Raw genomic sequence first — 115,343 nt, 5'->3', positions numbered from 1 at the left:
TTCACGAACGCCTTGTGTTTGATCCCGAGATCCTCGGCCGTCATCAGGTCGTAGCGCAGGCTCGACGACACGTGCAGCACGTCCTCCGGCTTGCAGCCGAGCTTGTCGAACATGTATTCGAAGCCCTGCATCCGCGGCTTGTACGATTGCGCCTGCTGCGCGGTGAACACGGCATGGAACGGTGCGCCGAGCTTGTCGACGTTGCTCATGATCTGCTCGTCCATCGCGTTCGACAGGATCACGAGCTTGTACTTCGACGCCAGCCGCGACAGCCCGGCCGGCACGTCCGGGTGCGGGCCCCACGTCGGCACCGCCAGATAGAAGCGCTCGGCCTCGGCTTCGTCGAACGTCACGCCGATCCGCGCGCAGGTGCGGCGGACCGCGTTGACGACGACGTCGCGGTACGGCTTCCACGCGCCGAGCACCTCGTCGAGCCGATAGGCGGCGAACGCGCGCACGAATGCCTCCATCGCGGCCGGCGTCAGCCGGTCCGCATAGATTTCGCGCGCCGTCTCGGCCATCCGGAAATGGGTCAGCGTGCCGTAGCAGTCGAAGGTGATGTACTTCGGTTCAAACTGGATCATGGTGACGTCCTGTCGGTGTGAAGCCCCGGCAGGGCCGGGGGCGGGCTGGGTTGTACGAAATTGAATCAGGGCAAAAAGTCGTTCGCGCGTCGTTCGGCGCCGCTCAAAACGCAGAATCGCCGCGTGTTGCGCGGCACATGCAGCACGATCTGCGGTGCGATCCGGCGGGCGCCGCGGAGCCGGCCGATGGGCGCCGCGCCACCGCGGCCGGCTCGCCTGCCGGTGAGGCCCTTCGGCAGGCGGCACTGCCGCCGTGTATTCATCGTAGCGGCATTCCCACAGCACGAATGGTCGGATCGACCGGCCGCGCCGGCACGATCCGCGCGTTCGTGCGCGCCGATCGCGCGGGTTTGCGTCGATCGTGCGCCAGCGCCCGCCGGCGCCGGAAAACAGGCGAATCGTCCTATCCGCGCCGCCACCGCGCTGGCAGAGTGAACGAGTCATTTCCACCCATCCGGAGTCCGGCGTGTCCGACCTCAATCCTTCCCGCACGCTTACCTATCGCCCGTTCGCCGAAACGGACCTGCCCGCCGCGCATCGTCTGTCGGAGGCCGTCAAGTGGCCGCACCGGCTCGACGACTGGCGCTTCGTGTTCCAGCTCGGCGGCGGCTTCGTCGCCGAAGACGAAACCGGCGTCGTCGGCACCGCGCTCGGCTGGCGCTTCGGCGAATCGCACGCGTCGCTCGGCATGGTCATCGTGTCCCCCGAGCGCCAGGGCCGCGGCATCGGGCGCGAGTTGATGACCCGCGTGGTCGACAGCCTCGGCACGCGAACCATCTTTCTGCATGCGACGCCGGCGGGCGAGCCGCTGTACGCGAAATTCGGATTCGACGTGATCGATACGATCGATCAGCACCAGGGCGCCGCGTTCCAGCCTCCGCTGATCTCGCTGCCGCCCGGCGAGCGCCTGCGCCCGCTCGGCACCAACGACGGGCCGCGCCTCGCCGCGCTCGCGTCGCGCGCCGCCGGCTACGAACGCGGCGCGGTGATCGATGCGCTGCTCGACGCCGCGAACGGGATCGCGCTCGACCGCGACGGCGAGCTGCTCGGCTTCGCGCTGTTCCGCCGGTTCGGCCGCGGCCACGTGATCGGCCCGGTGGTCGCACCCGATGCACTGCGCGCGCAAGCGCTGATCAGCCACTGGCTCGCGCTGAACGAGGGCATGTTCGTGCGGCTCGACGTGCCGGGCGACAGCGGGCTGTCCGACTGGCTGCAGGGGCTCGGGCTGCCGCGTGTCGACACCGTCGTCGCGATGGCGCGCGGCGCAACGCCCGCGCGTGACCCGGCGCTGCGCACGTACGCGATCGTGAACCAGGCGCTCGGTTGACAGGACGCACGATGAGCTTTCTCTACAAGGCCGACCCGGTGCGCGGCGCGCAGTGGGCGGCGCGCTTCGCGCAACAGGCGCCCGATCTGCCGTTCCGGATCTGGCCGGACCTCGGCGACGCCGAAGCCGTCCGCTATCTCGCCGCATGGCAGCCGCCGGACGATCCCGTCGCGTTGCTGCCGAACCTCGAAGTCGTGTTCTCGGTCGGCGCCGGCATCGACCAGTTCGACCTGTCGCGCGTGCCTTCGCACATCCCCGTCGTACGGATGATCGAGCCGGGCATCGTCGAAGGGATGGTCGAATACGTGACGCAGGCCGTGCTGACGATCCATCGCGACCTGTTCGACTATGCGGCGCAGCAGCGCGACCAGGTGTGGCGCGAGCATCCCGTGCGCGCGGCCGCGTCGCGGCGCGTCGGCGTGCTCGGGCTCGGCACGCTCGGCCAGGCCGTGCTCGACACGCTGCGGCGCTTCGGTTTCCCGTGCGCCGGCTGGAGCCGCACGCCGCGCACGCTCGACGGCGTCGACTGCTACGCGGGCGATGCGGCGCTCGACGCGTTCCTCGCCCGCACCGACATCCTGATCTGCCTGCTGCCGCTAACCGACAGCACGCGCGGGCTGCTCGGCGCGCGCGTATTCGATGCGCTGCCGGCCGGCGCGTCGCTCGTGCAGGTCGGGCGCGGCCCGCAGCTCGATGCGAACGCGCTGCTCGCGGCGCTCGCGAGCGGCCGCCTCGACAGCGCGATCCTCGACGTGACGGATCCCGAACCGCTGCCGGCCGGCCATCCGTTCTGGACCCATCCGCGCATTCGCATCACGCCGCACATCGCCAGCGCGACGCGGCCGGACACCGCGGTCGACGCGGTGCTCGCGAACCTCGCGCGTCATCGCGCGGGCCAGCCGATGATCGGCGTCGTCGATCGCGCGCGCGGCTACTGACGTGCGCGCCCGGCCCGCCGGGCGCGCAGCAGAAAATGCCGAAGCGCCCCGTGCAAACGCCGCGCGCGTACGTTTCGGGCCGCAAATTGAAGACGCATGCGGAATTCTCGCCCGTTAGCATGAACTCACCGCTGACACCTGACGAGAGTCCCGCCTTCCCATGAACCAAGCCGCGCTGATCGAAGCCGATCGTCAACACCTGATCCACCCCGTCGTCAATTACCGTGCGCACGAGGCGCGCGGCGTCACCGTGCTGGAATCCGCGGACGGCGTGTTCCTGCGCGACGCCGCGGGCCATACGCTGCTCGACGCGTTCTCGGGCCTGTGGTGCGTGAATGTCGGCTACGGCCGCGACAGCATCGTGAAAGCCGCCGCCGACCAGCTGGCGAAGCTGCCCTACGCGACCGGTTATTTCCATTTCGGCTCGCAGCCGGCGATCGAGCTCGCCAAGCGGCTCGCCGCGCTGGCGCCGCCGTCGCTGAACCGCGTGTACTTCACGCTCGGCGGCTCGGACGCGGTCGATTCCGCGATCCGTTTCATCACGCACTATTTCAACGCGACCGGCCGCCCGTCGAAGAAGCAGATGATCGCGCTGGAACGCGGCTATCACGGCTCGTCGTCGATCGGCGCCGGGCTCACCGCGCTGCCCGCGTTCCACCGTCATTTCGACCTGCCGCGCGCGGACCAGCACCATATTCCGTCGCCCTACCCGTACCGCCATCCGCTCGGCGACGATCCGCAGGCGCTGATCGCCGCGTCGGTCGCCGCGCTCGAGGCGAAGGTCGCCGAACTCGGCGCGGACAACGTCGCCGCGTTCTTCTGCGAGCCGGTGCAAGGCTCGGGCGGCGTGATCGTGCCGCCAGTCGGCTGGCTGAAAGCGATGCGCGACGCGTGCCGGCGCCTCGGCATCCTGTTCGTCGCCGACGAGGTGATCACCGGCTTCGGCCGCACGGGCCCGCTGTTCGCATGCGAGGCCGAACAGGTCGATCCGGACCTGATGACCGTCGCGAAGGGACTGACCGCCGGCTATGCGCCGATGGGCGCGGTGCTGATGTCCGACGAAATCTACGAAGGGATCGCGGGCGATCGCGCCGATTCGCCGGTGGTCGGGCACGGCCACACGTATTCCGCGCATCCGGTGAGCGCGGCCATCGGCCTCGAGGTGCTGAAGCTCTATCACGAAGGCGGACTGCTCGCGAACGGCCAGGCGATGGCGCCGCGCTTCGCGGCCGGGCTCGATGCGCTGCGCGCGCATCCGCTCGTGGGCGACGCACGCTCGCTCGGCCTGCTCGGCGCGCTCGAACTGGTGACCGACAAGGCGCGCAAGACGCGCTTCGACCCGGCGCTGAACGTGCCCGACAAGATCGCGGCCGCCGCGTACGCGAACGGCGTGGTGTTCCGCGCGTTCGGCGACGGCGTGCTCGGCTTCGCGCCGGCGCTGAGCTTCACCGCGGGCGAATTCGACCTGCTGTTCGAACGCGTGCGCAAGACGCTCGACGACGTGCTGGCCGACGCCGGCGTGCAGCGCGCGCTCGACGCCGCGCATGCGCAGCCGGCCTGACGGGCCAAGGGAAAGCCGGGCTTGTGGCGGCCATCGTTCGACTCTAAAGTAACCGGACATTCCATTTTTCCGACTCACGTGAACATGACGGACAGCAAGCTGGATCGCATCGACCTGCGCATCCTCTCCCAGTTGCAGAAGCGCGGCCGCATGACCAACGTCGAACTGGCCGATGCAGTCGGGCTGTCGCCCAGTCCATGCCTGATCCGCGTGAAGCGGCTCGAGAAGGCCGGCTACATCGGCGGCTACGGCGCGCACATCCAGCTCGAGAAACTCGGCGACGTGCAGGTCGTGTTTACCGAAGTCACGCTGGCCGACCACCGCCGCGAGGACTTCGACCGGTTCGTCGCGGCGATCCGCAACGTCGACGAGATCGTCGAATGCCACCTCGCGAGCGGCGGCTACGACTACCTGCTGAAGTTCATCACGCGCAGCGTGAGCCATTACCAGACGATCGTCGAAGGCCTGCTCGAGCAGAACATCGGCATCGAGAAGTATTTCAGTTACGTGATCATCAAATCGCCGTTCGTCAAACGGCACTATCCGCTCGAATCGCTGTTCGGCGAACGTCACTGACGCACGGCCGCGTCACCCCGGAACGCGACGGCCCGCTGTTCGCGCAGGGGGCGTCGCGCCCCGCCGTGCCGCCTTCGTCACCGAACCGCTTCATCCAAGGACCTGCCATGCCGCTTACGCTGACCCGTACCGAACTCCTGCGCTCCGCCAACCTGATCGACGGCACGTGGCGCGACGCGCACGACGGCCGCCGCTTCGACGTCACCGATCCGGCGACGCTCGAGACCGTTGCCCACGCACCCGACAGCGGCGCCGCCGACGCACGCGCGGCGACAGATGCAGCGGCACGCGCGCTGCCCGCATGGCGCACGACGCCCGCGCGCGAACGCGCCGCGATCCTGCGCGCCTGGCATGCGGCGATCGTCGCGCACACCGACGATCTCGCGAAGCTGATGTCGCGCGAACAGGGCAAGCCGCTTGCCGAAGCGCGCGGCGAAGTCGCGTACGGCGCGTCGTACGTGCTGTGGTTCGCCGAGGAAGCGACCCGCACGTATGGCGACCTGATCCCGCAGCAGCAGCGCGGCAAGCGGCTGAGCGCGGTGAAGGAGCCGATCGGCATCGTCGCCGCGATCACGCCGTGGAATTTCCCGCTCGCGATGATCGCGCGCAAGATCGCACCCGCGCTCGCGGCCGGCTGCACGGTGGTCGCGAAGCCGGCGGAGGACACGCCGCTGACCGCGCTCGCGCTCGCGTTTCTCGCGCAGGAAGCCGGCGTGCCGGCCGGCGTGCTGAACCTGATCACCGCGTCGCGCGAACGCGGCATCGACGCGGCGGCCGACTGGCTCGCCGACGGCCGCGTGCGCAAGATCACGTTCACCGGCTCGACGCCCGTCGGCAAGTTGCTCGCGCGCGAATCGGCGGCGACGTTGAAGAAGCTGTCGCTGGAGCTCGGCGGCAATGCGCCGTTCATCGTGTTCGACGACGCCGAGCTCGATGCGGCGGTCGACGGGCTGATGGCCGCCAAGTTCCGCAACGGCGGGCAGACGTGTGTATCGCCGAACCGCGTGTACGTGCAGGCCGGCGTCTACGATGCGTTCGCGCGGAAGCTCGCCGCGCGCGTGGCCGCGCTGAAGGTCGCGCCGGCGACCGATCCGGCCGCGCAGATCGGCCCGATGATCAACGCGCGCGCGGTCGACAAGATCGCGCGCCACGTCGGCGATGCCGTCGAACGCGGCGCGCGCGTGCTGACGGGCGGCAAGCGCCTGACCGAGCTCGGCGCGAACTTCTATGCGCCGACGGTGCTCGCCGACGCCACCGCCGACATGCAGCTCACCTGCGAGGAAACCTTCGGCCCGATCGCCGCGCTGTTCCGCTTCGATACCGAGGACGAAGCGATCGATGCCGCGAACGACACGCCGTTCGGGCTCGCCGCGTATTTCTACACGCAGGACGTGCGGCGCATCGCGCGCGTGTCGGCACGGCTCGAAACGGGCATCGTCGGCATCAACGAAGGCGCGCTCGCGAGCGAGGCCGCGCCGTTCGGCGGCGTGAAGGAATCGGGCTATGGTCGCGAAGGCTCGCGCTATGGGCTCGACGATTATCTGTCGATCAAGTATCTGTGCCAGGGCGGGCTCGAATGATCGGATGAATCCGGGCCGTCCGCGAGGACGGCCATCGCAGCGCCCGGCCGACTACACACGTTGACATCGGAACCGATCGGTCCATATAATGAATCCAACTTCAGGCACCGCATCGTTTGCGAAACCGATCAATGGCAAATCCCGCTGGCGTGGGCCGTCCCCGCGAATTCGAACTTGGCGATGCCGCGCGCGACGCGATGGACGTTTTCTGGGATCGCGGCTACGAAGGCGCGTCCCTGCCCGACCTGATCGCCGGCACCGGCCTGTCGCGCGGCAGCCTGTACAAGGCGTTCGGCGACAAGAAGGCGCTGCTGCTGGCGGCGCTCGATCTGTATATGGCCGACGGGCTCAAGGCGACCGCGGACATCCTGTCGCAACCGGGGCCCGTGAAGAATGCGATTCGCGATTCGCTGCTGCGCTATGCGCGGCTCTCCGTCGGCGAGGCGGGCCGGCGAGGATGTCTCGCCGTCGCGATGACCACCGAACTGGCCGCGCGCGACGCCGATGTCGCGGAACGCACGGGGCGCCTGTTCCGGCGCCTGCAGCAACTCTATGCGGGCGCGATCGTCCGCGGCCAGGCGAGCGGCGAGATCCCCGAGCAGGACGAACAGGTGCTGGCACGTTTGCTCGTCTGCCAGATCGAGGGCATGCGCGTGCTGGGGAAAACCGGTATGTCCGAGCAAGACATGCTCGCGTTGGTCGACCGCACGATGCGCATCCTCGACTGATATTTTTTTACCCAATTTGGAACCGAATGGTTCCGTATGGAGAGCCGTCCATGTCACGGAATGACCCCGTATCACCCGACCCGCGTCGCTGGGCCATGTTTTCGGTTCTGCTCGTCGGCGCGTTCCTGCCGCCGCTGGATTTCTTCATCGTCAACGTCGCGCTGCCGTCGATCCGCGCGGAACTGGGCGCCTCGTCGTCGGCCGAGCAACTCGTCATTTCATCGTATGCGGGCCTGTACGCGGTGACGCTGATCACCGGCGGGCGATTGGGCGACCTGTTCGGCCGCGGCCGCGTGTTTTTCCTCGGGTTGGTCGGCTTTGCGATCGCCTCGACGCTGTGCGGTCTCGCGAGTTCGCCGTGGACGCTCATCGTCGGTCGCGCATTGCAAGGCGTGACGGCCGCGATCATGGCGCCGCAGGCGCTCGCCTCGATCCAGGCGATCTTCCCCGAAACGGAAAAGCCGCTCGCGCTCAGCTTGTACGGCGCGGTATTCGGCCTCGCCGCCGTGGTCGGGCAGGCGCTCGGAGGGATTCTGATCTCGCTGAATCTGCTGAATCTGGGTTGGCGCACGATCTTCCTCGTGAACCTGCCGCTCGCGATTCTGGTCGTCCTGTTCGGGATTCCGCTGTTGAAGGAAACGCGTGCGCAGCACGCGCGCAAACTCGACCTCGGCGGCACCGCGCTGTCGATGCTGACGCTGGGCGCGCTGATCGTGCCGCTGATCGAGGGGCGCGAAGCAGGCTGGCCCGTATGGGCATGGGCGTCGCTGCTCGCGGTGCCTGCCCTCGCGTGGTGCTTCTGGCGCTACGAGCGCCGGCTGGGCAGCCGCGGCGGCGCACCGCTGCTCGACCCGGCCGCGCTGCGCGCACCGGGGTTGGGCCGCGCGTTGCTGATCGCGCTGGTGCTGTATTCGATCGGCGCGTTCTTCCTGCTGTTCTCGGTGTACCTGCAGAATGCGTTGCACGTCGACGCGCTGAGCGCGGGCCTCGTGTTCTTGCCGTTCGGCGTGGGGTTCCTGCTCGGCCCGTTGTCGACGCCTTTCAGTGCACGTGTCTTCGGCGCTTACGTCAATCCGTTCGGCATCAGCCTCGAGATCGTCGGGCTCGTCGGCCTCGCAGGGTTGATCGATGCCACGCCGGTCGGGATGCCGCTCGCTGCCGCACCGCTCGCCGCCGCTCTCTTCATCATCGGTTTCGGACAGGGCCTCGCGCTGCCGACGCTGATGCGCATGGTAACCGGGCGCGTCGCACCGGCGCTGTCCGGCATGATCGCCGGCATCGCCAGTTCGACGCTGCAGGTCAGCACGTCGCTCAGCGTGGCGATCATCGGCGGCATTTTTTATGCGACGCTCGGCACGCACCAGGATCCGGCGTCCATCGCGCACGCGTTCATCGTCGCACTCCTGTCGATCTCGTTTTTCCTTGCCGTCGGCGCCGCGCTTGGCATCTCGCTCGCACGCGCGCCCGCCGCGCACACGTCGATGCGGGCTGCTGCCCGGCCGGCATTCAGCGCCGAACGCGAACGGCCGTAGTCGCCCGTATCGACACTCATCGCTGTGGCAGTCCGACCTGGAGGTTCCGCATGTATTTCGTCGTGTCCTATCGCCGAGCCGCGGGCACGCGGTTCGATGCCCGTTACTACGTCGAGCAACACATTCCGCTCGTGGAAAAATCCTGGAAACCGTACGGGCTCGAATACGTCGACGCTTTCTTTCCGGAACGTGAGGATAGCGAAATGATCGCCGTGGCGATGTGCCGCTTCACGGATCGAGCCGCGCTGGACGCCGCGTTCGCATCCGCGCGGACGGCAGACGTCATGGCCGACATCGATGCGTTCACCGACATCGAGCCCGATCGGCACATCGCGGACGTGTTCTCGCGGGTGCCGTAACGGCGATCGCGCGCTTCCGTGCATCGGTTCCGGTCGGCGCTATCGGTCACTTGTCCGATAGCGCCGCGAACGACCGGGTGGCAGGATAGGCCACCGTCACGCGAATGCCCGGACCGGGAGGATGACTGCAATGTCGGTACGTCAGATCTTCATCGTCGAATTGGCGAGCGGCCTGCCCCGTGCGTTCGGCGTGCTCGCCGTTCTGTCGGGCCTGTTTCGGATCGGCATCGCGGTGCGTCGCGGAAAGCACGCGGGCGCGCCGTCGCGAACGATCTCATGCGGGGCGCGGACCGCGCTGGCCGGGGCGCTGCTTTCGTGCGAAGCCGTCGGTGCCGTCTACTTCGCGATCGCGGCGTTGGGATACGGTTGGGCCGACACCGACGCAACGGCCACGACTCGGCGGAAACGGGCGAACGACTGGCTGACTTGAACGGCGCAACCGCCATTTTCGACACGCGGGATAAACCATCGGACGAGCGGGCTTCAAAGGCCACACCGGCCGGGCCGTCTGTCCGCGCAAACACACTCAAGCGTCCGCATCGCGGATCGCGTCAGAGCAGCCCCAGCGTCGATGCCTTGAGGGTCGCCGCGGCGCGTGTCGAACATTCGAGCTTGCGAAACGCCTTCTCGACATGGGTGCGCACCGTGCTCGGACTCATCGCGAGCGCCTGCGCGACCTGCTTGTTGCTCGCGCCGCGGGAGATCGCCCGCAGGACGTCGATTTCCCGCGCGGACAGGCGCGGGCCGGCGGACGACGGGCGCGTGGCGGCACGCCGGAGCGTGGGCGCGCCGCCCGTCACGAGCGCGGCCACCACTTCGCCGCATAGCCGGCCGCACGCCGCTTCTTCCTGCAACTGGCCGGCGGCGGCCGCATCGCTCAGCGCCGCGCGCCACGGACGCGCCGAGCGCAACGCGACCCACGCGAGCGACGCCGCCAGCACGCGCGCTTCCAGCGTCAGCGCCGCTTCGCGCGCGCCGCGAAAATAGCCCGAACCGTCCTGCCGCTCGTAGGCATACGACGCAAGCACCGCGGCTTCGCCGAGCGCGCCGGTCTGCCTGCCGGCGCGCTCGGTCCAGTACGGCACGAGTCGCACCTTTTCCCAGGCGCTCGCGGGCAGCCGCGCCGGCAGATTCCACACGTCGTTCGGCACCGCGGCCCTGCCGATGCCATGAATCAGCCCGGCGCGGTACACGCGTTCGCGCGCGGCCTCGTCCGGCGAGAGACGGCCGTAACAGGCGGCCGCCGTCGCGGCGACCGAACGCGAAAAACCCGTCATCCACGGCAGTTTCAGATCGATGACGTCCGCGATCAATTCGGCGGACGTCGCGCCCTGCATGTGCGGCGTGGCCAATGCGGCGTCCAGGTCGGCAGGCGCCATGTGCTCGAGCGCCGCCAGCCAGCGCGATGCGTCGCGCGCAGCCGTCTCGACGAGCACGGACGGATAGCGTGATCCCGCGCGTTGGCCGATCAATTCGAGGGCCCGTTCGATGCCGTACGTGCGGCTGAACACGTCGAGGTCGCCCGCCAGCGCGACGATCGACACGGCGGGCGGCACCTGTTCGCGCACGAGCCGCGCGGGTAGCCCGTTGCCGTCCCAGGTTTCGAAAATGTGGCGCAGCGCGGTTTCCGTCGCGCTGGACAGACCGAGTATTCGCGCGACCTCGCCCGAGACTTCGCAATGAATCTGCGCGAGCGGGATCAGCGCGACACCCGCGGCGCCGATCGCTTCGGCCATGCCGGGCCGGCTCTCGAGCATCGTCGCGCGGATCGCGACGTCGTCGCCGAATACCTGCGCGAAGCCCGCCGCGTTCGCCGTGCAGCCCGACCAGCGCAACAGCGCCACCTCGCGAGCCGTGTCGCACACCGATGCGTCGAATCGCGCCGCGTGCGCGAGCTGTGCCGCCAGCCAACTGGTGCGCGGCGAATGGTCGGTCGGTTGGCCCATGCTGAGATCGCCGATGAAGGCCAGCGCGCGTACGGCGTCGACTATGCGCAGCGGGGCGTGATGGGCTTCGGCGTCGGACATTGGGCAGGTGGAGACATTCGCGAGGGCGGGAAAACGATCATACGCGACGGTGTGGCGGCGTGCATGCGCTCGCACGTCGGCGGCTCGCCGCGGCGAGCCCGGCGCGATGTTCGCCGTATCGGTGCAAACAACCGGCAGCGGACTTTACTATCGGACATCTGACCGATGGCGGCTGGCCCTGGCGATTGCGATACTCGGCGCACTGGAGATCCGGTCGGCGCCGCATCTGCGTGGTGGAAACCCTGCATGCCGGCCGGAACGACGATTCAATGTACGAAGGAGTGCAAATGGCTGACCGCTACCCCGAATTTCATCCCCCTGCCGACGAACAATGGCTGAAACGGTACTACTTTTCCAGGGCGGTGTTCTCGCTGATCTGGGTCGCGCTGGCGTTTTCCGTCGGCCGGCAAAGCGCGGCCGGCGCGGCGGTCCTGCTGATCGTTTATCCGGCCTGGGATGCGCTCGCCAATTTCGTCGACCTTTCTCGCAGCGGCGGGATGGCGGCAAACCGCACGCAGGCGGTGAACGTCGCGATCAGCGCCGTCACGACACTGGCGGTATTTCCCGCGTTGAATGCGGGCCTGCCCGCGGTGCTCGAGGTGTTCGGCCTGTGGGCAATTCTCTCCGGCGCGCTGCAACTCGGCACCGCCGTGCGGCGCTGGAAGCATGCCGGCGCACAGTGGGTGATGATCCTCAGCGGTGCGCAATCGGCGCTGGCCGGGGTGTTCTTCATTATCCAAAGCCACGCGCCGATGCCGCCCGCGATCGTGAAGATCGCGGGATACGCGGGAGTCGGTGCGCTTTATTTTCTGATATCCGCGATTTGGTTGCAGGTGCGGGGGATGCGGCGCAGTGTGTCGTGAGCCGGCGGTCGGAATGAAGATGTCGTTCCACAGGTCGGCATCGCTGTGCCTGCGGTCAAGGCCACGCGTTGTGCAAAGCATGAGGTCGGCCAGATGGCCGCAGTGGTGAAAACAAGCGGCAGAGAACGGCAGTTGTGGCGCGACGCGAGCGGGTCTGAACGACATGACCCGCTGCTGGCGTCCATTCGGCAACGCCTGGCAGCTATTCGCTAAGTGCCAGAAACCCCGGACATTCAGCCATGCTCTGCACACTACGCCTAAGAAGGCGCACCGTATCTTCAGCGCTAAAGGCGGCAACCTCGCCGACCCTTTCCCCTTCGGGGGCAAACAATACGGCCCAAAAACGGAGTTGACGTAGCAACGTGATCAAGCCGAGTTCGAGCGGGACAAATGCCGCTTCGTCGTGGTGTGCTTTGCTCCAAAATACGTAACTGCTCAAGGCCGTACCGGTCATCCACGCGTACTCCAGCCTTGCAGACCTTTCATTTGCAGGCAACTGGCTCCGAATGAAGCCGGTGACCGGATAAATCTGGAATTCGACACCGTCGAGGCCAGGAAATGCATAGCGATCAGGTGCGTCAACCTCCACGACCTCATCGCCCCAGGTTCTTGTCTCAGGAGGCAACCGTCGCAGCGTCGATTCCCGCTCGCTTTTATGAAGAACAATACCTAGATTTGCATTCATGACGTAAGGCTTGGCCGACGGGATCGGCTGTAGTCACCCCACAAGGGACGCTCGACTTTACCGGAGCGGCCATATAACTACGAGCAACATGGCCCATGCTGATAGCCACTCTGCCAATCGTACTTTACGACGAAGGGCGAATTCGAAGACCGGCCCAATCAAGCCGAAGGAAGCCCATCGAGATCGCGGGACCGTCTATTGGGAGAATGCAATATTCCGTACCACCCGGTGCGTAACCCAACTTACTCCAGTTTAGCGAGACCAGTTTTCCCCATGAGAAGCATGTAGTGCGCACAGCTTCTCGTAGTTTTGTCTTGCCAAGACCGGAAGAGTCGGTTTTGGCTAGAAGGTGTTCAACGACTTCGTTTTCGACGAAGATATGCGGCAAGAGGATCTCTACTACGTGAGGGCCTTTCTCGGCAAACCGCCCCGTCACCCCAATGACTTTGGCCGAAGTCTCACCTTGGATGACTGCAATTTCCTGCCGTATATGGCTCCAATCCTCGTTCATCCAATCGTAGTCGCCGTTACTCGGTGCGCTGATCAGCGCAGCACCGAAATCTAGCGTGAGTAGTCCGAGCGCGATGGAATACATGGAGGCGTGGAATTTGCACCATACGAGGTTGCTAGGCAACAATTGTCGGCGATTTCGGCTACGAAGTCGAACGGTCCGTAATGGCCGAACAGCGCCCCCGAGCCGCCAGTGCATCGTCATCGCGACCACAGCTGTCGGGCAAAACCCACGTTGAATTCCGCTCTATATCGCTGTTCGCTGATTGTCGTGAGCGAGTCGCGCGGAGAATTCTGGCGTCTTGCCAAAGAAATATCGCACGATGAAGTCAATTGCGGCATCTTCGTCTGCGAACTGCCTGACGAAGTCGCCTGGTCCTGGGCCAGGCGTCCAATCCCAAACTGATACGTGCCAACGATCAGACGCATACCAGACCGTTGGAACGGGAGCGTCGGTATCATTGAGCATATGTCCATTTTTATAAGCGTTACTAAGACTGGCAAGCGAGTTCCCCTGGACACTAGTGGGTTTCATAATGAGATAACCCGAAGGATACGCACGATGATCCGGCGCGAAGAACGGTTCGCCGGGCAATTGCAGCCCCAGATCACGCAGCCTGTTGATGGAATCGCTTGAAAGTAGCATTGAAGTAGTCAATAAGAAACGTGGCGTCGATCGAAGCAGACTTCATTGTCAACGATTGGGGCGACTACGTCGACTGACCGCTCATGACTGCGGATTCAACCCGTCGGCGCTATGCACTTGGCATCAGCGCACGTGCGTTGACCATAGGGCTTCAAACTCGTCTGCGGAAATCATGGTGCCAGCGAATTCGGGATCCGCATTGATCTCTGAGAGCAACGGAACGGGAACCAAGCCGAGCGCAGTCCCACACGTCGCATGGCCGGCGCACGCATAGCCGACCTGCCCATCCCTAAAAAACTCGAGCTTTCGGGTTTCCATGCGATGTTCGTCCAGCTCCGAGACGAGACGCGTGGGTTCCGCTTCAAAATGATGGCGCCATCGAACATCAACGAATTCGAATTGCATGAGTTCACAGCCCTTTCGTTCGCGCGTGGTGGACGTCAAATTATTAACGAAGTGCATCGCACATGTCGACCGACCGTTCGTGGTCGATTGCCGACCGATGTAGCGAGTTGTTGCGGCCTCCGTCGGTTCTCCACGAAACCTCATCGAACACGTTCGGGACCTGCCGGGAAATTTTTCGGCCACTGGTCGCTCGGCATGGCCCAAATCAATCTGAGCTAGCTCCGATGAAGATGGTGGCTTCGGAAGCAGCCCGGAACAAGAATGCAAAGTCCCAGAAAACCGGATAGAAGGGGTGCCCCTCTTTTAGCGTGAACGCCTCAACCTTTATCGCGTGCGATATTGTGAGCCGTAAGTCGGATACAAGCTTCTCGAGCATCCCCATCAAAACGTCCGATTCGAGCGTTTCTTTCGACGGTCCAGCAGCATCGTCCCCGGCGTAAAGGAGACAGCATTTCACCATCTCAATAACTGAGTCAGAACTTACCTCCGCAAAATCGATCGCAATCGCTCCGCCTCCAAGAGCCGTTGAGACTATCTCCGTAGATTGAAACGGTTCGGCAAGCACAACGGCGTAGGCCTTGAGGAACACGCCGTAATTCAAGCTACCACCGCCCAACTCATCGGAAATATCATCGAGCAGTAACTGATCAATAGTCATTCTGTCGTATCTCGGCCGGATTCATGAAGAGGCAGTAGGTCACCGGAATAGTCCCGGACCCGATTGTCGACGATCCAGTCTGCAATGTCGAATGTCCGAAAATGCCGAATTCGGCCGACCACGGCGCAGCGACGCGCAGTCCTTGCAGGACGAGCGTAATCGATCATCAGTCGACCGATTACTATCGGCGGGTACTACGAAACATGACAACCCCATGGAGACCGACCTCGGCAAGGTCGATCTCCAGTTGCTTGGCCGATGCGACGTCCCTCACTGCGACCACTACCTCATGCCCGGCGAGACATTGATCGACCGCATGCTTTGCCTCCGCAAGACTTACGGGCGAATGTTGACGAATCAACCGTATCGCTTGAACCTTGTTCCCCCCGGCAGACCATCGCATGAGTCGAATCTGCGACTCTTCATAACCGTTAGTGTCCCCGCATGCGCGGTAGGCTTGGATCGACTCGGCAATTGGCCTGTGATAGCTGATGGAGGTGGCCTGGCCATCATCTCGGCTGACAAACAACGGCGCATTCCCCGTCAGGCGATCTCTCATGTCGCCTGACTCGAGGAAGCGCGATGATTGATAGTAGAAGACCCAGCCAACATCGAACTCTTGAGTGTATTCGTCGATAACAACCGCGTCGTCGCCTTCCCCAACTATCTTGGTGATGGCACGTTGGGCGACTTTTTTTGCTTGCTCGGCCGTGAGTTCCATCAGTCGTTATGTGCGGGAGTGTACGATCCGTCAGAGTTCGGCAGCGGGAAGCAGCCGCTCGGCGTTGAAGAGCACAAAGCGTGTAAACCTCTTCGCGCGTGTGAACCAAGTCAGCGCGAGAAAAACCATTTCATAAATTCTTCGGCAACTTCCCGAGTCAAGGGCACGCGCGCGAACGAATTCCCAAATATGCAGGATTCAAACCATAGCACCAATCTATGCTTGCGAAATAGCCGCTCCCGTGTGCAGATGAATGCAATGCTCGGGACGTGTGTGCTTCTCAATCGCCCGTCATGTATGGCCATCGCCGACCCTCTTCGCAATAGCAAACGGACATTGACCGATGAGCGCTCCTGGCCGAATGCCGCCCGTCGCGTTTGACTGCATCCCCCTGGAGAAAACGCCAGCCATCCCCCGACCCGGCCTTTTGGACCGCTTGATGCCCCCAGCTCCTCCCATATCCCTACCGACTCCGCAACGCCTGAGCCAGCGCATCCCCCGCAGCCAGAATGTGCGCGGACAAAACCGCACACGCTGCGTCCACATCGCCATCCCGTATCGCCCGAACGATGTTCCGATGCTCGTCGTTCGAGCGATCCTGCCACTCAAGTCGCTGCCACGTCGCATACAGATGCCGCGAGCTGGCCCGATGCATGTCGCCAATCGCGGCGATGAGCCGCGGCATCCCGCACCGCGCGGTCAATGCGCGATGAAACCTCAGATTCAGCGTCCCCAGCACGGCTATGCCACGCGCCGCCGCCTCCTGATCGAGGATCGCATCGAGTTCCGCCAGCGCACCTGCGTCAAGCGCGGGGATCGCCTCACGCAGCGCCAGCGCCTCGAAGGCAGCGCGCATCTTTGCCATTTCGATTACGTCCGCCGCCTCGAGCGGCGCCGCCCGCACGCCTCGTCGCGGTTCCACCACGGCCAACCCCTGCGCTTCCAGCCGTCTGAACGCCTCGCGTACCGGCACATGGCTCGCGCCGAACTCTGCCGCGATGTGGTCCTGACGCAGCCACTCTCCCGGCGCGATGGCGCCCGAGATGATGCGGTCCGCCAATGCGGCAGCGATCCGATCGGCCAGCGAGCGATCCTCCTTGACTTCGAAATTCATCCCGACCACCATGCATATATTATCTATTAAATTGTAACAAAATCGGAGGCCCGATGCGCCACCACCGCCCTGCCCGTCTGCAGCACATCGCCGGAATCGGCGTCGATCGCATGGGTTCGATCGCCGATCATGCCGGCGTCGACCTTCTGCGACTCGAAAATCTCGATACCGACATTCCGCCTACTGCGGAGGCACTCGCTTTTACCCGCGCGGCAATCCAGCGAGACTCGGCCAACTCCTATTTGCCATTCGTCGGTCAGGATCGGCTGCGCGCGAGCGCTGCTGCCCACGTGTCGGCGCTTTCGGGGCAGCACTTCACGGCCGACCAGGTGGTGGTGTCGGCGGGCGGACTCTCCGGCATTCTGAACACGCTGCTCGCCACCGTCGAGACAGGCGACGAAGTCATCGTCACCGATCCGACGTACGCGGGTCTGCTGAATCGCGTCCGCCTCGCGGGCGGCGTACCTCGGCAAGTACCGTTCGCCTTCATGCCGGGCGGCGAATGGAAGCTGGACCAAGCCGCGCTGCGCGCAGCAATCGGTCCGAAAACGCGAACCATGCTGCTGATGTCTCCGTCGATGCCGTCAGGCGGTTTCTTCGATGCGTCCGACTGGCAGCTGATCGCGAGCCTGTGTGTGCAGAACGATCTGCTGCTCATCCTCGACAGCGCGATGGAACGGCTGCTCTTCGATGGCCGCACGGTGATCCATCCTGCGGGCCTGCCCGGCATGGCCGAGCGCACGGTCACGGTCGGCGCGGCGTCGAAAGAGCTGCGCATGATTGGCTGGCGGGTAGGCTGGATCGTCGCGCCGGAATGGCTGATTCCCGACCTCGTGGCGGTGTCGCTCGCCAATGTCGTGGTGCCGGTCGGCATTGCCCAGGAGGCTGCGGCGGTCGCGCTCGAACATTCCGCATCCGATCTGCCTGGCTACGTGAGCGAACTCGAGAGGCGACGGGACACGGTCGCCGCCGAACTGTCGGGGCTTCCGTTCGGCATGCCGGCGGGCGGCTGGTCGATGCTGCTGCGCGTCTCCGACTTCGGCCTGACCGGATCGCAGATGTCGGAGCGGTTGCTGAACCACGGTGTATGTGCAACGGCCATGACCGGATGGGGCGTTGCGCACGGCGACGCGTATGTCCGTTTCGTGTTCGCGAACGAACCGGTCGAGCGGTTGCGCACGCTCGGCGACAAGGTGCGCTTCGCACTGGAGGGCGCATGACGGCGCCCACGAAAAAGCTGCGTAGTGCGCCGAGCGTCCCTTGCGGGAGGTATCACGGTTTCCGTTTGTAACGGTCGCACGGACTCACACGAGACACCGTCTTTTGCGGAAGTACCGCTCGTGACAATTCGCGTGGCGTGATGCATCCGGCGCCGGGGCGGCGCGATACCCCCTGGCCGGACGTCACATCGAACGAACGCCCTACCGCCCGGCCGGCGGCTGCAGAATATCGCGCGGAATCGCCGCGATCAGCACGCAACTGACCAGCAGGCAGGCGCCCAGCGCATAGGTACCGTTGCTGATGTTGCCGGTCATTTGCTTGGCGACGCCGGTGATCATCGAGCCGGTGAACCCGGACAGGTTGCCCACCGAGTTGATCAGCGCAATGCCGGCGGCCGCGGCCGTGCCGGACAGGATCTGCCCCGGAAAGGTCCAGTAGATCGGCATCAGCGCGAGAATGCCGCAGGTGGCGATGGTCAGGAATACGATCGATAGCGCGACGTTCTGCGCGAACGCCGCGCTCAGGATCAGGAAGACGCCGCCGATCAGCGCGGGAATCGCCGCATGCAGGCGGCGTTCGCCGGTCTTGCGCGAGTGCGATGCGTTCCACACCATCGCGAAGATGGCCGTCAGATACGGAATGGCCGTCAGCACACCGATATGCAGTGGACTGTGCACGCCCGACGCGCGGATGATCGACGGCAGCCAGAAAGCCAGCCCGTAGAAGCCGGTATTGAACGTCAGCAGGATGAAGGTGAGCAGCCAGACGCGCGGGCTGCGCAGCGCGGCGCCGATGCTGTGCGACTTGTGCACGGCCTCGGATTCGAGGTTGCGCGACAGCACCGCCTTTTCGTCGGCGGACAGCCACTTCGCCGACTGCGGGCCGTCGCCCAGGCAGGCCAGCACGATGAACGCCACCACGATCGACGGCAACCCTTCGAGCAGCAGCATCCATTGCCAGCCGCTCATGCCCGACAAGCCGTGCGTCTGCTCCATCAGCCAGCCGGACACGACGCTGCCCAGCGTCAGGCTCAGCGGGATCGCGACCAGGAAGCCCGACATCGCCACGCTCTGGCGCCGCGCCGGGAACCAGTAGTTCATGTACAGGATGACGCCGGGGAAAAATCCCGCTTCGCACAGCCCCAGCAGGAAGCGCAGCGTGTAGAACATCGTGGTCGTCTGGACGTGGAAGAACTGCGCGAGCGGCACGATGAAGGCCATCGACGACGACACGATGCCCCACGTGATCATGATCCGCGCGATCCAGAAGCGCGCGCCGTAGCGGTGCAGCAGCAGGTTGCTGGGCATCTCGAACAGGAAATAGCCCCAGAAGAAGATGCTGGCGCCGAGCGCATAGACGCCGTCACTCAGGTTCAGGTCGTCGAGCATCTGCAGCTTCGCGAAACCCACGTTGACGCGGTCCAGGTAGGCCACGACGTAGCACAGCAGCAGCAACGGCAGGATGCGCCGCATGACCTTGCGGTACAGCGCGTCCTCGGACGAATCGGCCGCGGCCGGTGCGGCAGCGGCCTGCGTTAGGGATGGCATCGGTCTGTCTCCAGTTTGTGTAGGTCTTCTTCGTACCGGCGAGTGCGTTTGACGCATCGATGTTACCGATAACATTCCGTGGCAAAAAAAAGCCGACGAGGCGACGGGAGCGATCGGCAAGCTGATACCGGTAACAAATTCGAAGGTAGCACGCGGCGATACGCACGTACAAGTGCCGCCGAACGCGTGGTTTCCCTAGTACAGCACTTACCGCGATGAGCTCGCCGCGACCGTGTCTGCACGGTATGCCGCACCGGTATGATGTAGCCTTTCCAGCCTTCTCCCGACCGCGATTCCGATGCCCAGTCCTACCGCCGTCCGGCCCGCCGGGCCGCCCCGCATGTCAGACGTAGCGCGCCTTGCCGGCGTATCGAAGATGACGGTGTCGCGTGTGCTCGCCGGCCACAGCGTGGCCGCGGAGACGCGCGCACGGGTCTGCGAGGCGATCGACCAGCTCGGCTACGTGGCCGACGCGGCCGCCGGTGCGCTGTCGTCGGGGCGGTCGGAATTCGTCGCGGTGCTGGTGCCGTCGCTGTCGAGCTCCAACTTCTCGGATACCGTGCGCGGCCTGACCGATGCGCTCGAGCCGCATGGCCTTCAGTTGCTGCTCGGCGACACCGACTACGATCTGGAGCGCGAAGAGCGGCTGGTGCGCTCGATGCTGAGGCACCAGCCGCGCTGCATCGCGCTGACGGGGTCGCAGCACACCGATGCGACGCGCAAGGTATTGGAGCGCTCGGCGATTCCCGTGGTCGAGATGTGGGACCTGCCCACCCGCCCGATCGACACCGCCGTGGGCTTCTCGAACGTGCGCGCCGCCCGTGCGATGGTGCGCCACCTGGCCGAACGCGGTTACCGGCGCATCGGCTTTCTGGTCGGGGCAAGCGAACTGGATCGCCGCGGCCTCGACCGGCTCAAGGGATACCAGGCGGAGATCAAGGCGTTGGCGCTGGGCGAACCGCGCGTCGTGCGGCTGGGCGAATCGCCGATCACGATGAGCCACGGCGGACCTGCGATGGCGGCCCTGCTGGAGCGATGGCCGGATACCGACGCGGTGATGTGCGTGAGCGACATGTCGGCGTTCGGCGCGATCATGGAATGTCACCGGCGCGGGCTGTCGGTGCCCGCCGACATCGCGGTGGCCGGTTTCGGGAATTTCGAAGTGGCGACATGCTGCCACCCGACCATTACGACCGTGTCGGTCGACGCGTACGGCATCGGGCGACGCACGGGCGAAGCGTTGCTGGCGGCGTTGCAGGCGCGCGACGGCGGCGCGCCGACCGGGTCGAAAAGCATCCGGATCGACTACACGATCATCCCGCGGGAAAGCGCCTGACCAGCCGACGGCCGGGCGCGTGCCAACACGCTGCGCGGCTTCGCACCGATCCCCTGCCCCACACCTTCGCGACGCGCGCACGAAATCCCTTCCGCGACGCAAAAAACCCGTGCTAACATCCAGGCGATGTTACCGGTACCATCCGGCACGCAAAATCAAGAAGGCCCTTCGGAGACAGCCTGCCATGTCACCCCCCCCCCGCCGTCTGCGCAGCCAGGAATGGTTCGACGACCCCGCGCATGCAGACATGACCGCGCTCTATGTCGAGCGCTTCATGAACTACGGGTTGACGCGCGAGGAGCTGCAGTCGGGCCGCCCTGTCATCGGTATCGCGCAAACAGGCAGCGATCTGGCGCCATGCAATCGTCACCACATCGAGCTCGCCGAGCGCACCAAGGCCGGCATTCGCGACGCGGGCGGCATTCCGATGGAGTTCCCCGTGCATCCGCTGGCCGAGCAAAGCCGCCGGCCCACCGCCGCGCTCGACCGCAACCTCGCCTACCTCGGGCTGGTGGAAATCCTGCACGGCTTTCCGCTGGACGGTGTGGTGCTGACGACCGGCTGCGACAAGACCACGCCGGCCTGCCTGATGGCGGCCGCCACCGTCGACCTGCCCGCCATCGTGCTGTCGGGCGGCCCGATGCTCGACGGCTGGCACGAGGGCAAGCGCGTCGGCTCGGGCACGGTGATCTGGCATGCGCGCAACCTGCTCGCGGCCGGCGAGATCGACTACGAAGGGTTCATGCAGCTGACCACGGCATCGTCGCCGTCGATCGGCCATTGCAACACCATGGGCACGGCGCTGTCGATGAACAGCCTCGCCGAGGCGCTGGGCATGTCGCTGCCGGGGTGCGCGAGCATTCCCGCGGCCTACCGCGAGCGCGGCCAGATGGCTTACGCGACCGGCAAGCGCGCGGTCGAACTCGTTCGCGAAGACCTGCGCCCGTCGAAGATCATGACGCGCGCGGCGTTCGAGAATGCGATCGTCGTCGCGTCCGCGCTCGGCGCCTCGACCAATTGCCCGCCGCACCTGATCGCCATTGCGCGCCACATGGGCGTCGAACTGAGCCTGGAGGACTGGCAGCGCTTCGGTGAAGCCGTGCCGCTGCTCGTCAACTGCATGCCGGCCGGCGAATACCTCGGCGAGAGCTTCCATCGCGCCGGCGGCGTGCCTGCCGTACTGCGCCAGCTCGATGCGGCCGGCCTGCTGCGGCGCGACTGCCTGACCGTGTCGGGGCGCGCTATCGGGGAAATCGTCGACACCGCGCAGGACGCCGACCGCGACGTGATCCGCACGCTCGACGCGCCGCTCAAGCACGGCGCCGGCTTCATGGTGCTGTCGGGCAACTTCTTCGACAGCGCGATCATGAAGATGTCGGTGGTCGGCGACGCGTTCCGCCGCACCTACCTTGCCGAGCCGGGTGCGGAGAATACGTTCGAGGCGCGCGCGATCGTGTTCGACGGGCCCGAGGACTACCACGCGCGCATCAACGATCCCGCGCTGAACATCGACGAGCGCTGCATCCTCGTGATCCGCGGCTGCGGCACGGTCGGCTACCCAGGCAGCTCCGAAGTCGTGAACATGGCGCCGCCTGCCGAGCTGGTGAAGCGCGGCGTGACGTCGCTGCCGTGCATGGGCGACGGACGCCAGAGCGGTACGTCGGCCAGCCCGTCGATCCTGAACATGTCGCCGGAAGCCGCGGTAGGCGGCGGCCTCGCGCTGCTGCGCACGAACGACCGTATTCGCGTGGACCTGAATCGCCGCAGCGTCGACGTGCTCGTCGACGAGGACGAACTCGCGCGCCGCCGCGAAACCGCAAGCTTCACCGTGCCGCAGGCGCAAACGCCGTGGCAGGAACTCTATCGCCGGTTCGTCGGCCAGTTGTCCACCGGCGGCTGCCTCGAACCGGCCACGCTGTACCTGAAGGTGATCGAGCAGCGCGGCAACCCGCGCCATTCGCACTGACCCAACCGCCACCGACCCTTGCCGAGCTGATCATGCGTACTCTTTCCGTTTCCGATTGCCTGCCGCACGACCTCGCCCACGCGCTGCTGATCGGCCGCGTCTGGCGGCACGACGGCGCCCACGCGGGCCCGAGCGTCGTCGTCGTGCGCGATGGCGAAGTGTTCGACATCACGCGCACCGTGCCGACCACCGCCGACCTGTTCGACCACCCCGATGCAGCCGCGCTCGCGCGCACCGCTTCCGGCGAATCGCTCGGTCGCGTCGAGCCGCTGCTGCAGGCGGCGCTGGACGGCACGCCGGGCGCCACGCACCTGCTCGCGCCGTGCGACGTGCAGGCCGTCAAGGCGTGCGGCGTCACCTTTGCCGTCAGCCTGATCGAGCGCGTGATCGAGGAACAGGCGGGCGGCGATCCGGCCAAGGCGCGGGAGGTACGCGACACCATCGCGTCGACCATCGGCACCGATCTGTCGAGGATCGTGCCCGGCTCGGAAGCGGCGATGCGCCTGAAGGCGGAACTCGAGCGCCGCGGCGCGTGGTCACAATACATGGAAGTCGGTATCGGCCCGGACGCCGAGGTGTTCTCCAAGGCGCAGCCGATGTCGGCGGTCGGCTTCGGCGCGGACGTGGGGCTGCTGCCCATATCGGTGTGGAACAACCCGGAGCCGGAGATCGTGCTGGCGGTCGCCAGTGACGGCAGGCCGGTGGGCGCGACGCTCGGCAACGACGTGAACCTGCGCGACATCGAAGGCCGCTCGGCGCTGCTGCTCGGCAAATGCAAGGACAACAACGGTTCGTGCGCGATCGGCCCGTTCGTGCGGCTGTTCGACGATGGCTTCACGCTCGATGGCGTGCGGGAATGCAGCGTGTCGCTGCGCGTCGAAGGCGCGGACGACGGCTTCGTCCTCGACGGCATCAGCCACATGCGCGAGATCAGCCGCGACCCGGCCGACCTCGTCGCGCAGACCTGCGGCGCGCATCACCAGTATCCGGACGGCTTCATGCTGTTCCTCGGCACGATGTTCTCGCCGATCCAGGATCGCGACGCGCCTGGCGGCGGATTCACGCATCACCTCGGCGACCGCGTCACGATCTCGACACCCGCGCTCGGCGCGCTCGTCAACACCGTGCGGCTTTGCACGGAGATCGCGCCGTGGACCTTCGGCGTGCGCGCGCTGTATGCGAATCTGGCCGCGCGCGGGCTGCTTGCCGAATGAAACCGGGAGACGCGACGACATGAAGCCCTTCGCGAACGACATCGACGGGCAGCAGGCGAGGCGGTATGACACGGGGGCGTTCGCGCCGGCACACACGTAGCCGGCCTTCACTGCGCGACCTGAACACTCGCCGAGCCGGAGCGGCCGCCGCGAGCGGCGCCGCCAGCTCATCCCGCAACCCCAGATGCTTTCCGGCGGCGATCCACGGCTTCGATCAGCGCGATTCGCCCCACTGGCGCCTCGTCGGCTGCGACAATACCGCGGCTGAGTCAATTCGAGGTGTCGATGGAACTGAGGCAACTGCGCTATTTCGTCTGCGTCGTGGAACACGGCAGCATGGGCAAGGCCGCGCTCGAACTGGGCGTGGTGACGTCCGCACTGAGCCAGCAGATCAGCCGGCTCGAGAGCGAGCTGTCCACGCGCCTGCTGCAACGCACCTCCACGGGCGTCGTGCCGACGGACGCCGGTCTTGCATTCTGGAGACAGGCGCAGCTCGCGTTGCGCCACGTCGACGATGCGGCGCTGGCCGCGCGTCAGGCGCGCCTGTCGGGGCACGTCAGCGTCGGGCTTGCGCCCAGTACGACCGGCGTACTCGGTCTCGCGTTCATGCAGGCGATGCGACAGCGCTATCCGGATGTCCGGCTGCGCATGGTCGAGAGCCTGTCGGGCTATCTCGGCGCGATGCTGAGTGCGCGGCAAATCGACCTGGCGATCCTGTTTCGTGAAGAACCCGCGCAGCGCTGGAGCGTGATGCCGTTGCTCGACGAGCATCTGTTCGTGATCGGCGCGCCCGGCCTGCCCGGCATGCCCGACGGGACGCACGTGCACCTGGCGAACCTCGGCGCCGTGCCGCTGATCCTGCCGAGCGGCCCGCATGGCCTGCGCGCATTGCTGGATGTCGCATTCGCCCGCACCGGCTTCACCCCGCACATCGCCGCCGAAGTCGACGGCCTCGCGATGTTGATGGATGCGGTGCGCGGCGGGCTCGGTGCAACCATTCAACCGGGCGCGGCGCTCGCGCGGCTAGAGAATGCCGCGCTCGCGAGCGTCCCGGTCGCGGACGACCACGCGACGAGGCCGAACCTGATCGCGAGCGTCTCCGACGATGAATTGTCGCCCGCCGGGCTCGCCGCGCGAGTCGTCCTCGCCGACGTGGCGCGCGAGATCGTCGCGTCCGGCGGGTGGCCTGGCGCCACGCTGCGCGAGCCGCCTCTTCACAAAAACTGAAGACGTGTTGCCGCGCCGCTGATGGCGGCTGACGAGGCCGATCCGTAGAGTGCGTCTCAAAGGAGACAACTCAGATGATCGATGTTCTCGTTATCGGCGGCGGCAACGCGGCGCTGTGCGCCGCCTTGATGGCGCGTGAAGCCGGCGCGTCGGTGCTGCTGCTCGAAGCGGCGCCGCGGGAGTGGCGCGGCGGAAACTCCCACCACACCCGCAACCTGCGTTGCATGCACGACGGCCCGCAGGACGTGCTGGTCGGCGCCTATCCGGAAGAAGAGTACTGGCAGGACCTGCTGAAGGTCACGGGCGGCATCACGAACGAGGCGTTGGCCCGGCTCGCGATCCGCGCGTCGGCGAACTGTCGCCCGTGGATGCACGCACATGGCGTGCGGTTTCAGCCGCCGTTGTCCGGCGCACTGCACGTGGCGCGCACCAATGCATTCTTCATGGGCGGCGGCAAAGCGCTGGTGAACGCGTATTACCGCAGCGCCGAAGCGCTGGGCGTACAGATTCGCTACGACACGCCCGTCGACGCAATCGAGCTCGACGGCGTACGCTTCGTCGCCGCGCGTAGCGGGAGCCGGCGCTTCGAGGCGCGCAGTTGCGTGCTCGCGGCGGGCGGCTTCGAATCCAACCGCGAATGGCTGCGCGAGGCGTGGGGACAAAACGAGCGTGGCGAGTGGCCCGCCGACAATTTCCTCATCCGCGGCACGCGGTTCAACCAGGGCGTCCTGCTCAAGGCGATGCTCGACGCCGGCGCCGATGCGATCGGCGACCCGTCGCAGTCGCATTGCGTCGCGATCGACGCGCGCGCGCCGCTCTACGACGGCGGCATCTGCACGCGGATCGATTGCGTATCGCTCGGTATCGTCGTCAACCGCGATGCGCAGCGCTTCTATGACGAAGGTGAAGACTTCTGGCCGAAGCGTTATGCGATCTGGGGCCGCCTCGTCGCGCAGCAGCCGGGGCAGACAGCCTATTCGATCATCGATGCCAAGGCCGTCGGGCGCTTCATGCCGCCGGTATTTCCGGGTGTCCGCGCCGATTCGTTGCCGGAACTCGCGCGCCGGCTGAACCTGCCCGAACGTGCATTCGTGGAGACGCTGCGCGCGTACAACACCGCATGCCGGGCAGGCACGTTCGATCACACCGTGCTCGACGACTGTCGCACCGAAGGCGTCAACCCCGCGAAGACCCACTGGGCACGCCCGATCGATACGCCGCCCTTCTTCGGCTACGCGCTGCGTCCCGGCATCACGTTCACGTATCTCGGGCTCAAGGTCAACGAGCGCGCGCAAGTTCACTTCGGCGGACGGCCGAGCGGCAACCTGTTCGTTGCCGGCGAAATGATGGCCGGCAACGTGCTGGGCAAGGGTTACACGGCGGGCGTCGGGATGTCGATCGGCACCGCGTTCGGCCGTATCGCGGGCACCGAGGCGGCGAAGGCCGCGCAAACGACCGGAGTTCAACGTGAACGATATTGAAGAACACCTTCGCGACGCCCGGGCGCTCGCGCCCGCCGGCCGGCCGTCGACACGCGCGAGCGGCACCGCCGTGATTCGCATCGCGCCCGTCACCGACAACGAAGCGGAAGTCGCGCGCCAGATGCAGATCTGCAATGCGTGCCGCTACTGCGAAGGATTTTGCGCGGTCTTTCCGGCGATGACGCGCCGGCTCGAGTTCGCGAAGGCGGACGTCAACTACCTGGCCAACCTGTGCCACAACTGCGGCGCGTGCTATCACGCATGCCAATATGCGCCGCCGCACGAATTCGCGGTGAACGTGCCGAAGGCGATGGCGCAGGTTCGAGTCGATACGTATGTCGAGTATGCGTGGCCCGCCGCGCTGGGCAAGCTCTACAGGCGCAATGGCCTGACCGTCGCGCTCGCGCTCGCGATCGGGCTGGCGCTGTTCCTGATGCTCGGCGTCGCGATGCACGGCTCGCTGCTGAACGGCCCGTCGGGCGGCCGTTTCTATGCGGTCTTTCCGCACAACCTGCTCGCCGCGATGTTCGGTTCGGTGTTCGGGCTCGCCATTCTGGCGCTCGGGGTGGGCGTGACGCGCTTCTGGCGCGACGTGTCGTCGGGCACGGCAAGCATGCCGGCGGTTGCCGAGGCGGCGAAGCACGCGCTCGCGCTCACCTATCTCGACGGCGGCCACGGTGACGGCTGCAACGAATCGGACGATGCGTTCACGCTCGCGCGGCGCCGGTTTCACCACTTCACGTTCTACGGCTTCATGCTGTGCTTTGCCGCCACGCTCGTCGCGACCTTCTATCACTACGCGCTGGACCTGCACGCGCCGTATGCGTTCCTGAGCCTGCCCGTGCTGCTCGGCACCGCCGGCGGAATCGGTCTGCTGATCGGGCCTGCCGGCCTCTGGTGGCTCAACCTGCGGCGCGACCCCGCGCGGACCGATCTGGCACAACGCCCGATGGACCGCGGCTTCATTGCGCTGCTGATGCTCGTGAGCGCGTCGGGACTGGCGCTGCTCGCGTGGCGCGACAGCAGCGCAATGGCGGCGCTGCTCGCCGTTCATCTCGGCATCGTGATGGCCCTCTTCGCAACGTTGCCGTACGGGAAATTCGCCCACGGCATCTTTCGCTGCGCGGCGCTCCTCAAGTGGTCGATCGACAAGCGCCAGGCCGACCGCCTGCGACTGGGCTCGGACTGAACCGGGCCAATCGAAGCGGTCCGGCTTCCGGGCCGCTTCGCACAATACATCCAACGGAGACATCCCATGCATCCCTCACCGTCGATCGCGCCGGATGGCGCGGCCGCAGGCACGTCGAAGCTCGGCGCGGTCCTGCGCGTGACCAGCGGCAATTTTCTCGAGCAATTCGATTTTTTCCTGTTCGGCTTCTATGCGACCAGCATCTCGCGAGTCTTCTTTCCGGCGGCAAGCGAGTTCGCGTCGCTGTTGCTGACGTTCGCCGTCTTCGGCGCCGGTTTCCTGATGCGCCCGCTCGGCGCGATCGTGCTCGGCGCCTACATCGACGAAGTCGGAAGACGCAAAGGGCTGATCATGACGCTCTCGATCATGGCGAGCGGCACGATCCTGATCGCGTGCGTGCCGGGGTACGCGACGATCGGGCTCGCCGCCCCGGCGCTGGTGTTGCTGGGACGCCTGCTGCAGGGCTTCTCCGCCGGGGCCGAGCTGGGCGGCGTGTCGGTCTATCTCGCGGAAATGGCCACACCCGGGCACTAGGGCTTCTATACGAGCTGGCAATCGGCAAGCCAGCAGGTGGCGATCGTCATCGCGGCGGCCCTGGGCTATCTGCTGAATCATCTGCTGACGAGCCAGGAAATCGGTGCGTGGGGCTGGCGCATGCCGTTCTTCATCGGTTGCGCGATCGTGCCGGTCATTTTCCTGCTTCGCCGAACGCTGCAGGAAACGGACGAATTCAAGGCGCGCACCCATCATCCGCGTGCACGCGAGGTATTCGCGACGATGCTGCGGAATTGGCGCACGGTGTTTGCCGGCATGCTGCTCGTCGCGATGACCACGACGACGTTCTACCTCATCACGGTCTACACGCCGACGTTCGGCCGGGCCGTGCTGAAACTGTCCACGGCGGACAGCCTGATCGTCACGCTGTGCGTGGGCGTGTCGAATTTCTTCTGGCTGCCCGTGGGCGGTGCGCTGTCGGACCGCATCGGACGCAAGCCGATTCTCGTGGCCATCGCGGTCGCGGCCATCGTGACGTCGTATCCCGCGCTTGCCTGGCTGTCATCCGCGCCCAGCTTCGGCCGCATGCTCGCCGTGCTGTTGTGGCTCTCCTTCTTCTTCGGCATGTACAACGGCGCCATGGTCGCGGCGCTGACCGAAATCATGCCCGCCAGCGTCCGCGTGGCCGGTTTCTCGCTTGCATTCAGCCTCGCGACCGCGGTCTTTGGCGGCTTCACACCCGCGGTGTCGACCTATCTGATCGAGGTGACCGGCGACAAGGCCGCGCCCGGATACTGGCTCAGCTTCGCCGCATGCTGTGGGCTGTTCGCGACCCTGTCGCTGTATCGCAAAGGCGGGGCCGCGCGGCGTTCGGCTTCACCTGCGTGAGAAGCGGTGCTCGCCTGAACGCACCGGTTTTGCGCCGCCGCGATATTCCGACAGGGCGTCGCACGAAGCCGACGCCCTGCGGCCCAGCCAACCGGACCGTCACGCCGGCACGGCGCGCTCCGCCAGCTTGAACTCGCCGACCGTCTGCGCGAGCCGGGCTGCCTGCTCGCGCAGCGACGTCGCGGCCGCCGCCGATTGCTCGACGAGCGCCGCGTTCTGCTGCGTCGTATCGTCGAGCTGCGACACGGCCTGATTCACCTGCTCGAGCCCCGTGCTCTGCTCCTTCGCGGCGACGCTGATTTCGGCGATCACGCTCGTGATGTTGCGCACGCCGTCGACGATTTCGTCCATCGTCGCACCGGCTGTCTGCACGAGCCCGGAGCCGCCCTCGATCTTCTCGACCGACGAGTGGATCAACTGCTTGATTTCGCGCGCGGCCTGCGCGCTGCGCTGCGCGAGCGCGCGCACCTCGCCGGCGACGACCGCGAAGCCGCGGCCGTGCTCGTTCGCGCGGGCCGCCTCGACGGCGGCGTTCAACGCGAGAATGTTGGTCTGGAACGCAATGCCGTCGATCACGCCGACGATGTTGGCGATCTCTGCCGACGCCTGCGTGATGTCATTCATCGTCGAGACGACGTCGCGCACGACCGTGCCGCCTCGCAGCGCGACATCCGACGCCGATTCCGCCAGACGGTTCACCTGGCTCGCCGCGTCGGCCGAGTTGCGGGCCGTGCCGGCGATCTCCTCGAGCGCGGCGGCCGTTTCCTGCAGGCTCGACGCCGCGTGTTCGGTGCGGGCCGACAGATCCTGGTTGCCCTGGGCGATCTCGGCGCTCGCCAGATTGACCGACGCGCTGAACGCACGGATCTGCAGCAGGATCGCACTGATCTTCTCGGCGAACGCGTTGAACGCGTGCGCGATCTGCGCGGCTTCGTCCGCGCCGTCGGCCGGCAGCCGCTTCGTCAGGTCGCCGCTGCCGCTCGATACGTCCGTGAGCGCGTCGCGCACCATCAGGATGCGCTTGAAGGCCGCGTTCGTCATCGCGCCGACGAGCGCGGCCGCGATGACGGCGACGATCACGATCGCCAGCAGCGTGGTCGTCGCGACCGCGCGCATGCCGGCCGTCACGTCGCCCTTGTCGAGCGCGAGCACCAGCGACCAGTCGGTGCCGGCGATCGGCCGGGCACGCATCAGCTTGGCGGCGCCGTCGATGTCGACCGCGACGGGCGCGGACGCCGTCTGCAGCGCGCCGAGGCGATCGGCATCGAGTTCCGGCGACAGACCGGTGGCCGGCTTCATGATCAGGTCGGTCTTGGCCGACGCGATCACGCGAGCGCCCTTGTCCACCAGAAATGCGAAGCTCGCCGGCGTCGGGTGAACGGAGGTCACGATCGAGCTCACGTTCTCCATGAACAGGCTGGCTGCCAGCACGCCCTTCACCACGCCGTCGCGCACCACCGGCACCGCGAACGCGACGGCCGGCTTGCCGCTCGTCGCATCGCGGTAGAGCGCCGTCACGACCAGATGGCCCGCGCCGACGGCCTGCTTGTACCAGGGCCGCGCGGTCGGGTCATAGCCGGGCGCGAGCGGCACGTTCGAGAACGCCGTCTTGTCGGGCAGGCCGAGCGTCAGCACCTCGAAGCCGCCCGACTTGCCGAGCAGCTTCAACGCCGGCACCGGATCGCCTTCGCCGATCGCGATCGTATCCGCGAGCGCCTGGGTTTCGCGCGACCGGCTCGCCACCCACTCGTCGATCGCCAGCGCGTGGCCGGCCAGGATGGACTTGTGATTCTGGTCGATGGCCTCGTCGTTGTGGGTCTTGACGACGTAATAAACGAGCCCTCCTGTTACGGCCAGCGCCGTCACGACGATGGCGACACACGTCGCCAGTATCCGTGCGCGAATTGATGACAGCATGATGACTTCGGTCTCCGTTACCGCGTGATTGAACTGGATCGATGAACGAGCCGACCCTTATTCATTTAACGGCACCGACGGCAGGAAATTGAGTCGTGCCGAATGGCCGGCGCGGAGGCCGACCATAAGGACAAATTCGCGGCCGGCAGCCAATACGATGCGTGCGACGCGGCCAGCCGCTTCGGTCGCACACGTTTGCGTCGCAGTGGGCGGATCGCGCGCGCCGACGGGGCCGCCCGCCGGCCTCGATTTTCGGTTAACCATGCCGTTAACCCGGATTTGACCTGAGCCGACGCCCCGGCAGCCGGCTTCCCCTATGAGCGCGAGCATGCCCGCCTTCACTTCGATCGAGAAAATCGCCGACTGGGCCGGACGCCACCCGCTCGTCGTCGGCGCGTTGGGCACGCTGATGTCGCTCGCGGCGCTCGGGATCAGCGCGGCGACGCTGTGGGCCGCGCGCATCGAAGTCATCGAGCATGCGCACGAGACGTCGCGCAACGTCGCGGCCGTGCTCGCGAGCCAGATCGCGCGGACGGTCGAAACGTCGAACAACGCGCTGGTCGCGCTGGCTGCCGACCTTGGCAAGCAGGCCGTACAGCGCATGGACACCGGGTTGCGGCACGATCTGCTGTTCGAGCGCACCGCGGCCCAGTACCTCACCGGCATGGGCGTGACCGACCGGCGCGGCCAGTTGATCGACGGATGCTGCGGCACGACCCATCGCTGGGACTTCAGCGATCGCGACTACTTCAAGGTTCATCGCGACGCGGACAACGTCGGGCTCTACGTGTCCCAGCCTTATCGAGCACGCTCGCGCGGCGGCAAGGAGTCGATCGCGCTGTCGCGGCGCATCGAGCGGCCGGATCATGCGTTCAACGGGATCGTGGTCGTCGCGATCGATCTCGCTTACTTCGAGCAGCTCCTGTCCCGGCTCGACGTCGGCCCGAACGGCGTCAGCGCGATCGTGCGCGCGGACGGCACGGTCCTCGCGAGAAACCCGTCGTTGAACGACGGCCAGATGAACCTCCTGCGTCGCTCGAAATCGTTCAAGCGGATGGTGAACAGCGAATCGGGCTTCTATCCCGCCCGTTCGAGCATCGACGGCGTCGTGCGCCTGTATACGTACCAGCGGATACCGGGCACGCCGCTGATCGCGGTCGTCGCGCCGGCGGAGCGCGACGTGCTGGCGGGCATTACACGCCTGTCGTGGACGGTCGGCGTGTCGGCCATCGCGATCAGCACACTGTTCTGCGCGGTGGTCTGGCTGCTGGCGTTCGCATTGCGCGACAACCTGCGCAAGCAGACGCTGCTGACCGATCTCACGCGAACCGATCCGCTCACGGGCCTGCACAATCGCCGCGCACTCGATACCGCGCTGGCCGACGAATGGGAGCGGCTGCAACGGGGCGGCGACGGCAGTCTCTCGCTGCTGTTCATCGACGCCGATCACTTCAAGCAGTACAACGACCGGCATGGGCACGCAGTGGGCGACACCGCGCTGCGCTTTCTCGCCGAATGCATTCGCGCGCATACGCGGCGGCGCGGCGACCTCGCCGCGCGCTACGGCGGCGAGGAATTCGTCGCGGTATTACCCGATACGGACGAAACCGGCGCCGCGCAGGTCGCGGAGGCGATTCGCCGCGAAGTCGAAGGCAACGCGCTCGACGGGTTCACCAAAACCGTGCCGCCCTTTACCGTCAGCATCGGCTGCGCGACCGGCCATCGCGCACGCCCCACCACCGTGCACGCGCTGTCGCATCAGGCGGACATGGCGCTCTATCGCGCGAAGCGCGAAGGCAGAAACCGCGTGTGTCGTGCGGAACCGGAGCCGTTCACCCGCTCGGCGTGACGCACGCCGGGCGTCGTCTGAAATTTTTTTTGACGGCGGGTCACTCGCAAACGATTGCCGCGCGCAGCGTTCCTAAACTGTTCATCCAGGGTTCCGATAATCAGGAAATCTATTTAATAACACCCCTGGATTCTTCCTATGAATGATCGACGGTTAACGGTTCGCATGAAGCTGATCATGGCTTTCGGACTTCTTACGTGCACGGTCGTGCTCGTCTCGCTCGTCGGTATCGTGTCGCTCGGCAACGCGAACGCGGCATTCGACGACTATGTCAACGGCATCAACGCCCGCGCGACCCTGGCGGACAAGGTTCTCGCCGCGGTCGACCGGCGCGCGATCGCCGCCCGCAACCAGGTCCTGGCGTCCGGGCCACGCGATGCGGACATCGAGAAGGAAGCCGCACTGCAGGCCGACCGCGAAGTCGGCGCGCTGCTGGGTGAATTGACGAATGCGGTCCGCGTCGGCAGCGGCGCGACCGACAAGGCCCGCGAACTGGTTCGGCAAATCGGGGCGATCGAGGCGCAGTACGGCCCCGTCGCGCGCGCCATCGTCGAAGCGGCGGCGAACAACCGGCGCGATCAGGCGATCACGATGATCAACGAACAGTGCCGACCGCTGCTGGCCCGGCTCGTCGCGGCCACCGACGCGTATGCGACGTTCTCGCGCACGATGGCCGCCCAACGGGTGAGGGAATCGGATGACCGCTATACGTCGCGACGACTGATGCTGATCGCGATCTGCATCGCCGCCGCGGCCGCGGCCGCGATCTCGGGCCTCTTCATCACCCACGGCCTGCTGCGCGCGCTGGGCACGGAGCCTGCCGCGCTCAGCGATATCGCCCGCCATATCGCCGCCGGCGATCTCGGCGCCGAATCCGCGACCGGCGCCGCGCCGGCCGGCAGCGTGCTGGCCTCCATGCGCGACATGCAGGCGAACCTGATCCGGCTGATCTCGGAAGTCCGTACCGCCTCGGGCAACGTCGCGACGGGGGCAGGCGAAATCGCGTCCGGCAACCAGGACCTTTCGTCCCGCACGGAACAGCAGGCCGCGTCGCTGCAGGAAACCGCGTCGAGCATGGAGCAACTGACGTCCACCGTGCGCCTGAACGCCGACAACGCGCAGCAGGCGAGCGGCCTGGCCGACAACGCATCGGAGGTCGCGCAGCGCGGCAGCTCGGCCGTCGGCCTGATGGTCGACACGATGACGGACATCAGCGCGAGTTCCGCCAAGATCGCCGAGATCACCGGGATCATCGAAGGGATCGCGTTCCAGACCAACATTCTCGCGCTCAACGCGGCCGTGGAGGCCGCGCGCGCCGGCGAACAAGGCCGCGGCTTCGCGGTGGTGGCCAGCGAAGTCAGAAGTCTTGCGCAGCGTTCGTCGAGCGCCGCGAAGGAAATTCGCGAACTGATCTCGCAATCGGTCCGGAAAATCCAGGACGGCTCGCAGATCGCGAACAACGCGGGCGAGACGATGAGCCAGGTCACGCACGCGATCTCGCGCGTGACCGACATCATGGGCGAGATCGCCGCGGCGTCGAGCGAGCAGAGCCGCGGCATCGAGCAGGTCAATCTGGCCATTACGCAAATGGACGAGGTCACGCAGCAGAATGCGGCGCTCGTCGAGCAGGCGGCCGCCGCGTCGAAGTCGCTCGAGGAACAGGGGCTGCGGCTTGCCGAGGCCGTCTCGCTGTTCCGGCTGGAGACGCGCACGGCGAGCGCGTAGGCCCGCGCCCGCCGCCCCGTATCGGTGACGGACGACGCATGGATTCCGGCGTCCGTCATGTTCAGCATAGGAAATTAACCAAATAGTGGGAATTTCCGCCCGCTGCGTACGACACGAAACAATTCCGTAACGACCGCGTAACGATCGCTCACCACAATCCTCCATCTTCTACCATCAGGATGGAGTCTTGCATGTTTGCGTCACGAAGCCGTTTCCCGCTGCACGTCGCGGCATTGTCGAGTGCGATCGTACTGGCTGCCTGCGGCGGCGGCGACGACGTCGCGTCGACCGGCACGATCGCCGCGGCCGTTCCGGCGCCGCCCGCCGACCCCGGCTTCGTCGACAGCGCGCCGATCCCGAGCGCGCCGGCTTTCGTCGACAACGTCGCGACCAACCAGCGCGGCGACGCGCGCTATGCGACGCTGTCGACCAACGCCGCGGTGCGCGTGCTGAGCCGCTTCCTCGATCTCTGGCAACCGGCGACGATGCTGGTCGACGCGGGCGTGAGCGCGCCGGCGAACGGCGCGTTCCCCGCCATCTCGCCATCGCCCTGCTCCGGGCTGCCGAACAGCGGCGTGCCGTGCGGCACGATCCTGAACGACGCGGTGCTGTCGGCCAACGTGCAGTACGTGATCAACGCGACGACCGCCCGTACGCCGCAACAGGCCGACGCCGCGTACTACGACGACCGGCGCGGCAAGGGATACAGCGTGACCGACGGCATGGGCCCGCTCACCGCCGCGTGGCGCACCGCCGCCCAGCAGACGACCAGCATCACCAGCGTGCCCGCCGATGCGACGACCGTGCTGTACAACGACGCCGGCAACAATGTCGGCGTCGGCAGCAGCAGCGGCAACGCCAGCTTCGGGAAGGTCGTCGACCTGCTCAACGAAATGGGCAACAACGCGTCGACCGAACCGTCGAAGCGCTTCTTCAAATACGCGCGCCCGTACCGCTGGAGCACGAGCGTGGTCGTCGCGCCGACGCTCGTGCCGGCCGAAAGCGCGACGCCCGCGACCGACGGCGGCTTCATCAGCGGCCACACGGCCGAAGCGATGCGCGATGCGACGACGATGGCGTGGCTCGTGCCGGAACGCTTCCAGGAGATGATCAGCCGCGGCCTCGAGCTCGGCGAGAACCGGATCCTCGCCGGCATGCATTCGCCGCTCGACGTGATCGGCGGGCGCATGCTCGCGCTGGCCGTCAGCGCGGCGAACCTGACCGCGTACGCCGGCGACGCGCAGGCTGCCTACACGCAAGCCCATCAGACGCTGCAACAACTGACGGGAACGAGCGCCGCGACGTTCTCCGCATTCGCGCGTTCGGGCACGACGGCCACCGACCGCTTCGCCGACTACGCGGCGAACAAGGCCGCGTTCCTGCGCCGCATGACGTTCGGCTTCGGTGCGATCGAATCGACGAACGCGCCGCCGGTCGTGCCGAAGGGCGCGGAGATCCTGCTGCAGACGCGCTTCCCGTACCTGAGCCCCGACCAGCGGCGCGTCGTGCTGAAGACGACCGAGCTGCCGTCCGGCTATCCGGTGATGGACGACGCGGAAGGCTGGGGCCGCCTGAACCTGTTCGCGGCGGCCGACGGTTACGGTGCGTTCAACGGCAACGTGATCGTATCGATGGATGCGTCGCAGGGCGGGCTCAATGCCGCCGACGTATGGCGCAACGACGTTTCAGGCGCAGGCAAGTTGACGCTGCAGGGCAGCGGCACGCTGACGCTGGCGGGCAACAACGGTTACACGGGCGGCACGCAGGTGAGCGGCGGCACGCTGGCGGCCGCGTCGGCGACGGCTTTCGGCAAGGGCGACGTGTACGTCGGCCCGGGCGGCAGCGTGCGGATCGCGGCCGCCGCGCCGGTGACGGTCGCCACCCGCTACACGCAGCTCGACAACACGACGCTCGAACTCGACATCGACGGCAACGGCGGCGGACGTCTGCGCGTGGGCGGGCCGCTCACCATCGCGGGCGGCACGCTGCACGTGAAATTCGTGAACGGCTACGCGCCGAAGGCCGGCGACACCATCGCGCTGATCGACGGCGCGGCGGCCGCCGCGAAGTTCGCGACGGTGACGGTCGACGGGTTCAAGGCCACGCCGGTCTACACCGCGGCGGGCGTGTCGATTACGCTGTCGGCGGCGTAACCGGCATCGAAGACCGATCCTGCAACGGCGCCGCTCACGGGCGGCTTCGGCTTGCGCTACGCGAACCGACCGGAGGCTGCCATGCCCGCGCCGTCCGGGCGAGGTCGTGTAGCGAACCGCCGTTGCAGCTCGATGATCGTCGGCAGGTTGAAATCGTGGACGTCCGGCGCGGCGCCGCCCTGCCGCCGGCTGACCTCGGCACACAGTTCCAGCGCACGCGCGCGCGTCTCGGCGAGCAACCGCAGCGCCTCGCCCAGCAACCCCTTCTCGAGTTCCGACAGTGAGCCGTCGTGACCGGTTTCGTCGATCGTCGGCTCGCTCATGCTGGTTTCCATCGCGACTTCTCCTTCGCTGTGCGAGGGCGCACCGTCGCACGTTGCGTCACATGACCGCGCCGCGCAGCCACGGCACGAACTCGCGTTCGCCGATGCCGTTGTCCTCGCTGCGCGATCGTCGTCCGGACGCGACGTCGAGCATCAGCCGGAACAGCCGCGCGCCCGCTTCGTCGACCGTGAGCGAACCGGCGACGATCCCGCCGCTGTCGAAATCCATGTCCGATTGCATTCGCTCGAACAGGCCGCTCGTCGTCGCGATCTTGATCGTCGGCACCGGCTTCGAGCCGAACACCGAACCGCGGCCCGTCGTGAAGCACACGAGATTGGCGCCGCCGGCGATCTGCCCGGTGGCCGACACCGGGTCGTAACCGGGCGTATCCATGAACACGAGCCCCGCTTGCCGCACCGGCTCCGCATAATCGTAGACGGCGCGAAGCGGCGAGCGGCCGCCCTTCGACACCGCGCCGAGCGACTTCTCGAGAATCGTCGTGATGCCGCCGGCGAGATTGCCGGGCGACGGGTTGTTGTTCATTTCGCCGCCGTTGTCGGCGACGTAGCGCTCCCACCATTGCAACCTGCCAAGCAGACGCTCGGCCACGTCGCGCGACGCCGCCCGCGCGATCAGCAGATGCTCGGCGCCGTAGATCTCGGGCGTCTCCGACAGAATCGCGGTGCCGCCGTTGCGAACCAGCAGGTCGACGGCCGCGCCGAGCGCCGGGTTCGCCGTGATGCCCGAGTAGCCGTCGGAGCCGCCGCATTGCAGGCCGACGGTCAACCGCGATGCCGGCACGGTGCTGCGCCGCGCGCCGTCGGCCGCCTCCACCAACTCCCGCACGATCGACACGCCGCGGGCCACGGTGTCGCGCACGCCGCCCTCGTCCTGGATCACCAGCGTGCGCACCGTGCCGGGCGCCGCCGCGTCGAGCCGTTGCGCGAGCGCCCCCACCTGGTTGACCTCGCACCCGAGCCCGACGAGCAGCACGCCGGCGAAATTCGGGTTGCGCGCATAGCCGACGAGCGTGCGACGCAGCAGTTCGATGCCGTCCCCCGTCGCCGACATGCCGCAGCCGCTCTGATGGGTGATCGCGACGACGCCGTCGACATGGCCGAATGCATCGAGCGCGCCGTGCCGGTATGCATCGGCGATCGCATGACAGACACTCGCCGAACAGTTGACGCTCGCGATCACGCCGACGTAGTTGCGGGTGCCCACGTTGCCGTCGGGCCGCACGAATCCGTCGAAGGTGTCGCGGCGATCCGCGGGAACGTCGTGCGCGTCGCCGGCAGGCCCGTCATCGTGCGCATGCCGCTCGGGCATCCCGACGTTGTGCACGTGCACGTGCTCGCCGGCGGCGATGTCGCGCAGCGCGACGCCGATCGGCTGCCCGCATTTGACGATCGCGTCGCCGCGCGCGATCGGCGCGGTGGCGACCTTGTGGCCGGCCGGCACCGCGTCCGCCAGCCGCAACGGTGCGCCGCGCACGTCGATCGGCACGTCCGGCGCCAGCGCGTCGAGTGCGACGGCGACGTTGTCGTCGCCGTGAAGGATCACGATTGCCGGTGGCTTCACGATGCATCTCTCCCTGTCGTTGCGATGCTGGCCGCCGGAGCGCCGGCCGCCGGTTCATGGCGGGCGACGAGTTGCCGCAAGCGCGGTTGTCCGGCCGACAGCGCCAGCGAATCCGCGAGCGCGAGCAACGGCTCGATCCGCCGCGCCACCTTCTCGCGATGATTGACGGCGATATCGGCGATGCGATGCGCGAGAAACGGATTGAGAAAACGCTCGCGCACGCTGTCGACGTAGCGTTCGGCCGTTTCGCGCAAGCCCAGCGCCACGAATACCGGTGCGACTTCATCGCGCCACACGGCCTCGAGACCGTCGCGTAGCCGCGCATCGTTCATCGCGTCCAGTACCGTCTCCGACGCGTCGCGCCCCGCCTCGAGCCACTGCTGCGCGAGCCAGCTGTGCCCGAGATTGAGGAAGAACAGCTTCAGGCGCTCGTGGCTGCACAAATCGTCGGTGACGACGATCTGCGCGTGCCGGCACGGCAGCGCCATGCCGGCACGCCGTTCGATCGCCCACAGCGCGTACGGCTCCGCGACCGCGCCGACCGGATGAAGCGGCTCGGACACGATGCGGTCGACGAGCGAGTTGACCCACACGCAGCGGTTGCACAGATAGTCGGCGAACGCGTCGGGCAGCCGCCACGCGCGCGCGAGGCCGATTACGATGTCGCGCAGCGTGTCGCCGTTGTTCGTCACGAGTTCGCACGGCAGGATGGAGACGCCGTCATCGGGCCGCGCCTGCCAGCGCGCATGCAGCAGCGTCAGCAGCTTCGCCGGAAAACCGCGCGGCGCGTGCTCCGACCGGGCCAGCAGGTCCGCGGCGTCGCGCGGATCGGCACGATAGCCTGCGTCGCCGGTATTCGACACGATCACGCGCACCGTCTCGATCGCGGCACGGCGGATCTCCGCCCAGTCGCGCTCGGCATCCCACGCGCGATGCACGGCGTGGCACTCGACGATTTCGTCGACGACACCGCCGTGCTCGCGCCCGCGAATCCGCACCGGATAGCGACCGGTGGCGCGCAGCGCGTCGATTCTCGCGCGGCTCGCCGGATTGCCGGTCGTCTGCACGATGCCGATGCCGCCCGTCGCGTTGCCGTCGTCCAGCGCCTGGGAGACGAACAGGTCGACGTGCGCCAGCAGGAAGCGGCTCGTGCCGAACTGCAGGATCGGCGGCGTCATCGCGTGCGCTCCGCGTGCCGGATTCGATCGCTCAGCATTCGACGAGCGCCTTCACGACGGTCTGCCCCGCTTCCAGCAGCCGCGGAAGCGCGTCCGGCACGTCCTCGAGCCGCATCCGGTGCGTGTTCAGCGCGCGGTCGGGAATGCGCCCGGCACGCATCGCATCGAGCACCGTCGCGAAATCCTCGGCCGTCGCATTGCGGCTCGCGAGCAGCGTGGTCTCCCGCTTGTGGAATTCGGGATCCGAAAACGCGACGTGCCCGCGCACGATCGAGATCAACGTGTATTTGCCGCCGTGCGCGACGAACTCGAAGCCGCGATTCATCGCATCGAGGTTGCCCGTCGCGTCGAACACCGCATCGAAATACTCGCCGTTCGTCAATTCCGCGAGACGCGCCGTATCGTCCGCGCCCACCTCCACCGTCGCGTCGACGGCCAGATGCTGCCGGCAGAACGCCAGTCGATCCGCCCGCGTGTCGAGGCACGTGACGTCGGCGCCGCGCAGTTTCGCGAAGATCATCGCGGCCATGCCGATCGGCCCGGCGCCGACGACCAGCGCCCGCTGCCCGGCGCGAACGTCCGCGCGGCGCACCGCATGCGCGCCGATCGCGAGGAATTCCAGCATCGCCGCCTGATCGAGCGAAATGCCGTCGGCCTTGTGCACGAACTGCGCGGGTACGCTCAGGTATTCGGCCAGCGCACCGTCGCGATGCACGCCGAGCACCTTGATGTTCACGCAGCAGTTCGTGTTGCCGTGACGGCATGCGACGCAGTGTCCGCACGACAGATATGGCATCACGTACACCGCGTCGCCGGCGCCGAGCCCCGACGCCGGTTCCGCCTCGACGACGACCGCGGAAAGCTCGTGGCCCATCACGCGCGGATATTCGAGGTAAGGCTGGTTGCCGGTGAAGATGTGCAGGTCGGTGCCGCAGATGCCGACCCGTTGCACGCGCAACAGCACTTCGCCGCTGCCGCGCACGGGCAGTTCGCGCTGCTGCACGCGCAGCACGCCGGGGGATTCGCAAATCACGCTGAGCATGTCGGGTTCCTTTCGTTCGGGTTCATTCGTCGTGGCGTGCGGTGTCGATCCGGTAGAAGCGGCATGCATTGCCGCCGAAGACGCCGTCCAGCGCCGCGGCGCCGAGCCACCGCGCGCAATCGTCCTCGCACGCGGCCAGCCAGTCGCCGTAGCCGCCGCACGCCGACGCCAGCCGCAGCACCGGCCAGTCGCTGCCCCACATCAGGCGCGTCGGCCCGAACAGGTCGGCCAGTGCGTGGACATACGGCCGCGTGCGCGCCCGCACCACGTCCGGGCCGGCAGACGGGCCGGCCTCCGTCCAGAGGCCGGACAGCTTGCAATGAAGATTCGGCAGGCTCGCGAGCCGGCGCATCGCCGACAGCCACGGCTGCAATTCGCCGCGCTCGATGAACGGCTTCGCACCGTGATCGATCACGATCGGCAGATCGGGATGGCGTCGCGCGAACGCGTGCAGCGCATCGAGATGGCGCGGCATCACCAGCGCATCGAAACGCAGCGCGTGCTCGAGCATCGCGGCGACCGCGCAATCCAGCCGCGAATCGTCGATCCATGCGTCGTCGGGCAGATCCTGCAGCATCGGGCGCACGCCGCGCGCCTTCGGCGCGGCCGCAAATGCCGCGATCCGTGCCGCTGCGTCGTCGGCCTTCAGGTCGACCCAGCCGACCACGGCGCCGACCGTCGGGGTGTCGGCCGCGAGATCGAGCAGAAAGCGCGTGTCGGCTTCGCTCGGCAGCGATTGCACGAGCACGGTGGTGTCGATACGCGCGGCGTCGAGCAGCGGCGCCAGGTCGGCGGGGCCGAAATCCCGGTGAATCGCGTCGAGCTCGGCCGGCGGCCAGCAGCCGGCCCGCGCGCCGATTCGCCAGTAGTGCTGATGGGCATCGATGCGCACGGTCATGCACGTGCTCCCGGAACCGGCGCGCGCGCGTCGATCAAGCCTTGGTCGCGCAACGCAGCCCACAGTTCGGCCGGCGCGGGGCGCTCGAGCCATTCGATGTTCTGCTTCAACTGCGCCACGCTGCGCGCGCCGATCACGCACGACACGACGGCCGGATGGCCGAACGGAAACTGCAAGGCGGCGGCGGGAAGCGGCACGTCGAAGCGCCTGCACAGTGCGCCCAGGCGCGTCGCCTTGTCGATCACGTCGGCGCTCGCGTCCGCATAGTTGAACTTGCCGTTGCCGGCGAGCACGCCGGAATTGAACACGCCGCCGATCACGATCGCCGTCCCGTCACGGGCGCACGCGTCGAGCAGCGGTTCGAGCGCCGTCTGTTCGAGCAGCGTGTAGCGGCCGGCCAGCAGCACGGCGTCGAGCGCCGCTTCGTTCAGCGCGTCGGCCGCGACTTCCCACTCGTTCACGCCAAGACCGAACGCGCCGATCTCGCCGCCCGAGCGCAGCGCCTCCAGCGCGCGAAACCCGCCGCCGCGGGTCAACTGTTCCCAGTAGTGCGCATGACGATCGCCATGCGTCATCGCACCGATGTCGTGCACGTACAGCATGTCGATCCGCGCGAGCCCGAGCCGTTGCCGGCTGTCCTCGTACGAGCGCAGGATGCCGTCGTAGCTGTAGTCGTAGACGGGCCGGAACGGCAGCGGCTCGGCCCAGCCGTCGTCGCCCGGCCGCACGCTCGGGTCGGCGCGCATCAGCCGCCCGACCTTCGTGCTGAGCGTGAAGGCGCCGCGCTCGCGCGGGGCGAGCCCCGCGCCCACGCGCCGCTCGGACAGGGTGTAGCCGTAATACGGCGCGGTGTCGAAATAGCGCAGGCCGGCCGCCCACGCGGCGTCGACGAGCGCGGCCGCGTCGGCCGCCGACATCGGCCGATACAGGCCGCCGAGCTGCGAGCAGCCGAGACCGAGCGCGGACACCATCAGTCCGCTGCGCGGCAAGGTGCGCGTATCGTTCGCGTTCATGCGTGACGACTCGATGCGGGAAAGCGGCACGGGCGATCAGTACAGGACATTCTTTGCCGCCTGCGAATCGAGGTTCTGCTTGTCGACCATCACGACGCCGGTATCGATCAGCTTCGGCGCGGGCTTGCGCTCGATCACGTCGAGCGCCGTGCGCACGCCCTGGTTCCCCATCTGCCACGAACCCTGCACGGCGATCGCCTGCACGGTGCCGTCGCGCACGAAGCCCTGCAGGTCCTCGTTGCCGTCGAAGCCGATCGCCACGACCTTGCCCGCCTTGCCCGACTGCTTCAGCGCGCGGCCCATGCCGACCGCGGTCGGCTCGTTCGCGCCGAAGATGCCCTTCAGGTCGGGGTTCGCCGACAGCACGTCGGTCGTCTGGTTCAGCGCGGTCGCCATTTGCGATTGCGAGTAGTACGGGCCGACGATCTGCAGCTTCGAATGGCTCTCGATGTACTTGCGGAACCCGCCGACGCGGCTGACCTCGGACCCCGCGCCCGGCACGTACGACATGATCGCGATCTTGCCGGACTGCCCGACGCGATCGATCAGCGCCTTCGCGCACAACGCGCCGGCCTTCTCGTTGTCGGTCGACAGGAACGCCTGGTAGTACGGCTTGCCGGCATCCGAGATGGCCGAGTCGATCAGCACGACGGGAATGTGCGCTTCCCACGCCTTCTTGATCGCGGGCACGAGCGCATCGGGATCGGACGGCGCGAGCACGATGCCCGCCACATGACGCGTGACCGCGTTGTCGACCATGTTGACCTGCCCGCTGATGTCGGACTCGGCCGCCGGCCCCTGGAACGTCATCGTGTAGCCCTTGGCGCCGTCGAGCGCCGCCTTCGCGCCTTTCTGCACGTTCTGCCAGTAGTTCGAATTGACCGTCTTGACGATCACGGCGATCTCGCCGCCCGCCGCATACGCGCCGCTGTTGCACGCCGCCGCGAACACGCACGCCGATGCCGCCAGCAGGATGGATTTGTTCATGTCTCGCTCCGCTTCTCGTTGGTAGGGACTGCTTGCCGCCGGTCAGGGCCGGCGATTGCGCAACTGGTCGATCCACACCGTGCCCAGGATCACGACGCCGATGATGATCTGCTGGATGAAGCTCGACACGCCGTTCATGTTCAGGCCGTTGCGCAGCACGCCGATCACGAACGCGCCGATCGCCGTGCCGGAAATCGTGCCGACGCCGCCCATCAGCGACGTGCCGCCGATGACCGAGCTGGCGATGGCGTCGAGTTCGTACATCACGCCCTCGTTCGGCTGCCCGGTGACGAGCCGCGACATCAGCACGCAGCCGGTCACGCCCGCGAGCGCGCCGGACAGCACGTAGGTGAACAGCTTCACGCCCTGCACGTTCACGCCCGACAGCCGCGCGGCTTCCGCGTTCGATCCGACCGCGTAGATATGACGGCCGAGCGACGTTCTCGACAGCAGCACGGACACCACGACGAACAGCACGACCATGATCACGACCGGATACGGGATGCCGGGAAACGTCGTGTCGGGGAAGCCGTCCGCGCCGATGCGCGAGATCCGCAGCAGCGCGCCGTTGCCGAGCGCGCCGAACGCGTCGCCGAGATCCGAGACGGGCCGCGCGCCCGTGATCTGCAGCGCGATGCCGCGCGCGACGAGCATCATGCCGAGCGTCGCGATGAACGGCGGCAGGCCCATGCGCGTCACGCAGATGCCGTTGACGAGCCCGCATAGCGCACCGACCAGGATGCCGGCCGCCATCGCGGCAGGCACCGGCACGCCGGCCTTGACGAGCAGCGCCGCGCACACGCCGGCCAGCGCGAGCACCGAGCCGACCGACAGGTCGATGCCGCCCGTGATGATCACGCAGGTGGCGGCCACGCCCAGATAGGCGATGGACGTGACCTGCAGGCCGACGGTCATCAGGTTGTCGACCGAGAAGAACGCCGCGCTCGATATCGAGAACGCGAACACGAGCACGACGAGGCTGCCGAGCGCCGCGAACTTCTGGATCAGGTCGCGCCGCCGCTGTCGCGCCGCCCGCTCGTCGGCCTGGCTTCGATCGGATGTCATTTCAAGCATGGGAACGTCCCGACGCGTAGTGCATGATCTCCTCCTGACTGGTGTGTTTCGTGTCGAGCAATGCGGTCATTCGACCTTCGTGAAAGACGGCGATCCGGTCGGTCATGCCGAGCAGTTCGGGCAATTCCGAGCTGATCAGCACGACGCCGACGCCGTCGGCGGCGAGCCGGTCCATCAGCCCGTAGATCGCGAATTTCGCACCGACGTCGATGCCGCGCGTCGGCTCGTCGAAGAACAGGATCTTCGAGCCGCGGTACAGCCATTTGCCGATGACGACCTTCTGCTGGTTGCCGCCGGACAGGTTGCGCACGCGCTGGTGCACGGACGGCGTGCGAATCGCGAGGTCCTGCACGTAGCGACGCGCCACGTCGAGCTCGTCGTCGAAGCGCAGGAATCCGAAGCGCGACGCGATGCCGCGCACGTTCGCGAGCGTGAGGTTCGCCGCGACGGGCATCGACAGCGCGAGCCCCTCCTTCTTGCGGTCCTCCGACAGATACGCGATGCCGTGCCGGATCGCCTCGCGCGGCGAGCGGATCGTCACGGGCCGGCCGTGCAGCGCGATCGTGCCGCCGTCCGGGCGATCCGCGCCGAAGATCGCGCGGGCGATCTCGGTGCGTCCGGCACCCATCAATCCCGCGAAACCCAGGATCTCGCCGCGGCGCAGCGCGAACGACACCGGCCCGAACACGCCGTCGCGGCGCAGGTCCCGCACGTCGAGCAGCACGTCGTCCGTCGGCACCGAGTGCCGCGACGGATACGCATCGTCGAGCGTGCGTCCGACCATGCGCGCGACGATGTCGTCGATGCTGACGTCGGCGAAATCGTCCGTCGAGATGTGGCGTCCGTCGCGCAGCACCGTCACGCGATCGACGATCTGCGCCATTTCGTCGAGCCGGTGCGAGATATACAGAATCGCCACGCCGTCGGCGCGCAGTTCCTCGATGATGCGAAAGAGCTGCACCGTTTCCGCTTCCGTCAACGACGACGTGGGTTCGTCCATGATCAGCACGCGCGCATCGAGCGACAGCGCCTTCGCGATCTCGACCATCTGCTGCTGCGCGATGGACAGCACGCCGACCTTCGTGGTCGGCGCGACGTTCAGGCCGATTCGCGCGATGCAGCGCGCCGCATCCGCATTCATGCGTTTCGCGTCGACGAACGGCCCGCGCCGCGGCTCGCGTGCGAGGAACAGGTTCTCCGCCACGCTCAGGTGCGGGACGAGATTGAGCTCCTGGTGAATGATCGCGATGCCGGCCGCCTGCGCTTCGGAGGCCGAACGAAACCGCACCGGCGCGCCGCGATAGTGAACGACGCCCTCGTCGGGCAGGTACTGGCCGCTGATGATCTTCATCAGCGTGGATTTGCCCGCGCCGTTTTCGCCGCACACCGCATGCACCTCGCCGCGGCGCAAGTCGAGGCGAATGCCGTCGAGCGCGACGACGCCCGGGAAACGCTTGCGAATCCCTTCCAGGCGCAGGATCTCCCGGTCCGCTTCGTCCTGTGCGGCCTGACCGGGCAGATTGCGAGGCATTGCCATTGCGTCTCCTTGAGGCGGATCGACCTCGGCTTCGCCTGGTCAGTCCAATTTGGATGAATTACAGCAATCAAACCCGTTTTGGTCAAGCCAATTTATCTATTTCAATCTGATCTTACCAATAGTAAAAACCCGGACACCCGGCTGAATGAGCCGCTGCATGGGGCAATGAGGCAGACGTGATAGACTCCGCGACACGCGCTTGCGCCGAAAGCGCATTGACCTCAATCGATCGGATGAAATCGACAGAACCCAAGCGGCTTTACCAATCGGTCGCGGCCCAGATCGTCGCGTTGATTCGCCAGGGCGAATTCGCGATCGGCGAGCGGCTGCCGCCAGAGCGCGAGCTGGCGCTGACGCTCGGCGTATCGCGCCCGTCGCTTCGCGAGGCGCTGATCGCGCTGGAAATCGGCGGCCAGATCGAAATCCGGATGGGCTCCGGCGTCTATGTCCGCGACACGGCGGCCGACGCTGTCGGCCCGATGGCCACGCTCGGCGACAGTCCGTCGGAATTGATGCAGGCCCGCGCGGCCGTCGAAGGCAGCGTGGCCGCGCTGGCCGCCGCACGGATGACGGCCGCGATGCTCGAACGCCTGCGCCGCACGGTTCAGCGCATGAAGCGGCTCGCGGAGGCCGGCAAGTCGCCCGTCGAGGCCGACCGGCAATTCCACATGCTGATCGCGGAAGCCGCCGGCAATTCGGTGCTCACCCGCTTCGTCGGCGAGCTGTTCGACAGCCGCCACGACCCGATCGCGGCCGCCATGCGCGGCCACGCGGAAAATCCGCAGACGTGGACCGCCGCCGTGCGTGAGCACGAGGACGTGCTGCTCGCGCTGCAGGCCGGCGATCCGATCGCGGCCCAGACGGCCATTCGCGCGCATCTTCGCGCGTCCGAAGCGCGGTGGATCGAGGGCGGGCTGAAAGCCGAGCCGGATTAGCCGCGCGCGTGCGCCGGCACGCGTGTCGTCGCACACCCCAACCCACCGACTCCCCGCCTCGACGCGCTGGAAGTCGCGTTTCCGCACGCGCGACGACTGCCGTCGCGCCGCCCGTGACGGTGCACATCACCCCATCTCAAAATTACGATTGCAAATGCCTCTCATTTGCATTAAATTGCCGCGCGAATGTACTGTTTGGAACACAGATGTCGGCGCGAGGCCGCCCGCCGTGCCCGAACGCGAACAACACAAAGAGGAGGGGTATGAGCAGGAGGAACTGGGCGGCCGCACCGATGGCCATCGTCGTCGGCACGGCCGGCATGGGCGCCGCCGACGCGCAGGAAACGGCGCTGCCGACCATCGAGGTGTCCGCGCAACGCGCGACGGCGCCGTTCCGCACGCGCGAATCGACGAGCGCGACGCGCAGCGAGGCGGACGTGATGGAAATTCCGTTCGCGGTCAGCAGCGTCGATACGAAGCTGATCCAGACCGTGGCCGCGACGCGCGGCGACGATCTTTACGACTGGGTCGCGGGCGTCTCGCGCCAGAACAACTTCGGCGGCCTGTGGGACAACTACGCGGTGCGCGGTTTCGCCGGCGACGGCAACACGTCCGGCACCGACTACCTGGTCAACGGCTTTTCGTGGAATCGCGGCATGAGCGTGCCGCGCGACACCGTGAACCTCGAGCGCATGGAAGTGCTCAAGGGGCCGGCGTCCGCGCTGTATGGCCGCGGCGATCCGGGCGGGATCATCAGCTATACGACGAAGCAGCCGCAGTTCACCCGCGCGAACACCCTCGGCGTGTCGGCCGGCAGCTACGGCGCATTGCGCCAGACGCTCGATTCGACCGGCCCCGTCACGAAATCGCTCGCATACCGCTTCGTCGCGATGAACGAGAACAACGGCAGCTTTCGCGACACGGTGTCGAGCAAACGCTACCTGTTCTCGCCGTCGTTCACCTGGGACATCGGCGCGGACACGACGGTGCACTACGAATTCGAGAGTGCGCGTCAGCGCGCGCCGCTCGATCGCGGCGTGCTGGCGGTCAACGGCCAGCTCGGCGTGATCCCCGCGTCGCGTTTTCTCGGCGAGCCGCGCGACGGCGACTATGACGTGCGCAACACGGGCCACCAGTTCACGCTCGAGCATCGCATCGATTCGGCCTGGTCGATCAACGCAGGCGTCGCGCAACGCAACACCGACCTGTCCGGGCGCTCGTCCGAGGCGTTCGCGCTGCAGCCGGACGGCCGCACGCTGTGGCGGCGCTACCGGCAAGTCGCGTTTCACTCGAACGACCTGCAAGGCCGCCTCGAGACGACCGGCGCGTTCCGCACGGGCGGCATCGGCCATACGCTCGTGATGGGCGTCGACGCGTACCGCTTCAACTACGACCAGTTCGTCACGCGCTCCACGCCGAGCGCCGCGGCGCCGTACGCAATCGACATCTTCGATCCGGTCTACGGCCAGCCCGCGCCCACGCCGCGCACCGCGACCAACCTGCTCGAGCGCGACGACGGTCAAGGCGTCTACGCGCAGGACACGCTCGCGTTCGGGCCGCACTGGAAAATCCTCGCCGGCCTGCGCTGGGATCGCTTCCACCAGTCGATCGACAACCGCCTGAAGGGCGTGACGACGAGCCAGTTGCAGACCGCGCTGAGCCCGCGTCTCGGCGTCGTGTATGAAATGAGCCCGGCGTGGTCGCTGTATGCGAACACCGCGTATTCGTTCCGGCCGAACAACGGCGCCGACGTCGGCGGCCGCGCGTTCGATCCCGAAAAGGGCCGCGGCTACGAAGCCGGCGCGAAATGGGCGGGCGCGCGCTCGCTCACGACCGTCGCGGCGTTCTACGTCACCAAGCGCAACGTGCTCACCGCCGATCCGGCGAATGCCGGCTTCTCGCGCGCGGCCGGCGAAGTACGCAGCCGCGGCATCGAATTCGAATGGAGCGGCGACCTCGGTCACGGCTTGCGCGGCATCGCCAATCTCGCGTACGTCGACGCGGAGGTCACGCGCGACACCGTGCTGGCGCCCGGTTCGCGCCTCGTCGACGTACCGCGGCTGAGCGGCAGCGCACTGCTGATGTACGAGACGACCCTGCCGTTCGCGGACAAGGCCGGCGCCGGCGCCGGCGTGATCTACGTCGGGCGCCGCGCCGGCAACACGGCCAACACGCAGGACGGCTTCGAGCTGCCGGCCTACGCGACCGTCCAGCTCAACGGCTACGTTCAGGTCAACAAGCACCTGCGTGCGTCGGTCGTGCTGAACAACCTGTTCAATCGCACCACGTACGTCAGCTCGTACAACAGCCTGTGGGTCACGCCGGGCGCGCCGCGCAGCCTGTTCGCGTCGCTCGCCTACTCGTTCTAGCACGGCCAGAACGGCTGACGCGACGCGCATCGCGCGTCAGCCGCCGACCACGAATCGCGCGCCCAGCGCGAACAGCAACGCAGGCGGCATCACGCACGCGCCGATCGCGAGAAATGCGCGGAAACCGACCTGCAACCCTTCTCGCCGGATCGCCGCCAGCCACAGAATCGTCGCGAGCGATCCGGTGATCGACAGGTTCGGGCCGAGATCCACGCCGATCAGAATCGCATCGATCACCGTTTGCGGGCTGCGCGCGGCCTGGATCGTCGAGCTCGCGATCAGCCCGGCAGGCAGATTGTTGACCCCGTTCGACACGAGCGCGACCGCGACGCCGGCCGCGGCGGCGGCAATGTGCTCGCCGCTTTGCATCAACGCGTGCAGCAGCCCCGCCAGTACGCGCACCGCGCCGGTCCGGTCGAGCGTCTCGACGACGACGAACAACCCCGCGACGAGCGGCAGCACGCTCCATGAAATCGCGCGAACGATCGGCACGCCGGCCGCGCGATCCCGCATCACCACGCATGCGACCGTGACGGCACCCGCGAGCGCGGTCGGCAACCCGAGCGGGCGATCGAGGACCGACACCGCCATCAGCGCGACGGCCGTTGCCGCGATGCCCGCGAGCGCGATGCGCCCGCCGCCCGTCAGCGGCTGCACCGGCAGCCCGGATTCGCAGTGGCCGGCAAGCGCCCGTCGCTGCACGATCCTCAGCATCACGAACGTACAGGCGATCGACGCGACGGACGGCGCCGCGAAATGCGCGAGCCATACGCCGAGCGCGGGCATGTGCGCGCCGTACAGCACCAGGTTCGCCGGATTCGAAATCGGCAAAACGAAACTCGCGGCATTGGCGACGAGCGCGCAGCTGTACAGCAGCGGCATCGGGTCGGCCTTCGCGCGGCGCGCGGCGGCAAGGACCGCGGGCGTCAGCACGACGGCGGTCGCATCGTTCGACAGGAACACGGTGGTGACGACACCGACCCCGTAGATCAGCGCGAACAATCGCCGCGGCGAGCCCCGCGCGAGATTGACGACGCGCGTCGCGACCCAGTCGAACAGCCCCTCGCGGCGGGCCGCCTCGGACAACAGCATCATGCCCGTCAGGAACAGGTAGACGTCGCCCCCTTTCGCGACGGCGTCCAGCGCCTGCGCGACGGGCAACAGGTTCAACGCGACCAGCAGCAGCGCGCCGCTCACGGCCCACGTGGCCTCGGGCCAACCGAACGGACGCGTGATGACGCCCGCGGTGGCAAGCGCGGAAATCAGCCAGGCAAGCGAAACAGGATTCATGGGCAAGTCGACACAGGCATGGAAATCGAAATCGCTTTCACGATGATGTCGCCGATAGATCGGCGGGCTTGCCGCACGCGCCGCTCAGCGATCGCGCATGACCGAGCCACAGCGCGAGCGAGCCCGTCGACACCGCGCCCAGTACGACGAACGCGGCCGGATAGCCGAAGTGCTGCGCGAGCACGCCGCCGAGCACGGGGCTGAGCGCCGCGCCGATCCCCTGCGCGGTCGCGACGGCGCCCTGCCCGGCGTTCACGCGGCCGGAGCCATGCAGCAGGCGAACGACGAGCGCGGGCACGACCACGCTTTGCAGGCCGGCGCCGATGCCGTCGAGCACCTGCACCGGCCATACACCCGCTTCGCTCATCCACGCCGCGGCGACCGCCCCGCGCACCGGCAGCACGAGGTACGAGAACAGCAGCACGCGCCAGTAGCCGTGCGCGCGAATCAGCCGGGGCGCGAGCCAGGCCGCCGCGATCATCACGCACTGCGCGATGACGATGGTCTGCGCGGTGAACGCGCTCGCGTTGCTGCGATGCGTGACGACGACGCCCATCCCGTAGAGCGGCAGCATCGCGGCGTTGCCGAGATGAAACAGCGCGAGCGACGCGCCGAGCAGTACCAGCGGCCGGTTTTCGGCGAGCGTGCGCAGGCCGCCGACGCGCGACGTCGACGCCGCGTCCAACGCATGCGGATGCGCAGCATCCGTTCCCGGTGCGCGGCCATCAGGCTCGAGACCACGTGCGCAAGCATGATCGATTACGTGCCCGGGAATCGCCAACGTGCTCGCAACCGCAAGGACCGTGAACACGGCGACGAGCGCGAACACCGCGTCGAATCCGACATGCCAGCCGAGCCACCCCGCGAGCGCCGCGCCGGCGACGTTGCCGGCATGGTTCGCCATCTGGTTGCGCCCGAACTGCCGGTCGAAACCCTGCCGACGCACGATGCCGAGCGTCACGCCCGCGACCGCGGGCGCGAGCACCGCGCCGCCGACCGCCGCCAGGATCTGCGACACCGCCACCGCCGGATAGCCGCGCACGAACATCATCGCCAGCGACGCAAGCGCCGTCACCGCGGTCGCCACGACGATCAGCGCCCGCTTCGCGCGCACCGCATCGACGAGCGCGCCGGCCAACGGTGTCGCGGCCATCGCCGCGAGCCCGGCCAGCGTCATGACCGTGCCGATCGCATCGGCGCCCCAGCCGCGCGACAGCAGGATGACGCCGATGAACGGACCGATGCCGGCCTGCACGTCGGCCAGGAAGAAGTTGAGCGCTTCGAGCGCGCGTGCCGGTCTCATGGTCGTGTCACTGTCGCGCGATCATTCGGCATCCGCATCGACGAGCTCGGCGATCTCGCTCACGTCGAGCGTCGCGCCGTGCGGCGTGACGACGCCGTGCCCCCACGCCTGCACATGGACACCGGCCTGCAGATAGTCGTGCAATGCTTGCGCCGCGTGCGGCGGCACCCTCAGCGCGACGCCGCTCGTCAGCAACGCGCCGTTCAACTCGCCTTTCGGGCCGTACAGCCCGAACGCGACTTCGCCTTGCAGCTCCATCGGCTTTCGATCCGGTCGCGGCGGCTTCGGCACAGCGTGCTCCGGTCCGTCGTCGACGATGTCGACGCCGTCACGCCCGGTCAGTTGCACGGCCGCGATCATCGCCGCGCGACGCGGCTTGACGCCGCGCACACGGATGCGGTTGCCAACCTCGACATGGCGCACCAATTCGCGCCCCAGATGCGGCGGCACATGTACCTGCAGGTCGCCGTTCAGGATCAGGCCGTCGATTTCTCCGTGCGGATTGAGCAGGAACTGTGTGACGCGGCCGCGCGTTTCGGGCAGGCAGGCGGGATCGATCCAATGCATGGCAGGACTCCTTTCGATGGGTTTCGGAATAGCGCGCGCTCAGCGCGCGACATCGTCATAGAGATTCACGACATGGCCCGGCGCGCCGAACGCCGTCGCTTGCAGCGCTTCGCCGTAGGCGTTGCGCGTCCCGTAGCCGACCGCGGCCACGCGCTCGCCGGGCGCGAGCAGCGCGCCGAATTGCTGGGCGGCCGGGACGGTCAGCTTGACGATCGCCCCGCTGTCGAGCATCACGCCGTCCGGTTCACCGCGCGGCGCACGCGTCACACGGCGCACGACGCCGGACACGCTCAGGCGAGCGAGGTTGACGCCGCGCAGCGTAGGCGGCACGGGCGCGACGGGCGCGGGCGGCTGATCGGACAGCGACGCGCCGGTGCCGTCGTTGCGGATCACGCGGGCACGGATTTCATCGTCGACGCGTCGTTCGCCCGCTACCGTCACGCGGTCGCCCGTCTTCACGAGCGCAGTCAGTTGCGAACCGAGATGCGGCGGCAGACGGACGAGCGTGCCGTCAGTCAGCACGAAGCCGTCGACGGTGCCTTCAGGATTGATCGTCAGGCGCGACAGCGTGCCGGACACCAACGCATCCGAGGCGGTGTCGTTACCGGGCACGGCAGGCAACAGCGCGCGAGGCCGAGGAGGAGCAGGAGGCGGAGGCGGCATGGCACCGGCCGGGTCTTCCGTGCGCGGTGCCGGCGGCACCTGCGCCAAACTGACCGTTGCGACAGCAACGAGTGCAGCAGCGCAGAGCGCGCGATACGACCAGTGAACGACGGCACGGCACCGCGGCCGCGATCGGACGACGGGCAGGTACGAGTTCATGACGGGCTCCGGCGACGGGTTGCGATGCATCGATATCCGCAATACCCGTGCCAACCTGAGAAGCACCGCGTGACCGTGCGCCGAACGACGACGCGCGCCCAACCTGTCGGATTTCCCGACACGTTGTTTCACCGGATGTCGTCGATCCCGACAGTCGAAACCGCGCGACTAGTCGTCTCGCTCGATCCCGAGATTCGCCATGCGCGCATAGAGCGACTGGCGGCCGATCCCGAGCTGCCTCGCGGCTTCCGCGCGATTGCCGTTCGCGCGCTCGAGCGCGCGCAGGATCGCCGCGCGCTCGACCGTCGCCAGCGCATCGGGCAGCGGCATGTCGAGCAAGTGCACCGGCACCGCATCGGCGCCCGGTTCGCGCGCGGGCACGGCGGGCAGACCGAGATCGGCCGCGCTGACGGCCGGCCCAGGGGCGAGCGCGGCCGCCCGCTCCATCACGTTGCGCAGTTCGCGCACATTGCCCGGCCAGCGGTAATCGAGCAGCGCGCGCTGGGCGTCGTTCGTCAGATGCAGCGGACGCATGCCCGCGGCGCGCCCCAGGAAATGCGTGGCCAGCGGAAGGATGTCGGCCACACGCTCCGCGAGCGGCGGCAGGTGCAGTGGAATGACGTTCAGTCGATAGAAGAGGTCTTCGCGGAACGTGCCGTCCGCGACGGCCGCGGCGAGGTCGCGGTGCGTCGCGGCCACGACGCGAATGTCGATTGCCGCGGGGCGATCCGCGCCGAGCGGCATCACCTGGCGCTCCTGCAGCGCGCGTAGCAGCTTGGCTTGCATCGCGGCGGGCATGTCGCCGATCTCGTCGAGAAAGAGCGTCCCGCCGTCGGCCTCGATGAGGCGCCCCGCACGATCGGCATGCGCCCCCGTGAACGCGCCGCGACGATGCCCGAACAATTCGCTTTCGAGCAGATCGGCCGGGATGGCCGCGCAGTTGACGGCGACGAACGGCCCCGCATGCCGGGCCGATGCGGCATGCAGCACGCGGGCCGCCACCTCCTTGCCCGTGCCCGTCTCGCCAGTCAGGAGCACGGTCGCGTCGCTCATCGCGGCGCGGCCGACCTGCTTTTGCACGTCGCGCATCGCGGCGCTCACGCCCAGCAGTCGCGGTCGGTCCGCTGAAGGTTCGCTCGCGAAACCGCTGTCGGATGGCGCGAGCGCGGGCGGCTGATTCGCCGACACGATGCGTTCGAGCAGTTGCGCGACGTCGCGACGCCCGATCGGCTTCGTCAGGTGATCGAATGCGCCGAGCCGCATCGCTTCGATCGTGTTGTCGCTGGTCGCATGGGCCGTCAGCATGACGACCGGAATCGCGGCCAGTGCGGGATCGTCACGCAGCTGTGCAAGCACGGCCAGCCCGTCCAGATCCGGCAGGCGGAAATCCAGAAAGACGCATTCGACGACGCCGCCATCGCGCAACGCGCTGAGCGCGGCCCGGCCGGATGCGGCCTCGACGGCCCGATGACCGAGATCGGCCAGCGTTTCGGCAAGGCCGTCGCGAAAGGCCGCGTCGTCATCGACTATGAGGATGTTTGCCATGGAATTTCAATCACGAATGCGGCACCCTCGTCGAGGCGCGCCTGCCCGCCGTGCGCCGCCGCCACTTCGCGGACGACGGCAAGACCGAGACCGGTGCCGTCCGCGCGGCCCGTCACGAACGGTTCGAAAATCCGCTCGCGCTGCGCGGCAGGCACGCCGGGGCCGCTGTCCGACACTGTGATGCACAGCCAGTCGCGCCCGGCGAACGCGCGCCGCTCGGCGGCGAGCGTGACCGCGCCGCCGTCGCCCGCGTGGTGCAACGCGTTGAGCAGCAGATTGTCGAGCGCGCGCCGCATCTGGTCGGGATCGAAAGCGGGAAAATCCGACGGCCACGCGAGCCGTTCGCCCTGCCCCGCGAGCGACAACGTCAAGTCGATCGCTTGCCGCTGCGCGAGCTCACGGTGCGCGTCGACGACCTGCGCGAGCCACGCGTCGACGTCGACCCGCGTCGCATGCGGGCGCACCGGCTGCGTCAGCGCGAGCAGGCTCGACAATTGCGCGTCGATGCGCTCGATCTGCGCGAGGATCACGCGCAACGCGTCCTGCTGCCGCCGGCCATCGCCGGCCAGCGCGTTTTCCGCCTTCAGCCGCATCGCGCCCATCGGATTGCGAATCTCGTGCGCGACTTCTGCGGCGAGTTTGCCCAGCATGCCGAAGCGTTCGGCCTGCGCGAGGCGCGTGCGCAGTTCGTCGGCCTGCTGTTGCAGCCGGTCGGCGCGCCGCGCCCGTTCGTTGAACGCATCGATGACCCGATCGAGATCGGGTTCGCCGACGTACGGCAGGTGATGCTCGCGACCGTCGGGCCCCAGCCCGCTCTCGATCCGTGCGAGATTGCGCTTCCATCGGCGCAACGCCACGGCCAGCGCCGCCGCGATCGCCAGAATCACGGCGAGCACGGCCGCGAGGCCCGTGGCCAGCAGTTCCCCGTGCCGGCCCAGCGGCGGGCGCGCACGTGTCAGCATCCACACATACAGCCCCGAGCCGCCGCGTACCGGGCAGGCCGCCGCGATCACCGCATCCTGCGCGCCTTCGACGACGTTCGCCGTCGCGGCATGCGTCGCGGCCGCGGCGCGCAGCGTGCGGAGGATCAGCGGCGTTTCCGCTTCCGGAACGTCGTGTTTGACGCCGCTGCCTTGATAGGTCGGAAAAGAATATGCGAGAAAACCGCTCGCCGCGGGGGCGGCGTCGGGCACCCAGAACCCGCCCTCCATGTCGGGCGCACGGGAGAGCACGATGTCGAGGATCGCGTGCATCAGGTCCGGCGCGGGCCCGGCGCCCGCCGACGCGGCAGACGCGCCGTAACGCGACGCGACCGCTTCGCACGCCGACGCGCCGGCGGCCTTCGCGCCGGCCACCTGCTGACTCTCGGCGGAACTCGCCGTGACCCAGACGACCGCGACCAGCGTCGCGCACAGCGCCGCGACGAGTGCCCAGAGCATGACGAGTTGGGTGGAAAACGACGGACGCTTCATCGGATCAGGCTGGCGGTCGAGGACGACAGCATAGCGTATTGCATGCGACGTGAAGCCGCCACGGCCGCCATGCATCGTACGGGGCGAGCCGCCGGATCGGCCTCGAACGAGGAGCGCCCGATCCGGTTGTTCGCGGTGGGACCGAGCCGCCAGGGAGAGAAACGCGTCGATCGTGCTGCCGAACGGCCGCACCGTCGACGTCAAGCGCGGCCGTCGGCGCGCACCCGCGGATACGGCAGCGCGCTTCTACGCGCCGTCCCGCTTGATCCGCTCGACGATGCGCGCCAGCCGAATGATGTCGGTCGGCGCGAAGTCGGCCGCGTCGGGCGGGGAACGGCCGCACTGGTCGGCGATGCGCATCGCGAACGGCCCGGCCGCCCGCACGGAAACACCCGGCACGCGCATCGTGTTTCGTTCCATGGTCCTCCCCTTTTCCGGCACGCGACCGGCCGGCCCGTCACCGCCGGTTCGACCGCGACACCACGTCGATCCACACCGCCAGCACCAGCACCGCGCCCTTGACGATCATCTGCCAGTACGCGTCGACGTCGAGCATCGACATCCCGTTGTCGAGGCTCGCCATCACGAGCGCACCGATCAGCGCGCCGTACACCGTGCCCGATCCGCCGCGCATCGACGTGCCGCCGATGAAGCACGCGGCGATCGCGTCGAGCTCGCCCATCGTGCCGGCGGACGGCGACCCGGCCGCGAGCCGCGCCGTGTTCACGAGGCCGGCAAACGCGCACATCAGCCCCATCAGCGCGAAGATCGCGAGTTTCACGCGATCGGTGTCCACGCCCGACAGCCGCGTGGCCTCCAGGTTCGAGCCCACCGCATAGATGCGCCGGCCGAATACCGTCTGCGTCGCGATCCACGAGAACACGCCGAGCAACGCGAGCAGCAGCAGCACCGGCACCGGAATGCCGCCGTAGCGGTCGAGCGTCGCGACGAAGGCGAACAGCACGGCGCCGGCGCCGACGATCTTCGCGACGTCCTGCCACAGCGGCGCGACCGCGAGCCGGTAGCGATGCCGCGTGCCGCGCTGCCGCACCACCAGCAGCGCCGCGAGCGCGAACAGCAGGACCGCGAGGCCGTCCCCCGCCACGCGCGGCAGATAGCCTTGCCCGATGAACACGAAGCCGTCCGACACCGGCGCGATCGTCGAGCCGCCCGTGACGCCGAGCAGGATGCCGCGGAACGCGAGCATCCCGCCGAGCCCGACGATGAACGACGGCACGCGCCGATAGGTCGACCACCAGCCGTTGAAGAGCCCGATCAGCACGCCGAGCGCGAGCACGGCCGGGACCGTCGCCGCCACCGGCCAGTGGCGGTTGACGTCGAGGATCGCGGCGACGCCGCCGAGTAGCCCGAGCAGCGAGCCGACCGACAGGTCGATCTCGCCCGCGATGATGACGAACACCATCCCGCACGCGAGCATGCCGGTGATCGACATCTGCCGCAGCAGGTTCGACAGGTTGCGCGGCGTGACGAACGCACCGTCCGTCAGCACCGAGAAGAACGCCCAGATCGCGGCCACCGCGAACAGCAGCGCGAGGATTTTGTAGCGCACGAAGATGCGTCGCAGCGGATGGCCGCGCGCGACGCGCGTATCGGTGTCCGGCGACACGGGCCGGGAAGACGAAAGTTCGGTGTTCATGTCGTGCTCGCTGCAATGGGTTCGGCCGGACGCCGCGCGGGCGTCAGCGCGGCGCCGAGAATCTGTTCCTGCGTGAGGCCGTCGTTGACGAAATCGCCGCGCAGCTCGCCCTCGCCGATCACGAGCACGCGATCGGCGAGCCCGAGCACTTCCGGCAGCTCCGACGACACGACGATCAGCGCGACGCCGCGCTTCGCGAGCGCGAAGATCAGCCGGTAGATCTCCGCCTTCGCGCCGACGTCGACGCCGCGGGTCGGCTCGTCGAGAATCAATACCTGCGGGTCGGCGAGCAGCATCCTGGCCAGGACCGCCTTCTGCTGATTGCCGCCGGACAGGCTCGCGATCGGCAGGAACGGATGCGCGGCACGCACCGACAGCCGCTGCATCTCGGTGCGGATCGCGTCGAGTTCGGCGGCCGCGTCGATCCGGCCGCGCGCGGCGAACCGGCGCAGCACCGCCAGCGTGATGTTGTGGCCGACGCCGAGCTGCGGCACGATCCCGTGGCGCTTGCGGTCCTCCGGCACCATCGCGATACCTGCGCGGATCGCATCGGCCGGCGAGCGGATCGCGAGCGGCCGGCCGTTCATCCGCACGCTCGCCGTGCAGTCGCCCGGATACGCACCGAAAATCGCCTGCATCAGCTCGGTGCGGCCCGCGCCGACCAGCCCGGCGACACCGAGAATCTCGCCGCGCCGCACGCTGAACGACACGTCGTCGACGCGCTTGCGGCGCGGGTTCGTCACGTCGTGGCAGGTGACGTGATGCACGTCGAGCACGACGTCGCCGATCTCGTGCGGCTCGCGCGGATACAGGTCGCGGATCTCGCGGCCGACCATCATCGCGATGATCCGGTCGGTGGTCAGCGCGGCCATCGGTTCGGTCGCGACGTGGCGGCCGTCGCGGATCACGGTCACGGTGTCGCACACCGCGTCGATCTCGTCGAGCTTGTGCGAGATGTAGACGCACGCGACGCCGCGCCGCTTCAGGTCCCGCACGATGTCGAGCAGGATGCGCGTTTCCGACGCGCTCAGCGACGACGACGGCTCGTCGAGGATCAGCAGCTTCGCGCGCTTGTTCAACGCCTTCGCGATTTCGATCAGTTGCTGGTGACCGCCGCCGTAGTTCATCACCGGCTGCGCGACGTTGATCGCGTCGATCCGCAGCTCGCGCAGCAGCGCTTCCGAGCGTCGCACCATTTCCGCGTAATGCATGCGCCCGCCCGGCAGCGTGATCTCGTTGCCGAGGAAGATGTTCTCGGCGACCGACAGCTCGGGCACGAGCATCAGCTCCTGGTGGATGATCACGATGCCCGCGCGCTCGGTATCGCGCACGCCGGACGCGACGAGCGGCGCGCCTTCCCAGCGGATCTCGCCGTCCCAGGTGCCGTGCGGGTACACGCCCGACAGCACCTTCATCAGCGTCGACTTGCCGGCGCCGTTCTCGCCGCACAGCCCGACGCATTCGCCGGGGCGCACGCTCAGGTCGATGCCGTCGAGCGCCTTCACGCCGTCGAAGGCCTTGACGATGCCGCGCATCGTCAGCAAGGGTTCCGTCATTCGTTCATTGCCTCGCAGTAAACGCGGCCGCCGTCGCGGCGGCCGCGCGTCGCGTCCGTCGCCCGCTTACTGGCTCGCCAGCTGGGCCTGGGTATAGAAGCCGTCCTTCACGACGACGTCGACGTTGCGCTTGGTCAACAGCGTCGGCTGCAGCAGCACCGTATCGACCTTCTTCTTCCCGTTGTCGTATTGCGCGTTGAACGCGGGCTTCGTCCCCTTCGCGAGATCGACGGCAAGCTTCGCGGCTTCGCTCGCGATCAGCTTCAGCGGCTTGTAGACGGTCATCGTCTGCGTGCCGGCGATCACGCGCTTGACCGCGGCCAGATCCGCATCCTGCCCGGACACCGGCACCTTGCCGGCCAGATGCTGCGCGGCGAGCGCCTGGATCGCGCCGCCGGCCGTGCCGTCGTTCGACGCGACGATCGCGTCGATCTTGTTGTTGTTCGCGGTCAGCGCGTCCTCGACGATCCGCAGCGCGGTCGACGCGCTCCACTCGGGCACCCACTGCTGACCGACGACCTTGATGTCGCCGCGGTCGATCGCCGGCTTCAGCACCTTCAGTTGCCCTTCGCGCAGCATCTTCGCGTTGTTGTCGGTCGGCGCGCCGCCCAGCAGGAAGTAGTTGCCCTTCGGCTTCGCGTCGAACACGCCCTGCGCCTGCAGCTCGCCGACCTTCTCGTTGTCGAACGAGATATACGCGTCGACGTCCGCGTCGAGAATCAGGCGGTCGTACGACACGACCTTGATGCCGGCCTTGCGCGCTTCGGCGACGACGTTGCCGAGCGTCTTCGAGTTGAACGGCACGATCACGATCACGTCGACGCCGCGCGAGATCAGGTTCTCGATCTGGGAAATCTGCCGCGCCTCGCTCGCATCGGCGGACTGCACCGACACCTTCGCGCCGAGCTTGGTTGCGGCTGCAACGAAATAGTCGCGGTCGCGCGACCAGCGCTCGACGCGCAAGTCGTCGATGCAGAAGCCGATCTCGGGCTTGTCCTTGCTCGCGTGCGCGAGCGGCGTGCCCAGCGCGAACATCGCCAGCGCGGCGGCGCCGGCAAGGGAATTCAGTACGGTACGACGCGTCACGGATTTCATGTCTCCACTCCTTGTTATGGAACCACCTCACGAACCGCGGGCGGCCGCCGGATTGCACCGCCCGCATCGAGTCACTGCCGCGCGCGGGTTCGCGCCGGCGCACCGCCGGTCAGGCGCCCGTCGCGAATACCGGTTCGAGCGCACGGTACAGCGCGCGAAACGTCGGCCGCCGCACGTCGCGATACCACGCGTGCCGCCCGGGATCGGGCTCGCGCACCGCGACGACGCTCGGCTGCGGGCACACGTCGGCAAGCGCCGCATCCGGTTCGAGCGCGAGACGGGCGAGGCGCGCGGCGCCCAGCGCCGGCCCGATCTCGCCGCCCGCGCGCAGCGTCAGCGGACGGCCGCTCAGGTCGGCAAGCATCTGCGTCCAGTACGCGCTGCGCGAGCCGCCGCCGATCACCGTGATGCGCTCGGGCGCGAGCCCGGCCGCATGCAGCGCGTCGATGCCGTCGAGCAGCGCGAAGCCGACGCCTTCGAGCGTAGCGTTCGCGAGATCCGCGCGCCGCGTGTCGGGCGTGAGCCCGTAGAACACGCCCTTCGCGTTCACGTCGTTGTGCGGCGTGCGCTCGCCGCTCAGGTACGGCAGGAACCACGGCCGGCTCTCGCGTGCGTTGGTCTGCGCATCGTCGAGCAGCGCCGCGACGCCGTCGTAACCGGCCAGTTGCGCGGTGAAGTCGATGCAGCCGGCCGCGTTCAGCATCACGGACATCAGGTGCCAGGTGTTGGGCAGCGCATGACAGAAGCTGTGCACCGCCGATTCGGGATTCGCGCGAAACCCGTCCGACACCGCGAAATACACGCCCGACGTGCCGAGCGACAGCAGCGCGTCGCCGGGCCGCACGATCCCGACGCCCACCGCGCCGGCCGCGTTGTCGCCGCCGCCGGCCACCACCGGAATCTCGCGCAATCCGAGCGCGCGCGCGACGGCCGGCAGCAGCGTGCCGGTCACCGCGTTGCCCTCGAACACGGCCGGCATCTGCGTGCGCGACAGCCCGCACGCGGCGAGCAGCGTGTCGTCGTAGTCGCGCTTCGCGACGTCGAGCCACAGCGTGCCGGCGGCATCCGACGGATCGGTCGCGAACGCGCCGGTCAGCCGGTAACGCAGATAATCCTTCGGCAGCAGCACGTACGCGATGCGCGCGAACACGTCGGGTTCGTGCCGACGCACCCACAGCAGCTTGGGCGCCGTGAAGCCCGGCATCGCGACATTGCCGGCCACCGTGCCCAGCGCGGGCGCGAGCCGTTCGAGCTCCTCGCACTCGGCGTCGGCCCGGCCGTCGTTCCACAAGATCGCGGGGCGCAGCACGTCGCCATGCGCATCCAGCAGCGTCGCGCCGTGCATCTGACCGGTCAACCCGAGCGCGTGGATGTCGCGCGGGTCGATGCCGGCCGCGCGTGCATCCGCCACGAGCGCGGCGAGCGCGCCGCATGCGGCGTCCCACCAGTCGCGCGGCGCCTGTTCGGACCAGCGCGGCTGCGGCCGGCTCACCGTCAGCGGGCGGTTCGCGCTCGCGCGCACCGCGCCGTCGCGGTCGAGCAGCACCGCCTTCACGCCGGACGTGCCGAGATCGAGTCCGATGTACATGGCGTCAGCGCAGCCCGTAGATCGCCTGGTTCACGATGTTCTCGAGCCGCTCCTGCGCGCCGCTCACGTGCCGCGGGTCGACGCCGCGCGCGAGCGCGTCGGCCGCGAGCGACTCCAGCGTATAGCCGCCCGACAGGATCTTGCGGCCGAACGCGTCGTCCCACTGCGCGTAGCGCTGCCGGCGCAGCGCGTCGAGCCGGTCGTTCTCGACCAGCACCGCCGCGCGTTCGAGCGCGAGCGCGAGCACGTCGATCGCGCCGACGTGACCGTAGAACAGGTCTTCCGGGTCGATGCTCTGGCGCCGCACCTTCGAGTCGAAGTTCATCCCGCCGGTCGTGAAGCCGCCGTGGCGCAGGATCTCGTAGAAGGCGAGCGTCAGCTCCTCGACGCTGTTCGGGAACTGGTCGGTGTCCCAGCCGTTCTGCGGATCGCCGCGGTTCGCGTCGACGCTGCCGAACACGCCGAGCGCGAATGCGTTCGCGATCTCGTGATGGAACGAATGGCCCGCGAGCGTCGCGTGATTCGCCTCGATGTTCACGCGGATCTCGTTCTGCAGTCCGTACTGCACGAGGAATCCGTGCACGGTCGCGACGTCGTAGTCGTACTGGTGCTTGGTCGGTTCCTGCGGCTTCGGCTCGATCAGCAGCGCGCCCTTGAAGCCGATCCGGTGCTTGTGCTCGACGACCATCGACAAAAAGCGCGCGAACTGCTCGCGTTCGCGCTTCAGGTCGGTATTGAGCAGCGTTTCGTAGCCTTCGCGGCCGCCCCACAGCACGTAGTTTTCGCCGCCGAGCCGGTGGGTCGCGTCGAGCGCATGGCACACCTGGGTCGCGGCCCACGCGAACACGTCGGGGTTCGGGTTCGTCGCGGCGCCGGCCGCGAAGCGCGGGTGCGAGAACAGGTTCGCGGTGCCCCACAGCAGCCGCACGCCGCTCGCCTGCTGGCGCTCGCCGAGATAATCGACCATGCGCGCGAAATTGGCCGCGTATTCGCGCAGGCTGTCGCCTTCCGGCGCGACGTCGGTGTCGTGGAACGTATAGAACGGCGTGCCGAGCTTCGTGAAGAACTCGAACGCCGCATCGGCCTTCTGCCGCGCGCGCTCGAGCGCGTCGCCCGGCTGCTGCCACGGCCGCTGGAACGCGGCCTGCCCGAAGATGTCGTGGCCCGGCCACACGAACGTGTGCCAATAGCAGACCGCGATCCGCAGATGCTCGGCGAGCGTCTTGCCCAGCACGCGCCGCTCGGGGTCGTAATGGTGATAGGCGAGCGGGTTGTCCGACCGCGGGCCTTCGTAGCGAATCGCGGGAATGTGTTCGAAATACGACATGGCGTCTCCGTGCAGGTTCTTGTTGCGGCGCAACGTGCATCGCGACGACGCACGCGGCCGAATTCGGTTGGCTGGATCGTGCCCCCGCGCCTGCCGCCCGGCAATTGCGAAATTGCGCAGCACGCTTGATGTTTCTTGCCAGCCGCTGCGTGCGGCGCGCGTTCCGTCCTACAATCGCCGTACACCAACCCGCGCGCCGCCGTCCCGGGCGCGCCCGGAGACAATGGCACCGCGCCCGCAAGGCGCGCGCCCCGACACCGAGATGACACGCGCCCCTTCCGCCCAGACACCGCACCGCATCGCGCTGCTGTTCAACGCGAACAAGGTCTACGACCGCGAGATCATCAGCGGCATCGGCCAGTACCTGCACACGACGCGCGTCGTGTGGGACCTGTTCCTCGAAGACGATTTCCGCTGCCGGCTCACCGGCATCGAGCGTTTCGACGGCGACGGCATCATCGCCGACTTCGACGATCCGGCCGTCGCCGACGCGCTCGCCGGCTCGCCGCTGCCGATCGTCGCGATCGGCTCGTCGTACGAGGACCCGGCGCAATACCCGGACGATGTCCCGTATATTGCGACGGACAACGCGAAGCTCGTGTCGCTCGCCTATACGCACCTGATCGGCGCGGGACTCGCGCACTTCGCGATGTACAGCCTGCCGGTCGCGCAGGAGAACCGCTGGGCGCAGCAGCGCGAACTCGCGTTCGACCGGCTCGCGCGCGCGGACGGGCTCGACGCGCCGATCTATCGCGGGCTGTCGACGAGCGCGTCGGGCTGGAATCACGCGATCGAGCAACTGATCGGCTGGCTGCATGCGCTGCCGAAGCCCGTCGGCGTGATCGCGGTGACCGATGCACGCGCGCGGCATCTGTTGCAGGCCTGCCTGATCGCCGGCATCGCTGTGCCGGAACAGGTCGCGATCATCGGCATCGACAACGATCCGCTCACGCGCACGCTGACGCGCATTCCGCTGTCGTCGGTCATCCAGGGCACCGAGGAAATGGGCCGCACCGCCGCGCACCTGCTGCACCGGATGCTGCGCGGCGCGCGCTTTCCCGGGCAGCGCATTCTCGTGCCGCCGGTCGGCATCAACGTGCTCGAATCGACGCGCCACCAGCCGCTGGCGAGCCCGCACGTGATGCGCGCGCGGCATTTCATCCGCCAGTACGCGTGCCAGGGGATCAAGACCGAACAGGTCGCCGACTATGTCGGCGTGTCGCGCTCGCTGCTCGAGGAGCACTTCCGGCGCGAACTGCAGCGCACCGTGCACCAGGAGATCCTGCGCCACAAGCTCGAAGCCGCGCAGGCGCTGCTTGCCGGCCGGCAGGCGTCGAGCGCCGAAGTCGCGATCCGTTGCGGTTTCACGTCGCTGCAATACATGTACGCGGTGTTCCGGCGCGAACTCGGCTGCACGCCGCGCGAATATCAGGAACGCGCGGCCGCCACGAACTGACGCCCGCCGCCCACCCGACCTCCACTCATGCATATCGATACCGATTCCTCATACCTGACGCCCGGCGTCGCACGCGTGCACGCCGAGCCGTGGGGCACGTTGCCCGACGGCGAGCCCGTGCGGCGCTATACGCTGCGCAATGCGCACGGAATGCGCGTCGTCGTCAGCGACCTCGGCGCGACCGTCGTGTCGTGGCTCGCGCCCGACCGCACGGGGCGCTTGGCCGATATCGTGCTCGCGCACGACACGCCGGCCGAATACCTCGCATCCGGCGCCTATCTCGGCGCGACGGTCGGCCGCTGGGCGAACCGGATCGCCGGCGCGCGCTTCACGCTCGACGGCGTCGACTACCTGCTCGACCGCAACGAGAACGGCAACCTGCTGCACGGAGGCGCGAACGGCTTTCATCGCGCGCGGTGGGACGTGCTCGACGATGGCGGCGGGCTCACGCTGCGGCTCGATTCGCCGGAAGGCGACGCGGGCTTCCCCGGCAACGTGAGCGTGCAGGTGCGCTACACGCTCGACGACGACGGCACGCTGACGATCGACTACACGGGGTGGACCGACGCGCCGACGCCGCTGAACCTGACGAATCACAGCTACTTCAACCTGAACGGGCGCGCGGGCAGCGACGTGCGCGGCCATCTGCTGCACATCGACGCCGACGCGTTCCTCGAAGTGGACGACGCGCTGATCCCGACCGGCACGGCCGACGTGACGGGCACGGCGTTCGATTTCCGGCAAAGCGCGCCGCTCGGCGCGCGCCTCGACTGGCCGCATGCGCAACTGGCGCGGGCGCGCGGCTTCGATCACTGCTACGTCGTCGGCAACGGCGCGCGCGAAGTCCGGCCCGTCGCGCGAATCTACGATCCGGAAAGCGGCCGCGAGCTGACCGTATCGACCGATCAGCGCGGCCTGCAGCTCTATACGGGCAACTATCTCGACGGCCTGCGCGTGAGCGGCGGCACGCCGTGCGTGCGGCACGCGGCGTTGTGCGTCGAGGCGGGCGGGTTCCCGAATCAGGTCAACATGGACGGCCTGCGCGACGACGTGATCGTTCACCCGGGCGACGTGTATCGACAGACCACGCGGTATCGGGTGGGGGTGCATGCATAGCGGGCGGGCTGCGTCGCCGGCGCCCGGGTAGCGCCGTGCGAATTCCGGCCGATCGCGATGCCGCGTCGCCTCGCGTGACATTGCGACGGCAGGAAAATGCTTTCTACGATTCGTTGGTTTGAGCGGCGCGGCGCAGCCCGTAGCATGGGCGCGTCACCCATCCTCCAGCATCGGAATGTCCGCGCAAACAGACAAGGTCGTCCATTGGCTGCTGTCCAGCCTGGAGCCGAAAAGCCAGCTTTTCCACGTCGGCCAGTATTGCGGCGACTGGCAGGCGTCCACCGCCGGCCGTGCGAAGGCGAGCTTCCACATCCTCCTGCATGGATCGGCATGGCTTCACTTCGCCGACGGGCGAGACAGCATTCCGGTTGCCGCCGGTGAAGCCGTCTTTCTGTTGCGCGACGTGCCGCACGGGCTGTCGCCGAGCCCGGTCAACCCGCAGGCCTGCGCGGTCGCGGGCAGCCACCCGCTCGAGCGACGCGGGTCGATGCAGCCGCTCGACGCGTCGGTCGACGGCAGCGTCGGCCTTGCCTGCGGTTTCATCGAATTCCACGCCACCGTGTCGCGCGCGATCGTGTCGCTCTTCCCCGAGTACCTGATCGTGCGGCGCGGCGACGACGCCTATCGCGGCATCCACGGGCTGTTCGAGCTGATTCGCGCCGAAGGCCGTCACGGCGTCGACGCGCCGTCCCCGCTGATCGACAAGCTGGTCGAACTGCTGCTGTTCTATGCGGTACGGGACGCCGCCGGGCACGATACCGTCGCCAGCGGGCTCGCGTCGCTGATGCAGCGGACCGGCTTCGGCACGCTCGTCGCCGCGATCATCGACGCGCCCGCCGACGCGTGGACCACCGACTCGATGGCTGCGTTCGCGAACATGTCCCGCACCGCGTTCTGCAAGCACTTCAGCGAAGCGTCCGGCCATCCGCCGATGCAGTTCGTCACGCTGGTGCGGATGCGGCTCGCGGCGGACCTGCTGGAACAGGGCCTGCCGATTTCGCGTGCGGGCGAACTCGTCGGCTATCAGTCGGAGTCGGCCTTTGCGCATGCGTTCAAGCGCACGATGGGCATGCAGCCCGGCGCGTGGCGGCGCGGGCGCGACGACGCGTCGCAATCGGCCGCCCGCCTGCACTAGCCGACGGGCCGGCGCGCCGTCGAAACGCACGACGCGGGACGAACGCACAGGAATCGCGGATGTTCGCGCATTGTCCGGCGGGGGCGCCGCCTCGACAATGCTCTCACTGCCCCTCCGGAGAATCCTGTGAGCCGCCTGCCCTTGCCTACCGTCGAAACCGCGCCCGCACCCAGCCAGCCTTTCCTGGAAAAATCGCAGCGCGCGAACGGTTTCCTGCCGAACCTCGTGCGCTCGCTCGCGAATGCGCCGGTCGCGCTCGAAACCTATCTGACCGTCGCGGAGATCAACAGCCGCGCGGGCCTCACGTTCGCCGAGCGCGAAGCCGTGCAGATCACCGCGGCCGCCGTCCACGGCTGTGCGTTCTGCGTGGCCGGACACACCGCCGCCGCGCTGAAGAAAGCCCATGTCAATCGCGCCGACGTCGACGCACTGCGCGACGGCGAGCCGGTTACCGATCCGCGGCTTGACGCGGTCGCGGCCTTCACGCGCGCCGTGATCGCGACGCGCGGCGGCGTGACCGACGACGCGCTCGACGCATTCCGGGCCGCCGGCTTCACCGAAGCGAACGCGCTCGAAGTGGTGCTGGGCGTGAGCCTCGCGACGCTGTGCAACTTCGCGAACAACCTGGCGCGCAACGAACTCAACCCCGAACTGGCCGCATACCGATGGGAACCCCGGACACAGGCCGCCTGACGGCGCCCGCACTCGACGCGTCGCTCGCCGACTGGCTCGACGCGAACGCCACGCAGCTCGACACGAGCGCCGCGCTGAAAGCGGACGTCGTGCCGCGTCTCGCGGCGGCCGGCCTGTTCCGGACCGGCGTGCCGGCGAGCCTCGGCGGCGCGGGCGGGACGACCACGGACGCCATCGCGGGCATCGCCGCGGTGGCCGAACGTTCGCTGACCGCGGCCTTCGTGCTGTGGGGCCAGCGCAGCTTCATCGAATACCTGCTGCAAAGCCCGAACGCCGCGCTGCGCGAGCGCTGGCTGCCGGCGCTGCTCGACGGCCGTTGCGCGGGCGCGAGTGGCCTGTCGAACGCGATGAAGTATCTGTCCGGCATCGAGTCGCTTCAGATCGACGCGACGCCGCACGCGGAAAGCGCGGACGACTGGCGGCTGACGGGCAGGATGGCGTGGGTGACGAACCTGCGCACGGAACGGTTCGTCGTGGCGGCCGCGGTTGCGTTCGGCAATGGCAGGCCGTCCGCGATCGTCGCGATTCCCGATGACGCGCCCGGCCTGACGCGCAGCACGGATCTCGACCTGATCGCGCTGCGCGGCAGCAACACCGCCGCGCTGCATCTCGACGACGTGCCGAGCGACACCGCGTGGCTGATCCATCCGGATGCGCAAACGTTCCTGCCCGCGGTGCGACCGGCCTTCCTCGGCTTGCAGTGCGGGCTTTCGATCGGGCTCGCGCGGCGCGCGCTGGCCGAAGCGCGACGCGCGGCCGAGACGACGCGCGGCATTCTCGGCCCCGAAGTCGAATCCTGCGCGGCCGGACTGGCCGCCGCATGCGCGCAACTGTCGTCCGGCATCGCCGACAGCAGCCTGCGCCTGCACCCGAATCGCCTGTTCGAGCTGCGCATCGCGCTCGCGACGCACGTGGCCACGGCCGTGAACCTCGAACTCGAGGCGAGCGGCGGCCGCGGCTATCTGCGCGACGCGGGGCTCGGGTTCGAGCGACGCTGGCGCGAAGCGGCGTTCATTCCGATCGTCACGCCGAGCGTCGTGCAACTGAAGGCGCAACTCGCCGCGCAGACGCGGAGCATCGCCGCATGACGCCGCCGCTGCTGGACGCGCGCCATCTGACGCTCGGCTACGACGGCGAACGGCGCACTCCCGTGCTTGCCAATGTGTCGCTGTCGGTCGATCGCGGTGAAATCGTCGCGCTGATCGGCCCGAGCGGGACCGGCAAGTCGAGCCTGCTGCGCGCACTGGCCGGGCTGGAGCAACCGCAATCCGGCACCGTGTCGCTCGACGGCACGACGCTGCGGGGCCCGCACCCGCGGATCGCGATCGCGTTTCAGGATCCGTGCCTGCTGCCGTGGCTGTCGACCGAAAAGAACGTCGCGTTCGGCCTCGCCTTCGCGCATCAGGCGCGCCTCACGCGCGATCAGCAACGCGAGCGCGTCCGCGCGGCGCTGCGTGCGGTCGGGCTCGAAGCCGCCGCGGCGCTGCGCCCGGCCCAGCTCTCCGGCGGGATGGCGCAGCGCGCGGCGCTGGCGCGTGCACTCGCGCGTCAGCCGCACGCGCTGCTGCTCGACGAGCCGTTCTCGGCGCTCGACGAGGTCACGCGCGCCGCGATGCAGCAGTTGCTGGTGAACATCGTGTCGACGACACGCTGCGCGACCGTGCTCGTGACCCACGACATCGACGAAGCGCTGCTCGTGGCCGATCGCATCGTGCTGCTCGGCACGCAAGGGCGCTTCATCGACGCGTGGCGGGTCGATTTCCCGCATCCGCGCGACGCGTTCGTCAGCGAACTCGGCGCGATGCGCATCGACATCCTGAAGGCGTTGCAGGCCGACATGAAGCGCCCGCACGCGTCCGAACTTCATTCCCTGAACTGACCTGACCCGCCTATCCATGTGCCAGATTCCGATGTCGCGCCGCGAATGGCTGAAGCTCGCGGCCCTGTTCACCGCGACGGGCGCCGCCCCGTTGCTCTCGATGGCGAACGCGCACGCCGCGGCCGAACCGGATGCGCCGGTCCGGATCGGCTATCTGCCGATCACCGACGCGGCCCCGTTGCTGGTGGCCCACAACAACGGCTATTTCGCGTCCGAAGGCCTGACCGTCGAGCAACCGAAGCTGCTGCGCAGTTGGGCGCAGCTCGTCGAGGCATTCCTGTCGGGCCAGGTCAACGTCGTGCACCTGCTGTCGCCGATGACGCTTTGGGCGCGCTACGGCAGCCGCGCACCGGCGAAGGTGGTCGCCTGGAACCACGTGAACGGCTCCGGGCTCACGGTCGCGCCCGACATCGATTCGCTGCGCGATCTCGGCGGCAAGACCGTCGCGATTCCGTTCTGGTACTCGATTCACAACGTCGTGCTGCAGGACCTGCTGCGTCAGCAAGGGCTCGTGCCCGTGCTCAAGCGGCGCGGGACGCCCGCGGCGAACGAGGTCAACCTCGTCGTGATGGCGCCGTCGGACATGCTGCCCGCGCTCGCCGCGCGCCAGATCGCCGGGTATATCGTCGCGGAGCCGTTCAACGCGACCGCGGAACTGATGAAGATCGGCAAGATCCTGCGCTTCACCGGCGATGTCTGGAAGAACCATGCATGCTGCGTCGTGTTCATGCACGAGCACGATCTGACGCAGCGCCCCGCGTGGTCGCAAAAGGTCGTCAACGCGATCGTGAAGGCGCAGCTGTGGGCGCGCGCGCATCCGCAGGAAACCGCGCAGTTGCTGTCGAAGGACGGCACGCACCGCTATTCGCCGCATACGCTCGCGTCGCTCGACCGCGTGCTGGTGCCGTCGGCGTCGCTGGCCGACACGTATCGGGCGAGCGGCGCGATCCGCCATGCCGACTGGCACGCGAAGCGGATCGACTTCCAGCCGTATCCGTTCCCGAGCTATACCGAGGCGCTGGTTCAGCGGCTCAAGCGCACGGTGGTCGACGGCGACGGCGCCTTCCTCGCGTCGCTGGACCCGGCGTTCGCGGCCCGCGATCTCGTCGACGACCGGTTCGTGCGCAAGAGCATCGACGCGGTCGGCGGGCTGAGCGCGTTCGGTCAATCGGGCGCGTTCCAGCGCGAGGAGATCATCGTTGTCTGATGCGCTCGCCTCCCGCCGTTCGGCCGCACCCGACACGCGCCGCAGCGGCGGCTCCCGCTACCCGGCACGCGCGGCCGCGCGATGGCTCGGCGTGGCCGGGCTCGTGGCGACGATCGTCGTCTGGTGGGCCGCGATCCACGCGTTGACCGAGTCCGGCTCGCTCGGCCGGCAGTTCGCGCCGGACAGCGCGCTCGCCAGCCTGCGGTCGCTGTGCGCGGACGATCACCTGCTCGAACACGCGCTCGTCAGCCTGCGACGCATCGGCGTCGGGCTCGGCGCGGCGCTGCTGGCCGGCGTCCCGCTCGGGCTGTTGCTCGGCCGCGTGCGATGGGTCGAGCGGATGCTGTCGCCGACGTTCCAGTTTCTGCGCATGGTGTCGCCGCTGTCGTGGATGCCGCTCGCGGTCATGTCGTTCGGCATCGGCGATCGCGCGATCTACTTCCTGCTCGGGTTCGCCGCGCTGTGGCCGGTGCTGATGAGCACGGCGGCCGGCGTTACGCAGATCGACCGGCGCTGGCTGCAGCTCGGCGCAAGCCTCGCGGCCACCCGCCGCGAGCTGCTGGTGCACATCGTGCTGCCCGCCATCGCGGGGCCGCTGCTCAACGGCATCCGGCTCGCGATCGGCATCCTGTGGATCGTGCTCGTGCCGGCCGAGATGCTCGGCGTCAACGCGGGCCTCGGCTACCTGATCCTCGACACGCGCGACCGGCTCGCGTATGCGGAACTGACGGCGGTGATCGTCGTGATCGGCGCACTGGGCTTCACGCTCGACGGCATCGCGCGGGGGTTGACCCGCGCGCTGCTGGCGTCCGACCGCTAGCGCGATACGCGGCGGCCGGACGAGCCGCTTGCCGCCCGCGTGTCAATTCCACGCATGGCGCGCCGGGCGCGCGCCGTTCAGATAGTAGTTGCCGACGAGGTGATATTTCCAGCGCACCGGATCGTGCAGCGTGTGCGTGCGCGCGTTGCGCCAATGGCGGTCGAGGTTGTGCTCGGCGAGCGTCGATTGCGTGCCGGCCAGCTCGAACAGCTTCTCGCCCGCGAGCAGCGCGATCTCGGTCGTCAGCACCTTCGCTTCGCCCACCGCCACCGACGCCCGCGCGACGTCGTCCTCGGTCACGTCGCCCTTTGCCGTGATCTCGTCGAGCGTGCGCGCCGCGCGTTCGAGCAACGCGTCGGCCGCATGCAGCTGGATGTGCAGCCGGCCGATTTCGCGAATCGTCAGCGGGTCGTCCGAGGCCCGCTCGACGCCGCTGTCGACCCACGGCCGCGCGCGGGTCCGCACGAACGCGAGCGTATCGTCGATGGCCGCCTTCGCGATACCCGCGTCGATCGCAGCCTGGATGATCTGCGACAGCGGGCCGTTGAGCGTCGGCACGTCGGACACGCGCTGCGCGGGCAGCACGTGCGACGCCGGCACGCGCACCGCGTCGAGCACGACCGTGCCGCTCGCGGTCGTGCGTTGCCCGAATCCCGACCAGTCGTCGATCACGGTCAACCCGGGCGTCGGCTGCGGCACGTACGCAAGCCATGCCTGCCGCGCGTCGTCGAGCCCGAGCACCGGCACGTAGTGCGCGAACAGCGCACCCGTCGAGTAGAACTTGGTGCCGTCGACGACATAGTCGTCGCCGTCGCGGCGCACGCGCGTCTTCAGGTCGAGCACGTGCTTCGTGCCCTTCTCCGAGAAGCCGTTGCCGAACCGCTTGCCGCTCAGCACTTCGGCGAAGAAATGACGCTTCTGCGCGTCGGTGCCGACGAGCGCGATCACGTCGACGAGCCCGAAGTGATTCTGCGGAAGCTGCCCGAGCGACGCATCGGCCGCGGCGACGATCTTGATCACCTCGGTGAGCGTCACATGCGATACGCCCGCGCCGCCGTATGCCTTCGGCACCGTGATCGCCCACAGCCCCGACTGCGAGAACCATTCGATTTCCTCGCGCGGCAGGCGGCGTTCGCGGTCGCGTTCGGCGGCCCCTTGCGCCAGGCGTTGCGCCAGCGCATGCGCGACCTCGATCGCCTCCGCATCGTCGGCGATCACGCGGGCTGCCTGCGGTCGTGCATCGGCCGGCCGTTCCTGAATCGTCGCGCTCGTGTCTGACATCGGGCTCTCCTGTCGAATGGTGAAAGCGATCAATCTAGCAGCGCCGCGCGGGCCGGAAAACCGAGCGATTCTCGAAACGATATTCCTTTGGATAACAAACGATGAGCGAATGGCGAAGGCGATTGCGCGTTCTGACGTCGCAATCGATGCAGGAACGCCGATACGCGCCGCGCGGCCACGGTAATACGCAGCGACGATAACGATCCGAGAATCCGTTATTGGAACGCCCGCGTCGCGCTTCCTATACTGGGCTCCCGGCGCAAACGGCCACGCCCTTCGAGGAAATCCGCATGACTTCATCGCACGCAGTTCCCGACCTTTCCACCGGTACCGATTACGATGCGCTCGCGAGCCGGTTCCGGCCGATCTTCGAGCGCATTGCCGCCGGCACCGCCGAGCGCGATCGCCGCCGCGAATTGCCGCACGAGGCGATCGGCTGGCTCAAATCGGCCGGCTTCGGCGCGATACGTTTGCCTGTGAGCGCCGGCGGCGCCGGCGCATCGCTGCCGCAGTTGTTCCGGCTGCTGACCGAGCTCGCGGCCGCCGATTCCAATTTGCCGCAGGCGTTGCGCGGGCACTTCGCGTTCGTCGAGGACTGGCTCAATGCGCCGGCCGGGCCGCGGCGCACGACCTGGTTCGACCGCTTCGCGAGCGGCCAGCTCGTCGGCAATGCGTGGTCGGAAGCCGGCGACGTGCCGCTCGGCCAGACCGTCACGAAGGTGTCGGAGCACAACGGCCGGCTCGTGCTGAACGGCCGGAAGTTCTACAGCACCGGCAGCCTGTTCGCCGACTGGATCGACGTGCTCGCGCAGCGCGCGCACGACGGCAGCGACGTGATCGTCGCCGTCGCGACCGCGCAGCCGGGCGTGATCCGCGAAGACGACTGGGACGGCTTCGGCCAGACCACCACCGGCAGCGGCACGACGCGTTTCGAGAACGCGGCGGTCGATGCGGACAACGTGATCGATTTCGCGCGCCGCTTCAAGTACCAGACCGCGTTCTACCAGTTGTTCCACGTGGCGACGCTGGCCGGCATCGGCCACGCGATCGTGCGCGACGCGGGCGAGCTCGTGCGCAACCGCACGCGCGTGTACAGCCACGGCAATGCGCAGCGGGCCGGCGACGATGCACAGCTGCAGCAGGTGATCGGCGAGATCGCGTCATGGGCGTACGCGGCCGACGCGCTCGCGCTGCGCGCCGCGCAGCCGCTTCAGCAAGCCTATGAAGCGCGCTTCGGCGGCGATGAAGCGGCCGAGCAGGCCGCGAACGTCGCGGCCGAAATCGAATCCGCGCAGAGCCAGCTCGTCGTGTCCGAACTCGTGCTGCGCGCGGCGACGCGCCTGTTCGACGCGCTCGGCGCATCCGCGACCCGCAGCACGACCGCGCTCGATCGCCACTGGCGCAACGCACGCACCGTGTCGTCGCACAATCCGCTCGTGTACAAGGCGCGCATCGTCGGCGACTGGATCATCAACGGCCGCACGCCGCCGTTCGTGTGGCGCGTGGGTAACGGCGCGGGCGCAGGTGCGGAAACCGGAGTCGCGCGATGAGCAAGACCATCCGCTTCAACGCGTTCGAGATGAACTGCGTCGGTCACCAGTCGCCCGGCCTGTGGGCGCATCCGCGCGACCGCTCGTGGCAGTACAAGGATCTCGACTACTGGACCGACCTCGCGCGCGTGCTCGAACGCGGGATCTTCGATGCCATCTTCATCGCGGACGTGATCGGCTACTACGACGTGTACAAGGGCAGCAACTATCACGCGCTGCACCAGGCCGCGCAGATCCCGGTCAACGATCCGCTGCAACTGGCCGCGCCGATCGCGATGGCGACCGAGCATCTCGGCATCGGCATCACCGCGTCGACGACGTTCGAGCACCCGTACACGTTCGCGCGCCGGCTGTCGACCGCGGACCATCACACGAAGGGCCGGCTCGCGTGGAACATCGTCACGTCGTATCTGGAGAGCGGCGCGAAGAACGTCGGCGATCACGGGCTGCGCACGCACGACGACCGCTATGCGGTCGCGGCCGAGTACGTCGAGGTGCTATACAAGCTGTTCGAGGGCAGTTGGGAAGACGGCGCGGTGGTGCGCGACCGCGACGGCCGCGTGTTCACGCATCCGGAGAAAGTGCACGAGATCGGCCACAAGGGCCGCTTCTTCGACGTGCCCGGCTATCACCTGTGCGAGCCGTCGCCGCAACGCACGCCGGTGCTGTTCCAGGCCGGCGCGTCGGGCCCCGGCAAGGCGTTCGCCGCGCGGCACGCCGAATGCGTGTTCGTCGCCGCGCCGACCCGCGACCAGCTCGCGCGCTACGTGGCCGACGTGCGCGCGCAGGCCGCGGCCGCCGGGCGCGACCCTGCGAAGGTGCTGATCTACAACCTCGTGACGGTGATCGTCGACGAGACCGACGAGAAGGCGCAGGCCAAGTTCGACGAGTATCGCCGCTACGTATCTTACGACGGCTCGCTGGTGTTCATGTCCGGCTGGACCGGCATCGACTTCGGCCAGTACGCGCCGACCGATCCCGTCCGGCGCGTCGACACGAACGCGATCGTGTCGGCGGTCGAGCACCTGTCGGGCGGCGACACCGCGTGGACGATCGAGGCGCTGGCCGCCTGGGGCGGCATCGGCGGCATGGGCCCGGTGTTCGTCGGGTCGGCGGCGACCGTCGCGGACATCCTGCAGGAATGGGTGGCGGCGACCGACGTGGACGGCTTCAATCTCGCGTATGCGGTCGCGCATGAAACCTTCGAGGACGTCGTGCGCTATCTCGTGCCGGAGTTGCAGCGCCGCGGCGTGTATCCGACCGCGTATGCGCCGGGCACGCTGCGCGAAAAATTGTTCGGCGGTTCGGCGCGGTTGCCTGACGAGCATCCGGCCGCGCAGTTTCGCGATATCGAGCAGGTCAAGCGCGCGGCCGAGCGCGAAGCGGTCAGCGCTTAACGGCACGTCCAACAACGTCGAAGCCGGGCTGTCCGCATTCGCGCGGCGACCGGCTTCAGCTTCAGCACAAACGGCTTCGTGCAGTCCGACGAAGCCGTGCGTATTTTCCGGGGCAACGGCGAGCGCCCCGGTCAGCGCTTACGCCGCGCTTTCGTCATCGACGTCGTGCGCCGTCGGTTCGTACCGCACGATCAGCAGGAACACGATCGGCGTGACCGCGCTGATCGCGACGACCCAGAACATGTCGGTGCCGAGGCGGGCTTGCAGGATCGGCAGCACGAACAGCGCGAGCGCCTGGCCGATGCCGCACAGCGACCGCCCGAAGCCGACACCGGTGCCGCGGATCGCGGCCGGATACGACAGCGTCGGATAGATCATCATCTGCGCGCCGGGCCCGAAGCCTTCGGCGAACAACCACGTACCGAGCATCAGCAGCACGACACCGACCGCGAGCGCACCGTGCGGATGGCCCGCGAGCGCAAGCGCGACGAGCGCGACCGTTTGCAGCGCGAACCCCGCGATCGCGACATGGCGCGACGGATAGCGATATGCGAGACGCATGCCGAGCAAGCCGCCGGTGAACGCGAACAGCACGTTCAATGCGAGCGATGCCGCGATCGTCTCGAACACGCCCGCACCGAGGAATTGCGACAGGATCGACGGCAGGAAGAACGCGATCGCCGTGTATTCGAACGGGATGCACAGGTTCATCACGCTGGCGACGATCGTGCGCCCGAGATACGGGCGCTGGAACAGCACGCGAATCCGCACCGGCGGCGGGCCCGGCTCGCGTCGCACGTCCTGCGCTTCGTGCGCGTGAATGCCGTACGACTGGCGCAGGATGCGCGCGGCGTTGGCCAGATCGCCCTGATTCGCGGCCCACAGCGGCGATTCGTTCATGAAGCGGTTGCGGAACAGGATGATGACGAGCGCCGGCACCGCGCCGAAGATCAGCGACGCGCGCCACAGCCATCCCGCATGCTCGGCCGGCAGCAGGAAGTACAGGCCGAAGATCAGCAAGAAGCACACCGACGACGCGACGTACCACATCGGGCACCACGCGGCGAGCCGCGACGCCTTGTTGCCGCGGCCGTTGAACTTCGAGAATTCCGCGAGAAACGCCATCGCGACCGGCAGGTCGATGCCGACGCCGAGCCCCATCACGAAGCGGGCGGCGATCAGCACCCAGACGTTCGGCGCGAGCCCGGCCGCGATCGCCGCGACCACGAAGAACAGCATGTCGGCCATGAACACCTGGTAGCGGCCGATCCGGTCGGTCAGCCAGCCGCCGATCAGGCTGCCGAAGATCGTGCCGATCATGATCGCCGACCCGACGAGCCCGGTCAGCGCGGGCGTCAGCCCGAATTCGCGCGTCACGTCGTCGATGCCGTAGGACAGCGTCGTCAGGTCGTACGCGTCGAGAAACACGCCGCCGAGCGCCAGCAGCACGATCATCCGTGCATGGCTGACCGAACTGTCGACCGTGTTGATCAGGCGCGCGACGTCGCTGGCCGAGCGGATGGGGGAAGAAACCGGCGTAACGGGGCTCAGGTCGATCGAACTCATCGGATTCCTTAATGTGTCGCCGGATGGCCGGCGAATGAGCGGCGAAGTTTGCAGGATGCCGGCCGCCGCGACAGGGGCATTGCGGCCCGGGCCGTCGAACGAATGCGTTCCGGCCGTCGTCGAATGCGTCGCTTGCCGGCACCGGAAATTCTGTTCTCCAGGCCCGGCAATCCCAAGCGATATAAACCGATAAATTAATCGGCGTGCGTCATAAAGTTGCGCGGGCCGTGCTATCTCCTTCCGGCCGCCCGGCGGCCGGCCTCGCCGCGCCGCTGCTCGACCTGCGGATCGCCCGCAAGCTGTATGGCGATCGCACGGTCCTCGCCGACGTCGCGTTGCAGGTCGCGCCACGCGAGATCGTCTGCGTGGTCGGCCCGACCGGTTGCGGCAAGAGCACGCTGCTGCGGATCGTCGCCGGCCTCGACGCGAACTTCTGCGGCAGCGTGATGCTCGACGGCAGCGCGCTCGCCGGGCCGTCCGCGCGCGTCGGCGTGATCTTTCAGGAGCCGCGGCTGCTGCCGTGGCTGTCGATCGCCGACAACGTCGGCTTCGCGGCCGGCGCGCGGGGCGGACGCGACCCGAGCGTCGCGCGCTTGCTCGACGAAGTCGGTCTGGCCGGCGTCGCACGGCAACTGCCGGCCACGTTGTCGGGCGGAATGGCGCAGCGCGCCGCGATCGCGCGCGGGCTGTTCGGCGAGCCGGATCTGCTGCTGCTCGACGAGCCGTTCAGCGCGGTCGACGCGATCACGCGGATGCGTCTGCAGACGCTGCTGCTCGACGTCGTCCAGCGGCACCGGATGGCCGCGATCGTCGTCACGCACGATCTCGACGAGGCGCTGTATCTCGGCGATCGCGTGCTGATGCTCGCGCCGAACCCGGACCGCGTCGACGACGAACTCCACGTCGACGTCGCGCGGCCGCGCGATCGGCGCGATCCGTCGCTGGCCGCGCTGCGCGCGCGGCTGCTCGATGCGTTCCAGCGCTTTCACGATCGCGCGGCCGGCGACACGGCGGGGATCCCGGCCACGCCGGCCTGACATCGCCGGCCCGCGCCGCACACGACTTCATCGCGCGGACACCGACCGCACGAACGCGGCCAGATCGCGATTGAACCGCTCGGCTTCCTCGATGAACGGCGCGTGCCCCGACTCCGCATACACCTTGCTGGCGATGCGCGGATTCAGCTCGGCCGCGCGAGCCAGCCTCGCGGGCGTATCGACCAGTGCATCGCGGCCGCCGTAGATGAAGCGCAGCGGCACGCGCGCGTGGCCGAGCCCCGCCGCGGCGAATACCGACATCGTCGGGATGGCCTTTTGCATGTCCCACGACGCCATCGCGGCATTGGCGAGCAACCGCTCGAACGTGGCGGCATCCGGCCGGCGGTTGAAGCACAGACCGACGAACGTGCGCTCGCCGTCGAGATGCGTTTTCAGGTCCGGCGCATTCATGTCGCGGTACACGTCCGGGTGATCGACGATCTGGCCCGGCGCGAGTTCGACCACGCCGTCGACGTACACGGCCCCCGCGATCGCGCGGTCGCCGTATCTGGCGAGGTAGTTCGAGATCACCACGCCGCCGAGCGACCAGCCGACCACGACGGGCTTGCGTGCATGCGCGCCGTCGATCACCGCGGCGAGATCGTCGCCCCAGCGGCCTCCGTCGCGATACGGCCGCGCGCCGGACGGCTTGTCCGACAGCCCGTGGCCGCGCAGATCGTACGTGATGATCCGGAATCCGCGCAGCTCGGGGCTCTCGACCTGCGCGTCCCAGTTCAGGCGGCTGCCGAGCAGGCCGTGAATCAGGATGACCGGCACGCCGTCGGGGTCGCCGCTTTCCTGGACGGCCAGCTTCACGCCGTCCGTCGACGTCACGGTATAGCTGAGCGGCGCGGCCGCCGCGTCGTACGCCGACGCGAACGGCGTCGCCCACCAGACCACGGCCAGCAGCCAGCGGATCAGCACTCGGGTAGTCACGATTTTTCCTCCAGGCATGAACGGACGCACAGTCTCAACCCTCACACTGATGTGAGAGTCAAGCGAATCGTGCTAACCTGCCCCGCATGAAAAACCCGCCTCCGCAGCCGCTGCTGACCATCGGCAAACTCGCGCAGCTCACCGGCGCGAGCGTGCGCTCGATCCGGCACTACGACGAGCACGGCCTGCTCGCGTCGGTGCGCGCGGCCAACGGCTACCGCCTGTTCCCCGACAACGCGGTGACGCAGGTCGGACAGATCCAGCGCATGATCGCGACCGGTTTCACCCTCGACGACATTCGCGGCTTTCCGGACTGCATGCTGCTGATCGAGGGCGCGCGTTCGTGCGATCAGATCACCGAGGTTCAGCGCGAACGCCTCGAAGCGATCGACCGTCAGATCGCCGATCTGGAAAAGCGGCGTGCGCGGCTCATCAAGACCTTGCAGGATGGCGCGGTGCCGCCGCTCGATTGAGGCGCCAGCGTTCACCGGCACGAATCAGCCCCCGCGTCGCCCTTCGGGCGCCCGCTTCACATCGGAATCGTTCGAGAATGCGCGACCGGCGACGGCGCGCACACCACGCCCGCCGAGCCACCGAAAAAACGGGCATATTCAATTACCGCCGATTACAAACGCTTTTCATAAACACATCCTTGACATGCCGAATCGCGTGGTATTTACTGCCATTGCAATCGATGCAATACGAAAAACCGCACGACGAAAAACAGGACTGAGAGTTGCATTTGCAGCGGCGCGCAGCAATACGCGTCGGCGAAATGCAAGACCGAGAAGTAAAACAGGCTTGATCCGACCGGGGGCCACATCCATGTCCGCTACCACCAAACCGCCGCCTGGCGGTTGATTCCCGCCATTCAGCCATCCGACCCCGCAGGCCTGCCGCCGGTTTTCCGATAGAACCGGGGCGGTGCCGTGACGTGCGTCGCCCACCCGAATCGCATCGCGCATGCGTCGGGTTTCAATGCGAGACGGCATGTTCGCGGAATATCCATTTTAAAAATCCGGTGGATCCCGAATTTCACCGGCGATGCATTATCAATTCGGGATTTTCTTAAATCTGTCGCTTCGATATTTCATATATTGATGAAGGAATAAAAATGAGTACCACGACGATCGAAAGTGCCGGTTACGGGGTCTACAACTCGACCATCGATGTCACGAGCCAGGTGGCGGCGGCCTACAAGAACGGCCAGCGCGTATTCACGGCCAGCAACCAATGGGGCGATCCGGCCCCGGGCGAGCGCAAGTACCTGTACATCTTCTGGACCCGCAACAGCGAATCGCAGTCGGGCGTGACCGGCGAGAACGATTCTCACGGCGTGACCCTGCCCTGAACCGCGTTCCGCGCGCGGGGCGGGCCGCCGCGCCGCGGCAGTTGGCAATCGGCAGTCGCACGGCCCGTGCGCGTCATCCGGCGCGCAGCGTGTCTTCCCCACCTTACCGATCGACAGGAGTCTTTCATGCCGTCCGTTTACGTGCAGAACATCTCGATTCCCCTGAGCGACGCCAAGCCGTCCGATTCGGGCGTCATCACGGCCCAGGCCACCTACAGCTTCCCGACCAACGTGATTGCGGCCGGCGCGTCGGTGGCCAGCTACTCGGTCTCGTTCGGCAACACCGACCACCACCTGCGCACGGTAGGCGCGAGCGTGCAGGTGCAGACGCAGAACAATTCGCCGACGGTGACCATCACGGGCTCGCTCCAGTTGATCGACAACAGCAGCAACGAGCTCAATCCGAGCAGTTGCTCGCTGATCGCGTCGGTGATTGCCTGGGCGCAATAAGCGGCGTTCGCCGCCGCGTCGCCGCGATGGGCGGCGGCGTCTTTTCCATTGCCTGGTTTGCGGTCGTGCCTTTCGTGGTCCTCCGCCCGGCGTTCGGGCCGGGGACCATTTTCTCGAGGAGTCGCCATGTCCACCACCGCCAGCCAGCAGGCCGACATTCCCGCCCTGGGCGTGCTCCAGTTCGACGCCGGCAGCTTCGGTTCCGCCGTGAACCTGTTCCGCGGCAATCTCGCCTTCCCGCTCAAGCTGCTGACGCTGCCGGCGCGTGGCGGGCTGGCGTTCGACCTGACCCTGCTGTACCAGAGCAACGTCGCCGACCAGGTCTCGCAATGGAACCTCACGAACCCGAGCGGCGCGCTCGGCGTGGGCTGGAGCATGCCGCTCGAGCGCATCGTCGCGGAAACGCAGGGCACGGGCAGCCCGCTCGACGTGCAGTACTACCTGATGAGCCAGGGCCAGGCGATGCAGCTCGTGCCGATCCCCACGGCGTGGGGCCGCGGCACGCTGGCCGCCGACGCGTTCGACGACGCCGCGAGCGCGGCGCCGTTCGCGAGCGACCGGGTGCCGGCGGCACTCGCGTCCGCGCTGGAGCGACACGGCTGGCGCCCGTCGGGCGACGCGCGTGTCTCGCCCACCGGCCGCCCCGGCGAGTGGCGTCTCGACGATGCGCCGCTGCGCCGCTCGCATCTGCTGCGCCGGCAAGCGGACGGCACGATCGCCGTGACCACCGACGGCCAGTCGTATGAGACGGCGCCCTACCAGTTCTGGCAGATCACGCACTACCCGGCCTGGGACAGTTGGGAAGTCGTCCGCCCGGACGGCACGGTCGCCACCTACGGCGGCTCCGATGCGGCCGCCGCCGCGCGCAACCTGATCCAGTGGGGCATCCGCTGGGGCAACTGGGTCGGCCCGAGCCGCCGCGCGGAAAACCAGCAGCGCTATGCGGTGGCGTGGAATCTCGCGCAGTTGCGCAACACGCTCGGGCACTGGATCGAATTTTCGTACAGCACGATCGAGCAGGCGGTCGGCGACGGCACGTTGACCTACACGCGCGAATGCCAGATCGCGAGCATGGAAAACGATCTCGGCTGGTCGTGCCGGTTCGCGTGGCAGCCGATGACCTACGACACCCGCTCGCTCGACGCGCCGAAGGAATACCTGGCCGCGCACGGCGACCCGACCCAGGTGCCGGGCGACAAGCCGAACGCGTGGCAGGACCGTTACGAGACGCGCTATCTCGACCACGTGGACGTGATCGACGGCTCGGGCGCGCAGCAGACCCGCCTCGATTTCGACTGGTACGACCTGACCCTTCTCGCGCCGCGCGACGCCGCCAATCCGCTCGCCACCGGCGCCTGCTACAAACGCTATCTGAAAAGCGTGACGGACACCTTCAGCGGCGGCGCGGCCCGCCCCGGCATCACGTTCGACTACAACTTCGATGCCGGCGGCGCGCCGAATCCAGGCGCGATGACGTCGATGACGCTGCCCACCGGCGGCGTGCTGCGCTACACGTACGCCGAGATCGACGTGGGCGCGGACGAGAACGTCGATCCGGGCTCGCGCAATCTCACCGTCGACAATCCGTTCGGCGCGAGCCGGCCGGGCGCGCCGCGCATCTGGTACGGCGCCGACTACGTGGTCGTCGCGTGGTACGAGGCCAGCGAGAACGCGCTGCTGGTGAACGTCTACACGTGGCTGGGCCGCTGGATTCCGGCCTGGACGGACTGGCAGCGCTTCGACGGCGCGCTCGATCTCGACCGGACGGTGGCCACGACCAGCGCCGACAGCTTCGTGCTCGTGCTGGCGAGCCTCGACGACACGCAATCGACGCTCTATCTCGCGTCGCGCCGGCCGGTCGCGAACGCGGACTGGCGTTTCGCGGGCGAGCCCGGCGCGCCCACGCCGTACCGCTACGACAGCAGCCAGTTGCGAATCGCCAACGGCGCCGACTTCTTCGTCGTGATCGACAACGACGATCGCCGCGTCGACCGCTACGCGCTGAACTGGCAGACGCGCGGCTGGGACGTCGCCCCCGCGCTCGCGAGCGGCACGTGCTGCCCGTCCGGCAGCATCAATACGCAATCGTACGTGGCGGCGGCCACGAATCACTATCTGGTGTTCTGCTATGACGAGGACACGGCGCACGGCCGGTTCAGCCTGATGGTTCGCGATGCGGCGACGCTCGCGTGGCGGCTCGGCAGCACGCTGGACACCGACGCGATCACGATTCCGGCCGTCGGCGCCACGTCGTATTTCCAGTTGTCGATGGGCCAGGGCTTCGCGGCAGCCGCGTGGATCGACCGCTATGCGTCGTCGGGCGGCGTGGTGAAGGCCTTCGACTACCGCCTGGCGGTGCCCGCGTGGGACGACGACTACGGCAACCTCGCGTTGCGCCCGCTGCCCGACGTATTCGACGGCCCGGGCTTCACGAACCTGTCGCCCGCCTTCATGCAGACGCTCGGCCCCGTGATCACCGGCAACAGCCTGGTCGGCTCGGGCCCGAACGTGCTGGTGTTCGACGGCGTGAGCTGGTCCTACCACTTCGCGGGCATCCAGTACCCGCCCGGCAGCGACGCGAACCGCCAGTTCTACTGGTACGCGTGGGACCCGCTCGGCGTGCTGAAGACGGAGAACACGACGTCGGCGCTCTACTCCGCGCTCGACAGTTTCGATCCCGATGCCGACACGCCCTGGGTCACCCAGGTGCTGCAGGACGAGGATCCGGCGCCCGCGGATCGCCAGACGCAGGGCTTCCCGACGCTGGCCGGCGAATTCCTGTCGCAGAACCGCGACCTCTACGGCCGTTCGGTCTGGCCCGCGTGGAACCCGATCGCCGGATTCCGGCTGGGCGAAATCACCGTCGATCGCTTCGACAGCACGACCGTCATCAACCAGGCGCCGGATTTCCTCGCATTCATGACGCTCGACGCCGACGGCGCGCCGCTCGACACGCAGGTGCGCTTCTTCAGCAACGGCGGGCTGCTGCGGGACGCGCAGGGCGAGCCGGTGGTCGAGCGGTTCCCCGGGCAGCAGATGTTCCGCCTGCTCAACAGCACGCTGCAGTACGAGATGGCCATCTCGGGCAAGCTGCCGGCGATTCCGTCGGGCTTCGTGACCTTCCCGTCGGGCAACGAGATCGACGCATCGACCCACGTCACGCTGCACCGCTATGCGAATCACTCGCTGCATGCGCCGCTCGCGGCCTTCGTCGTGACCGCGCTGGCGATGGACAGCGGCTACGACACGATGCTGCGCTGCTATGCGTACGCGGACGTGTCGGCCAACACCGATCCGTCGGGCAGCATCGTGCAATTCTCGACGGTGTCCGAATACCAGGCGTGCGAGACGCCGCAGGCGCAGCGCTACGGCTGGACCACGAGCCATTTCTACAACGGCCTGCCCGCGCGCACGCTGCAGTTACCGGACGATTGCCGCGTCCGCGCCGGCGCATGCGATACGGCCGCGCCCGTCGACGACGCGTATTCGCTCGCGGCCGGCCTGCTGTTGTCGACCTCGGTGTACGACCGCGACGGCACGCTGCTGTCGTCCACCACCAGCGACTGGACCTACACCGACCAGGTGGCGAGCGACGCGAACGGCGCCGCGCTGCGCAATCTCTACGACGCCGTGCCGCAGATCGCGACGTCGATCGAGAGCCTGCAGGGCGTCGAGCGCACCATGACCTATGCGTACAACGCGGCCTCGGGCTATCCGGCCACGGTGCAGACCGCCTACTACGACAGCCGGGGCGAGCTCAACGTCACGCAGCGCACGTCGTTGTTCGGTTTCGAGGTCTACCCGGCGATGTGGAGCGCGCACATTCTCGCGCCGGTGGCCAGTGCGTCGACGCGGGTGCAGGCGGACGGCGGCTGGCTGTTGCAGGCCGCGAAGGCGCAGACCTTCCGCAGTTGGGCCCGCGACGACGGCACCACCTATCTGGCGGAAGCCGACAGCTGGGTCGCGGTCGACGCGGATGCGCCGCCGTTCGCCGCGTGGAACGGCGGCCAGCCCGGCGCGGGCTGGCTGCTGGAAGAGCGTATCGACACCCGCGACGGCGAAGGCAACGTGCTGCTGTCGCACGACGTCACCGGCCGGCCGATGGCTTCGCTGTTCGACGACGCGGGGCGTTTTCGGATCGCGGGCTTCGTCAATTCGGCCAGCGGCAATGCGTACGACAGTTTCGAGGATTACCAGCGGCCGACCTGGAGCCTGCCGGCCGGCGCGGCCATCTATCGCGACGACGCGGCCAGCGGCACCACGTGCCTGCAGATCACCGCGTCGGCGACGCTCACCCGCGCCGTGACGTTGACCGACGGCCGCGCGCGGCAGTTGTTCGGCCTCTGGTTCAAGAGCCCGCCCGGCGCGACCGCGCGCGACTTCGCCGTGACGCTGACGCTCACCGCGCCGGGCGGCGCGCAGGTGAGCCGGCGCCTCGCGCCCACCGCCGGCCAGTGGCAACCGCAGCAATGGACCGTCGATCCGTCGTCGCTGGGCCTCGGCGCGAACGCCACCGTCACGCTCGGCATTCAGGCGGAACTGCCGGCGGGCGGCGCGGCGTGGCTGCGGCTCGACGACGTGTTCTTCACACCGCTCGACTGCCAGTTCCAGTCGATCGCCTACGACGGCGCACGGCTGCGCACGCTCGGCACCACCGCGCCGAACGGCGTGCGCTCGCGCACGCTCTACAACCCGTTCGCCGAGCCGTCCGTGACGGTCGGCCCCTGGGACAACCCGAGCCTGATCAGCATGACCTGGTTCGCCGCGCAGGACACGACGATCGGCCCGGCCGCCCCGTTTCCGCGCGCCACGCCGAACGCGGCGATCAACGTCACCGGCCAGGGGACCGGCGTGTACGACGGCTTCTGCAACGGCGCGCTGGCGTTCTACACGGCCGCGTCGGGCAATGCGGCCGACTGGACCGCGGGCGGCGGCCTGCTCAGCTATCACGGCGAGGCCGGCGGGCCGCTCGGCGCGCGGCTCGAACGCACCGGTTTCGCGGCGACGAGCATCGCCGCACGCGTGCTGGTCGATCGCGCCACGCTCGGCGACGCGGTGCTCGGCACCGGCACGTGGTTCGTCGGCTTCAGCCAGGCGCAGGGCTGGCGTCTGTGGCGGCTCGACGGCGCGAACGCGGTGCTGCTGCAATCCGACAGCGGCGCGCCCGCCGCACGGGAATGGCTGCTGGTGGCCGTGACGGGCCGCGTGCTGTTCTTCGCCGACGGGCGCAAGGTGTTCGAATATGCGAACGCCGCGGTCGCCGCCCCGTTCGGCCTGCAGCTCGGCATGACGGCGCCCGGCAGTTTCTCGGCGCTGGCCGTGGCCGAGGACGTCGGCCTGAGCGTCGAGTACCGGGACGGCCTCGCGCGCAGCCTGCAGACGCTCAAGCTCGAATCGGCCGATAGCGCCGTGCTCGACACCGGCGTGTACGACGAGCGCGGCAACAGCGCGATCCAGGCGCTCACGAGCCGCGTCACGGTGTCCGGCGCCCAGGCGCTGTTCGTCTACCAGGACGGCCTGGTGACCAACGGCGGCGCCGGCGGCAGCCTCTGGGAAGGCGCGCCGCTCGAGGGCGCGCTGGCCGCCTGGCACCCCGATGCCGGCGGCTATCCGTTCTCGCGCACCGCGTACGAAAACGCGCCGCTCGGCCGGCCGGTGGCGTTCGGCCAGCCCGGCTACGACTATGCGATCCGGCCCGGCAACACGCATTACGCGACGCGCGGCTACGGCGTCAATACCGATGCGGGGCGCTTCGCGTACCCGTTGCCGCTCGGCGAATACCACCTGACGGTGGACGTCGATCCCAACGGCGCGCTCACCCAAACCTGGTCGGACACGGCCGAGCACCTGATCGGCCGCGTGGTGCAGAACTCGGCCACCGACGACAGCCTCGACTGGCGCATGAGCCAGATCCATGACGCGCAGGGCCGCACCGTCGCGTCGGTGCCGCCCGCGTCGTACGCGGCGGGCGGCGCCGGCACGAAAACCGTGCCGGCCGGCAGCAGCACCGCCGAATACGACTTCGCCGGGCATCGGCTCAGCTCGACCGACCCCGACAGCGGCACCACGCAGATCATCTACAGCAGCGCCGGGCTGATGCGCTTCCTCGCCGACGGCAATGCGTTGAACGGCGGCTACGTCGCCTATCGCAAATACGACACGCTGAGCCGCGTAATCGAGGAAGGCACCTGCGCCGTCGCGTGGGATCGCGCGGTGCTTCAGCAGCATGCCGACGACCCCGACTGGCCGCCGTCGCCGCCCACCTGGAGCGTGCGCCGCCACTACGACGGCGACGGCTCGGATGCAACCCAGGACGACCATCTCGTCGGCCGGCTCTGGAAGGTCGAAGTCAACCAGGGCAACGCCGGGCTGGCCGCCTTGACCGAGACGGTCGCGTACGACCGGGCCGGCCGCGTGCTCGCGCGGCGCCGGCAATTCGCCGGGATGCCCGCGGGCGACTGCGTCATCGCGAATACGTGGTCGGCCGGCGGCAACCTGCTGTCGAGCACGGATTCGGCCACGGGGCTCGTCAGCCTGCGCCGTTACGATGCGCTCGGCCGCGTGCTCGAGGTCGCGGCCGACACCGGCGGCACGACGACCGTGCTGATCGCGCACGAGTACGAGCCGAACGGCAAGCCGGCGCTCACCCGGCTGCTGCCCGACGGCAACGGTTCGGCGATGTTGTCCCGGCGCTTCGCGTACACGCCGCCCGGCTGGCCCACCCTCAGCGATGCGGGGGCGGTGCTCAGGGAAACGCTCGGCTACGACACCGGCGCCTGTCAGGGCGGCGGCTACTACAACGGCGAAGTCGCGAGTCAGACCGTCACGGCGGACGTGCCCGGCGGGTCGCTCGGGCCGGCCTGCACCACCATGGATTCGCTCGGCCAGTTGACCGCGTTCGGCGCCGGCGCCGACGCGCAACGCTGGGACATCGACCTGAACGGCAACTTCGAGCGGCACACGCGCGGCGCCGACTCGGCCGGCTACACGTATGCGGCCGGCACCAACCGACTGACCGGCTACACGGCCGCGCAAGACACCACCACGTTCGCGTACGACCATGCGGGCGGGATCGTCGGCGCGAGCGACGGCGCCGGTGCGGCGCGCTGGCAGATCGGCTATGACGCCGGCACCGGGCGCCCCGTCAGCTACGCCAATCCGGGCGTGTCGCTGTCGATCCTGCGCGACGCGGACGGCAATCGCGCGGCGCTGACCCGCACGAGCGGCGGCGCGACCACGCAGCGCTTCCAGACGTCGATGCCCGACGGCGAAGTCGTGATCGACACGGCAAACGGCGCGAGCGAGCCGACCCGCTTCATCGCCGCGCTCGACGTCCAGGTGGCGTGGCACGACGGGCGCTTCTACTTCGGGCTGCTCGACCATCTCGGCAGCGTGCGCGTGCTGCTCGACGCGAGCGGCGAGACCGTCGGCGCGTGGCAGTACGACGTGTACGGCCACCCTACCGTGCTCGTGGCCGCACCGCTTGCGTGGCCGCGGCTGTTTACCGGCCACAACTACGACGCGGATTCCGGTTTCTACGACTGCAACGCGCGCTTCTACCACCCCGGATACGGCCGTTACCTCAGCGTCGATCCGATGCTGGAAACGCCGTCGCCGTACGTCTATGTCGGCAACAACCCGCTCGTCTTCACCGATCCGAGCGGCATGAACGTGTGGGGCATCATCGTCGGCGCGCTGGTCACGCTGGTGGTGGGCGTGGCCGGCGTGGTGCTGCTCGGCACCGGCATCGGCGCGGCGATCCTGGTGGGCGTGGTGGCCGGCGCGGTCGGGTCGATGGCCGGCGACCTCATGAGCATGGCCACCGGCGACCAGATCAGCTGGAAGCAGTTCGGCATCGACGCGCTGGCCGGCGCGGCGGCGGGCGCGGCCGGCGCGCTGGCCGGCGGCGGCGCCGGCGCACTGACCGCGCGCGCGGCGCTCGGCTTGAGCGCGGGCAAGGTGGCCACCACGCTGTCGGTGTCGCTCGTCTCCGGCATCGCGGGCGGCGTGGCCGGCGGGGCGGCCGGGGCCGGCGTGACGGCCGGCATGACCGGGCAGCCGTTCTTCAGCCGCGCGACCGCGCTGAACATCGCGATCGGCGCGGTGGCGGGCGGCGGCGCCGGGCTGATGGCGGCGGGCGCGCACCTCACGTTCTTCACCGGCAAGGAATCGCTCGGCGTCAACCCGACGCCGCTGGAGAACGCCGGCGAAATCCCGAACTATCCGCCGCCGAACACGCCCGGCCTGCCGAGCGAGCCCGGCCAGAGCGGCCTGGTCGGGAAGGTGCGGATCCTGATGCCGAACGATCCGGTCACGACCAGCGTGAAACGCACGTGGGATGCGTTCACCACCGATCTGCAGCGACAGCAGTTCGCGCAGAATCTCACCCGGATCGGCAACCTCGACGTCGACGTCGTGGCGACGCATGGCATCTCGCGCAGCGCGATGGTCGAGTGGACGGGCAACAACGGCGTGCAGATCAACCGGCCGATCTCCGCGTCCACGCTGGCGCGGTTCCTGCGCGCGCAGGGCTACGGCGCGGCCGATACGAACTTTCCCGCGGCGTCGGGCAGGCCGATCAAGCTCGTCACCTGCTTCGCGGGGATGGCAGGCCGCTTCGGTTTCGCGCAGGCGCTGGCCAACGAGCTGCGGGTCGACGTGTACGCGCACTGGTGGGTGGTCTATCCGACCAACAACTCGACGCCATGGATCCGCTTTCAGCCGCGCTGACGGCGCGACACATCGCGACGAGCGACGACGGCCGCGTGGCGGCCGTCGCGCATCGGGCATACCGCGCGGCTTCACCTTCGGCCCGTGGTCACGCCCATGCGCGGCCGCAACCGCGTCGCGTCAGTCGTCGAAGGTGCCCTGATATTCCGGCGCCGCATCCGCTCGCGTGTTCAGTTCGAACATCACGCCGCCCGGCGCGCGGCAAAAAAAGCGCGAGCCGCGCCCGTTGTTGAAGACGTCCGTCTCCATCGCGACGCCCTCTTCCTTGAAGCGCGCGAACAGCGCTTGCACGGCATCGAGGCTCGGCAGCTCGAAGCCGACGTGGAAATTGGTCGGCCACGCGGGCACGCCGTCGCCGACGTGATCGATCACGACGTCGAAGCCCGGGCGCTTGAGGATCCAGGATTTGTCCCAGCTTCCCGCGATCGTGAAGCCGAGGTATCGCTCGAAGAATCGGGCCGTCGCCAGCGTGTCGGCGGAGGGAAAGCTCAGGTGGTTGAGCTTCATCGTCTGTGTGGTGTCGGTCATTGTCGCGTGCTCCGATGCAGTGATGGGCGCAGGCCCCATGCCGTGCCGCCCGAGGACTTCAGAATACGAGCGCAAGCTCGCATTCCACAACTCGCATTGGACGTTCCGCCGCGGGCGCGCGAAACCCTTGCGGGGCCGGGCGTTGCGGGATGGCGACGAGCACGGCGGAAGGCGCTGCTCGCATTCGCGACGGCATCGTCGGTGCGAAATGCGCGATCGGCCGGCGACGACGAACGACGACGGCCCGGGATTCGCGAACGAATCCCGGGCCGCGGATCGACAGCGGATGCCGGGCGTCGCATGCGTTGCCCTGCACCGCGCATCGCTCAATGCGATGCAAGCCGCATCAGAACTGATAACCCGCGCCGACCACCGCGCCGAAGTCCGACCGCGCGTTGCCCGTCACCGACGCCTTGACGACCCAGCGGTTGCTCTCCGTCACGTACGAGTAGCCGGCCGCGAAGCCCTGCTGGCCGTGATAGTTCGACGTCGCCGCCGACACCATCGAGCGCCCCGCGCCGGTCGGCTGCGGCAAGCCGGCCACCGCCATCGCCGATGCGACGCCGCCGTACATGTCCTTCTTCAGGTCGTTGAACGCGTTGTACACCTGCCCGATGCGCTGGTCGGTATACCCCTTCGCCTGCGTCGACGCCGTCGCGAGATTGTCGTTCAGTTGCTGCACGTTCACCGCATCGGTCGGCGCCGTGCCGGCCGCGACGTTCGTGATCTGGCGCTCGCTGCCCTTCGCGCCGACCGAGAACGAGTTGTCGCGATCGGCGACCGAACCCTGGCCGACCGCCACCGCGTTCTTGCCGGTTGCCGTCGCCGTCGAGCCGATCGCGCCCGCATCGGCACGTGCGATCCACGTGGTATTCGCATCGGTCGCGACCGCGCGGATTCGGTCGTTGGCCGCCACGTTCTTCAGCGCGTTGTTGAACTGGCCCACGTTGACCGCGTCGTTGTCGTTCACGCCCGCCGCGACACCGGTCAGCACGCGGTCGCCCGCCGTGCCCGAGAAGTTCACGCTCGTGCCGCCCGCGTCCTTGCCGACCGTGATCGCGCCGTTCGGATCCTGCTGCTGCACGAGGCCGGCCTTGCCGTTCGCGATGTTGGTCACGCTTCCTTGCAGGTTCGAGATGTCGGTGGTGTTCTTCGCCACCTGCTGGTTGGTCGCGTAGAGCTGCGAGCCGTTCACCGCGTCGGTGCTGGTCGCGCCGAGCGTGCCGGCCTGCACGTTCGTGATGCGCGTGCCGCCCGCGCCGCCGAGCGTGATCGTGCTCTTCGAGCTGTCGTCGTACTGCACCGCGAGCGCGCCGAGCTGGTTCAGGTTCGACTGCACGTCCTTCAACTGCTTCACGTTCACCGCGTCGGTATCGCTGGTGCCCGCCGCGACGTTCTTCAGCACGACCGCCGACGTGGCATCGCCGCCGACGAGCGACACCGAATTCAGCCGGTTGCCGCCCGGATCGACGTCGTACTTGACGACGTTCTTCACCGCTTCGCCGGCCTGGTTCGACACGTTCGTGATCTGCTGTTCGAGCGCGGTCTTCACGCCCGACAACTGGCCGCCGTTGACCGCGTCCGTGCTGCCTGCTGCGAGGTTGCCGTCGGCCACGTTCGTCAGCTTCGTCGGCGCACCGCCGCGCGCGGCGTTGAACACGCCGAGCGTCGGGTCGAATTGCAGTGCATCCTGTTGCAGCCCGGCGATCGCGGCCGTGTTGCCCGCGATGTTCGTTTCGGCATTGCCGAGGCGCGTTTCGTGATTCGCGAGCGTCGTCGTGTTGCTGCCGACACGGCCGTCGAGGTTCGTCAGCGCGTCGCCGACGTTGTTGAACGCGTTGCCGCCGATCCTGTAGTCCGGTGCGCCGATCGAGCCGTCCGCGTTCGCCGTCGCGCCGCCGCCGAGCGCGGCCGCCACGCCGTCGGTCGTGCGACGCAGTTGCGCGCCGTTCACCGCATCGGTGCTGCCGGCCGCCACGTTGCCTTGCGCGACGTTGGTCACGCGCACCGGGCTGCCGCCGTTGCCCGCGCCGAGCGACACCTGCTGCTTGCTCGCATCGTCGTACTTCACCGCGAGCGCGTCGAGCTGGCTCGTCCCGTCGTGAATCGCCGCGGTCAGCTGATCGACGTTGACGGCATCGGTGCCGCTCTTGCCGGCCGCGACGTTGCTGATCAGTTGCGGGCCGTGGCCGCCGTGGCTCGCATCGTACGCGCCGAGGGCCGGGTTCCACTGCAGCGCGTCCTGCTGGAGCGCCGCGATGTTGCCGGTATTCGTCGTCACCTGGTTGCCGACCGCCGTAATCGACTGGTTCAGCGCGTCGGTCGCCTTGCCGAGCTGGCCCACGTTCACCGCATCGTTCGCGGCCACGCCGTCCGCCACGTTGTGCAGGCCGACCGGCGCCGTTGCACCCGTGCCGCCGAGCGTGACGCCGCCGTGCGCATCGTCGTCGTACTGCACCGCGTTCTTCGTCGCGTTGCCGATCTGGCTCGCGATCGACGTGCTCAGGTTGCCGAGCGTCGTGCTCAGGTTGTTCGTCACGCTCGTGCTCAGCGACGCGAGGCCGCCGTTCAACTGGCCGACGTTCACCGCATCGTGCGCGTCCTTGCCGTCCGCGACGTTGCGCAGCGTGGTGCCGTCGGGGCCGGCGAACGTCACCGAGTCGAAGCCGCTCGCGCCGTCGTACTTCACGTTGCGCGTATCGGCCGCCTGCAGGCCGGCGATGTTCGAGGCCGCCGTGCTCAGCGATCCGTTGATGCCGGTCACGCTGTTCTGCAGGTTCGTGATGTTCGACGCCGCGGTCGAAAGGGACGTCTGCAGCGGCGCGATGCCGCTCTTCAACTGGCCGACGTTGACCGCATCGGTATCGGCGACGCCGGCGGCCACGCCGCCGATCGTCGTGCCGGTGGCGCCGTCGAGCGCGATCGCCGCATGCGAGTCGTCGGTGTATTTGACGACGTTCTGCGTCGCCGTGACGATGCTCGTGCTCAAGCTGTTGCCGACGCTGGTCACGCGCTGGTCGACGTTGGAGATCGTGGTCGACAGCGCATTGCCGACCGACGTCACGCGTGCGTCGACGTTGCCGATGCCCGTGCTCAGCGTACTGTTCACGTTCTTCAGTTGCTGGACGTTGACGGCATCGGTATCGGCCGCGCCCGCCGCGACGTTCTTGAGCTGGCGTTCGCTGCCGAGCGCGCCGAACGAGACCGCGCCGCCGACCGGCGCGGCCGTGCCGCCGAACACCGGCGTGCCGCCGTTGTTCGCGCCGATGCTGCCCGAGCCGATCGCCACCTGGTTGTTGTCGTTCGTCTGCGCGCCAGCGCCGATCGCCACCGACTGCGTGCCGCCGGCGCGCGTCTGCGTGGCCGCGTCGTACGATGCGCCGGCCGATACGCCGTCGCTCGACGTCGGATTCGCACCGCCGATCGCGACCGAGCGGTCGCCGCTCGCGAGCGCCGAGTGACCGAGCGCGATCGAGCTCGTGCCGTGCGCATCGGCGACGTTGCCGAGCGCCATCGAGAAATCGCCGACCGCCGCCGACTGGCGGCCGACCGCCAGCGACGTATTGCCTTGTGCCACCGCCACCGTGCCGATCGCGGTGGCCGAGTTCGCCAGCGCCTGCGAGCCGACCCCGATCGCGATCGCGCCGCCGCTACCGCTGCTGCCCTTGCTGCCCGCGTTCGACTGGTCGCCGATCGCGATGCCGCTGGCGCCGGCCTTCGCGTTGGTGCCTTGCGTCACGTTGGTGGTGCTGACGGCCACGTAGCTGCCGTTCTTCGTCGCCACGCACAGCGGGTTGGTGCCGTCGATGCACTGGCCGTTCAGCGCGTTGTCCGGGTTGCCGCGGTCGACGAAATTGTCCGCGTGGGCGGCGCCGGCGATCAGCACACCCGCGCCGGTGAACATCGCGGCGGCGAGCGCCGAAATCTGCTTCCTCTTCATGGTCTTCTGCTCCGTTGTGTAGCGTCTGGTTTGAATACGGACTACTTACTTTTATTGACAGCTTCGACTTCGATTGCGACTTCGGTTCTGCAACGGATTCCGCCGCCGGGCTGGCCATGTCGACACGACGCGTATCGAGCACAGGTTTCGGCGGGGCGTTCGAGGGTCCCGGGCATGACGCCGGATCGACGTTGCGTTCCGTTAATTCGGCTACTTCATCAGGAATACATATTCATTCTTGTGGACGAGCTTTTCCCCGACTGAATCCCGAGATTCAATCCGCCGTCGTGACATCTCCGATTTTTTTGCCGCGCTGACCGCGACCTACCCCGCTTCTTTTATTTCATCTCCGGAAACCGGAGTTTCATTGCCGTGCGGCGAGCACTTGCCTGGACCGTCATCAATCGATGCGCAGCCCCCCGGGTCGGGCAACGTCCGTCACCGCTTGCGCTGCCCTGCTCCACCCGTCATTCAAAGTTCGGACGAATTATGAGACACGTGCCTGAATTATTAAAGGCGGCATTCTTTATAGATTGTAAAATTCAAAATATTCAACGAGTTAGACTAAATACGCTCATTCCGCAAACGATTTCGCGACGATGCAATTAATCCAGATCTTTTATCGAGCGGATAAATACTTTGCCCAAGCGGATTCAAATGATGTTTTTTCTGAAATAGACAATCGACAAGCCGGCCGCAGCTGCGCATTCGCGACGAAAAATACGCGTAAACCACGAGGCGCGACGCGCATCGACGCTTCATGTTTCCTGTCGAAAACCGCCATTTTCGATAATCGAAAAGGAGGAATTGCGAGAATGGCGCCGCCATGGCTGGCCGGATTCGAAATATGCTCCTACAATTCCGCTCGCACCGATTCCGGCAGCCGCGGCCATTCGCGACGCGAGCACGGCAATCCCTCGCGTCCCGACCGGCTCGGCGATCCAGACAACGAACGCCGCGCGATACGTCGAGCGGTTCGTGCCGCGCGGGTCCGCCCGTGCCGGAATCGATGCGAGCGTGCGATGCGACGGATGCATCGCCACAGAGCGGGCTCCGACGTTTCCTCCGCACCGGGCAGGCCACCCGCGGAAACGCAGCCAACCGCCTTTTCACCACAGGTGCACGATGCCTTCATCGATCTCCGCATTGAGCGACGCGCATATCCTGATCGTCGACGATCAACCCGACCAGCTCCGGTTGCTGACCGACATCCTGCGCAGCACGGGATGCCGAATCAGCATCGCATTCGATGGCGCGCAGGCGTGCCAGCGCGCGCAGGCGCTGAGGCCCGACCTGATCCTGATGGACGTGCGCATGCCGCGCATGGACGGCTTCACCGCGTGCCGCCTGCTGGCCGCCGATCCGCTGACGTGCGCGATCCCCGTCATCTTCCTGACCGTGGCCGGCGCATTGCACGAGCGGCTCGAGGGGCTCGAGATCGGCGGCGTCGACTACGTGGTGAAGCCGTTCGAGCCAGCGGAGGTGATCGCGCGGATTCGCGTGCAGCTCTCGCGGACGCGACGCGAACGGCCGGCCGACCCGGAACCGGCGGAAAACCCGTTCGCCGGCGGCAAGGACGACGACATCATCGTGCGCGCGGCCATTCGCCACCTGTCGCGCCGGCTGAACGATCCGCCGACGGTGGAGGAACTGGCGCGCGCGGTCGGCACGCACGAGAAGCGCCTGTCGCGTGCGTTTCGCGACAATCTCGGCCAGACGGTGTTCGAATATCTGCGCTACGAACGGCTGCGCATCGCGCAGGATCTGCTGGATTCGACCACGCTCAGCATCGCCAGCATCGCGAAGGAAATCGGCTTTTCCACGCCGGCCAATTTCGCGACCGCGTTCCGCGAACGGTTCGGCATCACGCCAACGGAATGGCGGCGCCAGCGCGATACGGGCGCGCGCGCCGCTACCCGGCAGCCGCAACGCCGCGCGTAGGCCCGATGCGGCACGCTCACGCCTACCAGTTGTATTTCGCGCTGGCCAGCACGGTCCGCTCGTTGCCGAACACGCATACGGCGTACGACTGGCAGCCGCTCACGTAGCGCCGGTCGAACAGGTTCGCGACGTTCACCGCGAAATGCCAGCGCGGCAGGTCGTAATGGATCGCGAGGTCGTAAAGCGTCGCGCTCGGCACCGTCAGCGAATTGTCGGGTGCGCCGGCCGACGCGCTCTGGTAGCGCACGCCGCCGCCGACGCCGAAGCCCGCCAGCGCGCCCGTGCGCCAGGTCCAGTCGGCCCACATCGACGCCATCTGCCGCGGCAGCGGCACGGACACCGGCCAGTGGTTCAGCGACGCGTCGTTCGCCTGCACGTTCTTGACGTCCTGATACGCATACGACGCGACGATCGACAGCTCGCGCGTCACCTTGCCGACCGCGCTCAGCTCGATGCCGCGCGAGCGCACCTTGCCGGTCTGCACCGACGTCGTGGCGCTCGGGTCGAGATTCACCGGCGTCGGCGTCACGACGTTGGTCTGGTCGATCTGATACACGGCCGCATTCAGCATCAGGTTCCGGCCGGGCGGCTCCCAGCGCAGCCCGGCCTCCGTCTGCGCGCCGCGCGTCGGCTTCGGCAGGCCGCCGCCGAACATCCGCACGCCGATGACCGGATCGAACGACGTCGAATAGCTGACGTACGGCGACAACCCGGCGTCGCCGCGATAGGTGAGCCCGACGCGCCCGGAGAACGCACTGACGTCCTGCTGGGCATGCGTGCCGGCGGTGCGGTCGTCGAAGCGCGCATTCACGAAATCCTCGCGGCCGCCGAGCGTCAGCGTCCAGCGCCGCCAGCGGATCTGGTCCTGCGCGTACGCGCCAACCGAGTTCATCGCCGTGTACTGATCGACGTGGCCGAGCGACGTCGGCCCGGCGAAGATCGCGGCCGTCACGGGCCGATAGACGGGGTGATACAGGTCGAGCGACGGGGCGAGCGCGAGCCATACGCTGTTGGTCGTCGTCTGCCGGTCGAATTGCACGCCGAACAGCAGCGTGTGTTCGAGCGGCCCCGTGCCGAAGCGCGCCTGCGCGTGATTGTCGACGTCGAGCCGGCTGTAGTTGAGCTGGAACAGCCCCGCGAAACGCATCATGTTCGTCGTGCTGCGCGGCGCGAGGCCGTTGCCGAACACCGTCGCGTCGTCGAGCGACAGATGCGACCAGCGCACATCCTGATGCAGCGTCCAGATCGCGTTCACGCGGTGTTCCAGCGCGTAGCCGAGCGACCATTGCTTCTTGCGGTAGTCGTTGAACGACGGGTCGCCCATGTAGAGGTCCTGCGACAGGCGGCCGTTCGGGTTCGGCAGCACCGTGCCCGACGCGGGCAGGAAGTTCGACGAGATGTCGCCGCTATCCTGCAGGAACGTCGCTGAGAACGTCAGCGACGTGTCGGCGTTCGGCCGCCACCGGAACGACGGCGCGAGCGCGACGCGCCGGTCGCCGTTCGGGCCGGTCACCGCATTGCCGTCGCGCGCGACGCCGACGAACCGGTACGCATACTTGCCGTCCGGGTCGAGCCTGTCGCCGACGTCGAGCATGGCTTGCTTGCGCGCATCGTTGCCGATCTGCACGCCGGCTTCGCGCACGCGCTCGCCGTTGGCCAGCTTCGTGTGCGCATCGACGATCGCGCCCGGCTCGCCCGCGCCGTACAGCACCGACGTCGGCCCGCGCAGCACCGCGATCGAATCGATCGTGTACGGATCGACCCGCCAGTTCGCGATCACGGCCGTGTCCGGCGCCGGCAGCCCGTCGACGTACAGCGTCGGCGTGAAGCCGCGCAATGCCGCATACCAGTCGGTGCGGCTGTCGGCGCCGAACGTCGCGAAACCCGGCACGTAGCGCAACGCCTGGTTCAGGTCGGCCGCGCCGGTCATGTCGATCTGTTGCGCGGTCACGAGGTTGATCGTTTGCGGAATCTCGTCGATCGGCGTGTCGGTCTTCGTGCCGGTGGCGGTGCGCCGCCCGACGAGCCCGACGGACGAAGCGTCCGTCGGCCCTCGCACGTCGATGGCCGGCAGCACGGCCGCCGCCGCGCCCGGCGCCGATGCCTGCGCGTGCGCGCCGCCCGCGGCGGCCACGCACAATGCCCCGCCGGCCGCGATCGCCCGCGCGCGCCGCCGCGCTCCTGTCTCCGTCCACATCGTGTCGATACTCCGTCGTGCTGGGTTGGCCCGTTCTGCCGGATCGGCGGACCGTATGTCGCCGGAGGGCCGCCCGATGATGTCGTGATTGTCGTGCTCGCGATGACGCTGCCGCGTCGTACGGCAAGCACCGGCCGATCGCGTCGTTCGCGAGCGCAGCGATCATACCGGCCGAACGTGGCGCGGTCTTTAAAAAATAATCCGGTCGGCACTGCCCGCAGGTTCAAGGTGGCGCATTGTCGATCCCGCGGGCGGCAGCGTCATCGCGGTCGCCGGTTCGCGCCGGTGGCCCGCCGCACCGGCCGCCGGCGCAACCCATACCCCGTCGCGCGCAGGCGGCCCGCGCCGCGGCACGCGTCTTGCGCATCGCCGCGATCGCATCAGGCACCCCGGCGCAGCCGGGCATCGACGTGACACGCACATCCGGCAAAATTCACATCGGCATTTCGGGCTGGCGCTACGCGGGCTGGCGGGGCACGTTCTATCCGGACGACCTGAAGCAGGCGGCCGAGCTGCGGTACGCGTCGGGCCGGATGCAGACGATCGAGATCAACGGCACGCACTACAGCCTGCAAGCGCCGGACAGCTGGCGGCGCTGGTATGCCGATACGCCGCCCGGATTCGTCTTCAGCGTGAAAGGATCGCGCTATCTGACGCACATGCTCCGCTTTCGCGACGAAACGGCCACGATCGCGTGCGCGAATTTTTTCGCTCAGGGCTTGTTCGCGCTGAAGGAGAAACTCGGGCCGCTGCTGTGGCAGTTCCCGCCGTCGCTGCGGTTCGACCCGGCGCACATGGAGCGCTTCCTGAGCCTGCTGCCGCCCGACACGGAGGCCGCGCTCGCGCTCGCCCGCCGGCACGACGGGCGGGTGCGCGAACCGTATTTGCGGATCGACCGCAAGCGGCCGTTGCGTCATGCGGTGGAAGTCCGCCACGACAGCTTCGTGGACCCGGCGTTCGTGAAGCTGCTGCGCCGCCACAAGGTCTCGCTCGTCGTGTCGGATTCGACCGAGGCGTGGCCGCAGTTCGAGGATCTGAGCGCGCGGTTCGTCTACATCCGGCTGCACGGCACCGAAACGAAGTATTCGGGCGAATACGCCGATGCGGCGCTCGAACGATGGGCGCGCAGAATCGAAGCGTGGAGCCGGGGCACGCAGCCCGACGATGCGCGCCTCGCCGCACCGGCGCTGCAACCGCCGCGTGCGCAGACGCGCGACGTGTACTGTTATTTCGACAACGACACGAAAACGCAGGCGCCGTTCGATGCCGGGCGGCTGATGGCGCGGCTCGGGCTGCATGCGCATGATGCGGTAACCGAATGAAATGCTCGGCGCGCCGCGGGCATCGGGCATGCCGTCCGGGCACCGCGCGGGCAGGCGCGCAATATGCTCCGGTTCTCCCGGCTCGCGCCCTTCATCGCGCCCGCCGTGTGCGCCCGGTAAATCTTGCATGACCGGTAACCGGCGCCATGGGCCAACACTGCAAGGAGAAAAGCGATGACCCTGCTTATCTATCTGGTGGGATGGATCATTTTCATCGGCGGCGTCGCCTGGGGTTTGATGACGCTGCATGTCGCGCAGTACGTCATCGAGATCGTGGCCGTCATCCTGTTCGGCATCGCGGTCATCACGGGCGCGACGCGCGCCCGGAATCGCGACCGGTCGTAGCGCGGCGCGCATGCCGCGATCGCGCTGACCGCGGTGCGGCGCCGGATGCACGCTGACGGCCGCGTCCACGCCAACCGTTCCACGCGTCGGGCCGCGGTGCGATGAGGAGCGGCGCGCGACGGCGCGCGCCAGATAGTAGGCAACGCGTGCGTTCTTTGCATCGGCGGCGACAGGTGCGCTACGCTCCATTCGACCTCGTATCGCGGGTCAAAATTTAAGCGCTTAAACACTCAGAAGCCGACCCTGCGTCCGACGGGGTCCATCACATGGAGGATGACGATGAACAGACGATCGATGCTGCGCTGGAGCATGTCGAGCGCGGCGCTTGCGTGCCTCGACCTGGCTGGCCCGCTGCCCGCCTTCGCACAACCCGCGCCGCGCCCTGCGGCGGCGAGCCCATTCGCGATGGGGGCCGACATCTCGACGTTGCCGGAACTCGAAGCGCATGGCGCGGCCTTCTTCGACCGCGGCGGCGCGCCGCGCGACTGCCTGAAGATTCTCCGCGCGCACGGCGTCGACTCGATCCGGATCAAGGTCTGGAACGATCCCGGCAATCCGGATTTCTTCCCCGCGAACCAGAGCGCCGCAGCGGGCTACAACAATGCCGCGCACGCCGTTGCGCTCGCGCAGCGCGCAGCCGCGCTCGGCATGCGCATCCTGATCGACTTCCACTACAGCGACTGGTGGGCCGACCCCGGCAAGCAGTATCCGCCGCATGCATGGGCCGGCAAGAGCCTGACCGAAACCTGCGCGCTGCTGTCGGCGTACACTACCGACGTGCTGCGCCGGCTGCAACGCGCCGGCGTGCGCCCGGAGTGGGTGCAGATCGGCAACGAGATCACGGGCGGCATGCTGTGGCCGCTCGGCCGCTACGACCAGTGGGACAACCTCGCGCAGTTGCTGAAAACCGGCCACGACGCGGTGAAGGCCGTCGATCCCCGCATCAAGGTGATGCTGCACATCGACAGCGGCGGCGACAACGGCAAGAGCCGCTGGTGGTTCGACAGCGCGACGCAGCGCGGCGTCGCGTTCGACGTGATCGGCCTGTCGTACTACCCGCAATGGCAAGGCGCGCTCGACGATCTGCGCAACAACGCGAACGATCTCGCGGTGCGTTACGACAAGGAACTGATCGTCGTGGAGACCGCCTATCCGTGGACCACGAGCGACGGCGATTCGGAGCCGAACGCGATGACGAACACCGGATCGACGACCTTTCCGCCGTCGCCGGCCGGCCAGGCGCAATTCCTCGCGGCGGTCGTCGATATCGTGAAGGGCGTGCCGGGCAATCGCGGCAAGGGCGTGTTCTGGTGGGAGCCGGAATGGATTCCGACGCCGGGTGTCGGCTGGAAGCTCGGTGCGGGCGACCAGTGGGACAACAACACGCTGTTCGATTTCCACGGTCACGCACTGCCGTCGCTCGACGCGTTCCGGCAGCGCTGACGCGTCACGGCATCGCTGCTTCACCGCACCGGCGCATGCCGCGTCAGTGCGGTGAATCGAAGCCGCGGCGCGCACTGCCCGTACCGCTCTCACCGTCGGCGCCGCCCCGCTCGCCGTACGCATCCACGGCGAGCAGCGCGCACGCCACGAGCGCGAGCCCGCAGCATCCGGCGAACGTCGCGCGATAGCCGAACAGATCGACGCACGCGCCCGACAGCACCCCCGATGCGATCGAGCCGACCCGCGCCGTGCTGAAGAACATCGCCGTCGCGGTGCCGGGGCGCGTGGGCATCAGGTCGCACACGCGCGTCATCCCGAGACACGACGTGATCGCGACCACGCATGCGCTCAGCAGTTGCAGCGGCAGGATCAGGTTCGCGCGCGTCACCGCCGCGAGCCCGATGAAATATGCGGCATGCACGAGCGCGCACGCGGTCAGCCAGCGCGCCTTGTCGAGGCGCGTCGAGCGCATGCCGAGCCACAGCATCATCGGAATCTCGAGCAGCGCGGCCAGCCCGAGCGCGGCCGACACGTTCGCCGGCGTGCCGCCGAGCGCGCGCACGATATAGAGCGGCAGCACGATCATCGTCGCGTTCGCCGCGAGCCCGATCAGCGTGAGCGCGACGAGGGTGCGCAGCACGCTGGCGCGCGGCGCGACGGCCATCGCCGCACGCGCATCGTCAGGCGGTGGCCCGGCGCGATCCATTGCCCGCACGTGCACGGCCGCGGGCCGCCGCGCCGGCTCCGGAATCCGTGCGACGATCGCCGCGCATGCGACGAAGCCCGCGGAAGCCGCAAGAAAGAGTCCGGTAAAACCCGTCTGCGCGAGCATCAGCGCACCGAGCGCGGGACCGAACACCCACGCGATCGACAGCATCGTGCGCAGCGCGGCCGATGCAAGCTCGCGCTGTGCATCGTCGGCGACGGGCAGCACCGCGCGTGCGAACGAGAAGATCTGCGACAGCGACACGGCGCCCGCGCCGAGCAGGATCGTGCCGGCGACGATCACCGGCCCATGCGCGCGCAGCACGCACAGCAGCGCAAAGCCGAGCGCGGCAGCCGCGAGCGACACCACGAGCAGCGGCCGGTGCCGGTCGCGACGATCGGACCAGCGTCCGGCCCACGTGCTCGCGACGACGCCGCTCGCCGCGATCAGCGTCAGGAAGACGCCGGCCAGAAACGGCGACATCCCCGCCGCCTCGACGCCGAACAGCGACAGGTACGGCGCGGTGAACGACATCGCGACGCCGAGCATCAGCGCCGCCGCGGAAAGCGGCACGAAGTACGCGATTCTCGCAAGGCGCGCGAAATGCAACCGCGGCGACCGCAACGACTGCATCGCGTCAGTCCGGCTCGACCCAGGCGGCCACGTCGACCGCGCCGAGGTCGCGGCTGCCGAGCACGAAGCGCGCACCGCCCGGCGCGGGCAGCATGCATGGCGTGTCACCGTAGTTGAACGCGAACGTGACGCGCCCGCGTCGACGCAACCGCACACCGTCCGGCAGCGCGTACGCTTGCAACCCCGCATCGCGTGCGCAGCGGGCAACGATCGCGCGCAACAGCGTCCGATCGAAACAGGCAGTCGCCATCGTCACGTGAGCGCGCCGCACGAGCGCCGGCACACCGTCGTCGCATGCGGCCAGTACGTCGACGCCCGGCGCCGCGTCCATATCGACGTGATCGCGCCATTTCAGCGCATGACCATCGACGCCGTCGAACGACACACGCGGCGCGAGCGACGGCCGCAGCGACTCGACCTGGCCAATCCGAACCGGTAGCACGTTGCGCAGCTTGCCGGGTGCGAGACCCGGCGCGATCGCGAATTCCGCGGTGCGCGAACCCGTGCGCGGCCCGAACAGCCAGTGGGCGTGTCCGCTCGCGGCCTGCTCGACGATGCGATCCGTGACGACCGGCAGCGTCGGCGCGACGACGAGCGCATAACGCGACACGTCGGCGCCAGCCGCGACGATATCGACGTCGAGGCCCAGCTCGCGCAGCGCGCGATACCAGTCGAACACGTGCTGTTGATAGTCGAAATCGGCGCCGTGCGGCTGGATCCGGATCATCCAGTCGGCCTCGTAGTCGAACAGCAACGCGACGCGGGCCGTGTCACGCTCGCCGGCGACGAGCGCGGGATCCAGCGCGGCGATCTCGCGTGCGACGCGCGCCACTTCGTGACCGCCCGGCGACAGCCGGTCGTCCGGCGCGTTGAGTCCCGAATGCAGTTGCTCCTGCGCATGCGGATACTGCCGCCACCGGAAATACGACACGAGCTCCGCGCCGTGCGCAAAGGCTTCCCACGTCCACAGCCGCACCGCGCCCGCGTGCGGCACCGGGTTGTAAGGCCCCCAGTTGACGGGCCCTGCCTGCTGCTCCATCACCCACATCCGGCCGTTGCCCACCCTGCGATACAGGTCGTGCGAGAACGCCGACACGTCCGGATGCCCGGTGCGGGCCCAGCGTTGCTTGTCCGCTTCATCGAGCGGCAGCACTTCGGTGCGCGGCACCGGATAGCTGTCCCACGCGGCGACGTCGAGGCCACCGCGTGCGAACGCGTAATGATCGAACTCGACGAAAAAACCCATGAAGTTATGCAGCACGTCGCGACCCGGCGCGTGCGGACGGATCGCGTCGACCTGCGCGGCATGAAACCGCGCGACCTCGTCGGACTGATAGCGCCGGAAGTCGAGCAGGTGGGCGGGATTCGCGTCGGTCGGCGTATGACGCGGCAGTTCGATCTCGTCGAAGCTGCGATATTCCATGCTCCAGAACACGTTGCCCCACGCGCGGTTCAGCGCGTCGATATCGCCATAACGCGTGGCGAGCCACGTGCGGAAACCCTGGAGTGCCGCCTGTGTATAGCTCGGCAACGTGTTGTGACAGCCGAGTTCGTTGTCGGTCTGCCACGCGATCACCGCCGGATGCGCGCCGTAGCGCCGCGCCATCGCGTCGGCAATGCGCACGCAGTGCTCGCGATACACGGGGCTCGCGATGTCGTAATGGCGACGCGAGCCGAACTGCCACACCGCGCCATCGACACCCACCGGCAGCATCTCCGGATGACGATCGACGAGCCACTTCGGCGGCGCGGCGGTCGGCGTGCCGAGTACGATCTTCAACTGCTGGCGTGCGAGCGTGTCGATCGCGTCGTCGAGCCATGTCCAGTCGTAGCGGCCGGGCTCCGGCTCCATCCGGCTCCACGCGAATTCGGCGATCCGCACGCGCGTCAGGCCCAGTTCGGCCATGCGCCGCGCATCGCGATCCCATTGTTCGCGCGGCCAGTGTTCGGGGTAGTAGCAAACGCCGAGGTGCATCGTGGATTCCTTGGAGAAAGAGGATGGACGGGTCAGCCCTTGGTCGCGCCGAACGTGAGCCCTGCGACGAAGTGCTTCTGCATCGCGAAGAACATCAGCACCGACGGTAGCGCGGCGAGCACGGAGCCTGCCGACACGATGTTCCAGGCGGTCGTCCACTGCCCTTTTAGCGCGGCGACGCCGACGGTGATCGGCGCCGCGTCGTCGCCTTGCGTGAGGCACAGTGCCCAGAAGTAGTCGTTCCACACGAACGTGAACACGAGGATCGCGAGCGCCGCGAGCGCGGGCCGCACGAGCGGCAGCACGACGCGCCAGTAGATCGCCCACTCGGACGCGCCCTCGACGCGCGCGGCCTCGATCAGCTCGAACGGCAGCTCGCGGATGAAGTTGCGCAGGAACAGCGTGCAGAAGCCGGTCTGGAACGCGGTGTGGAACAGCACGAGCGCCCATACGGTGTTGTACAGGCCGACGGCGAGCATGATCTGCCGCACCGGGATCATCAGGATCTGGATCGGCACGAAGTTGCCGGCGACGAACAACCCGAGCAGCACGAGATTGCCGCGGAACCGGTAGTTCGCGAGCGCGTGCCCGGCGAGCGACGCGAGCAGGATCGACGCGGCGACCGACGGCACCGTGATCAGAAGGCTGTTCGCGAAGTACTGGAGCATCGGCGTCTGCGTGAGCGCGGCGCCGTAATTGTCGACGAGCGCGAACTGCTTCGGCAAGCTCCAGTAATGACCGGCCATGATCTCGTCGGTCGAGCGGATCGACGTGACGAGCACCGCGAGCAGCGGCACGAGCCACAGCGTGAGCGCACACGGCAGCGACACCCGGTACAGCAGGCGGGCGGGACGTCCCCAGCGGGACACGGGCATCGGATACATTTGCGATCCTTATGATTCGACGCGCACCAGCTTGCGCAGCTGCCACACGATATAGACGAGCATGATCGCGAACAGCACGACGGCGATCGCGGCCGAATAGCCTTCGCGGTAGTACTTGATCGCCTGGTCGACCATGAAGTACGCGAGCACGGTCGAGCTGTCGAACGGGCCGCCGCCCGTCATCACCGAGATCAGGTCGAAGCTGCGCAGCGCGCCGATCACGGTCAGCACGACCGCCATGAACGTCGCGGGCCGCAGTTGCGGCAGGATCACGTGCCACAGCAACGTGAAGCCGCGCGCGCCTTCCATCCGCGCCGCTTCGACGATCTCGCCGTTGATGCCGGTGAGCCCGGTCAGGTACAGGATCATGCAGAACGGGATCTGCGGCCACAGCGCGGCGACGATCACACCGTAGGTCGCATAGCGCGGATCGCCGAGCACCGGAATCCCGTGCCCGACGATCAGCTTCAGCAGCCCGAACGTCGGGTCGTAGAACCACGAGAACACGAGGCCAACGACGACGCCCGGCAGCACGAACGGCGCGAAGAACAGCGACTTCACGAGCCGGATGCCGAACACGTTCTGGTTCAGGTACAGCGCGAGCGCGAGGCCGAGCGGCGGCGCGGCGAGGAACAGCGCGAGCCACAACACGTTGTTCTTCAGCGCGACGGTGAACGTATCGGACTGCAGCAGCTCGCGATAGTTGTCGAGTCCGGCGAACGTCATCGGCGTCATCCCGTCCCACTGATGGAAGCTCAGCCAGATGCTGCTGACGATCGGGTACAGCACGAACACGGTGAAGAGCGCGAAACCCGGCAGCACGAACCACAGGGCCGCGCGATTGCGCCGCCGCGCGAGCGACGCGCGCGCAGGCCGCCGTGGGCCGACATCGCGGCGCGCGGCGCTTTCGGACAGGCTGGTTGACATGAGATGACCTTCGATGAAACGAACGTGACGGTGACGACGCAGCACCGGGCCGACATCCCCGCCGGCTCGGCCGCGCGGCGCATTACTTCCGGTAGATGCGCTTGCGGGTCTGCTCGAGGCGCTGCAGGATCGCATCGAGCTGCGTCGGATCGGACAGGAACTGCTGCATCGCCTTCATCCCCTCGTCCGCCATTTCCTTCGTCATGTCGCGATCGTAGAACTGCGCGATGCCGCCCGGCGTCGTCGCGAGCGTATGGAATCCGATCTTCGAGATCGGGTCCTGCGGCTCCGGCGCCTTGTTGTTCGACGGCAGTTGCCCCATCCCCTTCGCGAACTCGCCGCTGACCGCCGGCTGCCCCATGAACGCGAGGAAGCGTCGCGCATCGGCCTTGTTGTGCGCTTTCGCCGGCACGATCAGCACGTTGACCGGCCCGTCCTCGGCAAGCGGCACCGACGCGTCGATCACCGGAAAGCGGAAGAAGCTGATCGGGTTGCGCGTCGCGCTTAGCAGTCCTGCCGAATACCAGGTGCTCATCAGCGTCATCGCGGCCTGACCGTTGACGATCAGCGGGCTCAGCGAATCGACGTCGTAGGACAATGCGTTGTCGATGAAATACTTGTCGTCGATCAGCTTCTTCCATGCTGCGTACACGGCCCGCACGCGCGGATCGGTATAGGCGACGTCGCCGGCCATCAGCTTCTGGTGGAACGCATAGCCGTTGATCCGCAGGTCGAGGTAGTCGAACCACGCGGCGAGCGTCCATGCATCGCGCGCGGCCACCGCGATCGGCGCGATGCCGGCCGCCTTCAGCTTGCGGCACGCGTCGAGAAACTGCGGCCAGTCGGCCGGCTCGCCGTGAATGCCGGCCTTCTCGAACAGGTCCTTGCGATAGAACAGCCCGTACGCGTCATAGCCGAGCGGCAAACTGTAGAGCTTGCCGCCGTAGGTCGACGACTGCTTGACGGACGCATACGTGTCGTTCCAGCCGTTCTTCCGCCAGTCCGCGCTCAGATCCTCGATCAGCCCACGCTTCGCGAAATACGCGAGCCGCTCGCCGTTGTTCCAGCTCAGCACGTCCGGCGGATCGGTCGCGAGCCAGCCGGACATCTGGACCTTGTACGCCTCCTCGCCGACGTAGCTGACCTTCAGGTCGATATCCGGATTCGCCTTGTGGAACTGGTCGAACGCGGCCTGCCACGTCGCGCGCTGGTTGCCGCGCGCGGCGACGTTCACTTTCAGCGTGCCCGCGTCGGCCGCGCCCGCGGCGCACGCCGCGGCAGTCGTCAGGGCAAGCAGCAGTCGGCTCGCACGAAGTCTCATCGTTGTCTCCTGATATTGGTGTGTTGAATGCCGCGTCGCACGCGGCCGGTCGGCATGGCGCCGCTACGCGAACGCCGCTTCGGCGTGAAGGGCCGGCAACGCGATGCCGGCTTCGTCGAACAGATGGCAACTCGACGGCGGCACGAGAAACGCATGCCGTTCGCCGCGCCGCAACGCGGCCTGCCCCGGCAATTTCGCGAGTAGCGGCACACCGTCGGGCTGGTCGAGATGCACGTATGCGGCTTCGCCGAGCTGCTCGACGAGCGCGATGTCGCGCACGATCGACGGCAAGCCGGCATCGGCGGACGCGGCGAGCAGCAGGTGCTCGGGACGAATCCCGAGCGTCACGCGCGCACCGCGGCCGACGTGGCGCGGCAACGGGCGATCGCGCAGCGTCAGCGTCTCGCCGGTGCCGTCCAGCGTCAGCCGGCAGCCGTGCGCATCGCCCGCGTCGACGACGGCCGGCAGGAAATTCATCCGCGGCGAGCCGATGAAGCCCGCGACGAAGCGGTTGGCCGGCCGGTGATACAGCTCGAGCGGCGCACCGGCCTGCGCGATGCTGCCGAAGCGCGCGACGTCGTCGCCCGCATGCAGCAGCACGATCCGGTCGGCCAGCGTCATCGCCTCGATCTGGTCGTGCGTGACGTAGACCGAGCTCGATTGCGTGAAGCGCGCGTGCAGCCGCGCGATTTCGACACGCGTCTGGCCGCGCAGCGTCGCGTCGAGATTCGACAGCGGCTCGTCGAACAGAAACACGCGCGGTTCGCGCACGATCGCACGGCCGATCGCGACGCGCTGGCGCTGCCCGCCGGACAACGCCTTCGGCTTGCGATCGAGCAGCGCTTCGAGCTGCAGCACACGCGCGGCCTCGGTCACGCGGCGGCGGATCTCGTCCTTCGGCGTGCCGGCGATCCGCAGCCCGAAACCGATGTTGTCGAACACGGTCATGTGCGGAAACAGCGCATAGCTCTGGAACACCATCGCGACGCCGCGCGCCGCGGGCGGCGTGTCGTTCATCCGTGCGCCGCCGATCCGCAGCTCGCCCTCGGTCACGTCCTCGAGCCCGGCGATCATCCGCAGCAGCGTGGATTTTCCGCAGCCCGACGGACCGAGAAACACGCAGAATTCGTGCGACGCGATCTCGAGGTTCACGTCGCGCAGCACCGGCGCGTGGTCGCCGTAGCGCTTCGAGACGTCCTTCATTGAAATGGCGGTCATCGCGCTCTCCTCTCGCCGGTCACACGCATTCGACCGGAGAATTTAAACGCTTAAATTTCGGTGGCGCGATTCGCCCGGTTCGCCGTACCATGTCGTCTCCTTCCTCTGATGTGTCGAGAAATTAGCGTATCGGCCGTCCCTGTGCAACTTGTGGGACGCACTCCCAGAATATGAGCAGACACTGCCCCGCTTCACTTCCGCCGCACCATGCCAACCGCCCGATCGGAGGCCGCGCATGGTGACGCTCGCGCAAGTCGCGCAGCGCGCGAACGTCACGGCGGCGACCGTCTCGAACGTGCTGCGCAATCCGCAGAAGGTGAAGCCCGCGACCGTCGAACGCGTGATGGCGGCGATCCGCGAACTCGGCTATCGGCCGAACCTGACCGCGCGCGCACTCGCCGAGGGCCGCACGTCGACGCTCGCTCTGATGCTGTCGAACATCACGAACCCGTTCTATCCGGAGTTCGTGCTGGCCGCCGAACGCGAGGCGCGCAAGCGCGGGCATTACCTGCTCGTGTCGAATACCGACGACGATCCGGCGATCACGCGCAACTACCTCGAGCGGATCGCGGGCACGCTCGCGGCCGGTGCGATCGTGATGAACACCGATCTCGCCGAAGCGGAACTCGCCGACATCGCGCGTCACGGCGCATCGATCGTGCTGTGCATGTGGGAACACGTGCATGCGTCGCGCACGTTGCCGTGCGTGACCGTCGATTTCGCGGCGGCGGGCGCGCTGGCGGCCGCGCATCTGTCCGGGCTGCGACATCGTGCGTTCGGCGCGCTCGTCGGCAAGGGGTCGGGCGGTCCGCAGTCGGTGCGGCTGCGCGGTTTTGCCGACGAACTCGCGGCGCGCGGCCACCCCGCGAATGCGCTGACGACCGTATCGGTGCACGACTCGATCGAAGGCGGCTACGAAGCGGCCGCCGCGTTGCTGCGGCAGCAGCCTGGCCTCACCGCGCTGTTCGCGACCAACGACCTGATGGCGATCGGCGCGATGCAGGCCGCCGCCGATCTCGGCCTGCGCGTGCCGGCCGATCTGTCGGTCGTCGGCATGACCGATATCCAGCTCGCCCACCAGTTCCGTCCCGCGCTGACCACGGTGCGGTTCCCGACCGCGCAGATCGCCGCGCGGGCGATCGCGCTGACGCTCGACATGATCGACGGGATCGAGCCGGCCGCGGCCGTGCATACGATCGGCGCGCCCGAGCTCGTCGTGCGCGAATCGACCGGGACGGCGCCGGACTGACGGTTCGATATGCGCACGTTTGCGCGTGGCGTGCGGCGCATGCATCGGGAATGAACGACGTGGCGGTGGCCGCGCGCTTTCGGTTTTCCGGTTCGACGACGACGCAAAGCGGCACATCGCCACCTTCGACGCACGGCGAACCGATACGGGCCGAAAGAGATCGGGAAGTCCGGGATGGCGGCATCCGATGCCGCGGCTCCCCAGAACGAAAAATGGCGCGTCACCGAGGTAACGCCGCGCGATTCGACATGATTCGTCGTTTCGCCGGCGTCACGGGTGACGCGCGTGACGCGTGAAGATTCGCGGCCGCCCGAAGCATGCGGCGGCCGCGGTATCGACGTCGCCTACTTCTTGATCACCGGAACGGTGAGCGAAGTGACGAGCGACGTCACGGGTGCCAGCAGACCGCCCGACGCGCTACCTCCCCCTTGCGCGGAATTGCCGTTCAGCGAGACCGCCAGTGCGGGAACGACGCCGGCCACCGAGCCGACGGCCGAACCGACCGATTGCACCGCCGCGTTGGCGATCGTTGCACCACCGGAGATGAGCGCCCCGGCGGCGTTCGTCACCCCGCCGACTGCACCGGCTGCCGTGCCGCCGTTGAGCGCGACGCTCAGTGCCGGAAGCGTTCCGGCGACCGCGCCGGCGGTGCCCGTCACGGTGTGTGCGAGCGAGCCCGTCAGGCCAGTGGCGACCGTCGCGAGCGAGCCCGCCGCACCGGTTGCGCCGGAGAGCGCACCGGTGCCCGAGCCGACGACGTTGCCGGCACCGCCCGTGGCGGATCCGATCAGCGACGTGACGGTCGATGCGATCGGCGTGATCGCCGCGGTGCCGCTGCCGGCGAGGCCGGTTACCGCGCCGGACACTGCGCCGATCGCACCGGTGGCTGCGCCGACCGGCAACGAGCCGCCGAGATTGCCGACGATGCTCGTGATCGGCGTGATCAGCGCGCCGCCATTGCCCGCGACATCGGTGACGGCGTTGATGACGCCCGGGCCGGCGTTGGCTACCGTGCCAACGATGCCGCCGACACCACCCGCTGCACCGGTCAGCGTTCCGACTGCACCGGTTGCCGTGTTGGCGACCGTGCCAACGATGCCACCGAGACCGCCGGTCGCGCCGCCAGCACCGCCCACTGCGCCGGCCAAGGTTCCGACTGCGCCGGTTGCCGCGTTGGCGACCGTGCCAACGACGCCACCGAGACTGCCGAGGCCACCGGTCATACCTCCGCCGGCACCACCCGCTGCACCGGCCAAGATTCCCACTGCACCGGTTGCCGAGTTGGCGACCGTGCCAATGACGCCACCGAGACTGCCGAGGCCACCCGTCGCACCTCCGCCAACACCACCTACTGCACCGGCCAAGGTTCCGACTGCACCGGTTGCCGCATTGGCGACCGTGCCCACGACGCCACCGAGACTGCCGAGACCACCGGTCACACCTCCGCCGACACCACCCGCTGCGCCGGCCAACGTCCCGACTGCGCCGGTTGCCGTATTGCCTACCGTGCCAACGATGCCACCGAGACCGCCGGCCGCACCACCAGCACCGCCCACTGCACCGGCCAACGTTCCGACCGCGCCGGTTGCCGTGTTGCCTACCGTGCCAACGATGCCACCGAGACCGCCGGCCGCACCACCAGCACCGCCCACTGCACCGGCCAACGTTCCGACCGCGCCGGTTGCCGTGTTGCCTACCGTGCCAACGACGCCACCGAGACTGCCGAGGCCACCGGTCACACCTCCGCCGACACCACCCGCTGCACCGGCCAAGGTTCCGACTGCACCGGTTGCCGAGTTAGCGACCGTACCCACGACGCCACCCAGACTGCCGAGGCCACCCGTTGCGCCTCCACCGACACCGCCGACTGCGCCAGTTGCCGAGTTGGCTACCGTGCCAACGATGCCACCGAGCCCCCCGGTCACGCCGCCGGCACCGCCCAGGGCACCCGTCACCGTTCCAACTGCACCTGTTGCCGTGTTCGCTACCGTGCCGACAACGCCGCCGGCCCCGCCGCCAACACCGCCCAGTGCGCCAGTCAGTGTTCCAACCGCGCCGGTTGCCGTGTTCGCCACCGTGCCAACGACACCACCGAGGCCGCCGGTCCCGCCGCCAACACCGCCCAGAGCGCCGGTCAGCGTACCGACTGCACCGGTTGCCGTGTTCGCCACCGTGCCGACCACGCCGCCGAGGCCACCGGTCCCGCCGCCAACACCGCCCAATGCGCCGGTCAGCGTTCCAACTGCACCTGTTGCCGTGTTCGCCACCGTGCCGACAACGCCGCCGAGACCGCCGGCCCCGCCGCCAACACCGCCCAATGCACCGGTCAGCGTTCCAACTGCACCTGTTGCCGTGTTCGCCACCGTGCCGACAACGCCGCCGAGGCCACCGGTCCCGCCGCCAACACCGCCCAATGCACCGGTCAGCGTTCCAACTGCACCTGTTGCCGTGTTCGCCACCGTGCCGACAACGCCGCCGAGACCGCCGGCCCCGCCGCCAACACCACCCAGTGCGCCAGTCAGTGTTCCGACGGCGCCCGTTGCCGTGTTCGCCACCGTGCCGACAACGCCGCCGAGACCGCCGGTCCCACCACCGCCAACACCGCCCAGTGCACCGGTCAGCGTTCCAACCGCGCCAGTTGCCGTGTTTGCCACCGTGCCGACGACACCACCGAGGCCGCCGGTCCCGCCGCCAACACCGCCCAATGCACCGGTCAGCGTTCCAACTGCACCGGTTGCCGTGTTCGCAACCGTTCCGACGACACCGCCGAGGCCGCCGGTCCCGCCACCGCCAACACCGCCCAGTGCGCCGGTTACCGTGCCAATCACGCCGCCAAGGCCACCGGCCGGATCGCCGACACCACCCAAGGCACCCGTCACCGTACCCACTGCACCGGTTGCCGTGTTCGCTACCGTGCCGACCACGCCGCCGAGGCCGCCGGTCCCGCCGCCAACACCACCCAGTGCGCCAGTCAGTGTTCCGACGGCGCCCGTTGCCGTGTTCGCCACCGTGCCGACGACACCACCAAGGCCGCCGGCCCCGCCGCCAACACCACCCAGTGCGCCAGTCAGTGTTCCAACCGCGCCGGTTGCCGTGTTCGCCACCGTGCCAACAACGCCGCCGAGGCCGCCAGTCGGATTGCCACCACCGATGCCGCCCAGCGCGCCGGTTACCGTACCGACCACACCACCAAGCCCACTGGTCGGATCACCGACACCACCCAAGGCACCCGTTACCGTACCGACTGCACCGCTTGCCGCATTGCCCACCGTTCCGACGATGCCACCGAGACCACCGGTCCCGCCGCCGACACCGCCCAGTGCCCCGGTCAGTGTTCCGACTGCGCCCGTCGCCGTGTTCGCTACCGTGCCGACAACGCCACCGAGGCCCCCTGTCCCGCCACCGACGCCACCCAGTGCACCGGTTACCGTACCGACCACACCACCAAGCCCGCCGGCCGGATCGCCGACACCACCCAGGGCACCCGTTACCGTACCGACTGCACCGCTTGCCGCGTTGCCCACCGTTCCGACAACGCCGCCGAGACCACCAGTCCCGCCACCAACACCGCCCAGTGCGCCGGTCAGCGTACCGACTGCACCGGTTGCCGTGTTCGCTACCGTGCCGACAACGCCACGAAGGCCGCCAGTCGGATTGCCACCACCGATGCCGCCCAGTGCACCGGTTACCGTGCCAACCACTCCGCCAAGGCCACCGGTCGGATCGCCGACACCACCCAGGGCGCCCGTTACCGTTCCGACTGCACCACTTGCCACGTTGCCCACCGTCCCGACAACGCCACCGAGACCACCAGTCCCGCCACCAACACCGCCCAGTGCGCCGGTCAGCGTACCGACTGCACCGGTTGCCGTGTTCGCTACCGTGCCGACAACGCCACGAAGGCCGCCAGTCGGATTGCCACCACCGA

General features: G+C 68.1%; 87 protein-coding genes and 1 pseudogene (1 of these 88 running past the window's edge). 43 read left to right on the top strand and 45 right to left on the bottom strand.

Annotation, left to right across the window (positions count from 1 at the left end; translation table 11 throughout):
• Nucleotides 1–584: the 5' portion of a haloacid dehalogenase type II gene (locus LGM42_RS19690; protein ID WP_104013400.1), read on the bottom strand. 85 nt of this gene lie to the left of the window's left edge; 584 of the gene's 669 nt are visible here — the first part of the coding sequence; it begins with the start codon at nucleotides 582–584; the stop codon falls past the left edge of the window.
• 466 nt (nucleotides 585–1,050) lie between these two features.
• Between LGM42_RS19690 and LGM42_RS19685 the strand changes: the two genes are divergently transcribed.
• The 9 genes from LGM42_RS19685 (at nucleotide 1,051) to LGM42_RS19645 (ending at nucleotide 9,615) form a co-directional block, all read left to right on the top strand.
• Nucleotides 1,051–1,911 (top strand): GNAT family N-acetyltransferase, encoded by an 861-nt coding sequence (locus tag LGM42_RS19685; protein WP_059577911.1) that lies wholly within the window; start codon nucleotides 1,051–1,053, stop codon nucleotides 1,909–1,911.
• A gap of 11 nt (nucleotides 1,912–1,922) precedes the next feature.
• A complete protein-coding gene (locus LGM42_RS19680; protein ID WP_226232959.1) occupies nucleotides 1,923–2,849 on the top strand; it encodes a 2-hydroxyacid dehydrogenase in 927 nt (308 codons plus the stop codon).
• A gap of 160 nt (nucleotides 2,850–3,009) precedes the next feature.
• Entirely contained in the window at nucleotides 3,010–4,410 is a 1,401-nt protein-coding gene (locus LGM42_RS19675; protein ID WP_226232958.1) for an aspartate aminotransferase family protein, read from the top strand.
• Between the two features lie 84 nt (nucleotides 4,411–4,494).
• Nucleotides 4,495–4,986 (top strand): Lrp/AsnC family transcriptional regulator, encoded by a 492-nt coding sequence (locus LGM42_RS19670; protein ID WP_006749694.1) that lies wholly within the window; start codon nucleotides 4,495–4,497, stop codon nucleotides 4,984–4,986.
• 107 nt (nucleotides 4,987–5,093) lie between these two features.
• A complete protein-coding gene (locus LGM42_RS19665; protein ID WP_226232957.1) occupies nucleotides 5,094–6,566 on the top strand; it encodes an NAD-dependent succinate-semialdehyde dehydrogenase in 1,473 nt (490 codons plus the stop codon).
• Between the two features lie 131 nt (nucleotides 6,567–6,697).
• The gene (locus tag LGM42_RS19660; RefSeq protein ID WP_226232956.1) at nucleotides 6,698–7,294 is read left to right on the top strand and encodes a TetR/AcrR family transcriptional regulator; all 597 of its coding nucleotides are present in this window, start codon (nucleotides 6,698–6,700) and stop codon (nucleotides 7,292–7,294) included.
• Between the two features lie 50 nt (nucleotides 7,295–7,344).
• Complete coding sequence (locus LGM42_RS19655; protein ID WP_226232955.1) at nucleotides 7,345–8,826, top strand: MFS transporter; 1,482 nt, start codon at nucleotides 7,345–7,347, stop codon at nucleotides 8,824–8,826.
• 50 nt (nucleotides 8,827–8,876) lie between these two features.
• Nucleotides 8,877–9,185, top strand: coding sequence for an EthD family reductase (locus LGM42_RS19650; RefSeq protein ID WP_226232954.1), 309 nt, complete (start codon nucleotides 8,877–8,879; stop codon nucleotides 9,183–9,185).
• A gap of 130 nt (nucleotides 9,186–9,315) precedes the next feature.
• Nucleotides 9,316–9,615 carry a hypothetical protein gene (locus tag LGM42_RS19645; protein WP_060310335.1) on the top strand — a complete coding sequence of 100 codons (300 nt, stop codon included), beginning with the start codon at nucleotides 9,316–9,318 and terminating at the stop codon, nucleotides 9,613–9,615.
• A gap of 121 nt (nucleotides 9,616–9,736) precedes the next feature.
• Here LGM42_RS19645 and LGM42_RS19640 read toward each other — a convergent pair whose 3' ends face one another.
• Nucleotides 9,737–11,212 (bottom strand): HD domain-containing phosphohydrolase, encoded by a 1,476-nt coding sequence (locus LGM42_RS19640; RefSeq protein WP_226232953.1) that lies wholly within the window; start codon nucleotides 11,210–11,212, stop codon nucleotides 9,737–9,739.
• 287 nt (nucleotides 11,213–11,499) lie between these two features.
• Here LGM42_RS19640 and LGM42_RS19635 point away from each other — a divergent pair, with 287 nt between their 5' ends.
• Nucleotides 11,500–12,075 carry a DUF308 domain-containing protein gene (locus LGM42_RS19635; protein ID WP_226232952.1) on the top strand — a complete coding sequence of 192 codons (576 nt, stop codon included), beginning with the start codon at nucleotides 11,500–11,502 and terminating at the stop codon, nucleotides 12,073–12,075.
• A 202-nt stretch (nucleotides 12,076–12,277) separates the two neighbouring features.
• On the opposite strand, the gene LGM42_RS19630 is transcribed toward LGM42_RS19635, so the two are convergent.
• The 6 genes from LGM42_RS19630 to LGM42_RS19605 form a co-directional block, all read right to left on the bottom strand.
• Nucleotides 12,278–12,760 carry a hypothetical protein gene (locus tag LGM42_RS19630; protein WP_226232951.1) on the bottom strand — a complete coding sequence of 161 codons (483 nt, stop codon included), beginning with the start codon at nucleotides 12,758–12,760 and terminating at the stop codon, nucleotides 12,278–12,280.
• Between the two features lie 124 nt (nucleotides 12,761–12,884).
• Entirely contained in the window at nucleotides 12,885–13,355 is a 471-nt protein-coding gene (locus LGM42_RS19625; RefSeq protein ID WP_155644473.1) for a hypothetical protein, read from the bottom strand.
• Nucleotides 13,356–14,039: 684 nt separating this feature from the next.
• Nucleotides 14,040–14,321 (bottom strand): DUF6881 domain-containing protein, encoded by a 282-nt coding sequence (locus LGM42_RS19620; RefSeq protein ID WP_060310529.1) that lies wholly within the window; start codon nucleotides 14,319–14,321, stop codon nucleotides 14,040–14,042.
• 205 nt (nucleotides 14,322–14,526) lie between these two features.
• Entirely contained in the window at nucleotides 14,527–14,979 is a 453-nt protein-coding gene (locus LGM42_RS19615) for a hypothetical protein (RefSeq protein ID WP_226232950.1), read from the bottom strand.
• 181 nt (nucleotides 14,980–15,160) lie between these two features.
• The gene (locus LGM42_RS19610; RefSeq protein WP_226232949.1) at nucleotides 15,161–15,700 is read right to left on the bottom strand and encodes a YrhB domain-containing protein; all 540 of its coding nucleotides are present in this window, start codon (nucleotides 15,698–15,700) and stop codon (nucleotides 15,161–15,163) included.
• A gap of 463 nt (nucleotides 15,701–16,163) precedes the next feature.
• Nucleotides 16,164–16,814: a GntR family transcriptional regulator gene (locus LGM42_RS19605; protein WP_226232948.1), complete on the bottom strand. Its 651-nt coding sequence runs from the start codon at nucleotides 16,812–16,814 to the stop codon at nucleotides 16,164–16,166.
• 53 nt (nucleotides 16,815–16,867) lie between these two features.
• On the opposite strand from LGM42_RS19605, the gene LGM42_RS19600 reads away from it, so the two are divergent.
• A complete protein-coding gene (locus LGM42_RS19600; protein ID WP_226232947.1) occupies nucleotides 16,868–18,034 on the top strand; it encodes a pyridoxal phosphate-dependent aminotransferase in 1,167 nt (388 codons plus the stop codon).
• Between the two features lie 201 nt (nucleotides 18,035–18,235).
• On the opposite strand, the gene LGM42_RS19595 is transcribed toward LGM42_RS19600, so the two are convergent.
• Entirely contained in the window at nucleotides 18,236–19,582 is a 1,347-nt protein-coding gene (locus LGM42_RS19595; RefSeq protein ID WP_226232946.1) for an MFS transporter, read from the bottom strand.
• A 298-nt stretch (nucleotides 19,583–19,880) separates the two neighbouring features.
• Here LGM42_RS19595 and LGM42_RS19590 point away from each other — a divergent pair, with 298 nt between their 5' ends.
• The 7 genes and pseudogenes from LGM42_RS19590 to LGM42_RS19560 all read left to right on the top strand — a co-directional run bounded on the left by LGM42_RS19590 (nucleotide 19,881) and on the right by LGM42_RS19560 (nucleotide 29,378).
• Nucleotides 19,881–20,918 (top strand): LacI family DNA-binding transcriptional regulator, encoded by a 1,038-nt coding sequence (locus LGM42_RS19590; protein ID WP_226232945.1) that lies wholly within the window; start codon nucleotides 19,881–19,883, stop codon nucleotides 20,916–20,918.
• A gap of 184 nt (nucleotides 20,919–21,102) precedes the next feature.
• On the top strand, nucleotides 21,103–22,884 hold the full coding sequence (locus LGM42_RS19585) for an IlvD/Edd family dehydratase (RefSeq protein WP_226232944.1): 1,782 nt from the start codon (nucleotides 21,103–21,105) through the stop codon (nucleotides 22,882–22,884).
• A 32-nt stretch (nucleotides 22,885–22,916) separates the two neighbouring features.
• Entirely contained in the window at nucleotides 22,917–24,098 is a 1,182-nt protein-coding gene (locus tag LGM42_RS19580; protein WP_226232943.1) for a fumarylacetoacetate hydrolase family protein, read from the top strand.
• Nucleotides 24,099–24,383: 285 nt separating this feature from the next.
• Nucleotides 24,384–25,325 carry a LysR substrate-binding domain-containing protein gene (locus LGM42_RS19575; protein ID WP_060310323.1) on the top strand — a complete coding sequence of 314 codons (942 nt, stop codon included), beginning with the start codon at nucleotides 24,384–24,386 and terminating at the stop codon, nucleotides 25,323–25,325.
• A 74-nt stretch (nucleotides 25,326–25,399) separates the two neighbouring features.
• Complete coding sequence (tcuA, locus tag LGM42_RS19570; RefSeq protein WP_226232942.1) at nucleotides 25,400–26,806, top strand: FAD-dependent tricarballylate dehydrogenase TcuA; 1,407 nt, start codon at nucleotides 25,400–25,402, stop codon at nucleotides 26,804–26,806.
• Nucleotides 26,793–27,995, top strand: a complete 1,203-nt coding sequence (gene tcuB, locus LGM42_RS19565; protein ID WP_319001457.1) for a tricarballylate utilization 4Fe-4S protein TcuB — start codon at nucleotides 26,793–26,795, stop codon at nucleotides 27,993–27,995. The genes tcuA and tcuB overlap by 14 nt, the downstream gene beginning before the upstream one ends.
• A 66-nt stretch (nucleotides 27,996–28,061) precedes the next feature.
• Nucleotides 28,062–29,378: pseudogene (locus LGM42_RS19560) on the top strand (MFS transporter).
• A gap of 99 nt (nucleotides 29,379–29,477) precedes the next feature.
• Here LGM42_RS19560 and LGM42_RS19555 read toward each other — a convergent pair.
• The gene (locus tag LGM42_RS19555) at nucleotides 29,478–31,295 is read right to left on the bottom strand and encodes a methyl-accepting chemotaxis protein (protein WP_060310320.1); all 1,818 of its coding nucleotides are present in this window, start codon (nucleotides 31,293–31,295) and stop codon (nucleotides 29,478–29,480) included.
• A 328-nt stretch (nucleotides 31,296–31,623) separates the two neighbouring features.
• Between LGM42_RS19555 and LGM42_RS19550 the strand changes: the two genes are divergently transcribed.
• From LGM42_RS19550 to LGM42_RS19540, 3 genes are all read left to right on the top strand, one after another.
• Complete coding sequence (locus tag LGM42_RS19550; protein WP_060310527.1) at nucleotides 31,624–33,144, top strand: diguanylate cyclase; 1,521 nt, start codon at nucleotides 31,624–31,626, stop codon at nucleotides 33,142–33,144.
• Nucleotides 33,145–33,282: 138 nt separating this feature from the next.
• Nucleotides 33,283–34,869, top strand: coding sequence for a methyl-accepting chemotaxis protein (locus LGM42_RS19545; protein ID WP_226232941.1), 1,587 nt, complete (start codon nucleotides 33,283–33,285; stop codon nucleotides 34,867–34,869).
• A gap of 191 nt (nucleotides 34,870–35,060) precedes the next feature.
• On the top strand, nucleotides 35,061–37,022 hold the full coding sequence (locus LGM42_RS19540) for a phosphatase PAP2 family protein (protein WP_226232940.1): 1,962 nt from the start codon (nucleotides 35,061–35,063) through the stop codon (nucleotides 37,020–37,022).
• A gap of 56 nt (nucleotides 37,023–37,078) precedes the next feature.
• Here the strand turns inward: LGM42_RS19540 and LGM42_RS19535 are convergent, their stop codons facing one another.
• Genes LGM42_RS19535 through LGM42_RS19495 form a run of 9 tightly spaced genes read right to left on the bottom strand, consistent with a single transcriptional unit; the run spans nucleotide 37,079 to nucleotide 46,656 of the window.
• Nucleotides 37,079–37,357 (bottom strand): hypothetical protein, encoded by a 279-nt coding sequence (locus LGM42_RS19535; protein ID WP_060310318.1) that lies wholly within the window; start codon nucleotides 37,355–37,357, stop codon nucleotides 37,079–37,081.
• Nucleotides 37,358–37,403: 46 nt separating this feature from the next.
• Nucleotides 37,404–38,927, bottom strand: coding sequence for a UxaA family hydrolase (locus tag LGM42_RS19530; protein WP_226232939.1), 1,524 nt, complete (start codon nucleotides 38,925–38,927; stop codon nucleotides 37,404–37,406).
• Entirely contained in the window at nucleotides 38,924–40,105 is a 1,182-nt protein-coding gene (locus LGM42_RS19525; RefSeq protein WP_226232938.1) for a mannitol dehydrogenase family protein, read from the bottom strand. The genes LGM42_RS19530 and LGM42_RS19525 overlap by 4 nt, the downstream gene beginning before the upstream one ends.
• A gap of 31 nt (nucleotides 40,106–40,136) precedes the next feature.
• Entirely contained in the window at nucleotides 40,137–41,147 is a 1,011-nt protein-coding gene (locus tag LGM42_RS19520) for a zinc-binding alcohol dehydrogenase family protein (RefSeq protein WP_060310315.1), read from the bottom strand.
• A gap of 22 nt (nucleotides 41,148–41,169) precedes the next feature.
• On the bottom strand, nucleotides 41,170–42,045 hold the full coding sequence (locus LGM42_RS19515; RefSeq protein WP_226232937.1) for an amidohydrolase family protein: 876 nt from the start codon (nucleotides 42,043–42,045) through the stop codon (nucleotides 41,170–41,172).
• Nucleotides 42,042–43,058 carry an aldo/keto reductase gene (locus LGM42_RS19510; protein WP_226232936.1) on the bottom strand — a complete coding sequence of 339 codons (1,017 nt, stop codon included), beginning with the start codon at nucleotides 43,056–43,058 and terminating at the stop codon, nucleotides 42,042–42,044. Before LGM42_RS19510 ends, LGM42_RS19515 begins: the two co-directional genes overlap by 4 nt.
• Nucleotides 43,059–43,094: 36 nt before the next feature.
• Nucleotides 43,095–44,045 (bottom strand): ABC transporter substrate-binding protein, encoded by a 951-nt coding sequence (locus LGM42_RS19505; protein ID WP_059577823.1) that lies wholly within the window; start codon nucleotides 44,043–44,045, stop codon nucleotides 43,095–43,097.
• 42 nt (nucleotides 44,046–44,087) lie between these two features.
• On the bottom strand, nucleotides 44,088–45,119 hold the full coding sequence (locus tag LGM42_RS19500) for an ABC transporter permease (RefSeq protein ID WP_059577820.1): 1,032 nt from the start codon (nucleotides 45,117–45,119) through the stop codon (nucleotides 44,088–44,090).
• Nucleotides 45,112–46,656 carry a sugar ABC transporter ATP-binding protein gene (locus LGM42_RS19495; RefSeq protein ID WP_226232935.1) on the bottom strand — a complete coding sequence of 515 codons (1,545 nt, stop codon included), beginning with the start codon at nucleotides 46,654–46,656 and terminating at the stop codon, nucleotides 45,112–45,114. The genes LGM42_RS19500 and LGM42_RS19495 overlap by 8 nt, the downstream gene beginning before the upstream one ends.
• 233 nt (nucleotides 46,657–46,889) lie before the next feature.
• Here LGM42_RS19495 and LGM42_RS19490 point away from each other — a divergent pair, with 233 nt between their 5' ends.
• Complete coding sequence (locus tag LGM42_RS19490; RefSeq protein WP_059637616.1) at nucleotides 46,890–47,591, top strand: FadR/GntR family transcriptional regulator; 702 nt, start codon at nucleotides 46,890–46,892, stop codon at nucleotides 47,589–47,591.
• Nucleotides 47,592–47,854: 263 nt separating this feature from the next.
• A complete protein-coding gene (locus LGM42_RS19485) occupies nucleotides 47,855–49,960 on the top strand; it encodes a TonB-dependent siderophore receptor (RefSeq protein WP_226232934.1) in 2,106 nt (701 codons plus the stop codon).
• Nucleotides 49,961–49,996: 36 nt separating this feature from the next.
• Here the strand turns inward: LGM42_RS19485 and LGM42_RS19480 are convergent, their stop codons facing one another.
• The 12 genes from LGM42_RS19480 to xylA form a co-directional block, all read right to left on the bottom strand.
• Entirely contained in the window at nucleotides 49,997–51,250 is a 1,254-nt protein-coding gene (locus LGM42_RS19480) for an arsenic transporter (protein ID WP_226232933.1), read from the bottom strand.
• A gap of 37 nt (nucleotides 51,251–51,287) precedes the next feature.
• The gene (locus LGM42_RS19475) at nucleotides 51,288–52,553 is read right to left on the bottom strand and encodes an MFS transporter (protein WP_226232932.1); all 1,266 of its coding nucleotides are present in this window, start codon (nucleotides 52,551–52,553) and stop codon (nucleotides 51,288–51,290) included.
• A 21-nt stretch (nucleotides 52,554–52,574) separates the two neighbouring features.
• Nucleotides 52,575–53,120 carry a hypothetical protein gene (locus LGM42_RS19470; RefSeq protein WP_226232931.1) on the bottom strand — a complete coding sequence of 182 codons (546 nt, stop codon included), beginning with the start codon at nucleotides 53,118–53,120 and terminating at the stop codon, nucleotides 52,575–52,577.
• A gap of 39 nt (nucleotides 53,121–53,159) precedes the next feature.
• Entirely contained in the window at nucleotides 53,160–53,699 is a 540-nt protein-coding gene (locus LGM42_RS19465; protein ID WP_226232930.1) for a hypothetical protein, read from the bottom strand.
• 411 nt (nucleotides 53,700–54,110) lie between these two features.
• The gene (locus LGM42_RS19460) at nucleotides 54,111–55,487 is read right to left on the bottom strand and encodes a sigma-54-dependent transcriptional regulator (protein WP_226232929.1); all 1,377 of its coding nucleotides are present in this window, start codon (nucleotides 55,485–55,487) and stop codon (nucleotides 54,111–54,113) included.
• Nucleotides 55,469–56,959 (bottom strand): sensor histidine kinase, encoded by a 1,491-nt coding sequence (locus tag LGM42_RS19455; RefSeq protein WP_226232928.1) that lies wholly within the window; start codon nucleotides 56,957–56,959, stop codon nucleotides 55,469–55,471. The genes LGM42_RS19460 and LGM42_RS19455 overlap by 19 nt, the downstream gene beginning before the upstream one ends.
• 246 nt (nucleotides 56,960–57,205) lie before the next feature.
• Complete coding sequence (locus LGM42_RS19450) at nucleotides 57,206–57,379, bottom strand: hypothetical protein (RefSeq protein WP_226232927.1); 174 nt, start codon at nucleotides 57,377–57,379, stop codon at nucleotides 57,206–57,208.
• A 37-nt stretch (nucleotides 57,380–57,416) separates the two neighbouring features.
• Nucleotides 57,417–58,616 (bottom strand): sugar ABC transporter permease, encoded by a 1,200-nt coding sequence (locus tag LGM42_RS19445; RefSeq protein ID WP_059637630.1) that lies wholly within the window; start codon nucleotides 58,614–58,616, stop codon nucleotides 57,417–57,419.
• Complete coding sequence (xylG, locus tag LGM42_RS19440; protein WP_059577752.1) at nucleotides 58,613–60,172, bottom strand: D-xylose ABC transporter ATP-binding protein; 1,560 nt, start codon at nucleotides 60,170–60,172, stop codon at nucleotides 58,613–58,615. The genes LGM42_RS19445 and xylG overlap by 4 nt, the downstream gene beginning before the upstream one ends.
• 66 nt (nucleotides 60,173–60,238) lie before the next feature.
• Complete coding sequence (gene xylF / locus LGM42_RS19435; protein ID WP_226232926.1) at nucleotides 60,239–61,267, bottom strand: D-xylose ABC transporter substrate-binding protein; 1,029 nt, start codon at nucleotides 61,265–61,267, stop codon at nucleotides 60,239–60,241.
• A 109-nt stretch (nucleotides 61,268–61,376) separates the two neighbouring features.
• The gene (gene xylB / locus LGM42_RS19430) at nucleotides 61,377–62,855 is read right to left on the bottom strand and encodes a xylulokinase (RefSeq protein WP_226232925.1); all 1,479 of its coding nucleotides are present in this window, start codon (nucleotides 62,853–62,855) and stop codon (nucleotides 61,377–61,379) included.
• 4 nt (nucleotides 62,856–62,859) lie between these two features.
• Nucleotides 62,860–64,182 carry a xylose isomerase gene (xylA, locus tag LGM42_RS19425; protein WP_059578027.1) on the bottom strand — a complete coding sequence of 441 codons (1,323 nt, stop codon included), beginning with the start codon at nucleotides 64,180–64,182 and terminating at the stop codon, nucleotides 62,860–62,862.
• A 262-nt stretch (nucleotides 64,183–64,444) separates the two neighbouring features.
• Here xylA and LGM42_RS19420 point away from each other — a divergent pair, with 262 nt between their 5' ends.
• The 8 genes from LGM42_RS19420 (at nucleotide 64,445) to LGM42_RS19385 (ending at nucleotide 72,488) form a co-directional block, all read left to right on the top strand.
• Nucleotides 64,445–65,638 carry a XylR family transcriptional regulator gene (locus LGM42_RS19420; protein WP_059577745.1) on the top strand — a complete coding sequence of 398 codons (1,194 nt, stop codon included), beginning with the start codon at nucleotides 64,445–64,447 and terminating at the stop codon, nucleotides 65,636–65,638.
• 27 nt (nucleotides 65,639–65,665) lie between these two features.
• Nucleotides 65,666–66,754, top strand: a complete 1,089-nt coding sequence (locus LGM42_RS19415) for an aldose epimerase family protein (protein WP_059608811.1) — start codon at nucleotides 65,666–65,668, stop codon at nucleotides 66,752–66,754.
• Nucleotides 66,755–66,929: 175 nt separating this feature from the next.
• The gene (locus LGM42_RS19410) at nucleotides 66,930–67,889 is read left to right on the top strand and encodes an AraC family transcriptional regulator (RefSeq protein WP_060310302.1); all 960 of its coding nucleotides are present in this window, start codon (nucleotides 66,930–66,932) and stop codon (nucleotides 67,887–67,889) included.
• A gap of 126 nt (nucleotides 67,890–68,015) precedes the next feature.
• Complete coding sequence (locus LGM42_RS19405; RefSeq protein ID WP_226232924.1) at nucleotides 68,016–68,582, top strand: carboxymuconolactone decarboxylase family protein; 567 nt, start codon at nucleotides 68,016–68,018, stop codon at nucleotides 68,580–68,582.
• Complete coding sequence (locus tag LGM42_RS19400; protein WP_226232923.1) at nucleotides 68,555–69,670, top strand: acyl-CoA dehydrogenase family protein; 1,116 nt, start codon at nucleotides 68,555–68,557, stop codon at nucleotides 69,668–69,670. Before LGM42_RS19405 ends, LGM42_RS19400 begins: the two co-directional genes overlap by 28 nt.
• Entirely contained in the window at nucleotides 69,667–70,461 is a 795-nt protein-coding gene (locus tag LGM42_RS19395; protein WP_226232922.1) for an ABC transporter ATP-binding protein, read from the top strand. The genes LGM42_RS19400 and LGM42_RS19395 overlap by 4 nt, the downstream gene beginning before the upstream one ends.
• A 16-nt stretch (nucleotides 70,462–70,477) precedes the next feature.
• Nucleotides 70,478–71,668 (top strand): ABC transporter substrate-binding protein, encoded by a 1,191-nt coding sequence (locus tag LGM42_RS19390; RefSeq protein ID WP_060310298.1) that lies wholly within the window; start codon nucleotides 70,478–70,480, stop codon nucleotides 71,666–71,668.
• Nucleotides 71,661–72,488: an ABC transporter permease gene (locus LGM42_RS19385; RefSeq protein WP_226232921.1), complete on the top strand. Its 828-nt coding sequence runs from the start codon at nucleotides 71,661–71,663 to the stop codon at nucleotides 72,486–72,488. The genes LGM42_RS19390 and LGM42_RS19385 overlap by 8 nt, the downstream gene beginning before the upstream one ends.
• A 42-nt stretch (nucleotides 72,489–72,530) precedes the next feature.
• Here the strand turns inward: LGM42_RS19385 and LGM42_RS19380 are convergent, their stop codons facing one another.
• On the bottom strand, nucleotides 72,531–73,769 hold the full coding sequence (locus LGM42_RS19380; RefSeq protein WP_226232920.1) for an SfnB family sulfur acquisition oxidoreductase: 1,239 nt from the start codon (nucleotides 73,767–73,769) through the stop codon (nucleotides 72,531–72,533).
• A gap of 290 nt (nucleotides 73,770–74,059) precedes the next feature.
• Here LGM42_RS19380 and LGM42_RS19375 point away from each other — a divergent pair, with 290 nt between their 5' ends.
• Together LGM42_RS19375 and LGM42_RS19370 are read left to right on the top strand one after the other, a co-directional pair.
• Nucleotides 74,060–75,319 (top strand): acyl-CoA dehydrogenase family protein, encoded by a 1,260-nt coding sequence (locus tag LGM42_RS19375; RefSeq protein WP_226232919.1) that lies wholly within the window; start codon nucleotides 74,060–74,062, stop codon nucleotides 75,317–75,319.
• Complete coding sequence (locus LGM42_RS19370) at nucleotides 75,316–76,716, top strand: LLM class flavin-dependent oxidoreductase (RefSeq protein WP_226232918.1); 1,401 nt, start codon at nucleotides 75,316–75,318, stop codon at nucleotides 76,714–76,716. Before LGM42_RS19375 ends, LGM42_RS19370 begins: the two co-directional genes overlap by 4 nt.
• A gap of 138 nt (nucleotides 76,717–76,854) precedes the next feature.
• Here LGM42_RS19370 and LGM42_RS19365 read toward each other — a convergent pair whose 3' ends face one another.
• Nucleotides 76,855–78,282 carry an MFS transporter gene (locus LGM42_RS19365; protein ID WP_060310293.1) on the bottom strand — a complete coding sequence of 476 codons (1,428 nt, stop codon included), beginning with the start codon at nucleotides 78,280–78,282 and terminating at the stop codon, nucleotides 76,855–76,857.
• 227 nt (nucleotides 78,283–78,509) lie between these two features.
• Between LGM42_RS19365 and LGM42_RS19360 the strand changes: the two genes are divergently transcribed.
• Complete coding sequence (locus LGM42_RS19360) at nucleotides 78,510–79,319, top strand: ABC transporter ATP-binding protein (RefSeq protein WP_226232917.1); 810 nt, start codon at nucleotides 78,510–78,512, stop codon at nucleotides 79,317–79,319.
• A gap of 27 nt (nucleotides 79,320–79,346) precedes the next feature.
• Here LGM42_RS19360 and LGM42_RS19355 read toward each other — a convergent pair whose 3' ends face one another.
• Nucleotides 79,347–80,255 carry an alpha/beta fold hydrolase gene (locus LGM42_RS19355; protein ID WP_226232916.1) on the bottom strand — a complete coding sequence of 303 codons (909 nt, stop codon included), beginning with the start codon at nucleotides 80,253–80,255 and terminating at the stop codon, nucleotides 79,347–79,349.
• An 86-nt stretch (nucleotides 80,256–80,341) separates the two neighbouring features.
• On the opposite strand from LGM42_RS19355, the gene LGM42_RS19350 reads away from it, so the two are divergent.
• The 4 genes from LGM42_RS19350 to LGM42_RS19335 all read left to right on the top strand — a co-directional run bounded on the left by LGM42_RS19350 (nucleotide 80,342) and on the right by LGM42_RS19335 (nucleotide 90,786).
• Complete coding sequence (locus LGM42_RS19350; RefSeq protein ID WP_226232915.1) at nucleotides 80,342–80,728, top strand: MerR family transcriptional regulator; 387 nt, start codon at nucleotides 80,342–80,344, stop codon at nucleotides 80,726–80,728.
• Between the two features lie 641 nt (nucleotides 80,729–81,369).
• The gene (locus LGM42_RS19345; protein WP_226232914.1) at nucleotides 81,370–81,606 is read left to right on the top strand and encodes a DUF3395 domain-containing protein; all 237 of its coding nucleotides are present in this window, start codon (nucleotides 81,370–81,372) and stop codon (nucleotides 81,604–81,606) included.
• A 126-nt stretch (nucleotides 81,607–81,732) separates the two neighbouring features.
• A complete protein-coding gene (locus LGM42_RS19340; RefSeq protein ID WP_059577704.1) occupies nucleotides 81,733–82,056 on the top strand; it encodes a hypothetical protein in 324 nt (107 codons plus the stop codon).
• A 126-nt stretch (nucleotides 82,057–82,182) separates the two neighbouring features.
• On the top strand, nucleotides 82,183–90,786 hold the full coding sequence (locus tag LGM42_RS19335; RefSeq protein ID WP_226232913.1) for an RHS repeat domain-containing protein: 8,604 nt from the start codon (nucleotides 82,183–82,185) through the stop codon (nucleotides 90,784–90,786).
• A gap of 120 nt (nucleotides 90,787–90,906) precedes the next feature.
• On the opposite strand, the gene LGM42_RS19330 is transcribed toward LGM42_RS19335, so the two are convergent.
• From LGM42_RS19330 to LGM42_RS19320, 3 genes are all read right to left on the bottom strand, one after another.
• Nucleotides 90,907–91,314 carry a VOC family protein gene (locus LGM42_RS19330; protein ID WP_179231829.1) on the bottom strand — a complete coding sequence of 136 codons (408 nt, stop codon included), beginning with the start codon at nucleotides 91,312–91,314 and terminating at the stop codon, nucleotides 90,907–90,909.
• A gap of 346 nt (nucleotides 91,315–91,660) precedes the next feature.
• Nucleotides 91,661–95,254 carry a YadA family autotransporter adhesin gene (locus tag LGM42_RS19325; RefSeq protein ID WP_226232912.1) on the bottom strand — a complete coding sequence of 1,198 codons (3,594 nt, stop codon included), beginning with the start codon at nucleotides 95,252–95,254 and terminating at the stop codon, nucleotides 91,661–91,663.
• 758 nt (nucleotides 95,255–96,012) lie between these two features.
• Nucleotides 96,013–96,297, bottom strand: coding sequence for a hypothetical protein (locus LGM42_RS19320; RefSeq protein WP_226232911.1), 285 nt, complete (start codon nucleotides 96,295–96,297; stop codon nucleotides 96,013–96,015).
• 82 nt (nucleotides 96,298–96,379) lie between these two features.
• Between LGM42_RS19320 and LGM42_RS19315 the strand changes: the two genes are divergently transcribed.
• A complete protein-coding gene (locus tag LGM42_RS19315; RefSeq protein ID WP_059577696.1) occupies nucleotides 96,380–97,195 on the top strand; it encodes a response regulator in 816 nt (271 codons plus the stop codon).
• Between the two features lie 22 nt (nucleotides 97,196–97,217).
• On the opposite strand, the gene LGM42_RS19310 is transcribed toward LGM42_RS19315, so the two are convergent.
• Nucleotides 97,218–99,392, bottom strand: a complete 2,175-nt coding sequence (locus LGM42_RS19310; protein ID WP_226232910.1) for a TonB-dependent siderophore receptor — start codon at nucleotides 99,390–99,392, stop codon at nucleotides 97,218–97,220.
• Nucleotides 99,393–99,802: 410 nt separating this feature from the next.
• Here LGM42_RS19310 and LGM42_RS19305 point away from each other — a divergent pair, with 410 nt between their 5' ends.
• The 3 genes from LGM42_RS19305 (at nucleotide 99,803) to LGM42_RS19295 (ending at nucleotide 102,502) form a co-directional block, all read left to right on the top strand.
• Entirely contained in the window at nucleotides 99,803–100,714 is a 912-nt protein-coding gene (locus LGM42_RS19305; protein WP_226232909.1) for a DUF72 domain-containing protein, read from the top strand.
• 174 nt (nucleotides 100,715–100,888) lie between these two features.
• Complete coding sequence (locus LGM42_RS19300; protein ID WP_167351632.1) at nucleotides 100,889–101,059, top strand: hypothetical protein; 171 nt, start codon at nucleotides 100,889–100,891, stop codon at nucleotides 101,057–101,059.
• A 279-nt stretch (nucleotides 101,060–101,338) separates the two neighbouring features.
• Entirely contained in the window at nucleotides 101,339–102,502 is a 1,164-nt protein-coding gene (locus LGM42_RS19295) for an arabinogalactan endo-beta-1,4-galactanase (RefSeq protein WP_226232908.1), read from the top strand.
• 43 nt (nucleotides 102,503–102,545) lie between these two features.
• Here the strand turns inward: LGM42_RS19295 and LGM42_RS19290 are convergent, their stop codons facing one another.
• From LGM42_RS19290 to LGM42_RS19265, 6 genes are all read right to left on the bottom strand, one after another.
• Nucleotides 102,546–103,841, bottom strand: a complete 1,296-nt coding sequence (locus tag LGM42_RS19290; protein WP_226232907.1) for a sugar efflux transporter — start codon at nucleotides 103,839–103,841, stop codon at nucleotides 102,546–102,548.
• A 4-nt stretch (nucleotides 103,842–103,845) separates the two neighbouring features.
• Nucleotides 103,846–105,816: a beta-galactosidase gene (locus LGM42_RS19285; RefSeq protein WP_226232906.1), complete on the bottom strand. Its 1,971-nt coding sequence runs from the start codon at nucleotides 105,814–105,816 to the stop codon at nucleotides 103,846–103,848.
• A gap of 32 nt (nucleotides 105,817–105,848) precedes the next feature.
• Nucleotides 105,849–106,700, bottom strand: coding sequence for a carbohydrate ABC transporter permease (locus LGM42_RS19280; protein WP_226232905.1), 852 nt, complete (start codon nucleotides 106,698–106,700; stop codon nucleotides 105,849–105,851).
• A 9-nt stretch (nucleotides 106,701–106,709) separates the two neighbouring features.
• Complete coding sequence (locus tag LGM42_RS19275; RefSeq protein ID WP_226232904.1) at nucleotides 106,710–107,627, bottom strand: carbohydrate ABC transporter permease; 918 nt, start codon at nucleotides 107,625–107,627, stop codon at nucleotides 106,710–106,712.
• An 82-nt stretch (nucleotides 107,628–107,709) separates the two neighbouring features.
• Entirely contained in the window at nucleotides 107,710–108,948 is a 1,239-nt protein-coding gene (locus LGM42_RS19270) for an ABC transporter substrate-binding protein (RefSeq protein ID WP_226232903.1), read from the bottom strand.
• Between the two features lie 63 nt (nucleotides 108,949–109,011).
• Nucleotides 109,012–110,166, bottom strand: coding sequence for an ABC transporter ATP-binding protein (locus tag LGM42_RS19265; protein ID WP_226232902.1), 1,155 nt, complete (start codon nucleotides 110,164–110,166; stop codon nucleotides 109,012–109,014).
• 235 nt (nucleotides 110,167–110,401) lie between these two features.
• Here LGM42_RS19265 and LGM42_RS19260 point away from each other — a divergent pair, with 235 nt between their 5' ends.
• Complete coding sequence (locus tag LGM42_RS19260) at nucleotides 110,402–111,415, top strand: LacI family DNA-binding transcriptional regulator (protein WP_226232901.1); 1,014 nt, start codon at nucleotides 110,402–110,404, stop codon at nucleotides 111,413–111,415.
• Between the two features lie 344 nt (nucleotides 111,416–111,759).
• Here the strand turns inward: LGM42_RS19260 and LGM42_RS19255 are convergent.
• On the bottom strand, nucleotides 111,760–115,343 hold a 3,584-nt coding region (locus LGM42_RS19255), incomplete at its 5' end, for a beta strand repeat-containing protein (protein ID WP_413227423.1).

The organism is Burkholderia sp. AU39826, from assembly GCF_020419965.1.
Taxonomy (GTDB): domain Bacteria; phylum Pseudomonadota; class Gammaproteobacteria; order Burkholderiales; family Burkholderiaceae; genus Burkholderia; species Burkholderia semiarida.
This window is presented reverse-complemented; position numbering and strand designations above follow the sequence as displayed.

Bases quoted from the DNA above. Each gene is read 5' to 3' on its own strand.
- xylF (WP_226232926.1), bottom strand. From the start codon at position 61,267: ATGAAATCCGTGACGCGTCGTACCGTACTGAATTCCCTTGCCGGCGCC.
- LGM42_RS19445 (WP_059637630.1), bottom strand. From the start codon at position 58,616: ATGAACACCGAACTTTCGTCTTCCCGGCCCGTGTCGCCGGACACCGAT.
- LGM42_RS19670 (WP_006749694.1), top strand. From the start codon at position 4,495: ATGACGGACAGCAAGCTGGATCGCATCGACCTGCGCATCCTCTCCCAG.
- LGM42_RS19510 (WP_226232936.1), bottom strand. From the start codon at position 43,058: ATGAACGCGAACGATACGCGCACCTTGCCGCGCAGCGGACTGATGGTG.
- LGM42_RS19295 (WP_226232908.1), top strand. From the start codon at position 101,339: ATGAACAGACGATCGATGCTGCGCTGGAGCATGTCGAGCGCGGCGCTT.
- LGM42_RS19395 (WP_226232922.1), top strand. From the start codon at position 69,667: ATGACGCCGCCGCTGCTGGACGCGCGCCATCTGACGCTCGGCTACGAC.
- LGM42_RS19595 (WP_226232946.1), bottom strand. From the start codon at position 19,582: ATGCCATCCCTAACGCAGGCCGCTGCCGCACCGGCCGCGGCCGATTCG.
- LGM42_RS19600 (WP_226232947.1), top strand. From the start codon at position 16,868: ATGCGCCACCACCGCCCTGCCCGTCTGCAGCACATCGCCGGAATCGGC.
- LGM42_RS19545 (WP_226232941.1), top strand. From the start codon at position 33,283: ATGAATGATCGACGGTTAACGGTTCGCATGAAGCTGATCATGGCTTTC.
- LGM42_RS19480 (WP_226232933.1), bottom strand. From the start codon at position 51,250: ATGAATCCTGTTTCGCTTGCCTGGCTGATTTCCGCGCTTGCCACCGCG.
- LGM42_RS19455 (WP_226232928.1), bottom strand. From the start codon at position 56,959: ATGAAGCGTCCGTCGTTTTCCACCCAACTCGTCATGCTCTGGGCACTC.
- xylB (WP_226232925.1), bottom strand. From the start codon at position 62,855: ATGTACATCGGACTCGATCTCGGCACGTCCGGCGTGAAGGCGGTGCTG.
- LGM42_RS19280 (WP_226232905.1), bottom strand. From the start codon at position 106,700: ATGTATCCGATGCCCGTGTCCCGCTGGGGACGTCCCGCCCGCCTGCTG.
- LGM42_RS19265 (WP_226232902.1), bottom strand. From the start codon at position 110,166: ATGACCGCCATTTCAATGAAGGACGTCTCGAAGCGCTACGGCGACCAC.
- LGM42_RS19490 (WP_059637616.1), top strand. From the start codon at position 46,890: ATGAAATCGACAGAACCCAAGCGGCTTTACCAATCGGTCGCGGCCCAG.
- LGM42_RS19590 (WP_226232945.1), top strand. From the start codon at position 19,881: ATGCCCAGTCCTACCGCCGTCCGGCCCGCCGGGCCGCCCCGCATGTCA.
- LGM42_RS19340 (WP_059577704.1), top strand. From the start codon at position 81,733: ATGCCGTCCGTTTACGTGCAGAACATCTCGATTCCCCTGAGCGACGCC.
- LGM42_RS19645 (WP_060310335.1), top strand. From the start codon at position 9,316: ATGTCGGTACGTCAGATCTTCATCGTCGAATTGGCGAGCGGCCTGCCC.
- LGM42_RS19625 (WP_155644473.1), bottom strand. From the start codon at position 13,355: ATGTATTCCATCGCGCTCGGACTACTCACGCTAGATTTCGGTGCTGCG.
- LGM42_RS19325 (WP_226232912.1), bottom strand. From the start codon at position 95,254: ATGAAGAGGAAGCAGATTTCGGCGCTCGCCGCCGCGATGTTCACCGGC.
- LGM42_RS19505 (WP_059577823.1), bottom strand. From the start codon at position 44,045: ATGAACAAATCCATCCTGCTGGCGGCATCGGCGTGCGTGTTCGCGGCG.
- LGM42_RS19365 (WP_060310293.1), bottom strand. From the start codon at position 78,282: ATGAGTTCGATCGACCTGAGCCCCGTTACGCCGGTTTCTTCCCCCATC.
- LGM42_RS19575 (WP_060310323.1), top strand. From the start codon at position 24,384: ATGGAACTGAGGCAACTGCGCTATTTCGTCTGCGTCGTGGAACACGGC.
- LGM42_RS19315 (WP_059577696.1), top strand. From the start codon at position 96,380: ATGCCTTCATCGATCTCCGCATTGAGCGACGCGCATATCCTGATCGTC.
- LGM42_RS19470 (WP_226232931.1), bottom strand. From the start codon at position 53,120: ATGCATTGGATCGATCCCGCCTGCCTGCCCGAAACGCGCGGCCGCGTC.
- LGM42_RS19310 (WP_226232910.1), bottom strand. From the start codon at position 99,392: ATGTGGACGGAGACAGGAGCGCGGCGGCGCGCGCGGGCGATCGCGGCC.
- LGM42_RS19540 (WP_226232940.1), top strand. From the start codon at position 35,061: ATGTTTGCGTCACGAAGCCGTTTCCCGCTGCACGTCGCGGCATTGTCG.
- LGM42_RS19535 (WP_060310318.1), bottom strand. From the start codon at position 37,357: ATGGAAACCAGCATGAGCGAGCCGACGATCGACGAAACCGGTCACGAC.
- LGM42_RS19410 (WP_060310302.1), top strand. From the start codon at position 66,930: ATGTCCGCGCAAACAGACAAGGTCGTCCATTGGCTGCTGTCCAGCCTG.
- LGM42_RS19675 (WP_226232958.1), top strand. From the start codon at position 3,010: ATGAACCAAGCCGCGCTGATCGAAGCCGATCGTCAACACCTGATCCAC.
- LGM42_RS19400 (WP_226232923.1), top strand. From the start codon at position 68,555: ATGGGAACCCCGGACACAGGCCGCCTGACGGCGCCCGCACTCGACGCG.
- LGM42_RS19335 (WP_226232913.1), top strand. From the start codon at position 82,183: ATGTCCACCACCGCCAGCCAGCAGGCCGACATTCCCGCCCTGGGCGTG.
- tcuA (WP_226232942.1), top strand. From the start codon at position 25,400: ATGATCGATGTTCTCGTTATCGGCGGCGGCAACGCGGCGCTGTGCGCC.
- LGM42_RS19605 (WP_226232948.1), bottom strand. From the start codon at position 16,814: ATGAATTTCGAAGTCAAGGAGGATCGCTCGCTGGCCGATCGGATCGCT.
- LGM42_RS19680 (WP_226232959.1), top strand. From the start codon at position 1,923: ATGAGCTTTCTCTACAAGGCCGACCCGGTGCGCGGCGCGCAGTGGGCG.
- LGM42_RS19655 (WP_226232955.1), top strand. From the start codon at position 7,345: ATGTCACGGAATGACCCCGTATCACCCGACCCGCGTCGCTGGGCCATG.
- LGM42_RS19630 (WP_226232951.1), bottom strand. From the start codon at position 12,760: ATGAATGCAAATCTAGGTATTGTTCTTCATAAAAGCGAGCGGGAATCG.
- LGM42_RS19460 (WP_226232929.1), bottom strand. From the start codon at position 55,487: ATGGCAAACATCCTCATAGTCGATGACGACGCGGCCTTTCGCGACGGC.
- LGM42_RS19420 (WP_059577745.1), top strand. From the start codon at position 64,445: ATGACACGCGCCCCTTCCGCCCAGACACCGCACCGCATCGCGCTGCTG.
- LGM42_RS19485 (WP_226232934.1), top strand. From the start codon at position 47,855: ATGAGCAGGAGGAACTGGGCGGCCGCACCGATGGCCATCGTCGTCGGC.
- LGM42_RS19500 (WP_059577820.1), bottom strand. From the start codon at position 45,119: ATGCTTGAAATGACATCCGATCGAAGCCAGGCCGACGAGCGGGCGGCG.
- LGM42_RS19585 (WP_226232944.1), top strand. From the start codon at position 21,103: ATGTCACCCCCCCCCCGCCGTCTGCGCAGCCAGGAATGGTTCGACGAC.
- LGM42_RS19390 (WP_060310298.1), top strand. From the start codon at position 70,478: ATGTGCCAGATTCCGATGTCGCGCCGCGAATGGCTGAAGCTCGCGGCC.
- LGM42_RS19275 (WP_226232904.1), bottom strand. From the start codon at position 107,627: ATGTCAACCAGCCTGTCCGAAAGCGCCGCGCGCCGCGATGTCGGCCCA.
- LGM42_RS19300 (WP_167351632.1), top strand. From the start codon at position 100,889: ATGACCCTGCTTATCTATCTGGTGGGATGGATCATTTTCATCGGCGGC.
- LGM42_RS19495 (WP_226232935.1), bottom strand. From the start codon at position 46,656: ATGGCAATGCCTCGCAATCTGCCCGGTCAGGCCGCACAGGACGAAGCG.
- LGM42_RS19610 (WP_226232949.1), bottom strand. From the start codon at position 15,700: ATGGAACTCACGGCCGAGCAAGCAAAAAAAGTCGCCCAACGTGCCATC.
- LGM42_RS19450 (WP_226232927.1), bottom strand. From the start codon at position 57,379: ATGGAACGAAACACGATGCGCGTGCCGGGTGTTTCCGTGCGGGCGGCC.
- LGM42_RS19380 (WP_226232920.1), bottom strand. From the start codon at position 73,769: ATGTCAGACACGAGCGCGACGATTCAGGAACGGCCGGCCGATGCACGA.
- LGM42_RS19285 (WP_226232906.1), bottom strand. From the start codon at position 105,816: ATGCACCTCGGCGTTTGCTACTACCCCGAACACTGGCCGCGCGAACAA.
- LGM42_RS19580 (WP_226232943.1), top strand. From the start codon at position 22,917: ATGCGTACTCTTTCCGTTTCCGATTGCCTGCCGCACGACCTCGCCCAC.
- LGM42_RS19640 (WP_226232953.1), bottom strand. From the start codon at position 11,212: ATGTCCGACGCCGAAGCCCATCACGCCCCGCTGCGCATAGTCGACGCC.
- LGM42_RS19330 (WP_179231829.1), bottom strand. From the start codon at position 91,314: ATGACCGACACCACACAGACGATGAAGCTCAACCACCTGAGCTTTCCC.
- LGM42_RS19370 (WP_226232918.1), top strand. From the start codon at position 75,316: ATGAGCAAGACCATCCGCTTCAACGCGTTCGAGATGAACTGCGTCGGT.
- LGM42_RS19375 (WP_226232919.1), top strand. From the start codon at position 74,060: ATGACTTCATCGCACGCAGTTCCCGACCTTTCCACCGGTACCGATTAC.
- LGM42_RS19515 (WP_226232937.1), bottom strand. From the start codon at position 42,045: ATGACCGTGCGCATCGATGCCCATCAGCACTACTGGCGAATCGGCGCG.
- LGM42_RS19345 (WP_226232914.1), top strand. From the start codon at position 81,370: ATGAGTACCACGACGATCGAAAGTGCCGGTTACGGGGTCTACAACTCG.
- LGM42_RS19665 (WP_226232957.1), top strand. From the start codon at position 5,094: ATGCCGCTTACGCTGACCCGTACCGAACTCCTGCGCTCCGCCAACCTG.
- LGM42_RS19635 (WP_226232952.1), top strand. From the start codon at position 11,500: ATGGCTGACCGCTACCCCGAATTTCATCCCCCTGCCGACGAACAATGG.
- LGM42_RS19290 (WP_226232907.1), bottom strand. From the start codon at position 103,841: ATGCAGTCGTTGCGGTCGCCGCGGTTGCATTTCGCGCGCCTTGCGAGA.
- LGM42_RS19270 (WP_226232903.1), bottom strand. From the start codon at position 108,948: ATGAGACTTCGTGCGAGCCGACTGCTGCTTGCCCTGACGACTGCCGCG.
- LGM42_RS19650 (WP_226232954.1), top strand. From the start codon at position 8,877: ATGTATTTCGTCGTGTCCTATCGCCGAGCCGCGGGCACGCGGTTCGAT.
- LGM42_RS19415 (WP_059608811.1), top strand. From the start codon at position 65,666: ATGCATATCGATACCGATTCCTCATACCTGACGCCCGGCGTCGCACGC.
- xylG (WP_059577752.1), bottom strand. From the start codon at position 60,172: ATGACGGAACCCTTGCTGACGATGCGCGGCATCGTCAAGGCCTTCGAC.
- LGM42_RS19555 (WP_060310320.1), bottom strand. From the start codon at position 31,295: ATGCTGTCATCAATTCGCGCACGGATACTGGCGACGTGTGTCGCCATC.
- LGM42_RS19475 (WP_226232932.1), bottom strand. From the start codon at position 52,553: ATGAGACCGGCACGCGCGCTCGAAGCGCTCAACTTCTTCCTGGCCGAC.
- LGM42_RS19615 (WP_226232950.1), bottom strand. From the start codon at position 14,979: ATGACTATTGATCAGTTACTGCTCGATGATATTTCCGATGAGTTGGGC.
- LGM42_RS19350 (WP_226232915.1), top strand. From the start codon at position 80,342: ATGAAAAACCCGCCTCCGCAGCCGCTGCTGACCATCGGCAAACTCGCG.
- LGM42_RS19520 (WP_060310315.1), bottom strand. From the start codon at position 41,147: ATGCTCAGCGTGATTTGCGAATCCCCCGGCGTGCTGCGCGTGCAGCAG.
- LGM42_RS19525 (WP_226232938.1), bottom strand. From the start codon at position 40,105: ATGACGCCGCCGATCCTGCAGTTCGGCACGAGCCGCTTCCTGCTGGCG.
- LGM42_RS19260 (WP_226232901.1), top strand. From the start codon at position 110,402: ATGGTGACGCTCGCGCAAGTCGCGCAGCGCGCGAACGTCACGGCGGCG.
- LGM42_RS19660 (WP_226232956.1), top strand. From the start codon at position 6,698: ATGGCAAATCCCGCTGGCGTGGGCCGTCCCCGCGAATTCGAACTTGGC.
- LGM42_RS19620 (WP_060310529.1), bottom strand. From the start codon at position 14,321: ATGCAATTCGAATTCGTTGATGTTCGATGGCGCCATCATTTTGAAGCG.
- xylA (WP_059578027.1), bottom strand. From the start codon at position 64,182: ATGTCGTATTTCGAACACATTCCCGCGATTCGCTACGAAGGCCCGCGG.
- LGM42_RS19550 (WP_060310527.1), top strand. From the start codon at position 31,624: ATGCCCGCCTTCACTTCGATCGAGAAAATCGCCGACTGGGCCGGACGC.